At 72.8% G+C, this 111,531-nt stretch carries 119 protein-coding genes, 1 tRNA gene and 2 pseudogenes (1 of these 122 only partly in view); 65 read left to right on the top strand and 57 right to left on the bottom strand.

Translation table 11 applies throughout. The features are described from left to right. From O4U47_RS09070 to O4U47_RS09030, 9 genes are all read left to right on the top strand, one after another. Positions 1-1,346 carry the 3' portion of a PH domain-containing protein gene (locus tag O4U47_RS09070; RefSeq protein WP_333563639.1) on the top strand. Its footprint begins 343 nt before the window's first position, so the window shows 1,346 of its 1,689 coding nt (coding positions 344-1,689); the start codon falls outside the window, past its left edge; the stop codon is at positions 1,344-1,346. A 466-nt stretch (positions 1,347-1,812) separates the two neighbouring features. Beyond that, on the top strand, positions 1,813-2,055 hold the full coding sequence (locus O4U47_RS09065; protein ID WP_270677219.1) for a hypothetical protein: 243 nt from the start codon (positions 1,813-1,815) through the stop codon (positions 2,053-2,055). Positions 2,056-2,268: 213 nt separating this feature from the next. After that, positions 2,269-3,162, top strand: coding sequence for a Rossmann-like and DUF2520 domain-containing protein (locus O4U47_RS09060; protein ID WP_270677218.1), 894 nt, complete (start codon positions 2,269-2,271; stop codon positions 3,160-3,162). Positions 3,163-3,211: 49 nt separating this feature from the next. Then, on the top strand, positions 3,212-4,075 hold the full coding sequence (gene panC / locus O4U47_RS09055; protein WP_270677217.1) for a pantoate--beta-alanine ligase: 864 nt from the start codon (positions 3,212-3,214) through the stop codon (positions 4,073-4,075). Between the two features lie 28 nt (positions 4,076-4,103). Further along, on the top strand, positions 4,104-6,734 hold the full coding sequence (locus tag O4U47_RS09050) for an L-aspartate oxidase (RefSeq protein ID WP_270677216.1): 2,631 nt from the start codon (positions 4,104-4,106) through the stop codon (positions 6,732-6,734). Positions 6,735-6,782: 48 nt separating this feature from the next. Then, entirely contained in the window at positions 6,783-7,574 is a 792-nt protein-coding gene (locus tag O4U47_RS09045) for a type III pantothenate kinase (protein WP_270677215.1), read from the top strand. A gap of 75 nt (positions 7,575-7,649) precedes the next feature. Then, positions 7,650-9,149 carry a bifunctional lysylphosphatidylglycerol synthetase/lysine--tRNA ligase LysX gene (lysX, locus tag O4U47_RS09040; protein ID WP_270677214.1) on the top strand — a complete coding sequence of 500 codons (1,500 nt, stop codon included), beginning with the start codon at positions 7,650-7,652 and terminating at the stop codon, positions 9,147-9,149. A 650-nt stretch (positions 9,150-9,799) separates the two neighbouring features. Continuing rightward, positions 9,800-10,030 carry a LuxR C-terminal-related transcriptional regulator gene (locus tag O4U47_RS09035; protein ID WP_408638952.1) on the top strand — a complete coding sequence of 77 codons (231 nt, stop codon included), beginning with the start codon at positions 9,800-9,802 and terminating at the stop codon, positions 10,028-10,030. Between the two features lie 114 nt (positions 10,031-10,144). Continuing rightward, positions 10,145-10,738, top strand: a complete 594-nt coding sequence (locus O4U47_RS09030) for an amino-acid N-acetyltransferase (RefSeq protein WP_270677213.1) — start codon at positions 10,145-10,147, stop codon at positions 10,736-10,738. Positions 10,739-10,826: 88 nt separating this feature from the next. On the opposite strand, the gene O4U47_RS09025 is transcribed toward O4U47_RS09030, so the two are convergent. Continuing rightward, a complete protein-coding gene (locus O4U47_RS09025; RefSeq protein ID WP_270677212.1) occupies positions 10,827-14,063 on the bottom strand; it encodes a UvrD-helicase domain-containing protein in 3,237 nt (1,078 codons plus the stop codon). Positions 14,064-14,621: 558 nt separating this feature from the next. On the opposite strand from O4U47_RS09025, the gene O4U47_RS09020 reads away from it, so the two are divergent. From O4U47_RS09020 to O4U47_RS08990, 7 genes are all read left to right on the top strand, one after another. After that, a complete protein-coding gene (locus tag O4U47_RS09020; RefSeq protein ID WP_270677211.1) occupies positions 14,622-14,876 on the top strand; it encodes a hypothetical protein in 255 nt (84 codons plus the stop codon). A 220-nt stretch (positions 14,877-15,096) separates the two neighbouring features. Continuing rightward, complete coding sequence (locus tag O4U47_RS09015) at positions 15,097-15,435, top strand: histone-like nucleoid-structuring protein Lsr2 (protein WP_270677210.1); 339 nt, start codon at positions 15,097-15,099, stop codon at positions 15,433-15,435. 498 nt (positions 15,436-15,933) lie between these two features. Further along, complete coding sequence (locus tag O4U47_RS09010) at positions 15,934-18,444, top strand: ATP-dependent Clp protease ATP-binding subunit (protein WP_270677209.1); 2,511 nt, start codon at positions 15,934-15,936, stop codon at positions 18,442-18,444. Between the two features lie 224 nt (positions 18,445-18,668). Then, positions 18,669-18,869 (top strand): hypothetical protein, encoded by a 201-nt coding sequence (locus tag O4U47_RS09005; protein WP_026123298.1) that lies wholly within the window; start codon positions 18,669-18,671, stop codon positions 18,867-18,869. A gap of 1 nt (position 18,870) precedes the next feature. Continuing rightward, positions 18,871-19,401, top strand: a complete 531-nt coding sequence (locus tag O4U47_RS09000) for a DUF6879 family protein (protein ID WP_270677208.1) — start codon at positions 18,871-18,873, stop codon at positions 19,399-19,401. Then, positions 19,398-20,249, top strand: coding sequence for a helix-turn-helix domain-containing protein (locus tag O4U47_RS08995; RefSeq protein WP_270677207.1), 852 nt, complete (start codon positions 19,398-19,400; stop codon positions 20,247-20,249). The genes O4U47_RS09000 and O4U47_RS08995 overlap by 4 nt, the downstream gene beginning before the upstream one ends. Positions 20,250-20,402: 153 nt before the next feature. Beyond that, the gene (locus O4U47_RS08990; protein ID WP_270677206.1) at positions 20,403-20,837 is read left to right on the top strand and encodes a hypothetical protein; all 435 of its coding nucleotides are present in this window, start codon (positions 20,403-20,405) and stop codon (positions 20,835-20,837) included. A gap of 24 nt (positions 20,838-20,861) precedes the next feature. Here O4U47_RS08990 and O4U47_RS08985 read toward each other — a convergent pair whose 3' ends face one another. After that, positions 20,862-21,737: an HhH-GPD family protein gene (locus O4U47_RS08985; RefSeq protein WP_270677241.1), complete on the bottom strand. Its 876-nt coding sequence runs from the start codon at positions 21,735-21,737 to the stop codon at positions 20,862-20,864. Positions 21,738-21,805: 68 nt separating this feature from the next. On the opposite strand from O4U47_RS08985, the gene O4U47_RS08980 reads away from it, so the two are divergent. Further along, positions 21,806-22,600: a hypothetical protein gene (locus O4U47_RS08980; RefSeq protein WP_270677204.1), complete on the top strand. Its 795-nt coding sequence runs from the start codon at positions 21,806-21,808 to the stop codon at positions 22,598-22,600. A gap of 56 nt (positions 22,601-22,656) precedes the next feature. On the opposite strand, the gene radA is transcribed toward O4U47_RS08980, so the two are convergent. Next, on the bottom strand, positions 22,657-24,024 hold the full coding sequence (gene radA / locus O4U47_RS08975) for a DNA repair protein RadA (RefSeq protein WP_270677201.1): 1,368 nt from the start codon (positions 24,022-24,024) through the stop codon (positions 22,657-22,659). A gap of 200 nt (positions 24,025-24,224) precedes the next feature. On the opposite strand from radA, the gene O4U47_RS08970 reads away from it, so the two are divergent. Beyond that, entirely contained in the window at positions 24,225-24,971 is a 747-nt protein-coding gene (locus tag O4U47_RS08970) for a hypothetical protein (protein ID WP_270677200.1), read from the top strand. Between the two features lie 31 nt (positions 24,972-25,002). Here the strand turns inward: O4U47_RS08970 and O4U47_RS08965 are convergent, their stop codons facing one another. After that, positions 25,003-25,620 carry a class I SAM-dependent methyltransferase gene (locus O4U47_RS08965; RefSeq protein WP_270677240.1) on the bottom strand — a complete coding sequence of 206 codons (618 nt, stop codon included), beginning with the start codon at positions 25,618-25,620 and terminating at the stop codon, positions 25,003-25,005. A 149-nt stretch (positions 25,621-25,769) separates the two neighbouring features. Here O4U47_RS08965 and O4U47_RS08960 point away from each other — a divergent pair, with 149 nt between their 5' ends. Beyond that, positions 25,770-26,729 carry a sugar phosphate isomerase/epimerase family protein gene (locus O4U47_RS08960; RefSeq protein WP_270677199.1) on the top strand — a complete coding sequence of 320 codons (960 nt, stop codon included), beginning with the start codon at positions 25,770-25,772 and terminating at the stop codon, positions 26,727-26,729. A 37-nt stretch (positions 26,730-26,766) separates the two neighbouring features. Here O4U47_RS08960 and O4U47_RS08955 read toward each other — a convergent pair whose 3' ends face one another. Further along, positions 26,767-27,840, bottom strand: coding sequence for an alkene reductase (locus O4U47_RS08955; protein ID WP_270677198.1), 1,074 nt, complete (start codon positions 27,838-27,840; stop codon positions 26,767-26,769). Positions 27,841-28,130: 290 nt separating this feature from the next. On the opposite strand from O4U47_RS08955, the gene O4U47_RS08950 reads away from it, so the two are divergent. From O4U47_RS08950 to ccsB, 9 genes are all read left to right on the top strand, one after another. Next, entirely contained in the window at positions 28,131-31,328 is a 3,198-nt protein-coding gene (locus O4U47_RS08950; RefSeq protein WP_270677197.1) for an AfsR/SARP family transcriptional regulator, read from the top strand. A 134-nt stretch (positions 31,329-31,462) separates the two neighbouring features. Continuing rightward, positions 31,463-32,254 (top strand): pyrroline-5-carboxylate reductase, encoded by a 792-nt coding sequence (proC, locus tag O4U47_RS08945; RefSeq protein ID WP_270677196.1) that lies wholly within the window; start codon positions 31,463-31,465, stop codon positions 32,252-32,254. Between the two features lie 118 nt (positions 32,255-32,372). Continuing rightward, the gene (locus tag O4U47_RS08940; RefSeq protein WP_270677195.1) at positions 32,373-33,551 is read left to right on the top strand and encodes an acetoin utilization protein AcuC; all 1,179 of its coding nucleotides are present in this window, start codon (positions 32,373-32,375) and stop codon (positions 33,549-33,551) included. Positions 33,552-33,616: 65 nt separating this feature from the next. Next, positions 33,617-34,420, top strand: coding sequence for a phosphatase (locus tag O4U47_RS08935; RefSeq protein WP_270677194.1), 804 nt, complete (start codon positions 33,617-33,619; stop codon positions 34,418-34,420). Positions 34,421-34,700: 280 nt separating this feature from the next. After that, a complete protein-coding gene (locus O4U47_RS08930; RefSeq protein WP_270677193.1) occupies positions 34,701-34,904 on the top strand; it encodes a helix-turn-helix domain-containing protein in 204 nt (67 codons plus the stop codon). Positions 34,905-35,189: 285 nt separating this feature from the next. Then, on the top strand, positions 35,190-35,801 hold the full coding sequence (locus O4U47_RS08925; RefSeq protein WP_270677192.1) for a TlpA family protein disulfide reductase: 612 nt from the start codon (positions 35,190-35,192) through the stop codon (positions 35,799-35,801). After that, complete coding sequence (locus O4U47_RS08920) at positions 35,798-36,622, top strand: cytochrome c biogenesis CcdA family protein (protein WP_270677191.1); 825 nt, start codon at positions 35,798-35,800, stop codon at positions 36,620-36,622. The genes O4U47_RS08925 and O4U47_RS08920 overlap by 4 nt, the downstream gene beginning before the upstream one ends. Before the next feature lie 3 nt (positions 36,623-36,625). Beyond that, positions 36,626-38,278 carry a cytochrome c biogenesis protein ResB gene (gene resB / locus O4U47_RS08915; RefSeq protein WP_270677190.1) on the top strand — a complete coding sequence of 551 codons (1,653 nt, stop codon included), beginning with the start codon at positions 36,626-36,628 and terminating at the stop codon, positions 38,276-38,278. 3 nt (positions 38,279-38,281) lie between these two features. After that, on the top strand, positions 38,282-39,394 hold the full coding sequence (gene ccsB / locus O4U47_RS08910; RefSeq protein WP_270677189.1) for a c-type cytochrome biogenesis protein CcsB: 1,113 nt from the start codon (positions 38,282-38,284) through the stop codon (positions 39,392-39,394). On the opposite strand, the gene O4U47_RS08905 is transcribed toward ccsB, so the two are convergent. Beyond that, positions 39,385-40,293 carry a LysR substrate-binding domain-containing protein gene (locus O4U47_RS08905; protein ID WP_270677188.1) on the bottom strand — a complete coding sequence of 303 codons (909 nt, stop codon included), beginning with the start codon at positions 40,291-40,293 and terminating at the stop codon, positions 39,385-39,387. The two genes, ccsB and O4U47_RS08905, sit on opposite strands and share 10 nt — an antisense overlap. 105 nt (positions 40,294-40,398) lie before the next feature. Between O4U47_RS08905 and O4U47_RS08900 the strand changes: the two genes are divergently transcribed. Then, positions 40,399-41,052 (top strand): LysE family translocator, encoded by a 654-nt coding sequence (locus O4U47_RS08900; protein ID WP_270677187.1) that lies wholly within the window; start codon positions 40,399-40,401, stop codon positions 41,050-41,052. A gap of 60 nt (positions 41,053-41,112) precedes the next feature. Here the strand turns inward: O4U47_RS08900 and O4U47_RS08895 are convergent, their stop codons facing one another. Both O4U47_RS08895 and O4U47_RS08890 read right to left on the bottom strand, forming a co-directional pair. After that, positions 41,113-41,466: a PLD nuclease N-terminal domain-containing protein gene (locus tag O4U47_RS08895; RefSeq protein WP_270677186.1), complete on the bottom strand. Its 354-nt coding sequence runs from the start codon at positions 41,464-41,466 to the stop codon at positions 41,113-41,115. A gap of 118 nt (positions 41,467-41,584) precedes the next feature. Next, positions 41,585-41,785: a BldC family transcriptional regulator gene (locus O4U47_RS08890; protein WP_026123301.1), complete on the bottom strand. Its 201-nt coding sequence runs from the start codon at positions 41,783-41,785 to the stop codon at positions 41,585-41,587. A 302-nt stretch (positions 41,786-42,087) separates the two neighbouring features. Here O4U47_RS08890 and O4U47_RS08885 point away from each other — a divergent pair, with 302 nt between their 5' ends. After that, the gene (locus O4U47_RS08885; RefSeq protein WP_270677185.1) at positions 42,088-42,489 is read left to right on the top strand and encodes a DUF4229 domain-containing protein; all 402 of its coding nucleotides are present in this window, start codon (positions 42,088-42,090) and stop codon (positions 42,487-42,489) included. 28 nt (positions 42,490-42,517) lie between these two features. Here O4U47_RS08885 and O4U47_RS08880 read toward each other — a convergent pair whose 3' ends face one another. After that, complete coding sequence (locus O4U47_RS08880; RefSeq protein WP_270677184.1) at positions 42,518-43,786, bottom strand: hypothetical protein; 1,269 nt, start codon at positions 43,784-43,786, stop codon at positions 42,518-42,520. Positions 43,787-43,915: 129 nt separating this feature from the next. On the opposite strand from O4U47_RS08880, the gene O4U47_RS08875 reads away from it, so the two are divergent. From O4U47_RS08875 to O4U47_RS08790, 18 genes and pseudogenes are all read left to right on the top strand, one after another. After that, positions 43,916-44,626 (top strand): demethylmenaquinone methyltransferase, encoded by a 711-nt coding sequence (locus tag O4U47_RS08875; protein WP_270677182.1) that lies wholly within the window; start codon positions 43,916-43,918, stop codon positions 44,624-44,626. 416 nt (positions 44,627-45,042) lie between these two features. Continuing rightward, entirely contained in the window at positions 45,043-46,347 is a 1,305-nt protein-coding gene (locus tag O4U47_RS08870; protein WP_270677181.1) for a geranylgeranyl reductase family protein, read from the top strand. 101 nt (positions 46,348-46,448) lie between these two features. After that, the gene (locus tag O4U47_RS08865; RefSeq protein WP_017623173.1) at positions 46,449-46,808 is read left to right on the top strand and encodes an NADH-quinone oxidoreductase subunit A; all 360 of its coding nucleotides are present in this window, start codon (positions 46,449-46,451) and stop codon (positions 46,806-46,808) included. Between the two features lie 57 nt (positions 46,809-46,865). Further along, positions 46,866-47,426, top strand: a complete 561-nt coding sequence (locus O4U47_RS08860; protein ID WP_270677179.1) for a NuoB/complex I 20 kDa subunit family protein — start codon at positions 46,866-46,868, stop codon at positions 47,424-47,426. Then, on the top strand, positions 47,423-48,172 hold the full coding sequence (locus O4U47_RS08855) for an NADH-quinone oxidoreductase subunit C (RefSeq protein ID WP_270677178.1): 750 nt from the start codon (positions 47,423-47,425) through the stop codon (positions 48,170-48,172). Before O4U47_RS08860 ends, O4U47_RS08855 begins: the two co-directional genes overlap by 4 nt. 43 nt (positions 48,173-48,215) lie before the next feature. Next, complete coding sequence (locus O4U47_RS08850; RefSeq protein WP_270677177.1) at positions 48,216-49,517, top strand: NADH-quinone oxidoreductase subunit D; 1,302 nt, start codon at positions 48,216-48,218, stop codon at positions 49,515-49,517. After that, a pseudogene (gene nuoE, locus O4U47_RS08845) lies at positions 49,516-50,235 on the top strand (NADH-quinone oxidoreductase subunit NuoE); the annotation flags it as partial. The gene O4U47_RS08850 and the pseudogene nuoE, both read left to right, overlap by 2 nt. Continuing rightward, positions 50,232-51,533 (top strand): NADH-quinone oxidoreductase subunit NuoF, encoded by a 1,302-nt coding sequence (gene nuoF / locus O4U47_RS08840; RefSeq protein ID WP_270677176.1) that lies wholly within the window; start codon positions 50,232-50,234, stop codon positions 51,531-51,533. The pseudogene nuoE and the gene nuoF, both read left to right, overlap by 4 nt. Beyond that, the gene (locus tag O4U47_RS08835; protein WP_270677175.1) at positions 51,530-54,016 is read left to right on the top strand and encodes an NADH-quinone oxidoreductase subunit G; all 2,487 of its coding nucleotides are present in this window, start codon (positions 51,530-51,532) and stop codon (positions 54,014-54,016) included. The genes nuoF and O4U47_RS08835 overlap by 4 nt, the downstream gene beginning before the upstream one ends. After that, complete coding sequence (gene nuoH / locus O4U47_RS08830; protein WP_408638951.1) at positions 54,013-55,392, top strand: NADH-quinone oxidoreductase subunit NuoH; 1,380 nt, start codon at positions 54,013-54,015, stop codon at positions 55,390-55,392. Before O4U47_RS08835 ends, nuoH begins: the two co-directional genes overlap by 4 nt. Continuing rightward, on the top strand, positions 55,385-55,972 hold the full coding sequence (nuoI, locus tag O4U47_RS08825) for an NADH-quinone oxidoreductase subunit NuoI (protein ID WP_270677174.1): 588 nt from the start codon (positions 55,385-55,387) through the stop codon (positions 55,970-55,972). Before nuoH ends, nuoI begins: the two co-directional genes overlap by 8 nt. Further along, positions 55,969-56,859: an NADH-quinone oxidoreductase subunit J gene (locus O4U47_RS08820; RefSeq protein ID WP_270677173.1), complete on the top strand. Its 891-nt coding sequence runs from the start codon at positions 55,969-55,971 to the stop codon at positions 56,857-56,859. Before nuoI ends, O4U47_RS08820 begins: the two co-directional genes overlap by 4 nt. Next, entirely contained in the window at positions 56,847-57,146 is a 300-nt protein-coding gene (nuoK, locus tag O4U47_RS08815) for an NADH-quinone oxidoreductase subunit NuoK (RefSeq protein WP_017593304.1), read from the top strand. The genes O4U47_RS08820 and nuoK overlap by 13 nt, the downstream gene beginning before the upstream one ends. Positions 57,147-57,196: 50 nt before the next feature. Continuing rightward, on the top strand, positions 57,197-59,068 hold the full coding sequence (nuoL, locus tag O4U47_RS08810; RefSeq protein WP_270677238.1) for an NADH-quinone oxidoreductase subunit L: 1,872 nt from the start codon (positions 57,197-57,199) through the stop codon (positions 59,066-59,068). Between the two features lie 3 nt (positions 59,069-59,071). Continuing rightward, positions 59,072-60,625 (top strand): NADH-quinone oxidoreductase subunit M, encoded by a 1,554-nt coding sequence (locus O4U47_RS08805; protein ID WP_270677172.1) that lies wholly within the window; start codon positions 59,072-59,074, stop codon positions 60,623-60,625. Beyond that, positions 60,622-62,220, top strand: a complete 1,599-nt coding sequence (nuoN, locus tag O4U47_RS08800; RefSeq protein ID WP_270677171.1) for an NADH-quinone oxidoreductase subunit NuoN — start codon at positions 60,622-60,624, stop codon at positions 62,218-62,220. The genes O4U47_RS08805 and nuoN overlap by 4 nt, the downstream gene beginning before the upstream one ends. A 239-nt stretch (positions 62,221-62,459) precedes the next feature. Further along, a complete protein-coding gene (locus O4U47_RS08795) occupies positions 62,460-63,467 on the top strand; it encodes a polyprenyl synthetase family protein (RefSeq protein ID WP_270677170.1) in 1,008 nt (335 codons plus the stop codon). A gap of 223 nt (positions 63,468-63,690) precedes the next feature. Beyond that, complete coding sequence (locus O4U47_RS08790) at positions 63,691-64,140, top strand: PRC-barrel domain-containing protein (RefSeq protein ID WP_270677169.1); 450 nt, start codon at positions 63,691-63,693, stop codon at positions 64,138-64,140. Here O4U47_RS08790 and rarD read toward each other — a convergent pair. Both rarD and O4U47_RS08780 read right to left on the bottom strand, forming a co-directional pair. Continuing rightward, positions 64,128-65,090 (bottom strand): EamA family transporter RarD, encoded by a 963-nt coding sequence (gene rarD / locus O4U47_RS08785; protein WP_270677168.1) that lies wholly within the window; start codon positions 65,088-65,090, stop codon positions 64,128-64,130. The two genes, O4U47_RS08790 and rarD, sit on opposite strands and share 13 nt — an antisense overlap. A gap of 135 nt (positions 65,091-65,225) precedes the next feature. Further along, positions 65,226-67,211 carry a serine hydrolase domain-containing protein gene (locus O4U47_RS08780; protein WP_270677167.1) on the bottom strand — a complete coding sequence of 662 codons (1,986 nt, stop codon included), beginning with the start codon at positions 67,209-67,211 and terminating at the stop codon, positions 65,226-65,228. A 148-nt stretch (positions 67,212-67,359) separates the two neighbouring features. Here O4U47_RS08780 and msrA point away from each other — a divergent pair, with 148 nt between their 5' ends. Beyond that, a complete protein-coding gene (gene msrA, locus O4U47_RS08775; protein ID WP_270677166.1) occupies positions 67,360-68,025 on the top strand; it encodes a peptide-methionine (S)-S-oxide reductase MsrA in 666 nt (221 codons plus the stop codon). Between the two features lie 141 nt (positions 68,026-68,166). Here the strand turns inward: msrA and O4U47_RS08770 are convergent, their stop codons facing one another. From O4U47_RS08770 to O4U47_RS31200, 9 genes are all read right to left on the bottom strand, one after another. Next, positions 68,167-68,538, bottom strand: coding sequence for a hypothetical protein (locus O4U47_RS08770; RefSeq protein WP_270677165.1), 372 nt, complete (start codon positions 68,536-68,538; stop codon positions 68,167-68,169). A gap of 101 nt (positions 68,539-68,639) precedes the next feature. Beyond that, a complete protein-coding gene (locus O4U47_RS08765; protein WP_270677164.1) occupies positions 68,640-69,134 on the bottom strand; it encodes a hypothetical protein in 495 nt (164 codons plus the stop codon). 1,465 nt (positions 69,135-70,599) lie between these two features. After that, on the bottom strand, positions 70,600-71,046 hold the full coding sequence (locus O4U47_RS08760; protein ID WP_270677163.1) for a PPOX class F420-dependent oxidoreductase: 447 nt from the start codon (positions 71,044-71,046) through the stop codon (positions 70,600-70,602). Positions 71,047-71,216: 170 nt separating this feature from the next. Then, positions 71,217-71,813, bottom strand: coding sequence for a hypothetical protein (locus O4U47_RS08755; protein WP_270677162.1), 597 nt, complete (start codon positions 71,811-71,813; stop codon positions 71,217-71,219). A gap of 156 nt (positions 71,814-71,969) precedes the next feature. Then, entirely contained in the window at positions 71,970-72,641 is a 672-nt protein-coding gene (locus tag O4U47_RS08750) for an SDR family oxidoreductase (protein WP_270677161.1), read from the bottom strand. A gap of 68 nt (positions 72,642-72,709) precedes the next feature. Continuing rightward, the gene (locus O4U47_RS08745; protein WP_270677160.1) at positions 72,710-74,290 is read right to left on the bottom strand and encodes a fatty acyl-CoA synthetase; all 1,581 of its coding nucleotides are present in this window, start codon (positions 74,288-74,290) and stop codon (positions 72,710-72,712) included. A gap of 139 nt (positions 74,291-74,429) precedes the next feature. Then, complete coding sequence (locus O4U47_RS08740) at positions 74,430-75,515, bottom strand: 2-oxoacid:ferredoxin oxidoreductase subunit beta (RefSeq protein WP_408638950.1); 1,086 nt, start codon at positions 75,513-75,515, stop codon at positions 74,430-74,432. After that, on the bottom strand, positions 75,505-77,358 hold the full coding sequence (locus tag O4U47_RS08735; protein WP_270677158.1) for a 2-oxoacid:acceptor oxidoreductase subunit alpha: 1,854 nt from the start codon (positions 77,356-77,358) through the stop codon (positions 75,505-75,507). Before O4U47_RS08735 ends, O4U47_RS08740 begins: the two co-directional genes overlap by 11 nt. 218 nt (positions 77,359-77,576) lie before the next feature. After that, on the bottom strand, positions 77,577-77,675 hold the full coding sequence (locus tag O4U47_RS31200; RefSeq protein WP_333563638.1) for a putative leader peptide: 99 nt from the start codon (positions 77,673-77,675) through the stop codon (positions 77,577-77,579). A gap of 184 nt (positions 77,676-77,859) precedes the next feature. On the opposite strand from O4U47_RS31200, the gene O4U47_RS08730 reads away from it, so the two are divergent. Then, a complete protein-coding gene (locus O4U47_RS08730) occupies positions 77,860-78,720 on the top strand; it encodes a M48 family metalloprotease (RefSeq protein ID WP_270677157.1) in 861 nt (286 codons plus the stop codon). A 653-nt stretch (positions 78,721-79,373) separates the two neighbouring features. Here the strand turns inward: O4U47_RS08730 and O4U47_RS08725 are convergent. Further along, positions 79,374-80,102 (bottom strand): helix-turn-helix domain-containing protein, encoded by a 729-nt coding sequence (locus tag O4U47_RS08725; RefSeq protein WP_408638949.1) that lies wholly within the window; start codon positions 80,100-80,102, stop codon positions 79,374-79,376. Positions 80,103-80,410: 308 nt separating this feature from the next. Here O4U47_RS08725 and O4U47_RS08720 point away from each other — a divergent pair, with 308 nt between their 5' ends. The 4 genes from O4U47_RS08720 (at position 80,411) to O4U47_RS08705 (ending at position 82,040) form a co-directional block, all read left to right on the top strand. Further along, the gene (locus tag O4U47_RS08720) at positions 80,411-80,539 is read left to right on the top strand and encodes a hypothetical protein (RefSeq protein ID WP_270677156.1); all 129 of its coding nucleotides are present in this window, start codon (positions 80,411-80,413) and stop codon (positions 80,537-80,539) included. Further along, on the top strand, positions 80,536-80,811 hold the full coding sequence (locus tag O4U47_RS08715; RefSeq protein ID WP_270677155.1) for a hypothetical protein: 276 nt from the start codon (positions 80,536-80,538) through the stop codon (positions 80,809-80,811). The genes O4U47_RS08720 and O4U47_RS08715 overlap by 4 nt, the downstream gene beginning before the upstream one ends. A gap of 163 nt (positions 80,812-80,974) precedes the next feature. Then, positions 80,975-81,460 (top strand): GntR family transcriptional regulator, encoded by a 486-nt coding sequence (locus tag O4U47_RS08710; protein ID WP_270677154.1) that lies wholly within the window; start codon positions 80,975-80,977, stop codon positions 81,458-81,460. Positions 81,461-81,554: 94 nt separating this feature from the next. Further along, positions 81,555-82,040, top strand: a complete 486-nt coding sequence (locus tag O4U47_RS08705; protein WP_270677153.1) for an HD domain-containing protein — start codon at positions 81,555-81,557, stop codon at positions 82,038-82,040. A gap of 2 nt (positions 82,041-82,042) precedes the next feature. Here O4U47_RS08705 and O4U47_RS08700 read toward each other — a convergent pair whose 3' ends face one another. After that, positions 82,043-82,516: an NUDIX hydrolase gene (locus O4U47_RS08700; protein ID WP_270677152.1), complete on the bottom strand. Its 474-nt coding sequence runs from the start codon at positions 82,514-82,516 to the stop codon at positions 82,043-82,045. A 10-nt stretch (positions 82,517-82,526) separates the two neighbouring features. Beyond that, entirely contained in the window at positions 82,527-83,210 is a 684-nt protein-coding gene (locus O4U47_RS08695) for a DUF5919 domain-containing protein (protein ID WP_333563637.1), read from the bottom strand. A gap of 347 nt (positions 83,211-83,557) precedes the next feature. On the opposite strand from O4U47_RS08695, the gene O4U47_RS08690 reads away from it, so the two are divergent. The 7 genes from O4U47_RS08690 (at position 83,558) to O4U47_RS08660 (ending at position 89,134) form a co-directional block, all read left to right on the top strand. After that, a complete protein-coding gene (locus O4U47_RS08690) occupies positions 83,558-83,974 on the top strand; it encodes a plasmid replication, integration and excision activator (protein ID WP_270677150.1) in 417 nt (138 codons plus the stop codon). A gap of 14 nt (positions 83,975-83,988) precedes the next feature. Continuing rightward, positions 83,989-84,192, top strand: a complete 204-nt coding sequence (locus O4U47_RS08685; RefSeq protein WP_270677149.1) for a hypothetical protein — start codon at positions 83,989-83,991, stop codon at positions 84,190-84,192. A gap of 102 nt (positions 84,193-84,294) precedes the next feature. Then, entirely contained in the window at positions 84,295-84,585 is a 291-nt protein-coding gene (locus O4U47_RS08680) for a hypothetical protein (RefSeq protein WP_270677148.1), read from the top strand. Then, entirely contained in the window at positions 84,585-86,009 is a 1,425-nt protein-coding gene (locus tag O4U47_RS08675) for an FtsK/SpoIIIE domain-containing protein (RefSeq protein WP_270677147.1), read from the top strand. The genes O4U47_RS08680 and O4U47_RS08675 overlap by 1 nt, the downstream gene beginning before the upstream one ends. Further along, positions 86,009-87,673: a replication initiator gene (locus O4U47_RS08670; protein WP_270677146.1), complete on the top strand. Its 1,665-nt coding sequence runs from the start codon at positions 86,009-86,011 to the stop codon at positions 87,671-87,673. The genes O4U47_RS08675 and O4U47_RS08670 overlap by 1 nt, the downstream gene beginning before the upstream one ends. Further along, complete coding sequence (locus tag O4U47_RS08665) at positions 87,670-87,873, top strand: helix-turn-helix transcriptional regulator (protein ID WP_270677145.1); 204 nt, start codon at positions 87,670-87,672, stop codon at positions 87,871-87,873. Before O4U47_RS08670 ends, O4U47_RS08665 begins: the two co-directional genes overlap by 4 nt. Before the next feature lie 25 nt (positions 87,874-87,898). After that, positions 87,899-89,134 carry a tyrosine-type recombinase/integrase gene (locus tag O4U47_RS08660; protein ID WP_270677144.1) on the top strand — a complete coding sequence of 412 codons (1,236 nt, stop codon included), beginning with the start codon at positions 87,899-87,901 and terminating at the stop codon, positions 89,132-89,134. A gap of 62 nt (positions 89,135-89,196) precedes the next feature. Here the strand turns inward: O4U47_RS08660 and O4U47_RS08655 are convergent, their stop codons facing one another. Beyond that, complete coding sequence (locus O4U47_RS08655; protein ID WP_270677143.1) at positions 89,197-89,694, bottom strand: YajQ family cyclic di-GMP-binding protein; 498 nt, start codon at positions 89,692-89,694, stop codon at positions 89,197-89,199. 161 nt (positions 89,695-89,855) lie between these two features. Between O4U47_RS08655 and O4U47_RS08650 the strand changes: the two genes are divergently transcribed. Next, positions 89,856-89,937 (top strand) — tRNA-Tyr (locus O4U47_RS08650). Between the two features lie 138 nt (positions 89,938-90,075). On the opposite strand, the gene O4U47_RS08645 is transcribed toward O4U47_RS08650, so the two are convergent. From O4U47_RS08645 to O4U47_RS08495, 32 genes and pseudogenes are all read right to left on the bottom strand, one after another. Further along, on the bottom strand, positions 90,076-91,539 hold the full coding sequence (locus O4U47_RS08645; RefSeq protein WP_270677142.1) for a tyrosine-type recombinase/integrase: 1,464 nt from the start codon (positions 91,537-91,539) through the stop codon (positions 90,076-90,078). Further along, complete coding sequence (locus O4U47_RS08640; protein ID WP_270677141.1) at positions 91,536-91,718, bottom strand: helix-turn-helix transcriptional regulator; 183 nt, start codon at positions 91,716-91,718, stop codon at positions 91,536-91,538. The genes O4U47_RS08645 and O4U47_RS08640 overlap by 4 nt, the downstream gene beginning before the upstream one ends. Before the next feature lie 62 nt (positions 91,719-91,780). Next, positions 91,781-91,963, bottom strand: a complete 183-nt coding sequence (locus tag O4U47_RS08635; protein WP_270677140.1) for a hypothetical protein — start codon at positions 91,961-91,963, stop codon at positions 91,781-91,783. A gap of 99 nt (positions 91,964-92,062) precedes the next feature. Then, positions 92,063-92,797 (bottom strand): ATP-binding protein, encoded by a 735-nt coding sequence (locus O4U47_RS08630; RefSeq protein WP_270677139.1) that lies wholly within the window; start codon positions 92,795-92,797, stop codon positions 92,063-92,065. A 9-nt stretch (positions 92,798-92,806) separates the two neighbouring features. Further along, entirely contained in the window at positions 92,807-93,145 is a 339-nt protein-coding gene (locus O4U47_RS08625; protein WP_270677138.1) for a hypothetical protein, read from the bottom strand. A gap of 300 nt (positions 93,146-93,445) precedes the next feature. Next, positions 93,446-93,634 (bottom strand): annotated as a pseudogene (locus O4U47_RS31260) (helix-turn-helix domain-containing protein); the annotation flags it as partial. 84 nt (positions 93,635-93,718) lie between these two features. Next, on the bottom strand, positions 93,719-94,429 hold the full coding sequence (locus O4U47_RS08620; protein WP_270677137.1) for an exonuclease domain-containing protein: 711 nt from the start codon (positions 94,427-94,429) through the stop codon (positions 93,719-93,721). Between the two features lie 29 nt (positions 94,430-94,458). Beyond that, positions 94,459-94,632 carry a hypothetical protein gene (locus O4U47_RS08615; protein WP_270677136.1) on the bottom strand — a complete coding sequence of 58 codons (174 nt, stop codon included), beginning with the start codon at positions 94,630-94,632 and terminating at the stop codon, positions 94,459-94,461. Between the two features lie 21 nt (positions 94,633-94,653). Then, positions 94,654-95,349: a hypothetical protein gene (locus O4U47_RS08610; RefSeq protein WP_270677135.1), complete on the bottom strand. Its 696-nt coding sequence runs from the start codon at positions 95,347-95,349 to the stop codon at positions 94,654-94,656. Between the two features lie 31 nt (positions 95,350-95,380). Then, entirely contained in the window at positions 95,381-95,554 is a 174-nt protein-coding gene (locus tag O4U47_RS08605; RefSeq protein ID WP_270677134.1) for a hypothetical protein, read from the bottom strand. Then, positions 95,554-96,246: a PP2C family protein-serine/threonine phosphatase gene (locus O4U47_RS08600; protein ID WP_270677132.1), complete on the bottom strand. Its 693-nt coding sequence runs from the start codon at positions 96,244-96,246 to the stop codon at positions 95,554-95,556. The genes O4U47_RS08605 and O4U47_RS08600 overlap by 1 nt, the downstream gene beginning before the upstream one ends. Positions 96,247-96,328: 82 nt before the next feature. After that, the gene (locus tag O4U47_RS08595) at positions 96,329-96,598 is read right to left on the bottom strand and encodes a hypothetical protein (RefSeq protein WP_270677131.1); all 270 of its coding nucleotides are present in this window, start codon (positions 96,596-96,598) and stop codon (positions 96,329-96,331) included. A gap of 15 nt (positions 96,599-96,613) precedes the next feature. Next, on the bottom strand, positions 96,614-97,213 hold the full coding sequence (locus O4U47_RS08590; protein WP_270677130.1) for an NUDIX domain-containing protein: 600 nt from the start codon (positions 97,211-97,213) through the stop codon (positions 96,614-96,616). A gap of 87 nt (positions 97,214-97,300) precedes the next feature. Continuing rightward, entirely contained in the window at positions 97,301-97,708 is a 408-nt protein-coding gene (locus O4U47_RS08585) for a hypothetical protein (protein WP_270677129.1), read from the bottom strand. A gap of 403 nt (positions 97,709-98,111) precedes the next feature. Further along, positions 98,112-100,256, bottom strand: a complete 2,145-nt coding sequence (locus O4U47_RS08580) for a P-loop NTPase family protein (RefSeq protein WP_270677128.1) — start codon at positions 100,254-100,256, stop codon at positions 98,112-98,114. Between the two features lie 89 nt (positions 100,257-100,345). After that, positions 100,346-100,723: a hypothetical protein gene (locus O4U47_RS08575; RefSeq protein WP_270677127.1), complete on the bottom strand. Its 378-nt coding sequence runs from the start codon at positions 100,721-100,723 to the stop codon at positions 100,346-100,348. Next, entirely contained in the window at positions 100,720-101,007 is a 288-nt protein-coding gene (locus O4U47_RS08570) for a hypothetical protein (RefSeq protein WP_270677126.1), read from the bottom strand. Before O4U47_RS08570 ends, O4U47_RS08575 begins: the two co-directional genes overlap by 4 nt. Further along, complete coding sequence (locus O4U47_RS08565; protein WP_270677124.1) at positions 101,004-101,396, bottom strand: hypothetical protein; 393 nt, start codon at positions 101,394-101,396, stop codon at positions 101,004-101,006. The genes O4U47_RS08570 and O4U47_RS08565 overlap by 4 nt, the downstream gene beginning before the upstream one ends. A 58-nt stretch (positions 101,397-101,454) precedes the next feature. After that, a complete protein-coding gene (locus O4U47_RS08560) occupies positions 101,455-101,649 on the bottom strand; it encodes a hypothetical protein (RefSeq protein WP_270677123.1) in 195 nt (64 codons plus the stop codon). A gap of 71 nt (positions 101,650-101,720) precedes the next feature. Then, positions 101,721-101,918, bottom strand: a complete 198-nt coding sequence (locus tag O4U47_RS08555) for a hypothetical protein (RefSeq protein ID WP_270677122.1) — start codon at positions 101,916-101,918, stop codon at positions 101,721-101,723. Further along, positions 101,915-102,277, bottom strand: coding sequence for an RRQRL motif-containing zinc-binding protein (locus tag O4U47_RS08550; protein WP_270677120.1), 363 nt, complete (start codon positions 102,275-102,277; stop codon positions 101,915-101,917). Before O4U47_RS08550 ends, O4U47_RS08555 begins: the two co-directional genes overlap by 4 nt. Further along, positions 102,274-102,609, bottom strand: coding sequence for a hypothetical protein (locus O4U47_RS08545; protein WP_270677119.1), 336 nt, complete (start codon positions 102,607-102,609; stop codon positions 102,274-102,276). The genes O4U47_RS08550 and O4U47_RS08545 overlap by 4 nt, the downstream gene beginning before the upstream one ends. A gap of 319 nt (positions 102,610-102,928) precedes the next feature. Continuing rightward, positions 102,929-104,338 (bottom strand): winged helix-turn-helix domain-containing protein, encoded by a 1,410-nt coding sequence (locus tag O4U47_RS08540; protein WP_270677118.1) that lies wholly within the window; start codon positions 104,336-104,338, stop codon positions 102,929-102,931. 82 nt (positions 104,339-104,420) lie between these two features. Further along, entirely contained in the window at positions 104,421-104,741 is a 321-nt protein-coding gene (locus O4U47_RS08535; protein WP_270677117.1) for a hypothetical protein, read from the bottom strand. A gap of 77 nt (positions 104,742-104,818) precedes the next feature. Further along, positions 104,819-105,370, bottom strand: coding sequence for a hypothetical protein (locus tag O4U47_RS08530; protein WP_270677116.1), 552 nt, complete (start codon positions 105,368-105,370; stop codon positions 104,819-104,821). Further along, a complete protein-coding gene (locus O4U47_RS08525) occupies positions 105,371-105,721 on the bottom strand; it encodes a hypothetical protein (RefSeq protein WP_270677115.1) in 351 nt (116 codons plus the stop codon). It lies immediately after the preceding gene. Between the two features lies 1 nt (position 105,722). Beyond that, positions 105,723-105,869 carry a hypothetical protein gene (locus tag O4U47_RS08520; RefSeq protein WP_270677114.1) on the bottom strand — a complete coding sequence of 49 codons (147 nt, stop codon included), beginning with the start codon at positions 105,867-105,869 and terminating at the stop codon, positions 105,723-105,725. Next, the gene (locus tag O4U47_RS08515) at positions 105,869-106,081 is read right to left on the bottom strand and encodes a hypothetical protein (protein ID WP_270677112.1); all 213 of its coding nucleotides are present in this window, start codon (positions 106,079-106,081) and stop codon (positions 105,869-105,871) included. The genes O4U47_RS08520 and O4U47_RS08515 overlap by 1 nt, the downstream gene beginning before the upstream one ends. 51 nt (positions 106,082-106,132) lie before the next feature. Beyond that, on the bottom strand, positions 106,133-106,357 hold the full coding sequence (locus O4U47_RS08510; protein WP_270677111.1) for a hypothetical protein: 225 nt from the start codon (positions 106,355-106,357) through the stop codon (positions 106,133-106,135). Beyond that, complete coding sequence (locus O4U47_RS08505; RefSeq protein ID WP_270677109.1) at positions 106,354-106,779, bottom strand: hypothetical protein; 426 nt, start codon at positions 106,777-106,779, stop codon at positions 106,354-106,356. The genes O4U47_RS08510 and O4U47_RS08505 overlap by 4 nt, the downstream gene beginning before the upstream one ends. Further along, the gene (locus O4U47_RS08500) at positions 106,779-107,096 is read right to left on the bottom strand and encodes a hypothetical protein (RefSeq protein ID WP_270677107.1); all 318 of its coding nucleotides are present in this window, start codon (positions 107,094-107,096) and stop codon (positions 106,779-106,781) included. The genes O4U47_RS08505 and O4U47_RS08500 overlap by 1 nt, the downstream gene beginning before the upstream one ends. Positions 107,097-107,142: 46 nt before the next feature. Further along, the gene (locus tag O4U47_RS08495) at positions 107,143-107,631 is read right to left on the bottom strand and encodes a hypothetical protein (protein WP_270677106.1); all 489 of its coding nucleotides are present in this window, start codon (positions 107,629-107,631) and stop codon (positions 107,143-107,145) included. Between the two features lie 136 nt (positions 107,632-107,767). On the opposite strand from O4U47_RS08495, the gene O4U47_RS08490 reads away from it, so the two are divergent. Continuing rightward, positions 107,768-108,127 (top strand): GntR family transcriptional regulator, encoded by a 360-nt coding sequence (locus O4U47_RS08490; protein WP_270677105.1) that lies wholly within the window; start codon positions 107,768-107,770, stop codon positions 108,125-108,127. A 118-nt stretch (positions 108,128-108,245) separates the two neighbouring features. Here O4U47_RS08490 and O4U47_RS08485 read toward each other — a convergent pair whose 3' ends face one another. After that, complete coding sequence (locus O4U47_RS08485; protein ID WP_270677235.1) at positions 108,246-109,394, bottom strand: MFS transporter; 1,149 nt, start codon at positions 109,392-109,394, stop codon at positions 108,246-108,248. Positions 109,395-109,716: 322 nt separating this feature from the next. On the opposite strand from O4U47_RS08485, the gene O4U47_RS08480 reads away from it, so the two are divergent. Together O4U47_RS08480 and O4U47_RS08475 are read left to right on the top strand one after the other, a co-directional pair. Next, on the top strand, positions 109,717-110,955 hold the full coding sequence (locus O4U47_RS08480; protein ID WP_270677104.1) for an XRE family transcriptional regulator: 1,239 nt from the start codon (positions 109,717-109,719) through the stop codon (positions 110,953-110,955). 114 nt (positions 110,956-111,069) lie between these two features. Continuing rightward, on the top strand, positions 111,070-111,426 hold the full coding sequence (locus O4U47_RS08475) for a hypothetical protein (protein ID WP_270677103.1): 357 nt from the start codon (positions 111,070-111,072) through the stop codon (positions 111,424-111,426). Positions 111,427-111,531: the final 105 nt, after the last annotated feature.

The following is a 111,531-nucleotide window of genomic DNA, read 5'->3' as shown; positions in this document are numbered from 1 at the left end:
CCCCCGGCGGTCCGGGTGGGCCCGCGGGGCCGCCCCCGCCGCCCGGACCGCCGCCCCGGCCCGGCGACGACGTCGTACGCGGCCCGCAGCGCCCGCACTGGGGGACCGCCGCCTTCCGCACCGCCGTGGCGACCCTGGTCTTCCTCGCCGTGCTGGGCCCGGCGCTGGCCCCGTTCGGGATGGCCTGGACCGCGCTGATGGCCCTGGCCGTGGCCTGCGGGTCGGCCGCCCACGCGATGATGTCCTGGTGGAACAGCGGCTTCGAGCTGCGCGGCGACCACCTCGTCGTGCACGAGGGCCTGCTGCGGCGGATGTCCCGCGAGGTGCCGCTGAGCCGCCTGCAGGCGGTGGACGTGGTCCGGCCGATCCTGGCCCAGGTGTTCGGCCTGGCCGAGCTGCGGGTCGAGCTGGCCGGGGGCGACACCGGCGAGGTGCGGCTGCGCTACCTGACCCGCCCGCGCGCGGAGCGGCTGCGCGCCGCCCTGCTCGCGCACGCCGCGGGCCTGGCCGGGAACGCCCCCGAGGCGCCGGAGCGGCCTCTGTACAAGCTCCCGTTCCCGCTGCTGCTGGGGGCGCTGGCCTTCCGGCTGCCGGTGCTGCTGGCCTTCATGGCGTTCATGCTGCTCATGGTCGCCGGTTTCGCCTTCGCCGAGCCGGGGGTGCTGGGCGGGGCGGTGCCGCTGATGCTCGGGCTGATGCGGGGCTTCCTGGGCCCGCTCATCCGGTACACGGACTTCTACTCCTCGCTGTCCCCGGACGGGCTGCGGCTGCGGTACGGGGCGTTCCAGGCGCGGATGCAGACGGTCCCGCCCGGCCGGGTGCAGGCGGTGCGCGTGGTCGAACCGGTGCTGTGGCGGTCGCTGGGCGTGGCCCGGGTCGAGGCGAACGTGGCCGGGTACGTGGGCGAGCGCCAGATGGACTCCTCGACGCTGCTCCCGGTGGCGCCGCGGAACCTGGCGTTCGCGCTGATCGACGAGGTGTTCCCGGGTGCGCGGTCGGCCGGGGTGCCGCTCGACCCGGTGCGGGAGGGCCGCCCCGACGGCCCCGCGGCCGGTGTGGACGACCGCTTGTTCGTGTCCCGTCGCGGCGTGCTGTGCAAGGTCACCGAGTTCGTCCCGCACGCGCGCATGCAGAGCGTGCGGATGGCGGTCGGCCCCCTGGCCCGGCGCCGGGGGCGGGCCACGGTCGCCGTGGACACCCCTCCGGGGCCGGTGCGGGCGTGGGCGGCGGTGCGCGGCGCCGCCGAGGCCCGCCGCACGGTGGACTCCCTGGCCCGGCTGGGCCACGAGGCGCGGGCCCGCACGGGCGGCCCTGAGCGGTGGGCGACCCGCAGCGACCCGTCCTGACCCGGGGCCCACCCCCGGTCGCGATCCGTGCGCCGTCCTGTGCAGGAATAGCCCGACGGGGCGACCCCGCGGCGGCCGCTCCACGGGATCGGAGCGCCGTCCTTCCGATCCGTTCGTACCGGTGCGTTCGGGCCCGCTGACTGCGGACGGAAAGCACCGGAAACGTCCGGGCCGGAACCGGGTCGGAACTCTTCGCGCCGAAACGCCCCGGTCGGTGGGCGTGAAACCACCCCGAATCGGTGTGCCCTGGATCACATGCGGCCGCGCCGGCGCCGGGGAAAGTCCGGACAAGTCGTCTCACAATGTGTCCGCACCTCGGTGCGTACGGTGATTCCTGCAGGTCGGCAGGTATGAACCCCGGCCGTGGTGTGGGTAGATGGTGCTCGAGCCTGCGCGGGACTCAATGGAAGTACCAACCCTCTCGCCGGCCGGAGAGCCCCCGTCCGGTACGCAAAGGAGACAGCCAGTGCTGAAGAAGACCATCGCCGCCGGTGCCGTCGCCGCCGCCTCCGCCGCCGTCCTGGCCGCCGGCGCGCCCGCCTTCGCCGACGTGAACAGCGGCTCGTCCGGCAACGGCTCGGTCGTCAGCGGCAACGTCGCCCACATCGACGCCAACGTGGGAGCCAACGGCTGCGGCAACGCCACCGCCATCCTCGGCCAGGCCAACGGCAACTGCTGGAACTCCGGGGTCATGGTCATCGACGGGTGACCCCGCGCCCGCCCCTGAGGCGGGCCCCAGACCCCCCTCCCCGCGGCGGCGCCCCGCGGGGCGGAACCGGCGCCGGTCCGCAGCGGACCGGCGCCGGCGCCGTGTGCTGGGCCTGCCCGCCCGGCCCGCCCGCACGGCGAAGTAAGCTTGGCCGACAGCGTCCGGTACCCGCCAGGGACCGGAACCGAGCAGGCCAGCGTTGTGAGGACCGACATGGGCGCAAGCGACGACACGCGGGACCGCCCGGCCCGGCTCGCCGTCGGCGTCATCGGCCCCGGGCGGGTCGGATCGGCGGTGGGCACGGCCCTGGAGCGGGCCGGGCACCGGGTCGTGGCGGCCACCGCCGTCTCCGAGGCCTCCCGGCGGCGGGTGGCCGAGCGGCTCCCCGGCGCCGAGGTGATGGAGCCCGCCGAGGTGGTCGCCGCCAGCGAGCTGGTGCTGCTGACCGTCCCCGACGACGCGCTCGGCCCGCTGGCGGGCGGCCTGGCCGAGACCGGCGCCCCGCTGGAGGGGCGGCTGCTGGCGCACACCAGCGGCAGCCACGGCCACGGCGTGCTGGCCCCCGCCACCGCCGCGGGCGCCCTGCCCCTGGCGCTGCACCCGGTGATGACCTTCACCGGCCGCCCCGAGGACCTGGAGCGGCTGGCCAGCTGCAGCTTCGGCGTCACCGCCCCCGAGCCGCTGCGCCCCATCGCCGAGGCCCTGGTCGTGGAGATGGGCGCGGAACCGGTCTGGATCGAGGAGGACCGCCGCGCCCTCTACCACGCCGCGCTCGCCGGAGGAGCGAACCACCTGGTCACCCTGGTCGCCGAGAGCCGCGAGCAGCTCCGCGCCGCCGGGGTGCCCGACCCGGGCCGGATGCTCGGCCCGCTGCTGGGCGCCGCCCTGGACAACGCCCTGAGGCTGGGCATCGACGGCCTCAGCGGCCCGGTGCTGCGCGGCGACGCCCGCACCGTCCAGGGCCACCTGGCCGAGCTGCGCGCGCACGCCCCCGAGAGCGTCCCCGCCTACGTCGCCCTCGCCCGGCTCACCGCCGACCGCGCCCTGGAGGCGGGCCTGCTCAAGCCGCACGACGCCGAACGCCTGCTGGACGTCCTCCAGGCGTGAGGACCGCCCCCCGCCACCGCACCCCGCTCCGACCGTGAGGACTCCGGACATGACCGCACCCGACCGCGCCGCCCCGGCGGTCGCCCGCACCCCCGAGGAGCTCGCCCGGATCCGCGCCGGGCTGGGCCGCACCGCCCTGGTGCCCACCATGGGCGCCCTGCACACCGGGCACCGCGGTCTGATCGCCGCCGCCCGCGGGCGCGCCGACGCGGTCGTGGTCAGCGTCTTCGTCAACCCGCTGCAGTTCGGACCCGGCGAGGACTTCGAGCGCTACCCCCGGGCGTTCGAAGACGACCTGCGCGCCTGCGCCGAGGAGGGCGTCGACGTCGTCTACGCCCCCGGCGTGGAGGCGATGTACCCGGGGGAGCAGATCGTCACCGTCGACCCCGGGCCGCTCGGCGACGTGCTGGAAGGCGCCTTCCGCCCCGGCCACTTCCGCGGCGTGCTCACCGTCGTCGCCAAGCTCTTCCACATGGTCCGCCCGGACGTGGCGGTCTTCGGCCAGAAGGACGCCCAGCAGCTCGCGGCCATCCGGAGGATGGTGCGCGACCTGGCGTTCGGGGTCACCGTGGTCGGCGTGCCCACCGTGCGCGACTCCGACGGCCTGGCCACCTCCAGCCGGAACGTGTACCTGTCCGGGGCCGAGCGCACCAGCGCCCTGGCGCTCTCCCGCGCGCTGCTGGCCGGGGCGGACGCCTCGGTCACCGGCCCCGTCGGCATCCTGGGCGCCGCCCGCGAGGTGCTGGACGCCGCGGCGGCCGGCCCCGTGCCGGTGGAGCCGGACTACCTGGCGCTGGTCGACGCGCACACCTTCGCCGAGGTGCCGCCGGACCACCGGGGCGAGGCCGTGCTGCTGGTCGCCGCCCGCGTCGGGAGCACCCGGCTGATCGACAACGTGCCGCTCACCCTGTGAGCACCGCCGTCCAGGAGGAGGCCCGCCCGTGACCACCGCACCGCCCCCCGGCAGACTCGCCGCCCCGGACCCGGGGTGGACCGCCGAGGCCGACGCCGTCATCATCGGCTCCGGCGTCGCCGGGCTCAGCACCGCCCTGGGGTACGTCCGCCGCGACCCCGGCGCCCGCGCGGTGCTGGTCACCAAGGACGTGCTCGACTCGGGCTCCACCCGCTGGGCGCAGGGCGGCATCGCCGCCGCCGTGGGCCCCGGCGACGACCCGGTGGCGCACATGGCCGACACCCTGGAGGCCGGGGCGGGCATGTGCGACCCCCTGGCCGTGCACGTCCTCGCCGCGGAGGGCCCGGCCGCGCTGGAGCGGCTGGTGGCCGCGGGCACCGGGTTCGACCGGGACGCCGACGGCGGCCTGCAGCTCACCCGCGAGGGCGGCCACCGCGCCGACCGCATCGCGCACGCCGGGGGCGACGCCACCGGCGCCGAGATCGTCCGCGCCCTGGTCGCCGCGGTCCGCGCCGAGCCCCGCATCGAGGTGGTCGAGCACGCCCTGGCCCTGGACGCGCTGCCCGGCACCGCCCCCGGCGGCGGCCCCGCGGTGCGCGGGGTCACCCTGCACGTGATGGGGGAGGGCGAGCGCGACGGCGTCGGCGCGGTGCTGGCGCCCGCCGTGGTACTCGCCGCCGGGGGGCTGGGCCAGGTCTTCGCCTCCACCACCAACCCGGCCGTGTCCACCGGCGACGGCGCGGCGCTGGCCGCCCGCGCCGGGGCGCCCCTGGCCGACCTGGAGTTCGTCCAGTTCCACCCCACCGTCCTGTGGACCGGCGCGGGCGCGCGCGGGCGCCGCCCGCTGGTTTCGGAGGCCGTGCGCGGCGAGGGCGCCTCCCTGACCGACGTGAACGGCCGCCGCATCATGGAGGGCGTCCACGAGCTGGGCGACCTGGCCCCGCGCGACGTCGTGGCCGACACCGCGGCCCGCGCCATGGCCGCCACCGGCGCCGACCACGTCCTGCTGGACGCGCGCGCCTTCGGCGCCGCCATGTGGGAGCGCCGCTTCCCCACCATCCTGGCCGCCTGCCGGGAGCACGGCATCGACCCGGTCACCGAGCCGATCCCGGTCGCCCCGGCCGCCCACTACGCCTCCGGCGGGGTGGAGACCGGAACCGACGGCCGCACCGCGGTGCACGGGCTCTACGCGGTCGGCGAGAACGCCCGCACCGGCGTGCACGGCGCCAACCGCCTGGCCTCCAACTCGCTGCTGGAGGGCGCCGTCTTCGCCGAGCGCATCGCCGCCGGACTGGCCGAGGACCCGCCCGCGCCCGCCGCACCGGCCGCGCCCCCCATCGGCGCCCCCGCCGCGCTGGCCGACCCGGCGGGCCTGGAGGAGCTGCGCACCCTGATGTCCCGGCACGCCGGGGTGCTCCGCGACGCCGAAGGCCTGGAGCGCATCGCCGCGCACGCCGCCTCCATGTTCGCCTCCGGCGCCGCCGCACCGCCCCCGCCGGGCGTGGAGGCCTGGGAGGCCACCAACCTGGCGACCGTCGCCGCCCTGGTGGTGCGGGCCGCCCGGGAGCGCGAGGAGAGCCGCGGCGCCCACCGCCGTTCCGACCGCCCCGCCCCCGACCCCCGGCTGCGCGGGCGCCCCGTCCGCCTGTCCCTGGCCGCCGACGGGGTGTGGGCCCGCCTGGAGGCGCGCCCCGCCGACGCCGCGCTGCCGCCGGGGCTGCGCGCCGAACTGGAGGCGATCGGCGCGCCCGTCGCCGGGGACGCCGGCCCCGCCGCGCCCGGGCACCGTCCGGAACTGGTGCTGCCGGGGCGCACGAGCGCCGAGGCGCACGTGCGCACGGTGCTCACCGCTCTGGCCGAGGACCTGACCCACGGCGCCCGGATCGACGTGACCACCGCCGCCACCGTCCCCGCCGGCCAGGTGAGCACCGCCGACGTGGTGGCGCGCGCGGACGGCACGGTGGCCGGGCTGCCGCTGGCCGAGCTGGCCTTCTGGCTCGCCGCCGAGGGCGCGGTCCGGGTGGAGCGCCGCGCCGCCGACGGGGGCCGCGCCGCCCGCGGCGACGTGCTGATGACCGTCACCGGCCGCACCCGCGACCTGCTCACCGCCGAGCGCACCGCGCTGAACCTGCTCACCCACCTGTCCGGGATCGCCACCGCCACCCGCGCCTGGACCGACGCCGTGGCCGGGACCGGTGCCCGGGTGCGGGACAGCCGCAAGACCCTGCCGGGCCTGCGGGCGCTGGAGAAGTACGCGGTGCGCTGCGGCGGCGGCGAGAACCACCGGATGGCGCTGTCGGACGCCGCGCTCATCAAGGACAACCACGTGGTGGCCGCGGGCGGCGTCGAGGAGGCGGTGCGCGCCGTGCGGTCGGCCTTCCCCGGGGTGCCGCTGGAGGTCGAGGTGGACCGGATGGACCAGGTCGAACCCGCGCTCAAGGCCGGGGCCGAGGAGATCCTGCTGGACAACTTCGCGCCCGAGCGGCTGCGCGCCGCGGTGGCCCTGGTCGCCGGGCGGGCCCGGCTGGAGGCCAGCGGCGGCCTGACCCTGGACGCGGCCGCCGAGGTGGCCGCCACCGGGGTCGACTACCTGGCGGTGGGGGCGCTGACGCACTCCTCCCCGGCCCTGGACATCGCCCTGGACCTGCGCCCGGTGTGACCCGGCCCCCGCACCCGCATCCCGCGAACGAGTGAAGGAACCCCCCGAATGCTCCTGGCGATCGACGTCGGCAACTCCCACACCGTCTTCGGCCTGTTCCGCGGCGAGGAGCTGGTGGACCACTGGCGGGTGGCCACCGACGCCCACCGCACCGCCGACGAGTGGGCGGTGCTCATGTCCGGGCTGATCGGCGCCTCGGACGCGGCCGGCGCGATCGAGGGCATCGCGATGTGCTGCTCGGTGCCCAGCGTGCTGCACGAGATGCGCGAGATGTTCCAGCGCCGCCACCCCGGCGTCTCGGCCGTGGTGGTGGAGCCGGGCGTGCGCACCGGCATCCCGGTGCGCATGGACAACCCCAAGGAGGTCGGCGGCGACCGGATCATCAACGCGCTGGCGGCGGTCAAGCTCTACGGCGGCCCCGCCGTCGTGGTGGACTTCGGCACCGCCACCACCTTCGACGCGGTCAGCGCCCGCGGCGAGTACATCGGCGGCGCCATCGCCCCGGGCATCGACATCTCGGTGGAGGCCCTGTCCCGGCGCGGCGCCCAGCTGCACATGGTGGAGATCGCCACGCCCCGCTCGGTCATCGCCAAGAACACCGCCGAGGCGCTGCGCTCGGGCGTCGTCTACGGGTTCGCCGGGCAGGTCGACGGGGTGGTGGACCGGATGGCCGCCGAGCTGGCCGACCCGGCGGCGGGGGTGGGCGCCGACGACGTGACGGTGGTCGCCACCGGCGGCCTGGCCCCGCTCGTGGTCTCCGAGTGCGAGACGGTCGACGCGCACGAGCCCTGGCTCACCCTGGTCGGCCTGCGCCTGGTCTTCGAGCGCAACACGGGGTGACCTTCCGGGGCCGTCGGGGAGCGGGGCCGCCGCGGGGCGCCGGGGCAGTGCGCGTGCGCCGTTAGGATCGGGTGCGTGAGTGACGTGCTGGACGATGGCTATGACGACCTGCCCGAGCAGATGCGTGTCCGCCGCGAGAAGCTGGACCGCCTGCGCTCCGAGGGCGTCGACCCCTACCCGGTCGGCTACCCCCGCACCGACGCGATCGGCGCCGTCCGCCGCAAACACGGCGGCCTGGAGCCGGACACGGCCACCGGGGACCGGGTCGCGATCACCGGCCGCGTCATGCTCTATCGGACCGGCGGCAAGCTGTGCTTCGCCACGCTGCGCGACGACTCCGGGGACGTCCAGGTGATGATGTCGCTGGACAAGCTCGGCGCCGAGTCGCTGGACGCCTGGAAGCGCGACGTCGACCTGGGCGACCACGTCGGCATCGAGGGCGAGGTCATCACCTCGCGGCGCGGCGAGCTGTCGGTGATGGCCGACTCCTGGGCGCTGACCTCCAAGTGCCTGCGCCCGCTGCCGGAGAAGCACAAGGGCCTGACCGACCCCGAGGCGCGGGTGCGGCAGCGCTACGTCGACCTGATCGTCAACCCCGAGGCGCGCGAGATGGTGCGGCAGCGCTCGGCGGCGATCCGCTCGGTGCGCGACACCCTCGGCGAGCGCGGCTTCATCGAGGTCGAGACGCCGATGCTGCAGCAGGTGCACGGCGGCGCGACGGCCCGCCCGTTCACCACCCGCATCAACGCCTACAGCATGGACCTGTTCCTGCGCATCGCGCCGGAGCTGTACCTCAAGCGGCTGGTCGTCGGGGGCATCGAGAAGGTCTTCGAGATCAACCGGAACTTCCGCAACGAGGGCGCGGACTCCACGCACAACCCCGAGTTCACGATGCTGGAGTTCTACCAGGCCTACGCCGACTACGACACCATGGCCGAAGTCACCCGGGAGCTCATCCAGGGGGCGGCGCGCGCCGCGTTCGGCTCCACCGTGGTGCCGCGCGGCGAGCAGGGGTTCGACCTGGCCGGGGAGTGGCCGCACGTCACCCTGTACGGCGTGGTCTCCGAGGCGCTCGGGGAGGAGGTCACCCCGCGCACCCCGCTGGAGCACGTCCGCAAGCTGGCCGACGCCAAGGGCGTGGAGCACAGCCCGGACTGGGGCCAGGGCAAGCTGGTCGAGCACCTCTTCGAAGAGCTGGTCGAGCACACCATCGAGCAGCCGACGTTCGTGCGCGACTTCCCGGTGGAGACCAGCCCGCTCACCCGGCAGCACCGCGAGGACCCGCTGCTCACCGAGAAGTGGGACCTGATCGGCTTCGGGATGGAGCTGGGCACCGGCTACTCCGAGCTGGTCGACCCGGTGGAGGAGCGGCGCCGCCTCACCGAGCAGTCGCTGCTGGCCGCCGGCGGCGACCCCGAGGCGATGCAGCTGGACGAGGACTTCCTGCGGGCGCTGGAGTACGGAATGCCGCCCACGGGCGGCGTCGGCGTCGGCATCGACCGGCTGCTGATGGCCTTCACGGGGCGCAACATCCGCGACACCATCCTGTTCCCGCTGGTCAAGCCGGAGGGATAGACGCAGCGGCCCGGGTGGGCCGCCCCGGGCGGGGCGGTCCGCCCGGGCACCTACTGTTACCCCATCGTGATGTAACGACGGGGTGGCACCTTGCTGACCTGCGACGGCGGCGCCGCGTGGGCACCGAGCGGCGCTCTGTCGCCCCTCTCTAGAGGACCCCCAGGTCACGAAGGTTATTTGCGCAGGTCACCGTTGGCGGGGAAATGATCTGCGCGCCCGCGTGCTCACGATGCGCCGCCGTGGTGTCGCTTAGGGTGATTTGATAGACCTTGACGCCCTCTCTCCCGCCGCTTAGCGTTTTCCAGGCGAGCGGAGTTGTCCGCGCGCCCGACGCAGCAGAAGAGTTCGACGGCGAGTGGGGAAGGCCGGGAACGGGCCGTTGGTCCCCGTCCCTCCCTAGGCGTACGCGCCCGGCGCGGTCTGTCCGTCCCAGACCGTGCACCACGGGCCGTATGCCGCTGAGCCTGCGCTCCGTGTGCCAGGAGAGCGCAGGTGCACCTTCCTCGCCCGGGCTTGAGCTGCGGCGGCTTGATGTTCCGCGCTCACCACGGATGAGGGAGGACGGAGTGGAACAGGCAACACTCGAACGGCGTGCCGTGAAGGCCCCCGCGGCCCACTTGCGCGACGGGGGGATGGTGCCCGCCCCCGCGATGCCGCCGCGCGACGCCGGGCAGCACCTGCCCGCGGCGCAGGGCCTCACCGAGGACGAGATCCAGCTCCTCGCCGAGATCGCCACCGGGGTCACCACCGACGTCGCCGCCCGCCGGCTCGAACTCAGCGCCCGGACGCTGCGCCGCCGGCTGCGCGCCATCTGCGACCAGCTCGGTGTCAACACCCCGATCGAGGCGGTCGTGTGGGCCGCCCGCAAGCAGCTGATCTGAGCCGACCGATCTGAGCCGACCCGGCCACGGCCCCGTGCCCGGCCCCCCGCCCCGCCCCCCGGCGCGGGCGGGGCGCCGGGCACCGCCGTGCGGCAGGCGTTAGGGTTGCCGACCATGGACCCCGCCCAGGACCCGGAGCGGGTGCGGGAGGACCTGGTCACCGTCCGCCGTGCCCGGACCCGCGACGTCGCCCGCATCCGCGCGCTCGTCGACACCTACAGCCCCGAGCGCCGGGTGCTCTCCAAGAGCACCGTCACCCTCTACGAGGACGTCCAGGAGTTCTGCGTCGCCGAGCTGGCCGAGACCCCCGCGGTGGGCGAGGCGCCGCTGGGCCCCCGCCGGGTGGTGGGCTGCGGGGCCCTGCACGTGCTCTGGGAGGACCTGGCCGAGGTGCGCACCGTGGCCGTGGACCCGCGGGCGCGGGGGCGCGGCATCGGCCACCGCATCGTCGGCGAGCTCCTGGTCCGCGCCCGCGAGCTGGGCGTGCGCCGGGTGTTCTGCCTCACCTTCGAGACCGCCTTCTTCGCCCGCCACGGCTTCGACCCGATCCAGGGCACGCCGGTCTCCCCGCGCGTCTACGACGAGCTGCTGCGCTCCTACGACGAGGGCGTCGCCGAGTTCCTGGACCTGGAGCGGGTCAAGCCGAACACCCTGGGCAACACCCGGATGCTGCTCCACCTGGACGCCCCGGGCACGCCCCGCCACTGATCCCCCCCCGGAGACGACCGTTCCCCCCACTGGACGGCCGACCCGGCGTGCTCGCACCCGGTACGCCCGACGATCTCGGAGGCGGGGGTCACATCAGCCGCAGCTGGCGGTCCTTCGGGCGGCGCCGGGCGGCCGACTCCTCGTCGACCGGCATCGTCAGTTCCTCCGGAACCGCCGCCAGGAACGGCGAGGGCGCGCTGTCGGCGGCCGACCCGCGCCGGGTGCGGCGGCGGGCCCGGGACAGGTACAGGCGCCGCTGAGCCCGCGTCAGGCCCACGAAGAACAGCCGCCGCTCCTCCGCCTCGGCCTCCGGGTCGCGCCCGGAGCCGGGGAAGCGGAACGGCAGCACCCCGTCCTCGCACCCCGCCAGGAACACCACCGGGAACTCCAGCCCCTTCGCGGCGTGCAGGGTGAGCAGCGAGACCCGGTCGGCCCGCGGGTCCAGGGCGTCCACCTCGGCGCCCAGCGCCAGCTCGGCCAGGAACCGCTCCAGGTCCCCTCCGCAGCGCCGGGCAAGGGGGAGCAGCAGCTCGCCCGCCGTGCGCACGGCGGTGGCCGCCTCCTCGTCGGCGGAGTGCCGCCCGGCCAGCGCACCGGCGGCGGCGCGGACCCGGTCGGCCACCGCGTCGCCGGGCGTCAGCGGCAGTTCGGCGGCCAGGGCCCGCACCCCGGGCCGCGCGGACAACCGGTCGTGCGTGCGCTTCTGGAACGGCACCCCGGCGGCGTCGAAGGCGGCCATCACCGCCTCGGCCTGCGCCGATGTGCGGTAAAGCACGCACAGGTCGGCGAAGGACAGCTCCTCGCCCTCCCCGTCGGAGCGCCCGCTGTCCAGCGAGTGCAGCGACGTGCCGCCCAGCAGCCGGTCGATCGCCCGCGCGATGAACGACGCCTCGGCGCGCTCGTCGGCGGCCGTGTGCAGCCCGATGCGCGGCGGGTCGGAGAAGTCGCCCACGGCGCGCAGCTCCCGCCCCGGCACCAGCGACCCAGGGGCGATGGCCGCCACCGCGGCGTCCACGATGGTGGCGTTGGACCGGTAGTTGCGGGACAGCCGCACCGCCGGGGCGCCCGGGTGGTCCTGCTCGAAGCGGAGGAAGTGGGCCACGTCCGCGCCGCGGAACCGGTAGATGGCCTGGTCGGGGTCGCCGATCGCGGTGATGTCCCCCTGCGGGCCGCTGAGCAGCCGCAGCAGCGCGTACTGGGCGCCGTCCACGTCCTGGTACTCGTCGACGCTCACCGACGTCCAGCGGCGGCGGTAGGCCTCGGCCAGGAGGGGGTCCTCCGACAGCAGCCGTACCGGCAGCGCGACCAGGTCGGCGAAGTCCACCAGGTCCCGCTCCCGCAGGCGCTTGCGGTAGGCCTCCACCTCCTCGTCGGCCTCCCCGGCCCGGGCGGGGGCGTCCCGGCGGGCCAGCAGCTCCCGCCCGGCCTTCTCCGAACCGGCAACACCCGCGGCGACCTCCAGCGCCCGGTCGGCGTCGGCCACGCCGAAGCGCTCGGTGAGTCCGGCGCGCTCGTGCTGTTCGCGCAGCACCGCCAGGCCGAGCCCGTGGAAGGTGGTGACGGTGACCTGCTCGGCGTGCGCGCCGAGCAGGTCCTCCAGGCGCTCGCGCAGCTCGGCGGCGGCGCGGCGGGTGAAGGTGATGGCCAGGCAGCGCTCGGGGGCGAGGCCGCGCTCGGCGACCTTGTGCGCGATGCGGCGGGTCAGGGTGCGCGTCTTGCCGGTGCCCGGACCCGCGACGATCAGCAGGGGGCCGTCGGGGTGCTCGGCCGCGGCGCGCTGCTCGGGGTCGAGCCCGTCGAGAAGGCCCCGGGAGGAGGGGCCCCCGGAGGCGGGGCCGTCGGGGAAGAGCGCGGGGGCGGAGGCCTGCGGGGCCCCGGGGGGAGGCCCTTCGCCGCCTTCCGGTGCCGCCGGCTCCTCGGCGGACGCCTCGGCCCCGGTGTCCTTCCGGCCCTCCGAGGGCTCCGGGGCGCCCTTCGCGCCGCCCTTGGCGCCGCCCCCGCCGCTGCGCCGGGGGCCGCCCTCGGGGGCCGCGGGGGCGGCGGGAAGGTCGAACAGGGCGGCCTCGCCCGGGGAGGCCAGCTCCTCGGGGCGGAACATGCGGATCACACCGTATTCGCCGTCGTATCCGGCGTCGCGCACCACCTCGTCGCGGCGGAGCCGGGCCACCGCCTCGGCCAGCAGTTCGCCGCCGTGCCGCCGTACCTCGTCGAGCGGGCTGCGGGTGAGGATCTCCAGCTCGGGCCCGAGCGCGGCGGCCAGCCGGTCCACCTCGCCGCGGACCCGCTTGCTCTTGGGACCCACCCCGACGATCTCGCTCACCATCTCCGGCAGCGGCACCAGGTTGGTGAAGGCCGCCGCGCCCTCCGGGCGGTACCCGGTGGGCCGCTCGGCCAGGTCGCTCACCCGGTGGGCGGTGCCGACGGTCAGCGGGCGCCCGCACTCGGGGCACCGGCCCCCGTGGCCGCGCGTGTCCTCCGGGTCCAGCCGCACCCCGCACTTGCGGTGCCCGTCCAGGTGGTACTTGCCGTGCTCGGGGAAGAACTCCACCGTCCCCCGGTAGCCGTCCCCGGTCTCCAGCGCGCGCCGCACCGCGTAGTAGTCCAGGTCGGTGTCGAAGCGGGTGGCCTCGCGCGCGAGCATCGGCGGGGAGTGCGCGTCGGAGTGGCTGACCAGGGTGTAGCGGTCCAGCGAGGGCACGGTCCAGTTCATCGCCGGGTCGCTGGACAGCCCCGTCTCGATCGCGAACACGTGGTCGGCCAGGTCGGCGTAGCAGTCCTCGACCCGGTCGAACCCGGACTTGGAGCCGAGCACCGCGAACCAGGGCGTCCACACGTGCGCCGGGACCAGGTAGGAGCCCGGGTCGCTGGACAGGGTGATCTCCAGCAGGTCGCGCGAGTCCAGGCCGAGGATGGGACGGCCGTCCGAGGCGAGATTGCCGATGCGGTCCAAATCCGCGGTGATCGCCTCGGCCGCCGCCATGGACGGGGCGTAGAGCAAATGGTGCACCTTTCGGGTGCGTTCGCCCCTTTTATAGATCGTGGAGATCTCCACCGAGAGCATGAAGCGCGGCGCTTTGCGGCACGCCGGGGGCAGGGTGCGCAGCACCCGGCGCTCGATTTCGGGTGCCAGGCGGAACAGCCCCGGCTCGGCCGGGACCAGGCCGGAGCGCAACTCCTCGCGCCAGGTCGGGTGAGTGAAATCACCGGTTCCGACCACGTCGACGCCCTTGCGCGCCGCCCACCAGGCGAGGTGTTCCAGGTCGCAATCCCTGCTGCACGCCCGCGAGTACTTGGAGTGAATATGCAGATCGGCGTGGAACTCCACGACAGGTCCTTCCCACCAATGCCCGCAGTGGCTGGGCGCGGGCGATCCCGAAGCGGCCGGCGAGGGGCGGGCGCGGCCGCCGGGTGCCACCATCCCACAACCCCGGGCCGCCGGAGCACCATATGCGAACCCGCGTTCGGGGGGCGTAAAGGGACGGGTAATCTTGCCGGTGCCATGGAGAACCCGCGCCCCCGGTTCCCGGTCCGGGCCGAGGGGGAGGAGGGCTCTGATATACCGGCGGTGACGGCTTCGGGGCCAAAGGCTACGAAGAGTCGTCAATTCGGCCTCGAATCGGCCGCGATGCCCGTGGTTAAGGGAGATCGGGAACGCATCGCCCCCGCGGCGCGTTATCCGCCCGCCGCCGTCCCGGTGCCGTAATGGGTCCGCTCGGGGCCGTGTGCGGCGCGCGGCGGTCGGCCGGGGTGTCTATGATGTCGGGGTCCCCACCCGTCAATCCCGGGGGGCGTGCGCGCCGCGCACGGCCGAGGCCGAGGGCCGCCGACCCTCTCCGTGGGGTAATTGCTGCATAAAGTAACAACAAGGAAGGGTGTGCGTCCGATGGGCGACGTTTTGTCGGCGCTGATCCCCCCTGCTGTTGTCGCGACGGTCTTCTGTGCGTTCGTCGTCAAGCTGCTCCGCAAGGAGATGGCGCCCCGGACGTCGGACGGCAGACCGGTCGGCGAGGCCCGGGCCGAGGCGCCGGCGCCGTCCCCGCAGGACGCGGGGGGCACGGCCGGAACCGGTGGGAACGACGGCGCGCCTGTGCGCCCGGGGGAGGACGATTCCCCCTCGGAGCAGGGATCGGAGCACTAGCGCCGGGGCCGGGGGGAGCGATATGGGGCACCGCGTGGGCCGGGATATGGCGGCCCGCGGGAGGCGTGCCGCCCGCCCGAATCGGCCCCGGCGGCGATCTTGTCCGCCCCCGGCGGCCGGGGCGGCGATTTCCGCCGCGTGGAGAATTGTCTTCCGTCCCGGGGGCGGATAGCTTTATATTCAGGTGCCGACGCACCGCACTGCTGAAAGGTCTACATCCATGGCACAAAAGGTTCAGGTGCTTCTCGTCGACGATCTGGACGGCGGAGAGGCCGACGAGACGGTCGCGTTCGGGGTCGACGGAACGAGTTATGAAATCGACCTGAGTACCGACAACGCCACCACGCTCCGCGAGCTCCTGGCCCCCTACGTGTCGGCGGCGCGCAAGGCCCCGGCCAAGGCCGGGCGCGGCGGCCGGCGGCAGCAGCGCAGCGCCCCCAGCCGTGAGCGCAGCGCCGAGATCCGGGCGTGGGCCAAGGCCCAGGGCAAGCAGGTGAACGAGCGGGGCCGCATCCCGGCCGCGATCGTCGCCGAGTACGAGGCGGCGCAGGGCCGCTAGTCCCCGGACGCGGACCCTCCCCGGTCGGGTCCGACCCGGCCCGGGGAGCGCCGGCGTGCGGCCGTGCGCCGACCGGGCCAGGCCCGGCCGGCGTTCCGGGTGCCCGGTGTCCCGCGCACCCGGCGGCCGGGTCCGGCGCCGCCCGGGGCGGCCCTGTTCGCTCAGAGCAAATCCCCGAGGAATGCACAGGCGGTCCGCGTGCCCCGCGAAAGCGGAGGGCACGCGGACCGTTCGCTTGCGGCGTAGTCGGAACACCGAAGGCCCGATTGGTAGTTGGATGAGGGTGAACGCCCTATCGTCGGGGAAAGTCTCTGGCAACGATGGTCGGAGGCAACCGGACGATGCGGGTGCGTCTCCGGTCGGCGGGCGTCCGGCGGCCGGGGACGGGTGCGGCAGCGCCCTCCGAGGGCTTTCACCCCCCGAAGGGCCGAAAAGCGGAAAAGCGTGAGGGTCGGAGCTTCCGCCCCTGCCTGACCGCTCTGTGAGGAGCGACGAGACATGTTCGAGAGGTTTACCGACCGCGCACGGCGCGTGGTGGTCCTGGCCCAGGAAGAGGCCAGGATGCTCAACCACAACTACATCGGTACGGAGCACATCCTGCTCGGCCTCATCCACGAGGGTGAGGGCGTGGCTGCGAAGGCTCTGGAGAGCCTGGGGATCAGCCTCGAAGCGGTCCGGCAGCAGGTCGAGGAGATCATCGGCCAGGGCCAGCAGGCCCCCTCCGGCCACATCCCGTTCACCCCGCGCGCCAAGAAGGTCCTGGAGCTGTCCCTGCGCGAGGCGCTCCAGCTGGGCCACAACTACATCGGCACCGAGCACATCCTGCTCGGGCTGATCCGCGAGGGCGAGGGCGTGGCGGCGCAGGTCCTGGTCAAGCTCGGCGCCGACCTGAACCGGGTGCGCCAGCAGGTGATCCAGCTGCTCCACGGCTACCAGGGCAAGGAGCCGCAGGCCACCGGGGCCTCCTCGGAGTCGGCCCCCTCCACCTCCCTGGTGCTGGACCAGTTCGGCCGGAACCTGACCCAGGCCGCGCGGGAGAGCAAGCTCGACCCGGTGATCGGCCGGGACAACGAGATCGAGCGGGTCATGCAGGTCCTGTCCCGCAGGACCAAGAACAACCCGGTGCTCATCGGCGAGCCCGGCGTCGGCAAGACCGCGGTGGTCGAGGGGCTGGCCCAGAAGATCGTCAAGGGCGAGATCCCCGAGACGCTCAAGGACAAGCAGCTCTACACGCTCGACCTGGGCGCGCTGGTGGCCGGCAGCCGGTACCGCGGCGACTTCGAGGAGCGCCTGAAGAAGGTGCTCAAGGAGATCAAGACCCGCGGCGACATCATCCTGTTCATCGACGAGCTGCACACGCTCGTCGGCGCGGGCGCGGCGGAGGGCGCGATAGACGCCGCCTCCATCCTCAAGCCGATGCTGGCCCGCGGCGAGCTGCAGACCATCGGCGCGACCACGCTGGACGAGTACCGCAAGCACCTGGAGAAGGACGCCGCCCTGGAGCGGCGCTTCCAGCCCATCCAGGTCGACGAGCCCACCATCGCGCACACCATCGAGATCCTGAAGGGGCTGCGCGACCGCTACGAGGCGCACCACCGGGTCTCCATCACCGACAGCGCGCTGGTGGCCTCGGCCCAGCTGGCCGACCGCTACATCAGCGACCGGTTCCTGCCGGACAAGGCGATCGACCTGATCGACGAGGCCGGGTCGCGGATGCGCATCCGCCGCATGACCGCCCCGCCGGACCTGCGCGAGTTCGACGACAAGATCGCCGACGTCCGCAAGGACAAGGAGTCGGCCATCGACGCGCAGGACTTCGAGAAGGCCGCCTCGCTGCGCGACGACGAGAAGAAGCTGCTCAACTCCAAGGCCCAGCGGGAGAAGGAGTGGAAGGCCGGCGACATGGACGTCGTCGCCGAGGTGGGCGAGGAGCTCATCGCCGAGGTCCTGGCCGCCTCCACCGGCATCCCGGTCTTCAAGCTCACCGAGGAGGAGAGCTCCCGGCTGCTGCGCATGGAGGACGAGCTGCACAAGCGCGTCATCGGTCAGGAGGACGCCATCAAGGCGCTCTCCCAGGCGATCCGGCGCACGCGTGCGGGCCTGAAGGACCCCAAGCGCCCCGGCGGCTCGTTCATCTTCGCCGGCCCCTCGGGCGTCGGCAAGACCGAGCTGTCCAAGACGCTGGCGGAGTTCCTGTTCGGCGACGAGGACGCGCTGATCCAGCTCGACATGAGCGAGTTCATGGAGAAGCACACCGTCTCCCGGCTGTTCGGCTCGCCGCCCGGGTACGTCGGCTACGAGGAGGGCGGCCAGCTCACCGAGAAGGTGCGCCGCAAGCCGTTCTCCGTGGTCCTGTTCGACGAGATCGAGAAGGCGCACGGCGACATCTTCAACTCGCTGCTGCAGGTCCTCGAAGAGGGGCGGCTCACCGACGCCCAGGGCCGCAACGTCGACTTCAAGAACACGGTCATCATCATGACCACCAACCTGGGCACCCGGGACATCTCCAAGGGCGCGGCGATGGGCTTCGCCAAGGAGGACGACGAGAAGACCAACTACGACCGGATGAAGGCCAAGGTCCAGGAAGAGCTCAAGCAGAACTTCCGGCCCGAGTTCCTCAACCGCGTCGATGACGTCATCGTCTTCCACCAGCTGTCCGAGCAGGAGATCATCGACATCGTCGACCTGATGGTCGCCAACCTCGACAGCCGCCTGAAGGACCGGGACATGGGCCTGGAGCTGCGGTCGAACGCCAAGAAGGTGCTCGCCTCCCGCGGCTACGACCCGGTGCTGGGCGCCCGGCCGCTGCGCCGGACCATCCAGCGCGAGATCGAGGACCAGCTCTCGGAGAAGATCCTCTACAACGAGCTGCGCCCCGGCCAGATCGTGGTGATCGACGCCGAGGGCGAGGGCGCCGACGCCCGGTTCACCTTCTCCGGCGTGCCCAAGCCGGACTCGGTCCCCGACGCCCCCCGGGTGGAGGAGACCGCCGCGGGCTCGGCCGAGTAGCCGGACCGCAGAGCGGCCGGGCACGCACCGCCGCACCCGCCCGACCGGACCGCGTGGGCCCCGCCTCGACACGAGGCGGGGCCCACGTCGCTGTGCGGCCCCCGGCCGGGTGAAATCCGGCCGTGTGCCCTGAAGCCGGTGCGGTGTCCGATTCGGCGAAGGGGTGGCGTGCCCCGTGGTGCTGGCCGACGATGATCATGACGCACCAGGGCCAGGGAGGGCACATGAAGCTCAGGTTCATCGGCACCACGTCGCAGGGAAGCGGCTGCCCCAGCCTCTACGAGACCGACGGCGGCGATTTCGTCGTGCAGGGCCGCCGGCTCACCGACCCCGAGGCCCTGGCCCAGGTGAGGAATGTCCTGGAAGGGGAAGAATTCGTCGTCGTACCCCGTGAGCTCCTGACCCGATACACCCCGAAGGAGTGACGTGGCGGACCTGATCCCTCCGGGCCCGGGCCTCGACAGGCTCTTCCGGGACTTCCGCTTCACGGCCTGGCGCCTGGAGACGCGCCGCGCCTACGGCGTGGCCGAGGAGGACCGGCCCTACCGGGAGTGGCTCTCCGGGCGCGATCCGGGGATCGGGTGGTTCAGGCCGTGGCTGGAGCTGGTGCGGGCCGAGACGGCGAAGGGCAAGCGCATGGAGCGGGTCAGGCTGGTCGACGATCCCCCTTCGGACTACCTGAGGTGGGAGCTGTGGGGGACCCCCTACAACCTGGCCGCGGGGGAGGACATCCGGTACCTGCCCCGCGGCCACCCGGTCGTGCGCGAGCTGCCGGCCGAGGACTTCTGGCTGTTCGACAGCGCGGCCGTGGCCCGGCTGCGCTTCGACGGCGACCGGTTCGCCGGGGCCGAGCTCCTCCGCGGGCCCGAGGAGGTCGTCCAGGCCGCCCGGGCGCGCGACGCCGCGTGGCACCACGCGCTCCCCTACACGCGGTACCTGTCCACGCTGATCCGATGAACGACTACCAGACGGCGCGGCACGCCCTCGGGGCGCGCCTGCGCGAGCTGCGCTCGGACGCCGGGATGTCCGGCCGCTCCCTGGCGGACCGGCTGGGCTGGCCGCCGTCCAAGGTGAGCAAGCTGGAGAACGGGCGGCAGACCGCCTCCGGCGACGACCTGCGCGCCTGGGCCGCGGCGTGCGCCGCCCCCGGCGCGGCCGGGGAGCTGATCGCCCAGCGGCGGGCGATGGAGACGCACTACGCGAGCTGGCGGCGCCAGCTCGCCGCGGGCACGCGCGCCCGGCAGCGGGCGTTCGGCCAGGACGAGACCGCCTCCGCGCGCATCCGGGTGTTCGAGTCGGCGTGCGTGCCGGGCCTGCTGCAGACCCCCGAGTACGCCCGGCACATGCTGCGGCGCACGGTCGAGCTGCACCGCGCCCCCGGCGGCGACGTGGAGGAGGGCGTGCGCGCCCGGATCCGCCGCCAGGAGGTGCTCTCCGAGCCGCACCGCCGCGTGGAGGTGCTGATGTGGGAGCCCGCGCTGCGGATGCTGATCTGCCCGGAGGAGGTGATGGCCGGGCAGCTCGACCGGATCGCCGGGATGGTGGGCATGCGGTCGGTGGACATCGCGGTGGTGCCCGCCCGGGCGCGGCTGCGGGTCGTGCCCTCGCACGGGTTCTGGATCTTCGACGACCGGATGGTGGTCGTCGAGACGATCGGCGCCGAGCTGCGGCTGGACGACCCGGAAGCGGTGGTGCCCTACCGGGCGGTGTTCGAGGCGCTGTCCGCGGCGGCCGTGCGCGAGGCCGCCGCGCACCGGCTGCTCGCCCGCATCCGGGGGGACCTGCTCCGCCCGGACCGTCCCTGACCTGCTCGCGGACCCGGCAGGAGAAATTTCAAGAAACCTCGGGGACGCCGGGAATGGCCGCGCCCTAGCGTCGTGCCCCGGATGGACCGGACCGCGGCGGCCCCGCCGCGCGGCCGGGCACCGTCCGGTCGGCGGGTTCGGGGAGGGGGCGCGGTGGACGCGGGGTGGTCCGGGTGGCGGTTCGGCACGCGGCGCGGGTTCTACAGCGGGGCGGAGGTGCACACCGCGACCCGGCCGCACCCCGAGGTGCCGGGGCGCACCGAGGAGGTGGAGGCGGCCGACCGGGACGAGCTGGCGGCGGCGCTGCAGGTGCACGCCCTGCTGGACGCGCTGCGCGCACGGTACGGCCGGGACTGGGCCATCGGCGCGGAGTCGGCCACCGCGGGGCGCCCGCGGTGGGTCTGGGCGGCCCCGCGCGAGCCGGGCCGCGCGGCGCCCCGGCCGATGCAGCCGGCGGAGCTGGCGGCGTGGCTGGACGCGCACGGCGGCCCCGGGCGCGGCGCGGGCGGCGGATCGACGGAGGCCCTGGACGGCGACGGCCGACTTCCCCATCCAGGGCCTCCGCCGAGCCCCCGTCCGCACACGTAGCCGGGCGGGCGCCCCGGGGGCCGCTCAGCCGGGCAGGGCGTACCGGCCGTCGTCCAAGGGGTCGACCAGGCCGTCGGCGATCAGCGCGTCCAGGGCGCGCTCACGCTGGACCGGCTCGTCCCAGACCGCGTCGAGGGCGGGCTTGTCCACCGGGTCCGGGGAGGCGCGCAGGACCGCCAGCAGGCGGCCGCGCACCTGCCGGTCGGTCCCGGCGTAGCGCTGTCCGCGGCGGGGCGGGCCGTCGTAGGCGGGGTACCCGGCGGCGCGCCAAGCGCACCGGTCGGCGACGGGGCAGTCGGCGCACGCGGGGGAGCGGGCGGTGCACACCAGCGCCCCCAGCTCCATCACGGCCACACTCCATCGGACCGCGGTGGGGGCGTTTTCGGGCAGCAGTTCCTCGGCGAGCGCGGTCTCGCCCCGGGTGGCGGCCTTCGGCGGGTACTGCACACCGGTGACCGCTCTGGCCAGAACCCGGCGCACATTGGTGTCCAGAACCGCGTGCCGCTGCCCGTAGGCGAAACTCGCCACCGCCGCCGCCGTGTAGGCCCCGATGCCGGGCAGCGCGAGCAGCTCGGCGTGGTCCGAGGGCACCTCGCCCCCGTGGCGCCCGGTGATCTCCCGAGCGCACGCGTGCAGGTTGAGGGCGCGGCGCGGGTAGCCCAGGCGGTTCCACATCCGCACCGCCTCCCCGGAGGGCTCGGCGGCCAGGTCGGCCGGGGACGGCCAGCGGCGCATCCACGCCTCCCAGGCGGGCAGCACCCGCACGACCGGCGTCTGCTGCAGCATGACCTCGCTCACCAGCACCGACCAGGGCGAGGCCCGGTCGGCGCGCCAGGGCAGGTCGCGCGCGTTCCGCTCGTACCAGGCGAGGACCGCGGTGGAATAAGGGTTGTCGATCATGCCCATTCGTGGTCGGAATACGGCGGGTTGAGTAGGTGACACGCCGGGGGAACCGGAATACTACGCGCATGGCGTCAAGTGCTGGACACCCGGGACCGGTCAGCCCCGGGACGTATTGGAAGCGGCGTGTCTTCGTACTGGTGGGCCTGCTGGCGGTGGTGACGCTGATCGCCTACGCCTGCCGCCCGTCCGCCTCGGACACCGAGAACGCCGCCGGGGCGTCCCCGGAGGCCTCCTCCTCGCCGTCGGCGGAGCCGGAGTCCAGTGTCCCACCGTCGCCCACCCCCAGCACATCGCCGAGCGAGGACGACGAGGGCGGGGACGGCGACGACGAGGGCGACTCCTCCGGCGGCTCCGGCGGAGAGGACTCCGGGTCCTCCGGCGGGTCGGGCTCCAAGGACGAGGGCGGCGACGAGGGCGGCGAGGACTCCGAGGAGGAGTTCCCCGCGCCGGAGAAGGCGGGCGACCCGTGCCGCCCCTCCGACGTCGTGGTGACGGTGGAGACCGACAAGAGCGACTACGCCTGGGACGCCGAGCCGAAGATCGAGGTCACCGCCGTCAACACCGCCGACCAGACCTGCACGGTGGACCTGGGCCCGGAGAACATGGAGGTGCGCGTCACCTCCGGCGACGACCGGGTGTTCTCCACCGCCGACTGCGCGGCGCGCGAGGACGGGAACGAGGTCGAGCTGGAGCGCGGCGTCCCGGAGAAGACCTCCTTCACCTGGGACCGCAAGCGGTCCTGGAAGGACTGCCGGGACACGCGGGCCACCGCCAAGCGGCCCGGGACCTACGTGGCCACCCTCGAGGGCGACTACGCCTCCGGCAAGGACCGGGAGCGGCAGGTCTTCCGGCTGAACTGACCCCTCCGGGGCGGGCGCGGCCCGCCCCGGACCCCGCTCGGGGAAGCGCCGGGGCGTCAGTGTGAACGGCGGCGCCGGGCGGGCAGGGCCGAGGCCAGGGCCTCGGAGACGTCGTCGACGCCCACCACCTCGATGCCCTCCACCGGGACCTCGCTGTGCCGGGGCACGATCGCCCGGGTGAAACCCAGCCGCTGCGCCTCGATCAGGCGGCGCTCCACGCCGTCCACCGCGCGCACCTCGCCCGCCAGGCCCACCTCGCCCAAGGCGGCCAGCCCGCGCGGCAGCGCCTCGTCCCGGGCCGACCCGGCCACCGCCAGCGCCAGCGCCAGGTCGACCGAGGGCTCGCCCAGCCGCACCCCGCCCACGGTGGACAGGTACACGTCCGCGTTGGCCAGCCGCACCCCGGCCCGCCGCTCCAGCACCGCCAGCGCCATGTTCACCCGCGCCTGGTCCAGCCCGGAGGTGGCCCGGCGCGGCTGCGGCAGGTTGGTCGGCGCGACCAGGGCCTGGACCTCCGCGATCAGCGGGCGGCGCCCCTCCAGGGTGACCGTGACGCAGGTGCCCGGCACCGGCTCGTTGCGGCGGGTCAGGAACAGCCCGCTCGGGTCGGGCAGGCCGATGATCCCGGCCTCGCCCAGGTCGAAGCAGCCGATCTCGTCGGTGGGCCCGTACCGGTTCTTCACCGCGCGCAGCATGCGCAGCCGGGAGTGGCGGTCGCCCTCGAACTGCAGCACCACGTCCACCAGGTGCTCCAGCATGCGGGGGCCGGCGATCGAGCCGTCCTTGGTGACGTGCCCGACCAGCACGGTGGCGATGCCGCGCTCCTTGGCGATGCGGATGAGCGCCCCGGCGACCTCCCGCACCTGGGTGACGCCGCCGGGCACCCCGGACACCTCCGGGGCGCTCATGGTCTGCACCGAGTCGACGATGAGCAGCGCAGGGGCGACCGCGTCCACGTGCGAGGCGACCGCGCCGACCGTGGTCTCGGCGGCGAGGAAGAGCTTGGGGGAGAGCGCGCCCAACCGCTCGGCGCGCAGCCGCACCTGGCCGGTGGACTCCTCGCCGGTGACGTAGAGCACCGGACCCGCGTCCGCCGACAGCGCGGCGACCTCCAGCAGCAGCGTCGACTTGCCCACACCGGGCTCGCCCGCCAGCAGCATCACGCCGCCGGGGACCACCCCGCCGCCGAGCACCCGGTCCAGCTCGTCCAGCCCGGTGGGGGCGGCGTGCGCGGTCTCCACGTCGATCTCGGTGATGGGGCGGGCGGAGGTGGCCACCCGGGTGGGGGCCACGGCGGTCGGCGCGGGCGCGCCCGCCTCCTCGACCGTGCCCCAGGCCTGGCACTCCCCGCACCGGCCCACCCACTTCAGCGTGGTCCAGCCGCACTCGGCGCACCGGAAGGAACTCTTCGCGCTCTTCGCCATGGTTGCACGCTAGCCCCTCGGGGGGACAGGACACGCCCGGACGCACGGCCTGTGGACGGCGGGCCGGAGCGGGGGCGGACGGATCCGGAACCAGGCGGCGCACCGGTGAGTCACACCGGGCGAAGGGCCGGGCGCGGGCAGGGCGCCCGGCGCGCGCCATGGCCCGCGGGCGCGCACGAGGCACCTGGGAGAGGACGGCCGTGGAACCCCCGATCAGCACCCTGGTCCGAAGGGCGGCGCTGGCGCTGGCCTGTGCGGGCGCCCTGGCCGCCTCGTCCGCGTGCGGCGCGGTCGCCTACCTCCGGGACGGTGAGCTGCCGCCCGACCGGGACGGCGCGGCGCCCACCGCGCCGAGCCCGTCGCCGTCCGGCTCCCCGGGCGCGCCGGACGGGGCGGGCCCCTCCGCCTCCCCGCCCGGGGACGGGTACTCCGACGGCGCCTCCCCCGGGGGGTCCCCGCCCGGGGGCGGCTTCCGCACCGGCCCGGTGCCGGCCGATGAGCCCGTCTTCGACGAGCGCAGCCTGGGGCCCACACCGCCGCCCGGCGACTTCACGGCGTCGGTGGAGTACGAGATCAAGCGGTTCGTCAACGCCTTCGGGATGGAGTACGACCCGGAGTCGGCGGTCGTCTGCGGGGAGCTGGCCCCCGAGGACGGCGCGACCGGGTCCTGCGAGGCGACCTACATGGGGTACGCGGCCGTCTTCGACGTCACCGTCACCGGCGCCGAGACCTTCGAGTACGAGACCGGGCGGCTGCCGGTGTCGCGGGCGGCCGTCGAGGAGCGGTACCGGTACCACACCGGCCAGGAGGAGGTGCGGTGCGAGATGGACGAGTACTCGATGGTGACCTCGGCCTCCAGCGGCATCGAGTGCGTGTCGGCGGCCGGGGACCGGGCCCTGGTCGAGGTCTCCTCGGACGGGTCGGGAGTGGGCTTCGATGAGCGGTGAGGCGCCGGGCGCGGCCCGGGCGGCGGCCCGGTCAGTACTCGCGCCACCACAGGTTGACCGCGTAGTCCACTTCGAGGCCGGGGTGGGCCGCGATGATCTCGTCGGCCAGGCGCTGCGGGAACTCGATGCGCACCACGGCCTCGAAGTCGGCGCGGCGCCCGAAGCGCCACCGGATGTCCAGCGGCTCCCGGGAGAACCCCTGGGCGGCCCAGAACCGCTCCACGTCGTCCGGGTCGTAGCGGGGCAGGAACCGGCGGAACCAGCCGCCGAAGGTGCTGCGGGAGGCGTCGTTGTCGACGATGAACGCCGCGCCGCCGCGGCGCATCACCCGGGACAGCTCGCGCAGCCCCGGCTCGCAGCCGCGACCGAAGAAGTAGGCCCACCGGGCGTGCGCCACCTCCACCGAGGCGTCGGGCACCGGGAGGCGCTGCGCCACCCCTGTGCGCACCTCGGCGTTGCCCAGCCCGGCGGTCCGGGCGCGGGCGGCCGCCGCCAGCTCCCCGTGCGGCTCCACCCCGGTCACGTGCGCGGCGACCGAGGCGAAGGCGGGCAGGTGGTAGCCGGTGCCGCAGCCGATGTCGAGCACCCGCGCCCCGGTCATGGGGCGGATGCGCTCCATGGCGGCGGCGATGCGCCCGTCCGGGTCCACGGCGGCGTTCTCCAGCTCGTAGACGCCGGGGCTGTGCCAGATGTTGGGGCTGGGGATCGCCCCCTGAAGTGCGGCTCTCACCCCGGGCAGGCTAGCCGCGCCGACGGCCCCCGGGCCAATCCGGCCCCCCACCGCATAGGGTTGATCGGGTGAGCGCTATCGAGGTCCCCGACGCGCCGGTGGTCCTGTCGACCGCCTCGGTCTTCCCGGAGAAGACGCCCGCCGCCTTCGAGATCGCCGCCGAGCTCGGCTACGACGGCATCGAGGTGCTGGTCTCCTCCGACCCGGTCAGCCAGGACACCGACATGCTGCGCCGGCTCTCCGACTACCACGGCGTGCCCGTCACCGCGGTGCACTCCCCCTGCCTGATCTTCACCCAGCGGGTGTGGGGGCGCGACCCGTGGGAGAAACTGGTCCGCTCCAAGGCGATGGCCGAGGCGCTGGGCGCCACCGCGATCGTGGTGCACCCGGCGTTCCGGTGGCAGCGCGAGTACGCCAAGGCCTTCGAGGAGGGCATCGCCCGCATGCAGGAGGAGACCGACGTGGTCTTCGCCGTGGAGAACATGTACCCCGTGCACATGGGCGACCGGGAAGTGGTCCCCTACGCGCCGAGCTGGAACCCGCTCGACCGGGACTACCCGGACGTCACCCTGGACCTGTCGCACACCGCGATGTCCCGGTCGGACGCCATGGACATGGCCAAGCGGCTGGGCGGGCGGCTGTCCCACGTGCACCTGGCCGACGGGTTCGGCGGGCAGAACCTGGACGAGCACCTCATCCCGGGGCGCGGCGCGCAACCGTGCGCGGAGCTGCTGGAGCACCTGGCGACCACGGGGTACGAGGGGCAGATCGTCCTGGAGGTGAACACCCGTAAGGCGGTCGACCGGGAGGCGCGCAAGCTGGAGCTGGCCGAGGCGCTGGCGTTCAGCAGGCTGCACTTCGCGGGCGTCGCGGACGGCTCCCCGGATGGCGCCCCGGAGCAGGGCCGTCCCGATCGGCGCGAGCGTGTCGCCATGCGGCGGCGGTCGCCCGCCGCGCCGGAGCGCACGTTCATCGTGGGGCCCGGCGGCACCGCCGAGGAGGAGCACCGGGGCGGCGGGGACGGCTGAGTACGCTCCGCCGTCCCCGCCGCCCGCTGGGCCCCGGTCAGTCCCCCAGACGCGGATAGTCGGTGTACCCGCGGTGGTCGCCCCCGTAGAAGGTGGCGGCGTCGGGCTCGTTGAACGGGCCGCCCGCGCGCACCCGCGCGTCCAGGTCGGGGTTGGCCAGCCAGTCGCTGCCCACGGCGATCGCGTCGGCCGCGCCCTCCCGCAGGGCGTCGGCGCCCGCATGCACCGTGCGGCCCCCCTCGGATGGGGCCGCCGTGGGGTTGAGCACCAGCGCGCCGGGCCAGGCGTCGCGGACCGCCTTGGTGACCGCCCGGTCGCCGACCTCCATGACGTGCAGGTAGGCCAGGCCGAGCGGGGCGAGCTCGCGGGCGAGCGCCGGATAGAACTCCGCGGTGTCGCTCTCGGTGATGCCGTTGAAGGTGTTGCCGGGGGAGACGCGGAACCCGACCCGCTCGGGGCCGACGGCCTCGGTGACGGCGGCCGCGGTCTCCAGGGCGAACCGCATCCGCCGCGCGGGGGAGCCGCCGTAGCCGTCGGTGCGCCGGTTGCTGCCGTCGGCCAGGAACTGGTGGATGAGGTAGCCGTTGGCGCCGTGCAGCTCCACGCCGTCGAACCCGGCGTCCACGGCGTTGCGGGCGGCGTCGGCGAAGTCCTGGACGGTGTCGGCGATCTCCTCGGCGGAGAGTTCGCGCGGGACCGGGTGCTCCAGCATGCCCTCGGGGGTGAAGAGGGACTCGCCGGAGGCGATGGGCGAGGGCGCCACGGGCCGGGCCCCGTCGGGGTAGAGGTGGGGGTGGCCGATCCGGCCGCCGTGCATGATCTGGAGGAAGATGCGCCCGCCGCGGGCGTGGACGGCCCCGGTCGTCGCGCGCCAGGCCGCGACCTGGTCGGCGGTGTGCACGCCGGGGGTGTCGATGTAGCCCTGGCCGATGGTGCTGGGCTGGGCGGCCTCGGTGATGATGAGCCCGGCCGAGGCGCGCTGGGCGTAGTACTCGGCGGTGAGCTCGGTGGCCAGCCCGCCCTTGGCCCGCGACCGGGTCATGGGGGCCATGAACAGGCGGTTGGGGAGTTCGAGCGGGCCGATGGAGACGGGGTCGAAGTAGCCGGGCACGGGGCGTCCTCTCGTGGTGGGCCGGACCGGGGCGGAGTACGGGACCGCCCCGGCGCACCACCAAGGTGCGGGCAGGCGCTCGCCGGGTCCTTGCCGACCGCTTGCCGAACGACGACCGCCCACCGCCGGGCCGGGTGGTGCTCGCGTCCGCTGGAGTCTGGAGCGGTGTCGCTTCCTTCGGACCGGATCAGCGCAGCCGGGACGCCGCTTGAGGTCGGCCTGGCCCGCCGTGAGCGTCGGGCGATGCGCAGCAGGCCGTGATCCGCACGACACGCCCTAGCCTTGGAGCCATGCGATTCGGAGTGCTGGGTCCGGTCGAAGTGCGCACGGAGGACGGGGACCAGGTCGCCGTCCCCGGGGCGAAGGTCCGCTCCCTGCTCGCGGCCCTGCTGGTGGCCGAGGGGGAGCCGGTGTCGGCCGACCGGCTCCTGGAGGACCTCTGGGGGGTGGGCCCCCGCGGCGGCGCCGCGCCGGTGCAGACCGCCGTCTCCCGCCTCCGCCGCGCCCTGGAGGCGGCCGAGCCCGGGGCCCGGGACCGGGTGGAGTCCGGCCCGTCGGGCTACCGCCTCCGCGTGGGCCGCGGCGAGCTCGACGTCCACCGGTTCGCCGAGCTGCTGGAGCGCGCCCGCGCCGCCCCGGCCCCCGCCGACACGGCCGCCGCGCTCGACCGGGCGCTGGCCCTCTGGCGCGGCCCGGCCCTGGCCGACCACGCCGACGCCCCGTTCGCCGCGGCCGCCGTCGCCCGCTGGGAGGAGCGGCGCGCGGCCGCCCGTGAGGAGCTGGCCGAGGCCCGGCTGGCCCTGGGCGAGCACGCCGCCCTCGTCGGCGACCTGGACCCGCTGCTGCGCGCCCACCCGCTGCGCGAGCGCCTGCGCGCCGCCCACATGCGCGCCCTGTACCTCTCCGGCCGCCAGGCCGAGGCCCTGGAGAGCTACCGCGGCTTCCGGACCCTGCTCGCCGAGGAGGTCGGCGTCGACCCCGGCCCCGAGCTGGAGCGGCTGCACGCCGAGATCCTCGACCGCGCGGTGGAGGGCGCCGGGCAGGGCGGCCCACCGCCCCGCAAGGGCAACCTGCCCGCGCCGATCATCGACCCGGTCGGGCGCGGGGAGGACACCGAACGGGTCCTCGCCCTTGTGGACGGCGTCCGGCTGACCACGCTCACCGGCCCCGGCGGGGTCGGCAAGACCACGCTCGCCCTGCAGGCCGCCGACCGCGCCCGGGACCGCTTCCCCGACGGGGTGTGGCTGGTGGAGCTGCTGGAGCGGGACCACGCCGGGACCGACGGCGAACGGCTGGCCGAGCACGTGGCGGCCGCCCTGGAGCTGCGCGACGAGCGCGCCGAGTCGGGTGTGCGGTCGGCCGCCGACCGGCTCACCACGGCGCTGCGCGACCGCCGTGCCCTGCTGGTGCTGGACAACTGCGAGCAGGTGAGCGCCGCCGCCGGGCGGCTCGTCGAGCGCCTGTTGGGCGCCGCCCCGGCCCTGCGCGTCCTGGCCACCAGCCGGGAGCCGCTGGGCGTCCCGGGGGAGTCGCTGTACACGGTGCCCGTGCTCGCCCCCGACGACGCGGTGCGGCTGTTCGAGGAGCGGGCGTCGGCCGCCGCCCCCGGGTTCGCGCTGGACTGGCGCAACGCCGATGCGGTCGCGGCGATCTGCCGCCGCCTCGACGGCCTGCCCAAGGCCGTGGAGCTGGCCGCGACCCGGATCCGCGCCATGGGCGTGTCCGAGCTGGCCGAGCGCCTCGACGACCGGTTCCGCGTGCTGGCCGACCCGGCGCCGGGCCGCCGCCGGCGCACGCTGCGCGAGGTGGTCGACTGGAGCTGGGACCTGCTCGGGGAGGGGGAGCGCACGGTGCTCCGGCGGGTCAGCGTGCATGTGGGCCCCTTCCCGCCCGAGGCGGCCGATGCGGTGGCCGCCCCGTCGGCCTACGGGGCGCGGGAGGACGCGGGGGAGGACGGCGAGCGCGTGTGGGAGGTGCTGGCGCGCCTGGTGGACCGCTCCCTGGTCGAGGTGGAGCACCGGCCCGACGGCACCGCCCGCTACCGGCTCCTGCAGACCATCGGCGCCTACGGGCGCGAGCGCCTCGCCGAGGCGGGCGAGGACGGGCGGGCCCGGGGCCTGCACGTCGCCCACTGGACGGCGGTGGCCGAGGACGCGGCCGCGTGCCTGCGCGGCCCCGGACAGCGGCGCGCCCTGGAGGCCCTGGACACGGGCGGGCCGAACCTCGGGGCGGCGATCGAGCGCGCCGCGGGGGACGGTGACGCCGAGTCGGCGCTGCGCCTGGCCGTGGCCCTGGGGTGGCACCGCTACCTGAGGGGGCGCAACGGCGAGGCGGTGCACGAGCTGACCCTGGCCCTGGACGCGGACGGGGCGGCCCCGGACGGGCTGCGGGGCCGCGCCCTGGCGTGGCGCTCGGTGCTCGGCCGGATGTGCGGGTGCGGGGACGAGGCGGACTCCGACGCCCGCGAGGCCCTGAGGGCACTGGAGGGCTCGGGCCTGCGCGCCGAACTGGCCGAGGCGCGCGCCCTGATGGCCCTGGTGCCGGCGTTCGCGGACGGCGGGGAGGGCGTGCCCGCCGCGGGGGAGCTGGCCCAGGCGGCGCTGGACGCGTTCACCGCCCTCGGCGACACGTGGGGGACGGCGTTAGCGCTGTACGGCCGGGGCTGGAATCTGCTCCGGCGCGGGGACCTCGACGGGGCGCGCCGCGACGCCGAGGAGTGCCACCGGCTGTTCCTGCACACCGGCGACCCGTGGGGCGAGTCGCGCGGGGCGGGGCTGCTCGGGGCGCTCGCGACGATCGCGGGCGACTACGCGCAGGCCCGGCGCCGCCATGAGCGGGCGCAGCGGTCGGCCGAGGAGGCGGGGCTGTGGGCGGCGGCCGCCGAAGGGCTGGTGCGGCTGGGGCGGCTGGCGCTGGCCACCCGCGACCTGGACGCCGCCGACCGCTACAACCGGCAGGCGCTCGGCCGCCTGGGCGCCGACCGCTGCACCGGACCGGCGACGCTCGCCATGGGCGGCCTGGGGATGGCCGCCCGGCGCCGGGGCGACCCCGACGAGGCGGAGGCGCACCTGCGCCCGGTGCTGGAGGTGCACGAGGAGGAGGGCTACCAGGCGGGGCGGGCGTCGACCCTGGCGGAGCTGGGGTTCGCGGCGGAGATGCGCGGCGACGCGGTCCGGGCCCGGCGGCTGCACCTGGAAGGGCTGGAGGCGTCCCGGACGACCGGCGACCCCCGCGCGGTGGCCCAGGCGCTGGAGGGCCTGGCCGGGACCGACGTCCTGGAGGGGATGGCGGAGAACGCGGCCCGCCTGCTGGGCACGGCCCAGGCGGCCCGAGAGGCCACGGGGGCGCCCCAGCCGGCCACGGAGAGGTTCGACGTCGACCGCATCGCGGAAGCGGCCCGGGCGGCCTTGGGCGAGGAGAGGTTCACCGCCCTGTACGGGGAGGGCATGGCCCGCTCGTTGGAGGAGGCGTCCCCGGTCCCGCGATAGCGGCGAACGGATCAGCGGGTCCCCCGCCCACCACCCCGCTCTGGGACGGGGGCCCACATCCCGGATTCCGATGGACGCGTCACACTGCGCTCCGTGACCGCCATAGAGTGGAATGCGTCCGAAAGGGTGAGTGGATGATCGCGATCATTGGCGCGGGCAAGATGGGCGAGGCGCTGCTCGCCGGCCTGCTGGGCACCGGGCACGGCCCGGGCGACGTACTGGTCACCGAACCCCGTGAGGAGCACGCCGCCGAGCTCCGCGGGCGCTACGGGGTGCGCACCGTCCCGGCCGCCGAGGCCGCGGGCGCCGACGCGCTGATCCTGGCGGTCAAGCCGCAGGACATGGTCGACCTGCTGGACGAGCTCAACCCGAACCTGGGCACCGGGACCCTGGTCATCTCCGTCGCGGCGGGAATCACCACCGCCGTCCTGGAGAAGCACCTGGGCGACGGCGTCCCCGTGGTGCGGGCCATGCCCAACACCCCCGCCCTGGTCGGCAAGGGCATGACCGCCGTCACCGGCGGCCGCGCCGCCGACCCGGCCCACCTGGAGCGCGCCGAGGAGCTGCTGCGGGCCGTCGGCGAGGTGGAGGTCGTCGCCGAGCGGCACATGGACACCGTCACCGCCATCTCCGGCAGCGGGCCCGCCTACTTCTACTTCATCGCCGAGACCATGGTCGAGGCCGGCGTGGCCATGGGCATGCCGCGCGCCACCGCCCAGCGGCTGGTGCGCCAGACCATCTCCGGGGCCTCGGCGATGCTCGGCGAGTCCGGCGAGCACCCGGTCGAACTGCGCGAGGCCGTCACCTCCCCGGGCGGCACCACCGCCGCCGCCGTGCGCGAGCTGGAGCGGCACGGGGTGCGCACCGCGTTCACCGACGCCATCGAGGCCGCCCGGGACCGCAGCCGCGCCCTCTCCGAGGGGTGAATCCGCGGGGTGACACCGCCCGGGACGTGCCCGGATCGCACCGCCGCGTCCGGATGTGCTTGAGTATGTGTGTCACCGGACACACGCGTGGACCGCACCAACGCCAGGGGGAGGGCGCATGGCCTGCTCGCTGCACATCGCCTGGGACGACGGGCTGACGTCCTACAACTTCGGCCCCGAGCACCCGCTCAACCCCGTGCGGGTGGAGCTCACCATGGCCCTGTCCCGCGAGCTCGGCGTGTTCGACGCCCCCGGCCTGTCCTTCGTCCCCGCCGAACCGGCCTCGGACGAGATGCTCAAGCTCATCCACGACCCCTCCTACATCGAGGCGGTGAAACGGGCCGGGCGCACCCTGGAGCCCGACGAGGCGTTCTCCCTGGGCACCCCCGACAACCCCGTCTTCCCCGACATGCACGACGCGGCGTCCCTGGTGGCGGGCGCCTCGGTGGCCGCCGCCCGCGCCGTGTGGCAGGGCGAGACCGAGCACGCCGCCAACATCGCCGGCGGCCTGCACCACGCCATGCCCGGCAACGCCTGGGGCTTCTGCGTCTACAACGACGCCTCCCTGGCCATCGCCTGGCTGCTGGAGCAGGGCGCCAAGCGGGTCGCCTACGTCGACGTGGACGTGCACCACGGCGACGGCGTGCAGGCCATGTTCTACGACGACCCCCGGGTCATGACGATCAGCCTGCACGAGTCCCCGCTCACCCTCTTCCCCGGCACCGGCCGCCCCTCCGAGAGCGGCGGCCCCGGCGCCGAGGGCTACTCCGTCAACGTCGCCCTGCCCGCCGGCACCGACGACGCCCGCTGGCTGCGCGCCTTCGACGCCGTCGTGCCGCCGCTGCTGCGCGAGTTCCAGCCCGAGGTGCTGGTCACCCAGCACGGCGCGGACGCGCACGCCCTCGACCCGCTCGCCAACCTGATGCTCAGCCTGGACGGCCAGCGCCGCATCTACCGCGAGCTGCACGAGCTGGCCAAGACCACCGCCGGGGGCCGCTGGGTCGTGCTCGGCGGCGGCGGGTACGAGCTGGTGCAGGTGGTCCCCCGGGCCTGGACCCACCTGCTGGCCGAGGCCGCGGGCACCCGCGCCGACCCGGACGCGGCCACCCCCGAGGAGTGGCGCCGCTTCGTGCGCGAGCGCACCGGCGACGTGCCGCCGCTGTACATGACCGACGGCCGCACCCCCGAGTTCACCCCCTTCGAGGCGGGCTTCGACCCGGCGGACCCGGTCGACCAGGCGATCCAGGCCACCCGCAGGGCGGTCTTCCCCAGCCAGGGCATCGACCCGACCCTGTAGCCGGGGCCGACAGGACAGCCACACAGCCGAACGGCCGGGAGGCCCACAGGAGAAGGGGGAGACGGGTGACGCCGCCTTCGCGCAGCGAGCTCATCGCGCACATGGTCAGGACGGGCATCGCCGGGCACGTGGACACCCCGCGCCAGGGCAACCTGCGGCACTACCGCAGGCTCGCCGAGCGCGACCCGTACCACATGTTCGGCCTCACCTTCGCCCGCGCCTGGTCCTACCCGGACATCCTGGCGCTGATGGCCAAGCGCTGCGGCGTGGTGGCCGACCCCGCCCACGAGTCCGGGGTGGACACCATCGACCCCGACCGGACCGCCGACGCCCTCGAGGCGCTCGCCGACCGGATGGCGCGCGCCGCCCGCGACCGCGAGCGGGTCATGGTCGCCACCGGCCACCCCGTCAACCTGCACGCCACCTACCGGGGCTTCGCCCGCGCGCTGGAGCGCAGCGGATGCCCGGTGGTCACCGCGGGGGAGGGCTTCTCCTACGCCACCGACACCGGCCACCTGCCCGGCGAGCGGGTCCTGGTGTGGCGGGACGGGGTGGGCATGGTCACCGACGCCGAGGGCGAGCCCCGGCACAGCCACCACCCCTTCGCCATGGAGGCGGCCCTGGAGGACCTGCGCCGCCGCGGCGGAGCGTGGCCGCAGTTGGTCATCGCCGACCACGGGTTCGCCGGCGCCGCGGGCGAGGCGGGCATCTCCGCCGTGGGGTTCGCCGACTGTAACGATCCCGCACTGTTCCTCGCCGAGGACGAGGGAAAACTGCACGCCACCGTCCCGCTGGACGACGGATACTCGACCGAGGACTACCGGCCGCTGTCGGCGTACGTGCTGCACAGGGCGGGCCTGGCGGGGTGAGCGCGGCCCCCTGTGCGGGCCCGGCGGCTTTTATACCCACCCCCTAAACCTCACGGGACCCGCCGCCCCCGTATAGCTGCAGGGACAGCAAACCCGGCCTTTCAATGCCGTGAACGCGGATCTACCCTGAAAACGGACGTGTCAGCAGTTACTTCAACGACACCCCGGCGCGGTGGCGGGGTCGGCGGCGCACCCAGGGCGCGCCGCTCCTGACGGGCCTCCGCGGCGGGGAGAGGCAGGGACTCCGACGCGCACGTCCGGAAGTGAGGGCGTTCCGAACATGAACAGGGGTAAGGCTCCGCTGGAAGAGGTCAGGTTCCTGACCGTGGCCGAGGTGGCCACGATCATGCGAGTGTCCAAGATGACCGTCTACCGGATGGTCCACTCCGGCGCGCTGCCCGCGATCCGGGTGGGCCGGTCCTACCGGGTCCCCGAGCGTGCCGTGCACGACTACCTCCGAGAGGCCTTCGTCGAGGCCGGCTGACCGGTCGCGGTGCCGGACCCGCCCCCGATGAAGGCGCACCCGAAGGGGGCGGTGCAGCCCCGCCCATCGCCCTCCGGGTGAGCCCCTCCGCGCGGGCGCGGCCGCCGCAGGGCCGGAGCAGGGTGGGCCCAGGCGCCGCGCGGCGGGCGCGCCCCCGACCGCGGGCACACCTGGTGTCCGCGCACGTCACAGCCATCATGTGCCCCGGGGGTGCGGGGCCGGGAGCCTCTACTACACTTCGTCGTTGTCGACGATTGTGCCCGCCGTGTGTTCCGAGGTTCCCTGATGCCCTCACGCAGATCCGGCGCCCTGCGCCGTGCCGCGCGCCTGCCGGCCGCCGCCCTGGCCGCCGCGCTCCTGGCCGCCGGGTGCGCCAACGACCCGGCCGAGACCGCGGCCTCCGGCGGCGAGGACAGCCGCTACATCTCCGGTGACGGCACCGCCACCGAGTTCGCCCCCGGCGAGCGGCAGGACGTCCCGGAGCACACCGGCGAGACCCTCGACGGCGAGGAGGTCTCCTTCTCCGACTACGAGGGCGGCGTGCTCGTCCTCAACGTGTGGGCGAGCTGGTGCGGCCCCTGCCGGTCGGAGACCCCCGTCCTCAACGAGGTCCACGGCGACTTCGAGGACCAGGGCGTGGAGTTCCTCGGCGTCAACATCAAGGACGACCGCGACGCCGCCGAGGCCTTCGAGCGCAAGCAGGAGGTCGCCTACCCGAGCCTGTACGACCAGCCGGGCGAGGTCCCCCAGGCGTTCCGCGACACCGTGCCGCCGCAGGCCATCCCCAGCACCCTGGTGATCGACCCCGAGGGCCGGATCGCCGCCCGCGTCATCGGCGAGACCAACTACGACCAGCTCACCGGGCTCGTGCAGACGGTCGTCGAGGAGCAGGGATGATCGCCGAGACGGTGATCGGCGGGTCGCTGCTGCTGGCGGTCCCGCTGGCGGCCGCCGCCGGGCTGGTCTCCTTCCTGTCGCCGTGCGTGCTGCCGCTGGTGCCGGGCTACCTGTCCTACGTCACCGGCATGTCCGGCGCCGACATGGCCGCCCGGAACCGCTCCGCCCGCGAGGCCGGCCGGGGCGCCGGGGGCGCGGGCACCGCCACCGCGGTCCGCACCGCCGACGAGGAGCTGCAGGCCCGCAAGTGGAGCATGCTGGCCGGGAGCCTGCTCTTCATCGCCGGGTTCACCTTCGTGGTCGTCGCGGTCGGCGTGTTCATCGGCGGCATCGGCGGGCTGCTCATCGACTACGCCGACACCATCACCCGGGTGCTGGGCGTGCTCACCATCGCCCTGGGCCTGGCCTTCATGGGCGTGCTCCCCGGCCTGAACCGCGAGTTCCGCTTCCACCGCCTGCCCGGTGCGGGCATGGCCGGGGCCCCGCTGCTGGGGGTCCTGTTCGGCCTCGGGTGGACGCCGTGCATCGGCCCCACCCTCGCCGCCGTGCAGACCCTGGCCTTCACCGAGGGCAGCGCCGGTCGCGGCGCCCTGCTGTCGCTGGCCTACTGCATCGGCCTGGGCCTGCCGTTCGTAGCGGCCTCGCTGGCCTACCGGCGCGCGCTGGGCGCGTTCGCGTGGGCGCGCCGCCACACCCGCGCGATCACCGCCGTCGGCGGCGGCATGCTCGTCCTCGTGGGACTGCTGCTGGTCACCGGCGTGTGGGCGGACATCACGGCGGTCATGCAGGGCTGGACCAAGGGCTTCGAGACGGTGATCTGATCCATGGCGACCACGAGCACACGGAACGGCGGGAAGACGGGCGCCGCGGACGCCGCGGGCGGTGACGGCGATGAGCCGGGCAAGGGCGCCGCGGGCGGCGCAGGGACCCCGGGGGGCCTGACCCCGCTGGGCTGGGCCCGCTGGGCCTGGCGCATCCTCACCTCCATGCGCACCGCGCTCATCCTGCTGTTCCTGCTGGCCCTGGGCGCCATCCCCGGCTCCATGCTCCCCCAGCGCGTGGTCAGCCCGGACCAGGTCGCCCAGTACTACACCGAGAACCCCGCCCTCGCGCCCTGGCTGGAGCGCTTCTCTCTCTTCGACGTCTACTCCTCGCCCTGGTACGCGGCGATCTACCTGCTCCTGTTCGTCTCCCTGACGGGCTGCGTCATCCCGCGCGCCCTCGCGCACCTGCGCCTGATGCGGGCGCGCCCGCCGAAGACGCCGCGCCACTTGGGCCGCATGCCCTACTCGGCCCGGTTCACCACCGCCGCCGAACCCGAACGGGTGCTGGAGAAGGGCCGCTCCGTCTTCAAGCGGTACCGGTTGGAGCGCTACGGCGGCTCCCTCTCCGGTGAGACCGGCTACCTGCGCGAGGCCGGGAACGTCGTCTTCCACATCGCCCTGCTGGGCCTGCTCGTCTCCCTGGCCGCCGGATACGCCTTCGGCTACCGCGGCAACATGCTCGTCGTCGAGGGAGACGGCTTCGCCAACACGCTGACCTCCTACGACTCCTTCTACCCCGGGGTGGCGGCCGACCAGGACGAGCTGGCGCCGTTCTCCTTCACCCTCGACTCCTTCGAGGCGAAGTTCGTCCAGGACGGCGGCTTCAGCGGCCAGGCCGAGTCCTTCAAGGGCGAGATGACCTACAAGGACCGCCCCGGGGCCGAGGAGCGCCACCATACGCTGGAGGTCAACGAGCCGCTGTCGGTCGGCGGGGTGCAGGTGTACCTGCTCGGCCACGGCTACGCCCCCGAGTTCGAGGTGCGCGACGGCGAGGGCGAGGTCGTCTTCGACCAGCCGGTGCCGTTCCTGCCGCGCAACGAGGACCCCGGGCAGACCTCCGACGGCGTGGTCAAGGTGCCCGACGCCCTGCCCGAGGGCCTCGGCTTCGAGGGCGTCTTCCTGCCCACCGCCCAGGAGCGCACCGGGGAGGACGGGGAGTCCGAGCTGGCCTCGGTCTTCCCCTCGCCCCGGGACCCGGCGGTGACCCTCACCGCCTACACCGGCGACCTGGGCATGCGCCAGGCGCAGTCGGTGTACCAGCTCGACACCTCCCGGATGGAGGAGCTGGGCGCGTCCGAGACGCTGCGCCCCGGCGACTCCTGGGAGCTGCCCGACGGCGCCGGGGAGATCACCTTCAAGGGGTACGAGGACTTCGCCACCCTGCAGATGACGCACAACCCGGGCCGCCTGCCCGCCCTGCTGTTCGCCTCGCTGGCGGTGCTGGGGCTGCTCGGCACCCTGTTCGTGCGCCCCCGCCGGGCGTGGGTGCGCGCGTCCGCCGGACCGGACGGGCGTACGGTTGTCGAGGTGGCGGGGCTCGGCAAGACCGAGTCGACCGCCGACGGCCAGGAGTTCCACCGCCTGGCGACCGAGCTCAGAGACCGGCTGCGGGAGGACCCCGCGGCCGACGGACCCGCCTCGTCGAAGGAGTAGCCGGTGGTGTACCAGCTCGCCGCTGAGACGGCGGCGGACCAGGACCTGGCGTCGTTGAGCGACCACCTGATCATCGCGATGATCGTGGCCTACGCCGCGGCCCTGTTCCTGTTCGCCCTGGAGGCGGCCTACGGCCGCCGCACGGCCCTGAAGGGCAACCGCCTGGTGCCGGTGGGCGCTTCCGCCCCGGCCAAGGACGCGGCGGCCTCCCCGGCCGCGGCGGGCGGGCACGGCGGCGAGGCCTCCGCGGCGGTCGGCGGCTATTCCACCGTCGACCTGGACGCCGAACCGGCGTCCGGCGGCGGCGGGAACGCCGACGACCTGAGCGTGTCCGTGCGCGGCTCGGAGCCGCAGGCGTCGGCCTCCCGCAGCGTGCTGGGGGCGATCGCGCTGGCCGTCGCCGGGGTGGGCTTCCTGCTCAACCTGGCCCAGATCATCACCCGGGGGCTGGCCGCCGACCGCTGGCCCTGGGGCAACATGTTCGAGTTCGTCGTGGCGATCAGCCTGTGCGCCGTGGCGGCCTTCCTCTACGCGGCCCTCCGCTACCAGGCCCGCTACCTGGGCACCTTCGTCCTGCTGCCGGTGGTGCTGCTGCTGGGCATCGCCGCCCGCTGGCTCTACACCGAGACCGGCCCGCTGGTCCCGGCGCTGCACTCGTACTGGATCGCCATCCACGTCTCCGCGGCCATCGTGGCCACCGGCGCGTTCATGGTCTCCGGTGCCGCCGCCATCACCTATCTGCTCTCCCACCGGACCGAGGCCAAGCGCGCCATGGGCGAGCGGGTGGCCGGCATCGCGGCCAAGCTGCCCAGCCCCGAGCTGCTGGACCGGGTCTCGCACCGGTTCGTGGTGATCGCGTTCCCGCTGTGGACCTTCGCCATCATCGCCGGGGCGATCTGGGCCGACGAGGCCTGGGGCCGCTTCTGGGGCTGGGACCCCAAGGAGGTCTGGTCCTTCATCACGTGGGTCATCTACGCCGCCTACCTGCACGCCCGCGCGACCGCCGGGTGGAAGGGCACCCGCTCGGCGTGGATCGGCGTGCTCGGCTTCGCCGCCCTGATGTTCAACTTCTTCGGGGTCAACTACATGTTCAGCGGCCTGCACAGCTACGCCTGAGGCCCGCCTCCGCCCTCCCTGCGCAGCGCCTCCAGTACCGCGGCCAGGGCGGGGTGCTCGTCGGCGCCGTCGCGCACCACCGCGACCACGCGCCGGTCGCGCCACTCCTCGGGCAGCCCGTACAGGCCCCCGGGGCGCGCCCCCTCCGGCCCCCACAGCAGGTCGGGCAGGAACGCGGCGGCCAGCCCCAGCTCGGCGAAGCGGCGGTGCGTGCGCACGTCGGTGGTCTCGTAGAGCACGTCCGGCTCGAAGCCGAAGGCCCGGCACACCGCCTGCGCCCAGGTGCGGGCCGGGGTGCCCTCGGGTTCGAGGATCCACGGCGACCCGGCGGCCCGGCGCATCGCCGCGGCGGTGCCGCCGGGTGGTCCCACCCCGCCGGGCAGGGCCAGCCGCATCCGGTCGACCAGCAGCTCCCGCACGCGCAGGCCGGGAGGGCGCTGGGCCGGGAGGTGCCGGTACTCCTCGTCCACGACCAGGTCCACCTCGCGGGAGGCGAGCCGGGACAGGTCCGGCTCGACCTGCACCAGCTCCACCCGCAGCCCGGGGTGGTCGGCGCGCAGCCCGGCCAGCGCGCCCGGGGCCAGCGCCAGCACCGCCGTCTGGAAGGCCGCCACCCGCACCGTCCCGGAGACCTTGGCCAGCGAGGCGCCCACCTCGGCCTCGGCCCGCTCCAGCCGGGCCAGCACCGCCTCGGTGTGCGCCACCAGGATCTCGGCCTGCGGGGTCAGCCGCACCCGGCGCCCGGCCGGCTCGCGCAGCGCCACCCCGACCTCGGCTTCGAGCTGGGTGAGCTGCTGGGAGATGGCCGAGGGGGTGTAGTCGAGGGCGTGGGCGACCGCGGCGAGCGTGCCCCGGTGCTTGAGTTCGCGCAGCAGCCGCAGGCGGTGCAGGTCGAGCATGGTGGCTCCCAGCGGGCGAACGGTCGATTCTTCAGATTGTTTCACCGATCAAGGTGAAAAACATTCGCTTTACTGACCCTTTCCGGTGCGGGCATCCTGAACCGCGTGTTCTCCGCATTTCCCGACGCCTTCTCCGCCGCCGCCGCATTCGCGGTCCCCGCCGCCCTCGTCACCGTCGCCCCCGGCGCCGACACCGCCCTGGTGCTGCGCGCCGCCCTGCTCGGCGGGGGCCGCTCGGCCGCCGCCACCGCCGCCGGGGTGGCGGCCGGGCTGGTGGCGTGGGGCACGGCCTCGGCGCTGGGGGCGGCCGCACTGCTGGCGTCCCTGCCCGCGGCGTACCTGGCGCTGCGCGTCGGGGGCGCGGCCTACCTGCTGCTCCTCGGAGCGCGGATGGTGTGGACGGCGCTGCGGGCGCCGCGCGGCCCGGCGGCATCCGGCGGGGACGGGCCCGGAGCGGCCGACGGGCGCGGCGGGTTCGTCCGCGGCCTGGCCACCAACCTGCTCAACCCCAAGATCGGGGTGTTCTACCTGGCGCTGCTGCCGCAGTTCGCGGTGGACGGGGTGGCGCCGGCGGTGCTGGGCGGGGCGCTCGCGCTCGTGCACGCGGCCATGGCCCTGGGCTGGCTGGGGATCCTCGGCGCGGCCGCGGGCCGGGCGCGCCGGGTGCTGGCGCGGCCCGGTGCCGTCCGCGGTGTGGAGGCGGTGACGGGGTCGGCGCTGGTGGTCATGGGTGCGGCACTGGCGGCCACGGCCCCGTGAGGGGCGGCGAGGGCCGCGGCGCCCTGAGGGACGGCGCCGCGGCCATCATGCCCGCCTGCTTCACTCGTCCGGGTTGATGCGCTTGTTCAGACGGCGCAGGAACTCGGGGTCGTCGTCGGGGCCGATCGGACCGGGGTGCTGCGGGTCGGCCTGGGCGTCGGCCGGGTCGGCGTCCGCGAAGGCGGACGCGGGCCGGTCCGGCGCGGCCGGGCCGGGGGCCGGCGCCAGGGTCCGCGGGCGGCCCAGGAAGAGCCAGAGCAGCGGACCGACAGGGGTGAACACGACGATCGCGATCAACCACAGGAACTTGGGCAGGTTGCGGACCTCCGATGCCGGGGTGGTGAGCGCGTCGAAGAACGCGTACACCCAGAGCACGATCGTGAGCAGCGTGAACAGGCCTGCGAGCCACACCATGCGTCCAGCCTATCCGCGATCCGCCGCGTGCGCGCGGGGACCGACGTGTCGCACGGCCCGCGGGCCGGAGGCGCACGCCCGTAGGGGAGCGGCCGCCGTCGTGCGGGTCGCCGCGGGGTCAGGGGGCGGACTCGGTGGCCTCGCCGTGGAGCAGCGCCCGGACCTCGGACTCACGGAACCTCCGGTGGCCTCCGGGGGTGCGGATGCTGCTGATGCGCCCCGATGCGGCCCACCGGGTCACGGTCTTGGGGTCGACCCGGAAGAGCGAGGCGACCTCTCCGGGGGTCAATAGACGTTCGCTTCCTCTTTCCACCTTCACAATCCCCCTTCGGGGCCCGCCGTGTGGTCTGGGGGAGGCGGGCGTTTGATCCCCTAGTGTGCATGAGATAGTCCGTTTCCTCCCTAGTTTTCGTAAAAACCGGGGGGAACAGGGGGAGTGTGCGCGATATGTGATCGGACCGTGACCTTCGAATAGAGGTGTCGGATTCGAGACGTCCCATCATCCGCGGCTGGGCTCCCCGCGAGGGCAGCGCCGGAAGGCCCCTTACCCTGGAAGGGGCGGTCGGCGATGCCGCCGACCCCCACGATAGTGAACCAGACCACCCCATGTGAGGCAGTTCCATGCGCAGCGTCCTCGCCTATACCGCCGCACGGCTCCTGCTGTTCGGCGTCACGTACGGCGTCCTGTACCTCCTGGGGGCCCGCGGCTGGCTCGCGCTGATCCTCGCCGCCCTGATCAGCGGCCTGGTGAGCTACATCGTGCTCTCCCGCCAGCGCGACGCGGTCTCGGAGAGCATCACCGCCCGGACCGACCGGATGGGCCGCCGCCTGGTGGACGGGGCCGCCCACGAGGACGCATCCGAGGTCCCGGACGCCCCGTCGGGGGAGAAATCGGCCGGATCCGGCCGCGGGGAGGGCGGTTCCGGCGGTCCGGACGCGGCGGAGACCGCCGGCGGAGGGGCCGGGCACGGGGCCGGGGAAGAGGCTCAGGAAGAGAAGGAGGGAGCGGCCGGCACCGCCTGACCGCTCCCCGTGCGCCGCTCCCGCCCGGCTAGTCCAGCGGGAACATCCCCACCCGGGCCCGGTCCTCGCCGCCCAGGCGCGTGGTGTCGCTGCCCACGTACAGCCCGTCCTCGGTCGGGGTGAGCGCCTCGACCCCGTGCCCCCGGCTGCGCCCCGGGTTCCACGGCAGCGCCCGGCCGGTGCGGGGGTCGACCGCGGCGATCCCCTCGCGCTCGACCGCGCCGGGGCCCGCCTCGTGGTCCCCCTCCGGGTTGTCCATCCAGCGCTGGTGCCCGCCGGCGTAGACGGCCGCCCCGGTGGCCGCGACCGCGTAGAGCGAGTCGCCGCCGGTGTGGTTGGTCCAGGTCGGCCGCGCCCCGGAGCGCTCGGCGGCCTCCCAGCGGGCGACCGTCTTGCACAGCCCCGGCTTGAGGTGCGGCCCGCCCGCCGTGACCACCGCGAAGTAGGAGCCGTCCGGCGCGAAGTCGATCTGGCGCATGTAGGTGTGCATCCGCGAGTAGTCGCACTCGGCGGCGTAGGCGTCGGTCGACCACCGGCTCAGCCGCGCGGGCGAGGAGGCGGTGTCCACCATCGCGATCTGCGGGCGCTCCCGCCCCTCCACCTCCATGAAGGTCCCGGCGATGACCAGGCGGCCCCCGTCCGGGCTGAGCGCCAGGTCCTGGACGCGCAGCGAGCCGCGCCGCTCCTCGCCGATGGCGATGGAGAAGTCCCCGTCCGCCGCGCCGGTGCGCGCGTCGAGGCGGGCGATGCCGCGCTCGCCCCCGCCGCCGGCCGAGGAGAACGAGCCGCCCGCGTACAGGTCGTCGCCGTGCCGGGCCAGGCGGTAGACGCTGCCGCCGCTGATCCGCGCGTCGAACCCGCGGTCGAGGCGGCCGTCGCCGCGCACCAGCGCCGCGCCGCGCACGGGGGTGGCCCCCACGCGGGTGAACGAGCCGCCGATGTACACCCCGTCGTCGGCGGGGACGACCGAGGCCACGGTGTTGTCCGGGTCGGGGGAGAAGCCGAGCACCCGCCCGGTGCCGTGCTCGAAGGCGAACAGGTTGCTGCGCCTGTAGGTGGTGGACCGGTCGGGGGAGGCCACGCGCTGGAAGGAGCCGCCGACGTAGACGGTGTCGCCGACCCGGGTGATGGCCTTGACCCTGCCGTCCAGCACGTGCGGTGTCCAGTCGACCGGCCGCTCGCCGACCACCCCCGCGTGCGCCGCCGGGGCGGCGGCCGCCGGGGGAGCGGCGATCGGCAGGCCGAGCGCGAGCGCGCTCAGCACGGCGGCAAGGAACGGTCGGCATGTGGTGGCCACGGGCACCCTCTTCCCATCCGGACGCGGTGTCATGATCCGAATTCGTACAGTAACCAAAATCGGGTCGGCGGTGGAGCCGGAACCGCCGGTCGGGGCCGGTCGGGACCGGAGCGGCCTTAGGCTGGGCCCATGACCCGCGCCGAACTCGACAAGTCGCCCGCCGACGTCGCCGCGATGTTCGACAGCATCGCCGGCCGCTACGACCTGCTCAACGACGTGCTCTCGCTCGGCCAGGACCGCCAGTGGCGGCGGGCGGCCGTGCGCGCGGTGGAGGCCTACAGCGGCGAGCTGGTGCTCGACCTGGCGGCCGGGACGGGCACCTCCTCCCAGGCGCTGACCGGGAACGGGGCGCGGGTGATCGCCTGCGACTTCTCCCAGGGCATGCTGCGCGAGGGGGCGCGCCAGCGCGGCGGCGCGGTCGCGGACGGGGTGGCCTGCGTGGCCGGGGACGCCCTGGAGCTCCCGTTCGAGGACGCCACCTTCGACGCGGTCACCATCTCCTTCGGCCTGCGCAACGTGCAGGACACCGACCGGGCGCTGCGCGAGATGCACCGGGTGGCCAAGCCCGGCGGCCGGGTCGTGATCTGCGAGTTCAGCCACATCCCGGTGCGCGCGGTGGACCGGGTCTACTCGGGGTACCTGATGGCGGCGCTGCCCCGGATCGCCGGGATGTTCTCCGACAACACCGCGGCCTACGAGTACCTGTCGGAGTCGATCATGGACTGGCCGGACCAGGCGGGGCTGGCCGCGCGGATGCAGCGCGCGGGGTGGACCCGGGTGGCCTGGCGCAACCTGTCGCTGGGCGTGGTGGCGCTGCACCGCGGCCGCCGCCCGGAGTAGCCGCCGCCGGGGCCGGTCCCCCGCCGGCACCGGTTGCGGGCGGCCGGATTCCGTCCCGCACGCCCCTCCTTTCTCATCGGTCACACGGTCAACAAAGGCACCAGAACATGCGTTCTGGTGCCTTTCGTGCTTTCTGGGGACGAACGTGATTCACAAGGATGAATCGGACGTAGGTATACCTCATTAACCCTGGTAAAGCCCGGTGCGTCCGGTTTGCGACTGAAAGTGCCCTGACGAGATGAATGGCGGGTGGGGGTCGCCCCTGGAACGCGAAAGGTCTAGACTTCGGGACGAGGCCTTGTGAAGCCCTTCACAAGGGTACGTGTCCTTGGTAACTCCGGACGCCTGCGTACGACCCGCACCAGAAGTACACAAAGCGCCCATACCGCGCACCCCCAGCCACACAGGGACCACTCGTGAGCGCCACAGCACCCACCGCCCCCTCCGGACGGGGCACCGCCGACCTCGAAGCCGACGTGATCATCGTGGGGGCCGGGCCCGCCGGCTCCGCCGCCGCCGTCCACATGGCCCGCTCCGGACTGGACGTGCTCCTCCTGGAGAAGACCTCCTTCCCCCGGGAGAAGGTCTGTGGCGACGGCCTCACCCCGCGCGCCGTCAAGCAGCTGGCCGACCTGGGCGTCCCCTTCGACGGCGACGGGTGGATCCGCAACCGGGGCCTCCGCATCGTCGGCGGCGGCGTGCGCCTCGAACTGCCCTGGCCCGAGCTGGCCTCCTACCCCGGCTTCGGCCTGGTGCGCACGCGCTACGACTTCGACCGGATCCTGGCCGACCGGGCCCGCGCCTGCGGCGCCAAGCTGATGGAGCGCACCAACGTCCGCGAGCCCCTGATCGACCCGCGCACCGGCCGGGTGCAGGGCGTGCGGGCCACCGGCGCCGACGGCGAGGAGGTCCGCTACCGGGCCCCGCTGGTGATCGCCGCCGACGGCAACTCCTCCCGGCTGTCGGTCGCCCTGGGCATCCGCAAGCGCGACGACCGCCCCATGGGGGTGGCGGTGCGCACCTACTTCGAGAGCCCCCGCCACGAGGACGACTACCTGGAGTCCTGGCTGGAGCTGTGGGACGGCACCGGCGGGCGCCAGGTGCTGCTGCCCGGCTACGGCTGGGTGTTCGGCGTCGGCGACGGCACCTGCAACGTGGGCCTGGGCATCCTCAACTCCACCTCCGCCTTCCAGGACGTGGACTACCGCCGACTGCTCAAGCGCTGGACGCAGAGCATGCCGGAGGAGTGGGGCTTCACCGAGGAGAACCGGCGCGGCTCGGTGCGCGGCGCGGCCCTGCCCATGGGCTTCAACCGGACGCCGCACTACTCGCGGGGGCTGATGCTCGTCGGCGACGCCGGCGGCATGGTCAACCCCTTCAACGGCGAGGGCATCGCCTACGCGCTGGAGGCCGGGGCGATCGCCGCCGACGTCGCCGTGCAGGCGCTCTCCCGCCCGACCGTGCAGACCCGCGAGCGCGCCCTGATGCGCTACCCCGAGGTGCTGCGCGACGCCTACGGCGGCTACTACACGCTCGGCCGCACCTTCGTGAAGATGATCGGCAACCCCGAGTTCATGAAGTACGCGACCCGCTACGGCCTGCCGCAGCGCACGCTCATGCGGTTCGCGCTGAAGATGCTGGCCAACCTCACCGAGCCGTCCCACGGGGACGCGATGGACCGCGTCATCAACGGCATGTCGCGGATGGCGCCCGCGGCCTAGGAGGGGCGATGGCGAGCGTTGGGCCCGACGCGGCCGCCCACGTGAAAGCGATCACAAGCGGGCGTGCATCCGCACGCCCGTCATGAAGGGGACGTCCACCGATGGAGCTGTACACACCCGTATTCGTGCTCGGCGGCATCGGCGCCGCGTTCGTGGCCGTATCGATGGTCGTCGGCAGCATCGCCGGACCCAAGCGGTACAACCGCGCCAAGCTCCAGGCCTACGAGTGCGGGATCGAGCCGACCCCCCAGCCGGCGGGCGGCGGCCGGTTCACGATCAAGTACTACCTCACGGCGATGCTCTTCATCGTCTTCGACATCGAGATCATCTTCCTTTATCCGTGGGCGGTCCATTTCGACGCGCTCGGCCTGTTCGGCCTCATCGCGATGGTCCTTTTCCTGGTGAACGTCTCGATCGCCTACGCCTACGAATGGCGCCGCGGAGGCCTGGAATGGGACTGAGCCGTACGGCGCCGCCCCGCGCGGCGCACCCGGGAATCGGACAAGGGGGTTCGCCTCATGGGACTTGAGGAGAAACTGCCGAGCGGCGTCATGCTCGGCACCGTCGAGCAGGTGGTGGGGCTGGCCCGCAAGAGCTCGATGTGGCCGGCCACCTTCGGCCTGGCCTGCTGCGCCATCGAGATGATGTCGGTGGGCGGGCCGCACTACGACCTGGCCCGGTTCGGCATGGAGAAGTTCGGCGCCACGCCCCGCCAGGCCGACCTGATGATCGTCGCCGGGCGGGTGAGCCAGAAGATGGCCCCGGTCCTGCGCCAGATCTACGACCAGATGCCCGAGCCCAAGTGGGTCATCGCGATGGGCGTGTGCGCCTCCAGCGGCGGCATGTTCAACAACTACGCGGTGGTGCAGGGCGTGGACCACGTGGTCCCGGTCGACATCTACCTGCCGGGGTGCCCGCCGCGCCCGGAGATGCTCCTGGACGCGGTGCTCAAGCTGCACGACAAGGTGCAGAACACCAAGCTCGGCGCGCACCGGCAGCGCGAGATCGAGGAGGAGGAGCAGCGGGCGCTGCGCCGCTCGCTCCCGCTGGTCGAGCAGGGCGAGGGGGCCGAGCGATGAGCATGTCCAACGGGGCCGGGCAGGAGCCCGCCGAGGACCTGCCCGAGCGCGCCGGGCGCGAGCGGTTGGACGCCCCGGTCGAGCGCACCGGCATGTTCGGCGCGGGCGGCACCGGCGACACCTCCGGCTACGGCCGGCTGCGGGTGCGGCGCACGGTCGTCCCCGACGCCGAGCGGCCCTACACCGACCCGGACGACCCGCGCACCGAGGGCTTCGACGCCGTCGCCGACGCGCTGGAGGGCGCCATGGCCGGCGCCCCGGTCGCGTTCGGCGACGCGGTCGAGCGGGTGGTGGTGGACCGCGGCGAGCTCACCCTGCACGTGCGCCGCGAGCACCTGACCGAGGTGCTGCGCCACTGCCGCGACGACGCCGGCCTGCGGTTCGAGCTGTGCCTGGGGGCGACCGGGGTGCACTACCCCGACGACACCGGGCGCGAGCTGCACGTGTCCTACATCCTGCGGTCGATCACCCACAACCGGGAGATCCGGGTGGAGACCTGCTGCCCCGACGCCGACCCGCACATCCCCTCGGCCGCCGGGGTGTACCCGACCAACGACTGGCACGAGCGGGAGGCCTGGGACTTCTTCGGGATCGTCTTCGACGGCCACCCCTCGCTGACCCGCATCGAGATGCCCGACGACTGGCACGGCCACCCGCAGCGCAAGGACTACCCGCTGGGCGGCATCCCGGTGGAGTACCGCGGGGCGACCGTTCCCCCGCCAGACGAGCGGAGGTCCTACGCATGAGCACCCGCAACGCAGGCGACCGGGCGAGGAGGGAGGCGCGGCCATGAGCGCACAGGCCACCGAGGAGCACGTGGACGTCGGCGGCGGCGACTGGGACGAGGTCGTCGCGGCGGCCCAGGCCGCCTCGGCCGAGCGGCTGGTCGTCAACATGGGCCCGCAGCACCCGTCCACGCACGGGGTGCTGCGGCTGATCCTGACCCTCGACGGCGAGACCGTCACCGAGGCCCGGGTCGGCATCGGCTACCTGCACACCGGCATCGAGAAGAACATGGAGTTCCGGACGTGGACCCAGGGGACCACGTTCGTGACCCGCATGGACTACCTCACGCCGATCTTCAACGAGACGGCGTACTGCCTGGCGGTGGAGAAGCTGCTGGGCATCACCGGGGAGATCCCCGACCGGGCCAACGTCATCCGGGTGCTCATGATGGAGCTCAACCGGATGAGCTCGCACTTCGTCGCGCTGGCCACCTTCGGCATGGAGCTGGGCGCCACCACGGTGATGACCAGCGGCTTCCGGGAGCGCGAGATGGTGCTCGACATCTTCGAGCTGATCACCGGGCTGCGGATGAACCACGCCTACATCCGCCCCGGCGGCGTCTCCCAGGACCTGCCCTCCGGCGCGGTGGGCAAGGTCCGCGAGCTGCTCACCGAGATGCCCAAGCGGCTGCGCGAGATCCGCAAGCTCCTCGACGCCAACCCCCTCTACCTGGCCCGCACCAGGGACGTGGCCCACCTGGACCTGGCGGGGTGCATGGCGCTGGGCGTGACCGGGCCGCTGGTGCGCGCCTCGGGCCTGCCCTGGGACCTGCGCAAGGCCCAGCCCTACTGCGGCTACGAGGACTACGAGTTCGACATCCCGGTCTCCGAGGGCGGCGACGTCTACGCCCGGTACCGCGTGCGCATGGCCGAGGTCGAGCAGAGCCTGCGAATCGTCGAGCAGTGCCTGGACAAGCTGGAGCCCGGCCCGGTGATGGTGGACGACCCCAAGATCGGCTGGCCCGCCAAGCTCGCGCTGGGCGCCGACGGCCTGGGCAACGCGCCCGACCACATCGCGCACATCATGGGCGGCTCCATGGAGGCGCTGATCCACCACTTCAAGCTGGTCACCGAGGGCTTCCGCGTGCCCTCGGGCCAGGCCTACGCCGCCGTGGAGAGCGCCAAGGGCGAGCTGGGCTGCCACGCGGTCAGCGACGGCGGCACCCGGCCCCACCGGGTGCACTTCCGCGACCCCTCGTTCACCCACCTGCAGGCCGTGGCGGCGATGTGCGAGGGCGGCACGGTCGCCGACGTGATCGCGGCGGTGGCCAGCATCGACCCCGTGATGGGAGGCGTGGACCGGTGACGGAGCGAGCGAGGAGGGGAGGGCCCCGATGACGAGGACCTTCGACGAGGAGACCAGGGCGCGGCTGGAGGTCGACGCCAAGGAGGTCATCGCCCGCTACCCCAAGGCGCGGTCGGCCCTGCTGCCCCTGCTCCACCTGGTGCAGGCCGAGGAGGGCCACGTCAGCACCGCCGGGATCGGCTTCTGCGCCGACCAGCTGGGGCTGACCGCGGCCGAGGTCACCGCGGTGGCGACCTTCTACACCATGTACAAGCGCCGCCCGGTGGGCGACTACCACGTGGGCGTGTGCACCAACACCCTGTGCGCGGTGATGGGCGGCGACGAGATCTTCTCCGCCCTCAAGGAGCACCTGGGGGTGGGCAACGACGAGACCACCGAGGACGGCACGGTCACGCTGGAGCACGTGGAGTGCAACGCGGCCTGCGACTTCGCCCCGGTCGTGATGGTCAACTGGGAGTTCTTCGACAACCAGACCCCCGAGAGCGCCAAGGAGCTGGTCGACGGCCTGCGCCTGGGCCGGGACGTGCGCCCCACCCGCGGCGCGGGATCGGTCTGCACCTGGAAGGAGGCCTCCCGGGTGCTCGCCGGGTTCTCCGACGGGCGCGCCGAGGAGGGGCCGCAGGCCGTGGGCCCGTCCCTGGAGGGGCTGCGGCTGGCCCGCGAGCGCGGCTGGACCGCGCCCGGTCCGGACGCCGCCGGAGAGGGGGCGGAGCAGTGACGACCGCGCTCACCCCCGTCCTGTCGGCCAACTGGGACCGCGCCGACGCCCCCACCCTGGAGGGCTACCGCGCGACCGGCGGCTACCGGGCCCTGCGCACCGCGCTGGCCATGGAGCCCGACGCCCTGGTCGAGACGGTCAAGTCCTCGGGCCTGCGCGGCCGCGGCGGCGCCGGGTTCCCCACCGGCATGAAGTGGGGCTTCCTCCCGGCGGACAACCCCAACCCGCGCTACCTGGTGGTCAACGCCGACGAGTCCGAGCCGGGCACCTGCAAGGACATCCCGCTGATGATGGCCAGCCCGCACACGCTGCTGGAGGGGGTGATCATCTCCTCCTACGCCATCCGCAGCAACCAGGCCTTCATCTACGTGCGCGGCGAGGTGCTGCACGTGATCCGGCGGCTGCGGCGCGCCGTCGAGGAGGCCTACGCGGAGGGACTGCTGGGCACCGACATCCTCGGCAGCGGCTTCGACCTGGACGTGGTGGTGCACGCCGGGGCCGGGGCCTACATCTGCGGCGAGGAGACCGCGCTGCTCGACTCGCTGGAGGGCTACCGGGGCCAGCCCCGGCTCAAGCCGCCCTTCCCCGCGGTGGCCGGGCTGTACGCCTCGCCGACCGTGGTGAACAACGTCGAGTCCATCGCCACGGTGCCCTCCATCGTCGCCAACGGCGCCGAGTGGTTCACCTCCATGGGCACCGAGAAGTCCGCCGGGTTCGGCTTCTTCTCGCTGTCCGGGCACGTCGCCCGGCCCGGGCAGTACGAGGCCCCGCTGGGGGTGACCCTGCGGGAGCTGCTGGAGATGGCCGGGGGCGTCCGCGCCGGGCACGAGCTGAAGTTCTGGACCCCGGGCGGCTCGTCCACCCCGATCTTCACCGATGAGCACCTGGACACCCCGCTGGACTTCGAGTCGGTGGGGGCGGCCGGGTCCATGCTCGGCACCCGGGCGCTGCAGATCTTCGACGAGACCACCTGCGTGGTCCGCGCGGTGGGCCGGTGGATCGCCTTCTACGCCCACGAGTCCTGCGGCAAGTGCACCCCCTGCCGCGAGGGCAACTTCTGGATGGTCCAGGTCCTGGACCGCCTGGAGGCCGGCGAGGGCTCCGAGGCCGACCTGGAGAAGCTCCTGGACATCTGCGACAACCTGCTGGGCCGCTCCTTCTGCGCCCTGGGCGACGGCGCCACCAGCCCGGTGATGTCGTCGATCAAGTATTTCCGGCAGGAGTACATCGACCACTTCGAGCAGGGCGGATGCCCGTTCGACCATGCGAAGTCGACCGTGTGGGGAGGGACCCAGTGACCGTCACGACGAACGCCTCCTCGGGGGGCACCCCCGCGGTCCCGCCGGAGGACCTGGTCACCGTCACCATCGACGGGTTCCGCATCCAGGTGCCCAAGGGGACGCTGGTGATCCGCGCCGCCGAGCTGCTGGGCATCCAGATCCCGCGGTTCTGCGACCACCCGCTGCTCGACCCGGTCGGGGCGTGCCGCCAGTGCCTGGTGGAGATCCCCGACGCGGGGAACGGCCGGGCGATGCCCAAGCCGCAGGCCTCCTGCACGATCACGGTGATGGAGGGCATGGTCGTCAAGACCCAGCTCACCTCGCCGACCGCGGAGAAGGCCCAGCGCGGCATCATGGAGTTCCTGCTGGTCAACCACCCGCTGGATTGTCCGGTCTGCGACAAGGGCGGCGAGTGCCCGCTGCAGAACCAGGCCATGTCCAACGGCCAGGGGGAGACCCGCTTCACCGAGACCAAGCGCACCTTCCCCAAGCCGGTGCCGCTCTCCACCCAGGTGCTGCTGGACCGGGAGCGGTGCATCCAGTGCGCCCGCTGCACCCGGTTCTCCGCGCAGATCGCCGGGGACCCGTTCATCGAACTGCTGGAGCGCGGCGCGAACGAGCAGGTCGGCATCGCCGAGGGCGAGCCCTTCCAGTCCTACTTCTCCGGCAACACGGTGCAGATCTGCCCGGTGGGCGCGCTGACCGGCGCCGCCTACCGGTTCCGCTCGCGCCCCTTCGACCTGGTGAGCACCCCCAGCGTGTGCGAGCACTGCGCCGCCGGGTGCGCCCAGCGCACGGACCACCGGCGCGGAGCGGTCACCCGCCGCCTGGCCGGGGACGACCCGGAGGTCAACGAGGAGTGGAACTGCGACAAGGGCCGCTGGGCGTTCACCTACGCCACCCGGCCCGACCGCCTCACCCGCCCGCTGGTGCGCGATGAGGAGAGCCGGGCGCTGGAGTTCGCCTCCTGGCCCGAGGCGCTGACCATGGCCGCGGAGGGGCTGCGCACGGCGCGCCGCACGGCGGTGCTCACCGGCGGGCGGCTCACCCAGGAGGACGCCTACGCCTACGCCAAGTTCGCCCGGGTGGCCCTGAGGACCAACGACGTGGACATGCGGGCCCGCCCGCACTCGGAGGAGGAGGCCGAGTTCCTGGCCGCCCGCGTGGCCGGGACCGGGCTCGGCGTCACCTATTCCGACCTGGAGGGCGCCCCCGCGGTGCTGCTCGCCGGGTTCGAGCCCGAGGACGAGTCGCCGGTGGTGTTCCTGCGGCTGCGCAAGGCGCACCGGGCCGGGCGGCAGCGGCTCTTCTCGCTGGCGCCCTTCGCCAGCCGGGGCCTGGACAAGGCCGGGGGCGCGCTGGTCCCGTCCGCCCCCGGCGAGGAGGCGCACATCCTCGACGCCCTCGCCGACCGGGCGCCCGACGCCGACGCGGCGCTGCGCGAGGAGGGCGCCGTCCTCATGGCGGGGGAGCGGCTGGCGCAGAGCCCGGGGGCGCTGTCCGCGCTGGTCCGGCTGGCCGACCGCACCGGCGCCCGGATCGCCTGGGTGCCGCGCCGGGCCGGGGAGCGCGGCGCCGCCGACGCCGGGGCGCTGCCCAACCTGCTTCCGGGCGGCCGCCCGGTCGGCGACGCCCGCGCCCGCGCCGAGACGGCCCGGGTCTGGGACACGGCCTCCCTCCCCGAGCGGGAGGGGCGCGACACCGCCGCCGTCCTCGCGGCGGCCGCCGCCGGGGACCTGGACGCCCTGGTCGTCGCCGGGGTCGAGCTGGACGACCTGCCCGATCCGCACGCCGCCCGCGAGGCGCTGGCCGAGGTGCCGTTCATCGTCTCCCTGGAGCTGCGGGCGAGCGAGGTCACCGACCGCGCCGACGTGGTGCTGCCGGTGGCCGCGGTCGCCGAGAAGTCCGGCACCTTCGTCGACTGGGAGGGGCGGCCGCGCCCCTTCGACGACGCGCTGAAGGTGCCCGGCGCCCTGTCCGACCTGCGGGTGCTGGCCGCCGTCGCCGACGAGATGGACGTCCACCTGGGCCTGCCCGACGCCGCGGCGGCCCGCCGCGAGCTCCAGGAGCTGGGCGCCTGGGGCGGGGAGCGGGTCCCCGACCCGCTCACCCGCCCCGAGGCGGCCCCCGCCCCCGGCCGGGGCGAGGCGGTGCTGGCCACCTGGCGCCAGCTGCTGGGCAACGGCCGGATGGAGGACGGCGAGCCCTACCTGGCCGGGACCGCGCGCCCGGCCGCCGCCCGGCTCTCGGCCGCCACGGCCGCCGAGATCGGGCTGGCCGACGGCGGCGCGCTGCGGGTCGCCGGGCCCGGCGGCGCGGTCACCGTGCCCGCCGTCGTCGCCGCGGACATGCCCGACCGCCTGGTGTGGCTGCCCGCCAACGCCCACGACTGCGACGTCCGCCGCGACCTGGGCGCCGCGGCCGGGGACACCGTCCGCCTGGAACCGGTCCGCACGGCCGACGCGGCCGGGACCGCCACGAGTGCTGGGAGCGCGCAGTGAAGCCCGACGCCGTCACGACGCCCGCCGCCCTGCAGGCGGCGGCCGCCGAACCGGGCCTGGGGGCCTTCGGCGGCGATCCCTGGTGGATCATCCTCATCAAGGCCGTGGGCATCTTCGTGTTCCTGATGGTCTGCGTGCTCATGATGATCATGGCCGACCGCAAGGTCATGGGCCGCATGCAGCAGCGCCACGGCCCCAACCGTATGGGCCCCTGGGGGCTGCTGCAGTCCCTGTTCGACGGCGTGAAGCTGTCGCTCAAGGAGGACGTGATCCCGCGCAACGTGGACCGGCTGGTCTACATCGCGGCGCCGATGATCGCGGCCGTCCCGGCCTTCATCGGCTTCTCGGTGATCCCGCTGGGGCCCGAGGTGTCGATGTTCGGCGTGGAGACGCGGCTGCAGCTCACCGACCTGCCGGTGGCGGCCCTGGTGGTGCTGGGCACCGCCGCGATCGGGGTGTACGGCATCGTGCTGGGCGGCTGGGCCTCCCAGTCGCCCTACGCCCTGCTCGGCGGGCTGCGCGCCTCGGCGCAGGTGATCAGCTACGAGATCGCCATGGGGCTGAGCTTCGTGGCGGTGTTCATGCTCGCGGGCACGCTGACCACCTCCGGGATCGTCGCGGCCCAGCAGGAGCTGTGGTTCGCCGTGCTGCTGCTCCCCTCGTTCCTCATCTACCTGGTCACCATGGTCGGCGAGACCAACCGGCTGCCGTTCGACCTGGCCGAGGGCGAGGGCGAGCTCGTCGGCGGCTTCATGACCGAGTACGGGTCCATGAAGTTCACCATGTTCTTCCTGGCCGAGTACGTGAACATGGTGACCGTCGCCGCGGTCTCGGTCACCTTCTTCCTCGGCGGCTGGTACGCCCCGCCGCCGATCACGATGTTCTGGGAGGGCGCCAACGCCGGGTGGTGGCCCCTGCTGTGGTGGCTGCTGAAGTTCCTGGTGGTCATGTTCCTGTTCATCTGGCTGCGCGGCTCGCTCCCGCGGATCCGCTACGACCAGCTCATGCAGCTCGGGTGGAAGATCCTCATCCCGGTGCAGCTGGTGTGGATCACCGCCGTGGCCGCCGTCCGGCTGATGGTGAACGAAGGGGCGCCCGTCGGCGCGACGGTCGCCGTCGGCGCCGCGTTCGCCCTGGTCACCGTGGTGGCCATCGCCGCCTGGGCGCGTTCGGTCAAGCGCCGCCGCGCCGCCGAGGCCGCCGAGCGCGCCGCGGAGCTGCGCGCCACGGCCGCCGACCCCGCCCGCGGCGGGTTCCCGGTGCCGCCGCTGCGCGCCGCGCACTACGGCAGCAGCGTCCCGGCGGAGCCGCCCCTGCACACCGCACCGGCCCCGGCCGGCAGTCCCGCCAAGCGTGAGGAGGTTACCGGTGCTTGACTGGCTCAACCCCGTCAAAGGGTTCGGCGTCACCTTCCACACCATGTTCAAGAAGGTGCCGACCGTCGAGTACCCGGAGGTGAAGCGCCCCACGGCGCCGCGCTTCCACGGACGCCACCGGCTCAACCGGTGGCCCGACGGCCTGGAGAAGTGCATCGGCTGCGAGCTGTGCGCCTGGGCCTGCCCGGCCGACGCGATCTACGTCGAGGCCGGGGACAACACCGAGGACGACCGGTACTCGCCCGGCGAGCGCTACGGCCGCGTCTACCAGATCAACTACCTGCGCTGCATCCTGTGCGGGCTGTGCGTGGAGGCCTGCCCCACCCGGGCGCTGACCATGACCAACGAGTACGAGCTCGCCGACGACGACCGCGAGAGCCTCATCTACACCAAGGAGCAGCTCCTGGCCGGGCTGACCGAGGACATGGAGGCCCCGCCGCACCCGATGCGCCTCGGCGACACCGAGGAGGACTACTACCGCCACCACGGCGAGGCCGCGCGGCGCCAGACGCCGGCCCCCGAGGCCGCCCGGGACGCGGCGGCCGCGGGCGAGCCGGCCGGGAACGGGGCGGGCCGATGAGCGAGGCCGTCGCGTTCTGGACCATCGGCGCGGTCGTGCTGGCCGCCGCCGCGGGGGTGGTGCTCTCCCGCAAGGCCGTCTACTCGGCGCTGATGATGGCCGTGGTCATGCTGGGGCTGGCCGTCTTCTACGGGATGAACCAGGCGCCCTTCCTGATGGTCGTGCAGATCGTCGTCTACACCGGCGCGGTCCTGATGCTGTTCCTGTTCGTGCTGATGCTCGTCGGCGTCAGCTCGGCGGACTCGCTGGTGGAGACCATCCGCGGGCAGCGGGTGCTGGCCGGGACGGTCGCGCTGTGCTTCCTGCTCGCCCTGGGCCTGGGGCTGACCCGGATCTCCGGCGCCGAGCCGGCGGGCCTGGGCGCCGCCGCGGCCGCCGGGGGCACCGTGCCCGCGATCGCCTCCGAGGTGGTCTTCCGGTACGTCATCGCCTTCGAGGCCACCGGCGCCCTGCTGATCACCGCGGTGCTCGGCGCCCTGGTGCTGGCGCACGCCGCCCGCACCTCCAAGCGCCGCACCCAGCGCGAGCAGGCCCGCGAGCGGGTGCTCAGCGGCCACCCCACCCCGCTGCCGGGGCCCGGCACCTACGCCCGGCACAACGCCATCGACATGCCCGCGCTGCTGCCCGACGGGTCGGTCGCGCGGCTCTCGCTCAACCCGGTGCTGGCCGCCCGCGACCCCGAGCTGCAGTCCGGCGTGCCCGACGACGTCCGGCTGGGCACCGTGCCCGAGGCCGGGGGCGCCTCGGACTCGGCCGCCTCCAAGGAGGCGGGCGGGACCGGCCGGGAGCCGGGGCCGGCCGACGCCGGGGAGGGCGCCGCGGACGGCGCCGAGGACGGTGCCCAGAGCGCCGAAGGACAGGAGGCTGAGCGCTCGTGGACCCCATGAACTACATCGCGCTGGCCGCGCTGCTGTTCACCATCGGCGCCCTGGGCGTGCTGGTCCGGCGCAACGCGATCATCGTCTTCATGTGCGTCGAGCTCATGCTCAACGCCTGCAACCTGGCGTTCGTCGCCTTCGCGCGCATGCACGGCGACATCGAGGGGCAGGTCATCGCGTTCTTCGTGATGGTCGTCGCCGCCGCCGAGGTCGTCGTGGGGCTCGCGATCATCATGCAGATCTTCCGGACCCGCAGGTCGGCGTCGGTCGACGACGCGAACCTGCTCAAGTACTAGAAGGCGGCGCGACCGTGTCTGACAACTCCCTCGTGCTCGGCGGCGCCTGGATGCTCATCGCGCTGCCCCTGCTGGGCGCGGCCGTCCTGCTGCTGGGCGGCCGGCGCACCGACGGGTGGGGCCACTGGCTCGCGGTGGCGCTGCCCGCGGGAAGCTTCGTGTGGGCGGTGCTCGCCCTGGCCGAACTGCTCGGCCGGGGCGCGCACGAGCGCAGCGTCGACGTGCCGGTCTACACCTGGTTCGCCTCCGGCGGCCTGGAGGTGGGCGCGAACCTGCTGCTCGACCCGCTGTCGATCAGCTTCGCCCTGCTCATCACCGGTGTGGGCACGCTGATCCACGTCTACTCGGTGGGCTACATGGCCCACGATGAGCGGCGGCGCCGGTTCTTCGCCTACCTGAACCTCTTCGTCGCGGCGATGCTGGTGCTGGTGCTGGCCGACAACTTCGTGCTGCTCTTCCTCGGCTGGGAGGGCGTGGGCCTGGCCTCCTACCTGCTGATCGGGTTCTGGCAGCACAAGCCCTCGGCGGCGGTGGCGGCCAAGAAGGCCTTCCTGGTCAACCGGGTCGGCGACCTGGGCCTGCTGATCGCCGTGATGATCATCTTCACCACCTTCGGCACCGTGGCCTACTCCGGGGTCTTCGCGGAGCTGGACGGGGCCGGGCAGGGCGTGCTCACCGCGATCGGGCTGCTCCTGCTGCTCGGCGCCTGCGGCAAGTCCGCCCAGCTCCCGCTGCAGTCCTGGCTGCTGGACGCGATGGAGGGCCCCACCCCGGTGTCCGCGCTGATCCACGCGGCCACCATGGTCACCGCCGGGGTGTACCTCATCGTGCGCGCCGGGCCGGTCTTCGAGGCGGCCCCGGCCGCCCAGACCGCCGTCGCGGTCGTCGGCGCGGCCACCCTGCTGGCCGGGGCGGTCATCGGGTGCGCCAAGGACGACATCAAGAAGGCCCTGGCCGGGTCCACCATGAGCCAGATCGGCTACATGACGCTGGCCGCCGGGCTCGGCCCGGCCGGGTACGCGGTCGCCATCGCGCACCTGGTCACCCACGGGTTCTTCAAGGCCGGGCTGTTCCTGGGCGCCGGGTCGGTCATGCACGGCATGAACGACGAGGTGGACATGCGCCGCTACGGCGCCCTGCGCCGGTACATGCCGGTGACCTTCGCCACCTTCGGCCTGGGCTACCTCGCCATCATCGGGTTCCCGCTGCTGTCGGGGTGGTGGACCAAGGAGGGCATCATCGAGGCGGCGTTCGCCTCGGGCGGCGCCTCCGGGCAGGTCTACGGCTGGGCGGCCCTCGTCGGCGCCGGGCTCACCGCGTTCTACATGACGCGCGTGATGATCATGACCTTCTTCGGCGAGAAGCGCTGGGACGAGGGCGCGCACCCGCACGAGTCCCCGCTCTCCATGACCGCGCCCATGGTGGTGCTGGCCGCGGGGTCGGTGGCGCTGGGAGCGGTGCTCGTCTACGGCTACCGCTTCGCCGCCTTCCTGGAGCCGGCCGTGGGCGCCCCGGAGGAGCACCACGAGTTCCACCTGTCCGCCATGCTCACCAGCTGGCCGTCGCTGACGGCCCTGGGCCTGATGGTCGCGGGCGCCGCCGTCGCCTGGTTCATGTACGGCCGGGCGCCGGTGCCGCGCACCGCTCCGAAGGGGAACTTCGTGACGGTGGCGGCCCGCAACGAGCTCTACGGCAACCAGATCAACGAGGGCCTGCTCATGCGGCCGGGCCAGGCCGTCACCAAGGCGCTGGTCGCCATCGACACCCACGTCGTCGACGGCGCGGTGCAGGGGGTGGCCTCCGGGGTCCGCAACACCTCCGGCGAACTCCGCCGCGCCCAGACCGGGTTCGCCCGCACCTACGCGCTGACCATGCTGTTCGGCGCCGCCGTCGTCGTCGCCACGCTGGCAGTGAGGATTTAGCCGATGTCCGATATCCCCTGGCTGACTCTGGGAGTGGCCCTGCCGGCGCTGGGCGCGCTGGCGGTGGCGCTGATCCCGCGCGCGGCCGCCGGGCTGGCCAAGCGGGTCGCGCTGGGCGTGTCCCTGGGCACGCTGGCCCTGATGGCCGCGATGGCCGCCAACTTCTCCACGGCCGCCGCCGGAGAGCTGCAGTTCACCGAGGTCCACCCGTGGATCCCGCGGTTCGGGATCAGCTACGCGGTGGGCGTGGACGGCATCGCGCTGATGCTGATCCTGATGTCGGTGGTGCTGGTGCCGCTGGTGATCCTGGCGGCCTGGAACGAGTGCGACGACGCCGAGGACGGGGGCAAGGGCTACTTCGGCCTGATCCTGCTCCTGGAGGCGATGATGGTCGGCGTCTTCGCCGCCACCGACGTCTTCCTGTTCTACGTCTTCTTCGAGGCCATGCTCATCCCGGTCTACTTCATGATCGGGCGCTACGGCCGCGGCGCCGAGCGGCGCAGGGCCGCGGTCACCTTCCTGCTCTACAGCCTGGCGGGCGGCCTGCTGATGCTGGTCGCGGTCATCGGGGTGTACGTCTACGGCGGCACCTTCCTGTGGAGCGAACTGGCCGACGGCGCCCTGGCGCAGGTCGACCCGTCCGCCGCGCGGTGGCTCTTCCTCGGCTTCTTCATCGCCTTCGCGATCAAGGCGCCGATGTGGCCGCTGCACAGCTGGCTGCCCAGCGCCGCCTCGTCCTCCCGGCCCGGCACCGCGGTGCTGCTGGTCGGCGTGCTGGACAAGGTCGGCACCTACGGCATGCTCCGCTACTGCCTGGAGCTGTTCCCCGGGGCCGCCACCTGGTTCGTGTGGCCCGCGGTGGCGCTGAGCCTGGTCAGCATCGTCTACGGCGCGGTGCTCGCCATCGGCCAGAGCGACATGATGCGGCTCATCGCCTTCACCTCGGTGTCCCACTTCGGGTTCATCACGCTGGGGATCTTCGCGATGACCACCCAGGGCCAGTCCGGTGCGGCGCTGTACATGGTCAACCACGGCTTCGCCACCGGGGCCCTGTTCCTCATCGTCGGGTTCCTGATCGCCCGGCAGGGGTCGGCGGCCATCGCCGACTACCAGGGCGTGCAGAAGGTCGCCCCGGTGCTGGCCGGGACCTTCCTGCTGGCCGGGCTGGCGGGCCTGGCGCTGCCCGGGCTGGCGCCGTTCGTCAGCGAGTTCCTCGTCTTCGTCGGCACCTACGCCTTCAACCCGGTCCCGGCGGTCATCGCCGCGGTCGGCGTGGTGCTGGCCGCCCTCTACATCCTGTGGATGTACCAGCGCACCATGACCGGCCCGGTGCCCGAGCGGCTGTCGGGCCTGCGCGACCTGAACGCGCGCGAGGTCGGGGCGATCGCCCCGCTCGCCGCGCTCATCGTGGTGCTGGGGGTCTACCCGCAGCCGATGCTGGACGCCGCCGAGCCCGCGGTGGAGCGCACCATGCTCCAGTTGGACGCCGTCGACCCCGCGCCCGCGGTCGACGGTTCGGGGCCCGTCGCGGGCGGCGGAAAGGAGCCTGGAGAGTGATCACCGACACGCCCCCGAGCATCGACTACTGGCTGCTCGCCCCGATGCTGACCGTCTTCGGGGCGGGGGTGCTGGCCGTGCTGGTCGAGGCCTTCGCCCCCAAGGCGCGGCGCCGCCCGCTGCAGCTGGCGCTCACCGCGGCCGCGCTGATCGCCGCGTTCGTGCTGACCGTGCTGCAGGTCGGGTCGGTCCCCGCCGCGGGCACCACCCTGGCCATGGGCGCGGTGGCGGTGGACCGCCCGGCGCTGTTCTTCCAGGGCACCGTCCTGGTGCTGGCCGCCATCGCGCTGCTGCACATCGCCGAGCGGCGGAGCGGGGAGGACGCGTTCGCCGCGCAGGCCGCCGCCGTCCCCGGCAGCGAGGAGGAGCGGGCGCACACGCTCGCCGGGTCCGAGCACACCGAGGTGTACCCGCTGGTGCTGTTCGCGGTGCTGGGCATGCTGCTGTTCACCTCCGCCAACGACTTCCTCACCCTGTTCATCGCCCTGGAGGTGATGAGCCTGCCGCTGTACCTGCTGTGCGGGCTCGCCCGGCGGCGCCGCCTGTTCTCCCAGGAGGCGGCGGTCAAGTACTTCCTGCTGGGGGCGTTCTCCTCGGCGTTCTTCCTGTTCGGGATCGCGCTGGTGTACGGCTTCTCCGGGTCGGTGAACTACGCCGGGGTCGCCGCGGCGGTGCGGGCCGGCGGAGGCGGCGCCTTCGCGGGCGGCGGCGGGGAGCCGCTGCTGCTGCTCGGCATCGCCCTGGTCGGGGTCGGGCTGCTGTTCAAGGTCGGCGCGGTTCCCTTCCACAACTGGAAGCCCGACGTCTACCAGGGGGCGCCCACCCCCGTCACCGCGCTGATGGCCTCGGGCACCCTGGTGGCGGCGTTCGGCGCGCTGCTGCGGGTGTTCTTCACCGCCTTCGGCGACACCGCCGAGACCTGGCGGCCGATGATCTGGGTGGTGGCGATCCTCACCATGGTGCTGGCCGCGGTGGTGGCCGTCACCCAGCGCGACATCAAGCGGCTGCTGGCCTACTCCTCGGTGGTGCACGCCGGGTTCGTGCTGACCGCGGTGGTCGCCGCCGACTCCGCCGGGCTCGCCGGGGCCATGTTCTACTTGGCCGCCTACGGGTTCACCACCATCGGCGCCTTCGCCGTGGTCACCCTGGTGCGCACGCACGAGGGCGGGCCCGAGGCGGGCGAGCTGACCCGGTGGGCCGGGCTGGGGCGCACCGCCCCGCTGCTGGCCGGTGCGCTCTCGCTGTTCCTGCTCGCCTTCGCCGGTATCCCGCTGACCAGCGGGTTCATCGGCAAGTTCGCGGTTTTCGAGGCGGCGGTGGCGGCCGGGGCGGTGCCCCTGGTGGTGGTCGGCGTGCTGAGCAGCGCGGTGACCGCGTTCTTCTACGTGCGGATCATCGTGCTGATGTACTTCGCCGAGCCCGCCGCCGACGGGACCGTGCACACCGCCCGCGCGGGGGTGCTCACCGGCACCGCCATCGGCGTCGGGGTGGCCGCCACCCTGGTGCTGGGGGTCTACCCCACGCCGGTGCTGGACCACCTGGTGCCGCAGCCCGGGCAGGAGGCGGTGGCCACGGCCGGGGCCTTCACCCGCTGACCCGCTGCGCTGACGCGCTGCGCCGCGGCCCCGCCGGACGGCCCCGACCGGGGTGCTCCGGCGGGGCCGCGGCGCCGGTGGTCACCGCCGGTTCACGGGCGGTGAGTGGCTTTGGCTGATCAATCCGGGTCCGATAACTTGGCTAGTCGGTCGATGTTCATCCCGAGAGCGCGCGAAATGCCGGACCGGCGCCAGGCCGGGACCCGGGGCGCGCGCCCGTTGACGTGTGGAGCTTTCTGGTGAGCGGTGCTGTCCCGAGCGGTTTCCTCGCTCTGCCGAGTGTCGACCCGGTGCTCGCCCGCGCGGTCCAGGACGACCTGGAGCGGGTCGAGGAGGTGCTGCGGGACACGGTCGAGGCCGGGGACCCGCTGCTCCGTCAGGCCGCCGCCCACCTGCTGGAGGCGGGCGGCAAGCGGTTCCGGGCGACGCTGGTGCTGCTGGCGGCCCGGTTCGGCGGGGCCGCGGACAACCCGGAGCTGATCCCCGCCGCCGCCGTGGTGGAGCTCACCCACGTGGCCACGCTCTACCACGACGACGTGATGGACGAGGCGGACATGCGCCGCGGGCACACCAGCGCCAACCAGCGCTGGGGCAACTCCATCGCCATCCTCACCGGTGACTTCGTCTTCGCCCGCGCTTCGGAGATGCTCGCCGACCTGGGCACCGACGCGGTGCGGCTGCAGGCGCGCACCTTCGGACGGCTGGTGCAGGGGCAGATCCTGGAGACCTCCGGGCCGGCCGAGGGCACCGACCCGCGCGACCACTACATGCAGGTGATCGCGGACAAGACCGCCTCCCTCATCGCCTCCTCGGCGCGGTTCGGGGCCCTCTTCGGCCGGGCCGACCAGGAGGTGGTCGAGGCCCTGACCCGGGCCGGCGAGGCGCTCGGGATGGCCTTCCAGCTCTCCGACGACATCCTCGACGTGGCCGGGGACTCCCGGGAGTCGGGCAAGACCCCCGGCACCGACCTGCGCGAGGGCGTGCTCACGCTGCCCATGTTCCATGCGCTGCGCGGCACCGCCCCCGCCGACGCGCGGCTTCGCTCCCTGCTCGGGCGGCCCCTGGACGAGGACGAGGCGCAGGAGGCCCTGGCGCTGCTGCGCGCGCACGAGGCCATGGAGCTGGCGCGTGCGGAGATGCGCGGGTGGGCCGACCGGGCGCGGGCCGAACTGGCCCCCCTGCCGAAGGGGTCGGCGCGCGAGGCGTTCGAGGCCCTGTGCGACTACGTGGTCGAGCGCACGGGCTGACCGCGCCCTCCCCGCGTTGATCTCGGGAAGACCGCCCCTGAAACCGCGCCGGTAGCGTCGTTTTTCCCGAGATCGACGACGCATTCGGCGGCGGCGCGCGGGACCAACGCGGGGGGAAGGGCGCGTAAGGCCTTGGCAATACCCGGCCGGGCCGGGCATGAATCCGTGGCGAGCCGGGAAGCACCGCATCTGACCAGGCATGATGCCGGGATATGGTGCGGGAGTGGGCGCCGTGGAGGACTACACGGGAGCGCGGCGGCTGATCGGGAACCGGCTGTTGGACCGGGACGGCACCGTCGTGGGCCGGATCGGCCAGGTGTTCTTCGACGACCGCACCCGCGAGCCGACGTGGGTGACGGTGCGCACCGGGGTGTTCGGCACCGGGGAGAACTTCGTCCCGCTGCGCGGGGCGCACCCCGTCGAGGAGGGGCTGCGGGTGCCCTTCGACGCCGAGACCGTCCGGGCCGCGCCGAGCTTCTCCGTCGACCGGCACATCTCGGTCGAGCAGGAGGACGCGGTGTTCGAGCACTACGGGCTGGCGCCGGAGCTGCCCGGCCCGCGCGAGCCGCACCGGCCCCGCGGGCGGCACCGCAGGCCGGAGCCGGGGGAGGCGGCCCACGCGGGCGGGGGCGCCGGTGACACGGGCGAAGAGCAGGTGGATCAGTTGGGCTGAGCCGCCGGGCGTTCGCCGGCGCCGCCCGGGTCCGCCCCCTGCTCCTCTTCCCCCTTCTCGCGCCCGGGGCGCGGGTTGCGCCGGGCGTTGCGGAGCATGTCCGTGGCGAAGACGACGAGGGCGGCCCAGACGATCCCGAAGCCGATCCAGCGGCTGAGCGGCAGCGGCTCGTCGAAGATCAGCCAGGCGAAGAGGAACTGCATCACCGGGACGACGAACTGCAGCAGCCCGATCATGCTGAGCGGGATGCGGCGGTTGGCGGCGCCGAAGCACATCAGCGGGACGGCGGTGGCCAGCCCGCTGCCGATGAGCAGGGCGGTGTGCGCGGGGGACAGGGAGACGAAGGTCCCGGCCCCGGACGATTCCAGGTGCGCCACGTAGGCCAGCGCCGGGAGCAGCATGAGCAGCGTCTCGACGGTCAGGCTCTGCAGCCCGTCGAGCGTGGTGAAGCGCTTGACCAGGCCGTAGGTGGCGAAGGAGAGCGCCATGCCCAGCGAGTACCAGGGAACGCCGCCGTAGGCGTAGGTGAGCACCGCGACCGCGGCGGCGCCCAGCGCGATCGCGGTCCACTGGGCCGGGCGCAGCCGCTCGGAGAAGACGAGCACCCCGAGCACCACGCTCACCAGCGGGTTGATGAAGTAGCCGAGGGCGGCCTGGGAGGTCTGCCCGGAGTTCACGGCGACGATGAACAGGCCCCAGTTGGCGGAGATGACCGCCGCCGCGGCACCGAGCACGAGGAGCTGCCGCGGCGTGCGCAGGGCGGCGAGGATCGGCCGCCAGCCGCGCCTGAGTGACAGCAGCAGGCCCACGACCAGCAGGGACCACACCATCCGGTGGGCGAGGATCTCCAGCGGGGCGGAGGGCTCGAGCAGGGGCCAGTAGAGGGTGGTCAGGCCCCACATGAGGTAGGCGCTGGCCCCGAAGAGCACGCCGCGATCGGTCTCGGACACCCCAGCAGCGTAGAGGGAAACATCCCATGAGGGGTAGTGAGATCTGCTAACGACCGGCGTTAGTAACGGTGACGGATGTCCGCGCAGGTAGGGGCGGCGCCCGGGCCGGGCGCCGCCCCCCGGACGCGTCGGGCCTCACAGCCCTGGCAGGACCACCAGCCCGTAGGCCAGGGCGAGGGCCGAGAGCAGCGCCAGGGCCGCCACCACCAGCGTGAAGTGGATGCGGGCGGTCGGCCCCCACCACCCCCGCACCCAGGCCGGGACCGTGAGCACGGCGGCCGCGGCGGTCAGCGGGAGCGCCGCGGTCATCGGGACCATCAGCAGCGGCGGATAGGGCGGGAAGAGCGGGGTGCCCGGACCGAAGCCGTGCACCGCCAGGGCGATTCCGGAACCGGCGACCAGGGCCGCGCTCAGCGCCCCGGCCAGCCCGGCCGCGAGGCGGGCGCCGACGGCCATGGGCGAGGCCTCGGCGGTCCGGCGCCCCCGGAGGAGGCGCGCACCGGCGGCGGCCGGCCAGGCCAGCGCCGACAGGGCGAGGACGAGGGCGATCGCGGCCGCCGTGCCCTGGAGCAGGGCGTCGCGGTACCAGGGGACCCGTTCGAAGGCGTTCACCGGCGCGTCGGCGAATCCCGCCGCGGTGATGGCGCCGCCCTCCTCGATGAAGACCAGCTCCCGCCCCTCCTCGGAGCGGAAGACGCCGTCCCCGGCGGGGGTCCACTCCGCGGTGCCGCTCATGGGGTCGGCGGTGACGAGCCGGCCGCCGTCGGCGCGGACCCGGAGCTGGAGCGCGGAGTAGAACACCAGGGCGGGTTCACGGTGCGGGATGCGGGTCATGGAGTACGTGCCGGTGTAGCGCTCCAGACCGCCGTCGGCCGCGCGGTCCGCGGCGTTGGCGGCGCCCGTTTCCCCGGGAACCGGCGGCGCGGCTCCGTGGAACTCCTCCAGGTACTCGCGGACCAGGTCGTCCCGGAGGGTGAACATCCCCTCGGCGGTGCCGTCGCCGTTCGCGGCGACATGGATCCCGCCGCCGTCCTCGGGCACGATCGCGTACTCGGTGTGCAGCCCGCCCGAGTCGCCGCCGTGGCCGACCACCCGCGGGTCCCCGGTGCGGACCTCCCAGACGCCGTAGCCGCTGCCGGTGAGGCGCGGATCGTTGGCGGCCTGCCGGTCCAGCATGGTGCGGACGGCGCCGTCGGCGAGCACGTCCTGCCCGGCGGGGCGATCGCGCAGCAGCTCCAGCATGAACACGCCCATGTCGGCAGGGGTGGAGAAGGCGCCACCGGCCGGGGAGGGGTTGATGTGCTCGTGTTCGAGGGGTTCCCGGCCTCCCTCCCCGGCCCCGTACACGGAGGGGATCTCCAGGCGCTCGCCGAGCGTGTCCGGGTCGCCGAACGCGGTGCGGTCCATCCCGAGCGGCTCGAAGAGCGTCCGGCCGATGTAGGCGCCGTACGGCTCGCCGGTCACCTCCTCGATGATCCGCCCGGCCATGGCGTACCCGTAGTTGGAGTAGCCGGTGTAGCGGCCCGGCGGGTGGATGCGCTCGGGGCGGTACTCGGCGACGTAGCGGTCGAGCGGGAGCAGTTCGGCCTCCGACGGCGCGTCCATCGCGTCGAGCTGCTCGGCGAAGCCCGCGGTGTGGGTGAGCAGGTGGTGGACGGTGACGGGGCCGCGCGGGTCGTCCGGCACCCGTTCCGCCTCGGGGAGGTAGGTGTTGACGTCCGCGTCGAGGTCGACCCCGCCCTGCTCGGCCAGGGACACGAGGGCGGCGCCGACGAAGGACTTGGCGATGGAGGCGGTGGGGAAGGCGGTGCGGTCGGGGTCGACCGGTTCGCCGGACTCCAGGTCGGCGCTGCCGTAGCCGTCGGCGACGAGGACCTCCCCGCCGCCGACGACGGAGACGCCGACGCCGGGCACCCCGTACTCGTCCATGAGCGCGGGGACGCGCTCATCGAGGAAGGCGCGAACGGCCTCGGCATCGGGAGTGCCGTCGGCGCTCGCGGCGGGGGCGGAGGGGGCCGTGTACACGGCCGCCGACGCCGCGTCCATAGGGCTCAGGGTGATCGCCGCCGGTATCGCCAGGGCGAGCGCGGCGGCCGCCGGTGCGGTGGTCGGGAAGGGCATGGGAGCCTCCGGAGGGGGCGGCATGGACTCCCGATGAACGTAGGCTCGCGCCCCTGGGCCGGGCACTGCCCCTGGGGCCCGTTCCACGGTGGGGGAAGCCCCACCCCGACCCCTGGGGCCGGGGCGACCGGGCGGATACCGTGGAGGCATGTTCGGGCAGAAGACCACCATGACCGACCCGGAGCGGGCGCTGCCCGGCCGGGACACCCCGATGCCGGTCCCGGAGCGCCACGAGGTGCTGGGGACCCCGCTGGCACCGCCGTACCCCGAGGGCAGCGCGATCGCCGACTTCGGCATGGGCTGCTTCTGGGGCGTTGAGCGCACGTTCTGGAGGCTGGGCGCCGAGCGCGGCATCATCACGACGGCGGTGGGCTACCAGGGCGGGTACACGCCCAACCCCACCTACGAGGAGGTCTGCACGGGTCGCACGGGCCACACCGAGGCGGTGCGCGTGGTCTTCGACCCCCGGAAGATCGCGTACGAGGACCTGCTGAAGGTGTTCTGGGAGGGCCACGACCCGACGCAGGGCATGCGTCAGGGCAACGATGTGGGCACCCAGTACCGGTCGATGATCCTGTACCACGACGAGTCCCAGCGCGCGGCGGCCGAGTCGTCCCGCGAGGCGTTCCAGCCGGTGCTCACCCGCGCCGGGTACGGCCCCATCACCACGGAGATCGTGGAGGCCGGTCCCTTCTACTTCGCGGAGGGGTTCCACCAGCAGTATTTGAGCGACGCGAAGAACCCCAACGGCTATTGCGGCGTGGGCGGCACCGGCGCGAGCTGCCCCATCGGCGTGGCCCGTACCGACGGCTGACGGGCGGCCGTGGGCGGTGTCCACACGAATCTCCCGCGTATCTCTACCCGCGTACACCGGCCCGTCCCGGTCGAACGATCGGCCGGGACGGGCCGTACGGATCGCCGAGCGCGTGGTGGACGATCGCGGCTTCAGGCGGGGTCAGACGTCCAGGTTCTCCTCGACGCCCTTGAGCCGGTGGCGGGCCAGTGCGAGGTTGGAGCGATCGCGGTCCAGGGCCAGGTACAGGAAGAGCCCCTGCCCCTTGCGCCCGGTCAGCGGCCGGATGATGTGGTACTGGGTGGACAGCGTGATCAGGATGTCGTCGATCGCATCCTGGAGCCCCAGGTCGCTCATGGTCCGCATCTTCGCCCGGACGACCTCGGTGTTGCCGGCCGAGGCGACCGTCAGGTCGAGCTGGGAGGTCGCGCTGAGCGACCCCAGCGGCATCCCGCTCCCGTAGTCGACCACCGCGGCGCCGATCGCGCCGTCGATCGCCATCATGTCCTTCAGGCCGGTCTCGATGTTCGGCATGTGCCTCACTCCAATGCGTGTTCTCCGGAAAAAGCCCGATAGCCCCGCCTTCCCGCGCAGAGCGGCCAGGCGCGAGGGCAGGGTGTGCCAGGGGGAGCGGGTCAAGGGGCCACCGCCTCCTGGACCGGCGGAACGTCCGCGTTCAGTTCCCGCAGACCGTTGAGCACGCGTTCGAGGACGGACCGATCGTCCATGACCCGGACCCGTGACTCGGGGGTGCGGTCGCAAGCCGTGCGGCGCCGGCGAGGGGACGGGGGCGCCGGTGCGGAGGCGAGTTCCCGCAGCAGGCGCATGGCGAGGCCCAGGTGGCCCTCGGAGCGCGCCATACGCACCTGCACGCACAGGTCGCCGTCGTCCAGCGGCGCCACCAGCAGGTGGTGCTCCCGGCCGGTGACCACGAGCTGTTCGATTCCGGTCCCCGTGTAGCCGGGAATCCCCCGGGCCGCCCGCAGCAGGGCGGCGGCCTCCGGGGCCGGGGCCGCGGCTCCGCCCCCGGCCACCGCGATCTCGTGCCCTTCGGAGACCCGGACCAGGCCGACCCGGCGCACCCCGGGGATGGACAGAACCTTCCGCATCCGGTCCTCGATCGCGACCACGGCGCCTCTCCGCGTTCGTGGACATCTCCGCTACCGCCCGAGCGCGGGCGGGTCGTCGGTCTCGTTCATGCCCTGACATTAATGATGTTTCGCTGAATGGGGAGGGTTTTTCCGAGATTTCCGGAACCGGTATTCGGAAAGCGGGTGCCTGTCGGGCGGTATGAATATTTCCGGCCATCGATGCGGCGATTATCGCCGGAATTCCTCGCGACCGGCGGGATGGTGCGTTATTCCCGTCGTGCGGTATTCGGGCCGGAGGGCCCGGAGCCGCTGATCGGACGCATACCCCCTCTCGGCCGGACGGGCTCCCACCGTGCACAGGCCCCGACAGGGGAGCCGCCGCGCTGACGGGGGCCCTTCCGCCCGCAGCGCGCCGCCTCAGCAGCGTGAGGGCTCGTCCAGAGGTGTCCTTGGCGGGGGGCATCCTTCCTGCCCGACGATGAACGCCGGGCCGGCGGCGACGCGAAGCCTCCGGTGAACCGTCGCCGCCGGATCGGCCGCCGCCGTGCGGTAGTAGCCGCCGGCCTGATCCTCGACGTTCCCGCCCGGGGGAACCCGAGGGAAGGCGGCGGGGAACCGGCATGTCGATGCGGAACCGTTCGTCTGGGCCCGGCATGGCGGGGGGACCGGCGCCTTGCCCGGAGGAACGGCGGCCTCCGGGGCCGAGGGGTCCGGTCATCAGAGCGCGGGTGGCCGCCGCCTTTCACGGACCGTCCGGGGCGGGCGGCGATGAGCGCGTGGACTGTCGGCGCATAGGGCCCAGTCCTCCAAAAGAGTGCGCAACCCTCCTTCATGCGCAGGTGAAGATCGCCCCGCTTCCTGTCGGCCGAACCGGGCGCCTACGGGAACTCGGATGCCTCCTGAGGAACATCGGAAACGGAGAACCGGCGCGATTCGATAGGAGCGGGTGATGAACGGATCCGCGGGTAAGCGGAACGTCCGTACGGTCGCGGCACTGGCGTTGTTCGGCCTGTGGCCTCTGGGGGCGCCGGCATTCGCCGGTGCGGAGGAACGGGCCGTGGCGCACGCTCCCGGGGGAACGGTGCTGGATGTGGAGTCGTCTCGCGAGACGGCGCCGGTTGAGGAAGGGCCCATCGCTGAGGGACCGGTCCGGCCGCTCGAACAGGAGCGGTCAGGCCCTTCGAAGAGCGGGGTGCCGCATTCTGACACTGCGGGGTCCGAGGCATCGGAGGCGCAGGTCGCCCCGGATCCCCCCGCAGTACGTGCCGCCGTCTCCGGAGCCCGCGCCGAGTCCGACGGGCGACAGCGGACCGACTCCTAGCCCGGGTCCCGGGCCCGAGGCGGCCGCGATCGGCGCGGCGAGCCTGGTCGCCGTCGGGCCGGCACTCGCCCGGCTCGCACGGCGGATGGACGCCACCGGCGGACACCCCCGGACGCCGGAAGGCGGGGCGGCACGGAATCCCCGCCGCCCCGCGCCCGTCCGCGTGCCCTCGGAGGGCGCCGGTCAGGCGATTTCTTCGCCGTACACGCGCTCGACGTGCATCGTCATCAGGACCCGGCGCTCGGACACCATCACCGACCGGTACTCCGCCCAGTCCGGGTGCTCACCCGCCGCCCTGCGGTAGTAGTCGACCAGCGCCTCCACCTCCGGCCCCTGCGGGTCGCCTCCCGGCCCGACCAGGGTCACCGCTCCTTCGGCCGTGGCCCACGCCCGCCCGTCGGGCCGTGTCACCTCCAGCGCCGCGCGCGGGTCCCGGCGCAGGTTCACCGTCTTCGCGCGCCCCTCGGTCATCGACACGTAGAGGGTCTCGGCCTCCCGGTCGTAGTACGGCATCACGGGCGAGAGCTGCGGAAGCCCGTCGGCCTTGAGCGTCGCGAGGACGCCGAGCCTGCTCTCCGCGAGCAGCGCCCGCGGGTCGAATCCGGTCTTCTCCTGGTCCTGGGTCGTCATCGTCGTCGCTCCCTGAGAACGGTCCGTCCGGTCCGGCCCTTGGAGGCCGTATACATCTGAAGCCGATCGGCCGAGCCGCCATTCCCGGCCGCCGGGCAGGGCGGGGAAGCAGAAGAGGCCCGCACCCCGAGGGGTGCGGGCCTCCCGCCGTTCGTCGGTGCGGCCCGGCTCTACTGCCCGTAGCCCGGGTACTGCTGGCCGTACCCCTGCTGGGGCTGCTGGCCGTAGCCCGGGTACTGCTGGGGCTGCTGCCCGTAGCCGTACCCCTGCTGGGGCTGCTGGCCGTAGCCCGGATACTGCTGGGGCTGCTGCCCGTACCCCGGGTACTGCTGGGGCTGCTGCCCGTACCCCTGCTGCTGCCCGGTCTGATACTGGTAGGCGGCGTACGGGTCCTGCTGCTGGCCGCCGGTCGGGTGCTGCTGGTAGGCCTGCTGCTGGCCGGTGGTGTGCTGCTGGGCGGCGTCCGTCGCGGGCGCCTGCTCCTCGGCGGCGGGCGCGGCCTCCCGGGCGCCCCCGGCCGACGGGCGGAACACGCACAGGTGCAGCGCCTCACCCTCCGGCCCGGTGACCGGGGTCATCTGGTCGAGGCGCCAGCCGGCCTCCTCGATCCCTTCAAGGATGCGGGTCAGCCCCGGACGGACCTTGCTGGAGCCCTCGTCGAACCCGGCGACGTCCAGCTGGACGATGAACATCCGGCGGTTCTGCTGCGCCGCAACCTTGGCGTGCTCGACGACGGTGCTGTCTCTGACGACCTGCGTGACGCTCATGGAATGAACCGTACCTATCTGCTCTGCCTGCTCTGCCCTCGCGGCACTGCGGAGCGGTAGGTCCGCGGGGCCGTCCGCGTCCGCCCCATGATGCCGCTTATGGGCCCGCTCTGGCCAGAAGGGCCGGGCAGGGCCCACACGCGGCCGGAGACCGCCCTAAGCGACCGCCGCCTCCACCGCCTCGTCAACGGGCTCGTCGCCGCCGACCAGCTCCAGAACGCGGCCGATGGCGGCCGTCGACGCGGGCTCGGCCAGCAGCGCCGCCAGCACCTCGGCGACGTCGTCCCGCGGCACCTCGGCCTTCTCCACCGAGGACGCCAGGCGCACCCGGCCGCTCCCCGGCCCATCCGTCAGCCGCCCCGGCCGCAGGATCGTCCAGTCCAGCACCTCCGACCGCTCCCGCAGGTCGGCGTCGGCCGCGCGCTTGGCCTCCACGTAGGCGGCCCACACCGGGTCCGACCCCGGGGCGGGGCCCTCGTCCACGCCGATCGCCGACACCATCACATAGCGCCGCACCCCCGCCAGCGACGCCGCGTCGGCCAGCAGCACCGCGCCCGCCCGGTCGACGGTGTCCTTGCGCTCCGCGCCGCTGCCCGGCCCGGCGCCGGCGGCGAACACCACCGCGTCGGCGTCCATGACCTTCTCCGACAGCTCGGTCACGGTCGCCTTCTCCAGGTCGGCCAGCACGGGCTCGGCCCCCGCCGCCCGCACGTCGTCGGCGTGCGCGGGGTCGCGGATCAGGGCCACCGGGGTGTCGCCGCGCGCGGACAGCAGCCGCTCCAGGCGCAGGGCGATCTTGCCGTGGCCACCGGCAATCACAATTCGCATAGGGGCAGGCTACGCCGCCCGGCGGGGGCGGGCGCGGCGGAACGGCCGCCCCGCCCGAGTGCCCTGTGTCACGCGCCGGGGCCGGGCGGGGGCGCCTCCGCGCCCTTGCGGCCGTCCTCCTCGGACAGCTCGTCCCTGAGCACCCGCTTGAGCAGCTTGCCGCTCGCGTTGCGCGGCAGGTCCTCCACCAGGCGCACCTGCTTGGGCACCTTGAACCCGGCCAGGTGCCGCCGGGTGAAGGCGATCAGCTCGTCCCCGGCGACCCGCGCCCGCGGCACCACCACCGCGGTCCCCGCCTCGCCCCACGTGTCGTCCGGCAGCGCGATCACCGCCGCCTCGGCCACCGACGGGTGCCGGTACAGCACCTCCTCCACCTCGCGGGAGGCCACGAGCACGCCGCCGGTGTTGATCACGTCCTTGAGGCGGTCCACCACGGTGAAGTACCCGTCGGCGTCGCGCCGGGCCAGGTCCCCGGAGTGGAACCAGCCGCCGCGGAACGCCTCGGCCGTCTCCTCCGGCTTCTCCCAGTACCCCGAGCACAGCTGCGGCGAGCGGTACACCACCTCGCCGGTCTCCCCGGGCGCGGCCGCCGTGCCGTCCTCGCGCACCACCCGCGCCTCCACGTGCAGCACCGGCCGCCCGCACGAGTCCATCCGCCCGGGGGTGTGCTCCTCCGGCCGCAGCACCGTGGCCAGCGGCCCGATCTCGCTCTGCCCGAAGCAGTTGTAGAACCCGATGCCGGGCCGCCGCGCGCGGATGTCCTCCAGCGCCGGCACCGGCATCGCCGCCGCCCCGTAGTACCCCTTGGCCAGCGACTCCAGGTCGCGGGTGTCGAAGTCGGGGTGGTCGCGCAGCGCCAGCCACACCGTCGGCGGCGCGAAGAACGACGTCGCCCGGTCCTCCTCGACCCTGCGCAGCACGTCGCCGGGGTCGGGCGCCTCCGACACCGTGTTGCACGCCCCCGCCGCCAGCCCCGGCATCAGGAAGACGTGCATCTGCGCCGAGTGGTACAGCGGCAGGGCGTGCAGGATCCGGTCGTCCTCGGCGATGTCCAGGGCGTACAGGCAGCTCGCGTACTCGTGCACCAGCGCCCGGTGCGTCAGCATCGCCCCCTTGGGCGCCGACGTGGTGCCCGAGGTGTACAGCAGCTGCGCCAGGTCGGTGTCGGAGACGTCGGTCACCGGACCGGTGGGGGCGTGCGGGTCGCGTGCCACCTCCAGGACCGACTCCAGGGCCCCGCGCAGCGCCAGGACGTCCCGCGCCGGCACCGACGGGCGCACCTCCTCCACCCGCCCGGCCAGCCGCGGGTCGGCCAGCACCACGATCGCCCCGGACTGCGCCAGCAGGTAGGCCAGCTCCTCCCGGCGCAGCGCCGGGTTGACCGGGACGTGCACCAGCCCGGCCCGCGCGCACCCCAGGAACGCCAGCACGTAGGCGTCGGAGTTGCCGCCGAACGCCGCCACCCGGTCGCCGCGGGTCAGCCCCAGGCCCAGCAGCCAGGCGGCCACCCGGCTCGCCCCCCGGTCCAGTTCGGCGTAGCTCCATTCGCGGCCGCCGAACCTGAGCGCGGTGCGGTCGGGCCCGCGCGCCGCCGCGCGCCTGAGGACCCCGTCCACCGTGCTCGCCGTGACCGCGGCTTCCCGCTCCATCGCGCCTCCCGCTGCCCTCGCCCGCGTGACGTATCTCACCACGGTAGGGGTGGGCGGGCGGCGGCGCCAGCAGAGCGCGGCCCCGCCGGACACCGCGTGCCCGGCGGGGGCGTTCAGAGCGGGTGGGCCCTCCCGGCCCTCACTCCACCGTCCAGGTGTCGCCGCTGGCCAGCAGCGCCCCCAGGTCCCCTTCGCCCTGCGCCGAGCGGGCCTCGGCCACCTGCTCGTTCATCAGGGCGTCGTAGGCGGGCCTGCGGACGTCCCGGAACACCCCGATCGGGACGTGCTCGAACGCCGGCTGGTCCAGCCGGGACAGCGCGAACGCGTACCCCGGGTCCTCCCGGTGGGCGTCGTGCCGCAGCACCGCGTCCTCGCCGGCCTCGTCGGGGCCGGCCAGCCGCAGCCCGCCGAACCCGTCGGCGACGACGCCGCGCCCGCCCGCCGTGAGCGGCTCGCCGTGCTCCATCCGCAGCAGCCGCAGGTCCCGCTCGGCGGGGTCCTTCAGCGGCTCGAACGCGTCGTCGTTGAAGATCGGGCAGTTCTGGTAGATCTCCACGAAGGACGCCCCCTCGTGGGCGGCGGCCTCCCGCAGCACCGACGTCAGGTGCTTGCGGTCGGAGTCGACCGTGCGCGCCACGAACGTCGCCTCGGCCCCCAGCGCCAGCGACACCGGGTTGAACGGCGAGTCCAGCGACCCCATCGGCGAGGACTTGGTCACCTTGCCCGCCTCGGAGGTGGGCGAGTACTGGCCCTTGGTCAGCCCGTAGATGCGGTTGTTGAACAGCAGCACGTTGACGTTGACGTTGCGCCGCAGCGCGTGGATGAGGTGGTTGCCCCCGATCGACAGCCCGTCCCCGTCCCCGGTGATCACCCACACCGACAGGTCCGGGCGCGAGGCGGCCAGCCCGGTCGCGATCGCCGGGGCGCGCCCGTGGATCGAGTGCATCCCGTAGGTGCTCAGGTAGTAGGGGAACCGGGAGGAGCACCCGATGCCCGAGACGATGACCACGTTCTCCCGCGGCACCCCCAGCTCGGGCAGGAACCCCTGGAAGGCGGCGAGGATCGCGTAGTCCCCGCACCCGGGGCACCAGCGCACCTCCTGGTCGGACTTGAAGTCCTTGGCCTTGTAGGACTCCTGCGCCGCCGGGACCAGCTTGAGCCCGGGGAAGGCGGGCGCGGCGGCCCCGTCGGCGCCGTTGGCGGCGGATCCGTTCTCACTCGGCACGATCGATGACCTCCTGGATGACGCCCGCCAGCTCCTCGGCCTTGAACGGCAGGCCCCGCACCTTGTTGTAGCCCGTGACGTCGGCGCCGAAGCGGCCCCGCAGCAGCAGCGACAGCTGCCCCAGGTTGATCTCGGGGACCAGCACCCGGTCGTACCGGGCCAGCGCCTCCTCCAAGCCGGGCGGGAAGGGGTTGAGGTGGCGCAGGTGCGCCTGGGCGACGCTGCCGCCCGCGCGCCGCACCCGGCGCACCGCGGCGGCGATCGACCCGTAGGTGCCGCCCCAGCCGAGCACCAGCACCCGGGCGTCGCCCGAGGAGTCGTCCACCTCCAGCGGGTCCAGGCTCCGCGCGATCCCGTCCACCTTGGCCTGGCGCGAGCGCACCATCAGGTCGTGGTTGGACGGGCTGTAGGAGATGTCGCCGCGGCCGTCGCTCTTCTCGATGCCGCCGATGCGGTGCTCCAGGCCCGGCGTGCCCGGCACCGCCCAGGGGCGCGCCAGGGTCTCCGGGTCGCGCTCGTAGGCGAGGAACTCCCCGCCGTCCCCGTCGGGCTCCTGGGCGAAGTCCACCGACAGGTCCGGCAGCGCGGACACGTCCGGGATGCGCCACGGCTCCGAGCCGTTGGCCAGGTAGCCGTCGGACAGCACGATCACCGGGGTGCGGTAGGCGGTGGCGATGCGCCCCGCCTCCACCGCGATGTCGAAGCAGTCCGCGGGCGAGCGCGGCGCCAGCACCGGCACCGGCGACTCCCCGTTGCGCCCGAACAGCGCCAGCAGCAGGTCGGCCTGCTCGGTCTTGGTGGGCATGCCGGTGCTGGGCCCGGCCCGCTGCACGTCGACCACGATCAGCGGCAGCTCGGTCATCACCGCCAGGCCCAGGGTCTCGCCCTTGAGCACCATGCCCGGCCCGGAGGTGGTGGTCACCCCCAGCGACCCGCCGAAGGCCGCCCCCAGGGCGGCGCCCACCCCGGCGATCTCGTCCTCGGCCTGGAACGTGCGCACGCCGAACCGCTTGTGCCGGGACAGCTCGTGCAGGATGTCGGAGGCGGGGGTGATCGGGTAGGAGCCCAGGAACAGCGGCAGCCCGGTCAGCCGGGAGGCCGCCACCAGGCCGTAGGAGATCGCCAGGTTCCCGGTGATGTTGCGGTAGGTGCCGGGGGGCAGCGAGGCCGGCTTGACCTCGTAGGAGACCGCGAAGTCCTCGGTGGTCTCACCGAAGTTCCACCCGGCCTGGAACGCCGCCAGGTTCGCGGCGAGGATCTCGGGCTTGGAGGCGAACTTGGACTTGAGGAACCCCTGCGTGCCCTCCGTGGGCCGGTTGTACATCCACGACAGCAGGCCCAGGGCGAACATGTTCTTGGCCCGCTGCGCGTCCTTCTTGGTGACGTCGAACTCCTCGACGGCCTTCATGGTCATCGAGGTCAGGGGGACCCGGCTCACCTTGAACTCCGACAGCGACCCGTCGTCGAGGGGGTCGGAGCCGTAGCCGACCTTGGCCAGGCTGCGCTTGGTGAACTCGTCGGTGTTGGCGATGACGGTGGCGCCCCGGGGCAGGTCGTCCACGTTGGCCTTGAGCGCCGCCGGATTCATCGCCACCAGCACGTCGGGGGCGTCCCCGGGGGTCATGATGTCGTGGTCGGCGAAGTGGAGCTGGAAGCTCGACACCCCGGGAAGGGTGCCGGCCGGGGCCCGGATCTCCGCCGGGAAATTCGGAAGGGTGGAGAGGTCGTTTCCGAACGACGCCGTCTCCTGGGTGAACCGATCGCCGGTGAGCTGCATCCCGTCGCCGGAGTCTCCCGCGAACCGGATGATGACGCGATCGAGACGTTGGACCTTCTTGGTCACTGAGATCGCCGACCTCCTCGACGAGCCCCCGCGGGCGGCGCGGAGGCTCAGGTTGCCTCGGCCCTCGCCGCCAGACTACGCACCGAGCCGCCCGGCGGGCGGTCGCGTGGGTCCGGCGCAGGGCCCCAACGGTTGCCAATGGGATCAGTGGGGACCTGATGGGCGGTGCCTGGCGGGCACCGCAGGGTGAGGGCCGGGCCCGCACCCGCCTTCCGGGGTCAGGGGCGACACAGGGCGCTCTCCACCCGTGCCAGGTCGACGTGGCGCCGACCGGTGAGCAGGGCGCCCGGGAGGCGGTGCGGAGTGATAACGGCCACGTTCGCCACTATAGGTGCCCGCCCTCGAGCGCGCGGCGGTCGGGGGCGGGGCGGATCGGGTCGGGCCCGCCGCGGTCGGGAACGGACCGGCGGGGCCCACACGTTCCTATCGGTGGACGGGCCGGGATAGGCCGCCCGGACCGGCAGGAGACCGACCATCGGACGAAGGAGGGCGTGACCCGCCGTGCACCCCAACCCCATCCGTGCGGCCGCCCTGCTCGCGGCCCTGGCGGCGGTGATCGTGCTCACCGGGTGGGCCTGCGCCGGCGCCCAGGGCGTGCGCGCCGCCGCGGTGGTGGTGCTCGGGGTGACCGGGCTGGTCTGCTTCTTCGGGGACTCGCTGGCGCTGCGGGCGATGCGGGCGCGGCCGGTGGGCGAGTTCGAGCGGCCCGAATTGCACCGGGTCGTGCGCGACCTGGCCACCCAGGCGCGCCAGCCGATGCCCCGGCTCTACCTGTCCCCGACGGCGGCGCCGAACGCCTTCGCCGTGGGGCGGGGGCCGCGCTCGGCCGGGATCTGCTGCACCACCGGGCTGCTGAAGCTGCTGGACGAGCGGGAGCTGCGCGCCGTCATCGCGCACGAGCTGGCCCACGTGCGCAACCGGGACACCCTGGTCTCGGCGGTCGCGGTGGGGCTGGCCACCATCATCACCTCGCTGACGGCGCTGGCGGTGCTGCTGCCGCTGGACGACGGCGACGACGAGGGGCCCGGCCTGCTGGAGGGGCTGCTGTTCCTGGTGCTGGGGCCGCTGGCGGCGCTGGTGATCCACGCCGGTGTGGGGCGCAGGCGCGAGTTCCGCGCCGACGATGCGGCGGCCCGGCTCACCGGGGACCCGCTGGCGCTGGCGTCGGCGCTGCGCAGGATCGAGGCGGGGGCGCGCACGCACCCGCTGCCGACCGAGCGGCGGCTGCTGGCGGCGGGCCACCAGATGATCGCCAACCCCTTCCCCAAGCGGGGGATGTGCCGCCTGTTCGACGCCCACCCGCCCGCGGCCGAGCGCATCCGGCGCCTGCGCGCGCTCGACGCGAAGTGGCGCCTGGAGTAGCGCCGGAGCGGGCGGCCCACCGACCGCCGGACGTACGGTCGCGGCGGTCGGCAGTGGCGCTCGATGGCCGGAGGCGGCGCGCTCCTAGCGGTAGTTGACGTACCGAGACGGGCGAGGCGATCACCTGCGATCTTCGGACCGAAACCCCTGTGACCTGCATCGGGAGTTCTTGGCATTTCCCGGTGATGTTCGCCTTTTCCGGGGCTCATGTGCCCTCGCTGTGCCCTCATGTGCCCGCTCGGCGTCCGTCTCTCCTGAGCCACGGCGGCGGGTGACCACAGGGGTGGTCCGGAGTGCCCGATTGCGCGATCGGTCCGGACCACAGACAGAGCAGCATCGCGCAAGCGGGTGCTCCGGGATCCGGGGGTCCACGGGGGCGGAAGCCCCCTGGTTCCACACGTCCTCAAGTCGGGACTCGGCGTAGACGGTTGGCCGCGCCCTATCCCGCCTGTCATGGGGGCGACGGCGCGCCGTGCGCGGGGCGGTGACGGAACCGGCCACGGCGCCCCAGTGGCTCCGGCCGACCGCCCGGGGGCTGGGGACCGGGCGGCAGCCCGCAGCCCCAGCCCCCGGGCGGGAAGGCCGCGACGGCGCGGGAGCGCCGTCGCCCTTGATCTCATACAGCCCAATTCGGCAATGACCACGCTTCGGCCTTAGTGCCGTGCGGGCTTGGCCTCGTTCCAGACGAGTTCGAAGCTGCGCACGTAGGTGTCCGCCATGTCGGGAGATGCGGCTCGGTCGATCACCACCACGGGTGACTTAGCAGCGGGAAGCCCGGGAAGATGCTGATTCGCGAGGATGCGCTTCTCTGTGAGGAACAGGGAGCTGTAGAGCACGGTGGAGTGAAGTCGGATCTTCACCCCTTCGAGGTCGCTGAGTGGCCTGAAGAGGAAAAGCGCGTTCCGCGCCCTGGAGGCCAAGGCGTCTCCGATGCCCTCGTCGTCGCCGCGACGCTTCACGTGTGGGGAGTCCGGGTCACCGAGAAGGATGCGGATGCTCGTGCCGTGTTGGGCTCGCTCGGCCAAGACCTTGAGCATGCCCGCGTCGTCGGCAAGGAATAGGCCGCTGTAGACGAGAATGCCGATCTCCTCCTCCGCGTCGCTGAAGAGGTCGCGCCAGACCTCGCGCGGAACCTCCCAGCGGTGCGGGTACACGCGCTGCGCGTGCGGTGAGACCGGAGGAGTGGGGGACGGCTCCTCGTCGGGCCACAGGTCCGCCTCCGCCACACCCAAGAGGTCGACGACGGCCCATCGGTGGCGGGGGTAGGGGCGCTGACCGGAAATCCACCTGCGCACGGTCTTGGGGTCGACTCCGAGGTGTGCGGCCACGTCGGTATCCGTGAGTTGAGCCGCGGCCATCGCCTCGCGCAGTGCAGTGTTCACGTCGGAGCCCTCCGGGATGCGGGATCCCGACGATAACAGAAGACGTCCCTAGACGTCCCTCTAGATGTCCGATACGTGGTACACACGTCCACCTGCTCCGAGCATCGTCGTCCCAGGTAGCGAAGACCCCCGCGAGTGCTGCTGACACTCCGGGGGCGTGGTTCACACCTGATCGGAGCAGGCGGAACATGCGGAACCTTATCGCGCGGGCTTGGACCCGCAATCCCCCTGGCGACCGGCCTCCCCGGCTGAGGCCGTATGCGGTCACCCTGTTCACCTCACCACCGCCGGAGTATCCGGTGTCCCCCATGGCGCGGATGGTCCGCCCCTACGTCCTGGAGGTCGAGCGGCGTCGGGCGAGGGAACGCGTCGATCGGAGCCGCCTTGGCCTGGCCGTCCTCCTCGACATGTCCCGTGCGGAGGCGGTGGCGGTATGAGGACCGACGTCGACCCGGATCCGCTCCTGCGGATCCTGCGTGAGCACTACAAGGACCGATGGTCCATACGGCGAACCGCCCGGCTGTGGATCGCCACAGCCCAGGACTACACGGCCCAGCACGCCCCCACCCTGATCCAAGAGGACGTGGAGGTATTCGTCCGCGAGCTTGAGCACCCTCCTGCGGGGGCGGGGAGAGCTGAGCTGCTGCGGGGGCGCGAGGTCGACAAGCCGCGATGCCGTCGACACGGAGACGGCCCTCAAGAGGGGTGAGGGTCGGCCGCTGACCGGCGCCCGACCTTCCCCACCCGGCGGGCGCCGGTCATGCGGTCAAAGGACACTTCGCTACATGCAGGTCAAGGACCTGCATGAAGTTCCACGTATTACTTTGATCCATGGACGAATCTGAAACAGAAACCGATCTCGGAGGGACCGATTGAGCCCGCGCGCGACCCCTTGGGGGACCTACAGCCAGATCGCGGACGCCCTTCGTGGTCGCATCACCGGTGAGGACCTGGCCCCAGGGGACGCCGTGCCCTCCGAAGCTGCTCTGGGCAGGGAGTTCGGGGTAGCGCGCACGACGGTTCGTCGCGCGCTGGCCGTGCTGGAAGCTGATGGGCTCATCAAGTCCGTCCCCGGGACCGGTCGCGTCGTCTGCTCACCGGAGGAACAGGCAGGCGGGGTCACCGACGCTGCACCTGCGCAGTACCGGAGGATCGCCGCCGACCTTCGGGAGCAGATCACCAGTGGCGCCCTGGCCCCGGGGGACGCGCTGCCCAGTGAGGCCGCGATCGTGCGGGAGTACGGCGTCTCCCGGGGAACCGCGCGGCAGGCCCTCTCCGACCTGGAGGGGACTGGGCTCGTCGTCGCTATCCATGGCAAGGGAAGGTTCGTCAGAGAGTCGGGGACTGCCGCGGGCTAGCCTGCTACATGTGGGACATGTTCACTGGGCGCGGGAACTCGCGCGCGAACTGCTCGAACAGCCGTTGCCCCGTCGCTGGGCGCATACCCGAGGTGTGGCCGAACAGGCCCGGACGCTGAACGACGTGCTTGGAGACGAGGCGGGCCTTCTGGAGGCGGGCGCCTGGCTCCACGACATCGGGTACTCCCCGACCCTCCGCGAATACTCCGCCGACCTGCCCGTCACCGGCTTCCATCCGCTCGACGGCGCCCGGTACCTGCGCCTCATCGACGTTGACGAGGCTCTGTGCTCACTCGTCGCCTACCACTCCGGAGCGACCGTGGAGGCGCAGGAACGCGGCCTCCTCGAAGAACTCGTCGGAGCCTTCGAGGCGCCTCCGGCCCATCTGCTGGAAGCGATCACCTACGCGGACATGACGACGGGTCCGGACGGCACGCACCTTCCGGTGGAGCGTCGGCTATCGGAGATCCTGGAACGCTACAGCCCGGATGACCTCGTCCACCGCTCCATCACCCGCTCCTCGCCGGAGCTGACGGCGGCTGTGCGGGCCGTCGAGAAACGGTTGGCGAAGGTCGGCTGACCTCATCCGATGTGGGTGGGCCCGCCCTGGAGGAAGTGATCCACACGCAGGCGCATGGACCGGTCCATGGTCAGCTCGGCCAGCTTTTCCTTTGGAAGCCAGACGACTTCCTTGGACTCGCTGCTGGGACGCGGCTCGCCTGAGACGGGGCGGGCCGTGAGCGCGATCGAGAACTCTTGGCGGGCCTCTCCGTCGCTGGTGTAGTACACGATGTGCTTCGGGTCGCTGTAGGTGCCCACGATGCCAGTGATCTCGCAGGTGATCCCGGACTCCTCCTCGGTCTCCCTGATGGCGGCCTGGGGCACGGACTCCCCCAGGTCGATCGCGCCCCCGGGCACGGCCCAGTTGCCGTTGTCGGTACGGCGGATCATGAGGACTTCGTCGCGCGCGTTGACCACGAACACGTTCACCGACGGGACGCGGCTGTTGGCCTGCGGCGCCTCGGGGTCGTCGTAGTAGTCGATCCGCCTGCCCATGGGCCCTCCTTCAGCCGAGGGGACGTGCCCCGTCCCAGACCTTCTCGAAGCTCTCCAGGTAAGTCGCCATCATCTCCCCGCCCGGGATCTTGCGCAGGTGGAAGACGGGCGCCTCGGCCGCCATGGTTCCATACAGGTGCGTGTTGACCAGTAGCTGGTCATCGGCCCGGTACAGGGAGTTGTACAGGATCGTGTCGTGAAGGCGGAACTCGGCGCCCTCGATGGCACGGACCTGCTTGTACATGAGGATGACGTTCTTGATCTTGGACGCCATCAGCTCCCCGCCGATGCCCTCGTCTTCGCCCCGCTGGGAGACGGCCTCAGATTCGGGGTCGCCGAGAAGCACGCGCAGACGGACCCCGGCCTTGGCCTTGGCCGCGAGCAGTTTGAGCATGCTGGGGTCGTCGGCGAGGAAGAACCCGCTGTAGACGAGGACGGAGATCTCCTCGTGCGCGGACTCGAAGAGGCGCTTCCAGGTGTCTCCGGGAACGCTCCACCGGTGCGGGTGGATCTCAACGATCTCGCTATCGGAAGCGGCCTTGCTCTGCTCCGGGGTGAGCGCCTTCGGCCAGAGGTAGGTCTCATCCGCCTCTAGGAAGGCCGCGGTCGCATAGCGGTGCTTGCGATAGGGCGTGCGTCCCAAGGTGACCCACCGCTCAACGCTCTTGGCGTCGACACCGACTGCTTCGGCCACCTCGGTCGGTGTGACTCCGCGCTTCAAGAGCGCGGCGCGCAACCTCTCGTTCGGCATGGACCCCGGGGGTTCGCAGGACGTCTAAGGACGCGCTCACATTATCGGGACGTCCTGAACACGTCCAGCCATGTAGTGATCCCGTCCGGCCTCTGCGCGGGATCGTCGTAACCGTCAGCACGACCCCGGCGGCACCGGGGGATCCGAACTTCCCGACGAGGGCCCGTCCGGATCCCTTGGCAACCGACTTCGATACATGTTAGACATGTATCGATCTTCGGTTGAACGGCCAGATGTCGGCCGCAACGAAGGTCGTCTGACATGGGACGAAACAGAACTGGAGTGTTCTCATGGCGATTCAGGGTGCGATCCCGGTGGAGTTCGGGACGGTGTTCCCGCACGGTGCCTACGCCCTCGGCGTGGAGGCCATCACCGACTTCGAGACCAAGCGCCCCCAGCTCGACAAGACCACGGGGCTCCCGCTGTGGGCGGTGGACGTGATCGACGCCGACCCTGAGGCGCGGGGCAAGGCCAAGTCGGTGAAGGTCAAGATCCCCGCGCAGGTGTGCCCGACCATGCCCGACGAGGCGGCCGGTGTGCCGTTCCGCCCGGTGGAGTTCGAGGACATGGCGGTCATGCCCTACGTCGACGACAACGGGCGCCGCCCCCGGGTGGCCTACTCGCTGCGGGCACGCGGGATGAGGGCCCCGGGCGGCGGGCGCAAGGCTCCGGCCTCGTCTGCCTCTGGTGCGAAGGGCGGCGAGTGATGGCCTTCACGGTCGTGAGCGCCCGACTGGATGAGGACCTGGCCCCGGCCCTGTCGCAGCGGATGTGCCTGGTGATGGGCGGTCGGGGGCTGGTGTTCCAGCTCGGACCTGAGGATGCGGCCTCGGTGACCGCTGATGAGGTGGCCGTGGCCCGTGAGCTGGCCGATGCCGCAGCCGCGTTCGCCGATGCGCTCGAACGCCTGCACACGGGCCGCTGACCGGGCCCGGACATGTAGCGGGGCGGCCTGGTGCGCCAACACCTACGGCCGCCCCTTCAACCCCTCCGACAGCTACCAACTTTCAGAAGAGGTGTGTTCATCATGGCAGAACAGCCCGCACGCGTGAGTGCCCGGGAGATCTGCGACTTCCTTGCCGCGCTCCGCGAACACCGCTGGATCCCGGCCGAGCACGAGGCGGCCTCCCGCGTGGACATCCTGGCCTGGAAGGCCTCCCTGCTCGGCCGCATGGCCGCCAACACCCGCGACCCCGAGACCCGGGCGACCGCCGCTGCGGCGCGTGCCGACCTCGCCGCCGCCCGCGCGGAACTCGCCGCCGCTCGTGCTGAGGCCCTGGCCGACTCCTACGTGCTGCGCACCGGGGGTGAGCACTGATGCTCGGCAACAGCAACGGGGCCTCCCAGGTCGAGCACACCACTCCCGTCCCCGCGCACGCGATCCGCTTCACCACCCCGGTCGTGAAAACCCCAGCCGTGTTCATCCTCGGCCGCTGGCTCTGGCGCTTCCTGGCGTTCCTGGCCTCCCTGCCGGTGCGCTTCCCGCTCTCGGTGGCCTCGGCGGGCGCCCTGGTGGGCTCGTGGGTGCTGTGGGACTGGGTGGGCCCGGCGGTGGTGTGCACGGTCGCCGTCGTCGGCGGGCTCGCCTGGCGGCACTGGCACCCCTCAACGTTCCGGCGGTGGGTCACGCTGCGGGCCCTCGCGCTGGTGCGGGGTGTGTGGGTGTACCGGCGGCACTGGCAACCCGTCCTGGTCGTGTCCGGCCTGGCCGAGTCCTACCTTGAGCGCCAGTACCTTCCCCGCATCCGGTCCGTGAAGTGCTCGGAGTGGGCCGACCGGGTCCGGGTCAAACTCGTGCCGGGGACGGCCCCCGCCGACTTCGAGGACCGGACACCCCAGCTCGCGCACGGTTTCCAGGCTCCGGCCTGCCGCGTGGAGGTGCTGGGGCCCTTGGACCTGGTGTTGGAGTTCCCGCGCCGTGACATGCTCGCCGACCCCATCCCCGCATTGCCCGTCCCGGACTCGGCGGATGCGGTGGACCTGGTCGCGCTGCCGATGGGGCGCTGTGAGGACGGCCGGACGTGGACCATGCGCCTTCACGGCACGCACGTCCTGGTGGCCGGTGTCACCGGGGCCGGGAAGGGCTCGGTGATCTGGTCGGCGGTGCGCGCCATGCTCCCCGCCATCCGCTCCGGCCTGGTGCGGGTGCGGGCGGTGGACCCCAAGCGCATGGAGCTCTCCTACGGCCGCACGCTCTTCCACCGGTACGCCGACTCGGGGGAGGCGTGCGTGGAGCTGCTGGAAGAGGCCGTGGCGGACATGCAAGCCCGCGCGGATGCCTACGCCGGTGCCGTCCGCTCCCACACCCCGACCACCGACGACCCCTTCGAGGTGGTGGTTCTGGACGAGGTGGCGTTCCTGACCGCCTACCACCCCGACCGGGAGGTGCGGCGCCGCGCCGAGAACGCGATGGCCACCCTCACCAGCCAAGGCAGGTCGGTCGGCTTCACCGTGGTGGCCGCGCTTCAAGACCCCCGCAAGGAGGTCATGAACCTGCGCAACCTGTTCCCCGACAAGGTCGCCCTCCGCTTGGACGAGGCATCCCAAGTCGACATGGTCCTGGGCCCCGACGCCCGCGACCGGGGCGCCGATGCACACCTGATCGACCCTGCGGCCCCGGGAACGGCGTTCGTCCGCCTGGAGGGCTCCAAGACCCCCACCCGGGTGCGGGCCGCCTACGTGTCCGATGCCGACATCGACGCCATGACCGCCGACGAGGCCGGTGGGGAGGGTGAGGGCTGATGCCGACCGTCACCGGAAAGACCACCCGCGCCGAGCGCATGGCCCAACCCCTCGCCCGGGAAGTCGCCGAACAGATCGCCGCCGACAAGGGCGTGTGCATCCGCCCTGTCTCGCTGCGGCGCACCGACATCGCCACCGGCACCACCGAGGTGATCGACGTCCCGTGCGGGTCCACCCTGGCCTCCCGGTGCCCGGCCTGCGCGGCCCGCAAGAGGTCCATGCGGCGCTCGCAGTGCGAGGAGGGCTGGCACCTCACCTGTGAACCTGAACCCGCCCCCGACGACCCCTCCGAGGTTCAGCGGGAGTGGGTGGCCAAGCGGGCCGTGGTGACGGCCGAACGTGACCGCCTGGCCGACGAGGGAACCGCCACCGCACAGGAGTTGGCGGCCCTGGACGCGGCGATCGCCGACCTGGACGAGGAGATCTCCGCCTCCGGGCTTCGCGGGTCCGTCGCCCCGGCCTCGTCCTCGGGCAAGCCTCGGCGGGCCCGGTCGACCCGGCGGCGCCAGGATGCCCCGGACCTGCCCAAGAGGCAGCGCAAGAACACCACCCTGGGGCGGGCCTTCACCGACCCGGCCTCGGGCAAGGTCTTCCGCCCCTCGATGTTCGTCACGCTGACGCTGGACTCCTACGGGCGGGTGCGCTCGGACGGCACCCCGGTGGACCCCTCGACCTACGACTACCGGCGGGCGGCGCGGGACGCGCTGCACTTCTCCAAGCTGGTGGACCGGTTCGTGCAGAACCTCCGGCGGGTGGCGGGGTTCGACGTGCAGTACTTCGCCTCCGTCGAACCCCAAAGGCGCCTCGCCCCGCACGTCCACATGGCCGTACGCGGGACCCTGCCCCGCTCCGAGCTGCGCCAGGTGGCCGCGGCGACCTACCACCAGGTGTGGTGGCCGTGCGCGGATGAGCCGGTCTACGAGGGGCCGGACATGCCCGTGTGGGATGAGGCCACGGGGAACTACTGCGACCCCGTCACGGGGGAGGTGCTGCCGACGTGGGATGAGGCCCTGGACGTCCTGGACGCCGATCCCGGGGCGGAGCCGCATCACGTGGTGCGCTTCGGGGCCCAGGTCGACGCGAAAGGGGTGGTTGCGGGCTCGGCGGATGCGGACCGGTGTGTGCGCTACCTGGCGAAGTACCTGACCAAGGACATCGCCGAATGCCACACCGTGGAGACCCCCGCCCAGGAGGCCCACGTTGACCGCCTGGTGGAGGCGCTGCGGTTCGAACCCTGCTCTCCCCGCTGTGCGAACTGGCTGCGCTACGGCGTCCAACCGGACGGCGCCAAGGCCGGGATGGTGCCCGGGTTCTGCCGGTCCAAGGCGCACCGGCGCGAACACTTGGGCTACGCCGGACGCCGCGTCCTGGTCTCGCGCAAGTGGTCGAACAAGACCCTGGCCGACCACAAGGCCGACCGCCTGGCCTGGGTCCTCGAACAGCTCGGCGTCGACCCCACCGACCCCGACGAGGAAAACGCCGGCGGGGCCCTGCCGCTGGTCAACGGCTCCTATGCCTGGGAACTCGCCCGCCCGACCGACCCGGACGTACCTCCCCGCGAACACCGCCTCCTCCGGGCCATCGGCGAGACCCTCAAACGCCGCGCCCGGCTCGACGCCGCACGCTCACCAGAACTGTCGGCAACCGGAGAAAGGGCCGCATGACCGCGACGCTCGACGTGCCCCGACAGCGCCGCTCGGAGCGGCTGTGGACGGTGGCCGATGCCGCCGCCTTCCTCGGGGTCCCGGCAAAGACGCTCTACCAGTGGCGCTACCAGGAGACCGGCCCGCCCTCCCACCGCGTGGGCCGGTACGTGCGCTACGTCCCCGACGAAGTTCGCTCGTGGGTCTGCCGACAGCGGTGACCTGTGGAAGGGAGGTTGAACACCGATGGCGGTCTACGACAGGTGGCACAAGTCCCGTCCCCGGCCCGATGATGAACTCTGCCGTGAGCACAAGAAGGCGCCTACAGCGGAACACGGCGTGGGGAAGCGCTGGCAGGTGCGGTGGCGGGACGAGGACGGGGAACAGCAGAAACGCAACTTCGACAAGAAGTCCGGCAAGAACCCTGACGTTCACGCTGAGGCGTTCGATGCGAAGGTCAAGGCCGACCTCGACAGCGGCCGTGGACTCGACCTGGACAAGGGGCGGATGAAGGTCGCCGCCTTCGGCGCGCTCTGGAGGGCTGACCTCATTCACCGGAAGTCAACGGCGGAACGTATGGAACGGGTCTTCAAAGTGCACGTAGACCCGATCCTGGGCAACCTGGAGGTTGCGAAGGTCCGTGCGTCCCACATCCGCCGTTGGATCAAGGACCGTAACGCTGTCCTCGCCCCATCGACCATGTCCGTCGTCTACAGCAATCTGAAGTCGCTGTTCGCGTGGGCGGTGATCGATCGTGTGATCTCCATCTCTCCCTGTGACGGGGTGAAGCTTCCGAAGGAGACGGAGAAGCATGAGCACTTCATCCCGACGCCCGATCAGGTCCATGGGGTGGCGGAACACCTTCCAGCCCGGTACTCGGCAATCCCCTACCTCGGTGCTGGCTGTGGTCTCCGTGGCGGGGAGATCATGGGGCTTGAGGTCGATGCGATCGACCTTGAGGCGGGGGAGATCGATGTCGGTCAGCAACTGGTGTGCGTGACCGGGCGCAAGCCCTACCTCGGCCCGGTGAAGACGATGACATCGGCCCGGACCGTAGAGGTCCCGGACGTCACGCTCCGGGCTCTTGAGCGTCACCTTGAGCGCTTCCCGCCTGTGGAAGTCGAGATCGAGGACGAGACCAACCCGAAGAAACCGACTACGCGTGCCGCGCGGTTGGCGTTCATGTGGGCAGGGATGCAGGGGAACGCACGGGACTTGTCGCCGATCCCTAGAGGGAACTGGTCGCACGCCTGGAGTGCTGCGGCTCGTCCAGTCGGCATCCCGAAGGGGAAGGGGTTGCACAGCCTTCGGCACTTCTTCGCGACGCGACTGATCCACGGTGGGGCCTCGGTGAAGACGGTTCAGCTCGCTCTCGGGCACGCGACGCCCACCATCACCCTGAACACCTACGTGGGGGAGTGGCCTGAAGCTCACGAGCGGACCCGCTCCCTGATGGACAGGGCTCTGGGGAATGTGCCCTGACAGTGCCCTATCGGCGCCGCCGACCGCTGGCCGTGCAGGTCACAGCGGTCGGCGGCCTCTTTCTAGCGGTAGTTGACGAACTGGATGGCCAGGTCGAAGTCCTTCTCCTTGACCAGGGTCATCACGGCCTGCAGGTCGTCCTTCTTCTTGCCGGTGACGCGCAGCTCGTCGCCCTGGATCTGCGCCTTGACGCCCTTGGGGCCCTCGTCGCGGATGAGCTTGGAGATCTTCTTGGCGTCCTCGGAGGCGATGCCCTCCTTGAGCCCGACGAGCATGCGGTACTCCTTGCCGGAGGCCTTGGGCTTGTCCGGGACGTCCAGGACCTTCAGCGACACCTTGCGCTTGATGAGCTTCTCCTTGAAGACGTCCAGGGCGGCGTTGACGCGCTCCTCGGAGTTGGCCCTGACCTCCACGCCCTGCTCGCCGGACCAGGCCAGGGAGGCGTTGGTGCCCCGGAAGTCGAAGCGCTGCGACAGCTCCTTGACGGCCTGCGTCAGCGCGTTGTCGACCTCCTGCCGGTCGAGCTTGGAGACGATGTCGAAACTGGATTCAGAGGCCACGTGCGCTCACACTCTCGGGGTTCGGGTCGGTTCCGGCGGGCGGACCCGGCCCCGGGCGGGGCCCGGCCGCCGCGGCACCGAGCCTATCGATTCGCGAGCACGGCGCTCGTCCGCTATCCTCGATCACGTCGCCGCGCCCCACGGAGGGCGCAGCACTCCCAGGCAGGTTGCCCGAGTGGCCAAAGGGAGCGGTCTGTAAAACCGCCGGCTCAGCCTACGTAGGTTCGAACCCTACACCTGCCACCCACTGAGAACGCCCCCTGACCAGCGTGTCCGCGGTCAGGGGGCGTTTTCGTTCAGTCCGGCTGTGTCCGGCTGGGAACGGCCGTAGACGGCTTTCTGCGGCGAATACGCGGCGAAGTTTTTCGTCGCCGCCGCGGGTCAGTCGCCGGACGGCGCTGGGGGATCAGCCCTGGTGGCCTGCTCCGCCTTGCTCCGGTTGATGGCCTCGCGGCCCGAGACGCACTTGGCGTAGGTGCCGAGCAGGACCCGCACGCTGTTCCCCGCCCAGTGTGCGACTTGGGCGGGATCGATCCCCGCGTTGAGCCACGCGGACAGGCAGGCGTGGCGGAGGTCGTAGGGGCGCCGTGCCATGGGCGACGCGACCTGTTCGGGCGTGAAGGCCTTCATGCGGGCGCGTTTGAGCAGCCGCTCGTAGACGCTCTCCGAGAGCTCACCGCCTCGGTGCCCGCGGAACAGGTACCCCTCGACATTGGTCCCGAACACCGCCAGGTGCTCGCGCAGCAGCTCTGTGAGCTCCGGAGGGCAGGGGACGTATCGAACCTCCTTGTCTCCCCTCCACTTCAGCCCGCGCTTGTCGCGGCGCTTCCCCGAATCGGTCCACGTCCGGCCGGCCACCGGGCCTGAGTCCTCCAGAACCAGCGTTCCGCTTCCCCTCATCGGGATGTCCAGGTTGCTTCTGCGCAGTCGGACGGCTTCGCTGGGCCGGAGCCCGCCGTAGTAGAGACACCCGAAGAAGGCGACCAGCTTCGGGCCTGAGTGCGGAAGCTGCCGCAGGGCATCGAGGAGAGCCACCGCCTGCTCGGGGTTGATCACTACTCGCGGATCGACCTCCTCGACGGCCTTCGGAGGGTTCCACTTCTTGGAGGCGGCAGGGAGCGGGTTGCCGTCGAGGAACTCGCCCACGCCGAACTCCAACACGTTGCTGAGCACAGCTCGCTTCCGGGCAATGGTGTTGCCGGAGGCCCGCTTGCCCTTTTGGGTGCTGCCGATCGCCTCCAAGGCGGTCAAGACCTTGTCCGGGTCCGCCAGAGCAGAAGCGGGCGGTGAGTGATCGGCGACCCATTGGAGAGCGTTCTCGACGTGGGGAGGCATGTCCTCGCGTTCGCGCCGGTTCTTGTCGAAAGCCCACTGGTACAGGGCCAAGCGGAGCTGGCGCTTCTCGGGCCGCCCCGGTGCATCGGGCAAGAGCACAGGCAGGATCGTCGCGAGCGTGTCGGCGACCGAGCGGCGGCTGTTCGCAGCCAGCCACTTGTGGCGGCGCTCGACGTAGTTGACGCAGTGCTCGTACCAGGTGAGCTCTGGTTCTTCCTCTTCCTCCTCGGCTTGCCTGGCGAGGATCGCCGGAACTTCGGTGACGGGGACGCCGAGTTCGACGTCGAAGGCGATCCCCTTCGCCTGAGCGGTCAGTAGCTCGTTGCGGCGAGACAGCGCGAGGGACTCGGTGTCGAAGGTCTCTGGGAAAAGCTTGCCGTTGACCTTCCAGCGCACCGTGTAGGTGGTCTTTCGCTTTCCCTTGTAGGTGCGGATGTTCCAGAGCTTGACGTTGAACGTCGAGGGCCGGTCGCCCACAGAGGGGCGACCGGCCGGGTCGAGCTGGGTCACGCCGAGACCTCCTGGGTGGCCAGCCAGGCCTCCAGGTCGCTGCGGCGCACCATGATCTTGCCGTTGGGGTACTTGATGGTCTTCGGGGCGACACCGCGCTGGAGCCAGCCGTAGAACGTGCTGCGCGGCACCTGGAGCAGCTTGAGGGCCTGGGGGAGGGTCAGCAGTTCATCAGTCATGGTCGTGGGCGTCGCGGGCCGACGTCCGGTGCCGCGTCGGCGGGTGGGAAGAGCGGTTGCCATTAGGCGATCACCTCGAATCGGACCAGGACGTGGTGCGGGTTCTTGCGGCTCGGCAGTGGGCGGGAGGGCGGCGAGGCCGTGCAGGCCTGCTCGATCTGCTCGGCGGCCCTCTGAACGGCTTCGGGCGTGCCGATCAGGCGGACGTGGACGATGCCCGTGTCTCGGGCGGGAGTGTCGGTCATGATGGGAGTACCTCGTCCTTGTTGTGTGGGCGAAGGTGCGGCCCCGGAGTGGCTTGCAGGCGAGTCCGGGGCCGCTTTGCTGAGATTCCGGCTGGTGCGTCAGGCCCTTCGGGGGAGCCGACGGTCGTGGCCGTCCATGCGCACCGCGGTGGTCATCTCCGCGAGCCGGGAGTGGATCCGGTCGCCGACGACCTCGCGCAACTGCTTGGGCGAGTAGTTGCTGGTGAAGATGGTCGGCCGCCGCTGGTTGTAGCGGTGGTTGACGATCCGGTAGAGGATCTCGGCGGTCCAAGGGCTCTCCTTCGCGGTGCCGATGTCGTCCAACAGCAGCAGCGGCGTGCGCATGAGCTGGCGCTCGAGGCGCTCCTGCTGGTCTTCGCGTCCCGGCTTGGGACGCATCGCGGCGTACATCTCGGGCTGGCTGGTGAACACCATCGAGAAGCGCGGAACCCCGGCGGCGGCGATACGGCGGATGCCGCCGAAGGCGGCGTGCGTCTTGCCCACGCCGGTGCCGCCCCAGAGCAGGAGCGACGGGCCCTGCAGGCGCTGCTCGCCGTCCTTGGGCCAGGCCTGGGAGACGGTGTCGGACCAGGCGATGACGTCGGAATGGTCGGTGTGCGCCTCCTGGTAGACGGGCGGGGTCATGCGTTGCCAGCGGGACATGGCGAGCTCCACTCGTTGGGCGTGGTGCCACTCGGGGTCACCAGGTTCGCCGGGCTGGCCGGCGTGCGTGCTCGGACCGGGGTCCGGGTCGGTCGACGGGATCGGGATCCCGCGACGCGCCAGTTGGCGGGTGATGTGCTGAAGCGCGGTCTCAGCGGACAGCGTCGTCATCGTGGCCTCCTACGCCCAGGCGTTGGGGTCGCCGTCGTCCTCAGCCGGGTTGCGGAAGGGCTGGAACCCGCTGCTGGTGGGCGCCTGGCGCTTCTCGGCCTGCCAGCGTGAGCGGGTCCGCATCCAGGAGCGCCAGGCCGCATTCCAGTCGGCGCGGAGCTCGCCCTTCGACAGGTAGTGGTCGACGAAGGCCTCGGTCGCCTCGTCGGCATCGAGGGCCGGGGTGTGCTTGGCGGCCCAAGCCCGCATCTGCTCGCTGAGCGTGAAGTCGCTCGGGATCACGGTCTGCGGTGGCGGCTCGGTCGGGGCAGCGGACCCATCTATATGTTCATAGGACTGAGGGTTCACTGAGGGATACTGTCCGGCCAGATTGGCCGGTGAAGTCGGACAGGATGACCGGTGGTCATTTTGGCCGGTAGTCGTTTCCGCAGGTGGCGGGATGCGGCCATTCTGACCGGTGGTCACGTTGGCCGGTGTACTACCTGTCGAATCTGACCACTGGTCAATCTGGCCGGTAGTCGTCTCTGCAGGTGGCACAGGGCGGCCAATCTGACCGGTGGTCATGGTGGCCGCTAGGTTGAGCCGGTAGCGGTCGGTCGTCCGGCGCCCGTTCTCGCCGTAGCGGCTACTCCGCGTGACAAGACCGGACTTCTCCAACAGCTCGAGGCAGCGCCGAACGGAGCGCTCCCCGAGGTCGGTCATACGGGCGATCTTCTTCTGGCTCGGGAAGCAGGACGCGTTCTCGTCAGCGTGGTCGGCGAGGACGACAAGGACGAACTTCGCCGAGCTGTTGGAGAGCTGCTGCTTGAAGGCCCAGGTCAAGGCCTCATTCGACATAGGTCAATCTCTTCTCGTTTCGTCGGTGTGCTGTCCTCTCTGCTGAGAGGAAGTGGGCTGGCGGAGGGGCTGTGACAGGCGCCTTCATACGGATGTGGCCGGGATGATCGGCCAGGCGCGCTCGACGACCTCACGCGGGTTCGTGCGCCGGAGGTAGGCCTCCAGCGAGGCGGCCTGCTCGGCCCTCCAGGTCCGCTGGGCATCGTGGAGCTCGTCGACGCTCATCGCGGCCAGGCGGGGCTGGGTGGCGCCGAGCCGCCAGGCGAGCCGCGCGGCGGCCAGAGCGTCGGCCTCGCACCCGTGCGCCGACTCCTGCGAGAGCGCGATGTTGTAGTGGGCGCACACGTCCACCAGGCGCCGCGATCCCCGGCGGTAGCGGTCGACCTCCTTGTCCAGGACATGGGGGTCGATCACGCGGAGCTTGCCGCCGAAGTCCACCCCGATCCGGTGCCGGGCCAGCTCCCTGTCGAGCAGGGTGCAGTCGTAGGCCGCGTTGAACGCGACCAGAGGCACCCCGTCGGCGACCGCCGCGCCGATCTGCTGGGCGACCTCGTCCACGACATCGTGGGCCGGACGGCCGTGCTGGCGGGCGTACTCGGTGGTGATGCCGTGGACGTCGGTGGCGCCCTGGGGGATCTCGATCCCAGGGTCCGCCAACCAGGTGGTGGTCTCGGCCGTGCCGGCCGCGGGGTCGATGCGGACCAGGGCGGCGGTGACGATGCGGTCGGTGTCGAAGTCCACGCCGGTGCTCTCGGTGTCGAAGGCGAGCATGGGATTCAGGTGCCAGTCGGACACGCGGGTTCCTCTTCGTTTCGGGGGTCGGTTCAGGCCGTCTGCGCGGCGTCGGCGCAGAGCTGGCATTCGTCGGTGCCGTCGTCCCCATTGAGATTGGGGAAGACGCCGTCGATGCGATGCCCGATTTCGGCTTCGTATTCGGCGATGATCTCGCCTTGGTTCTCGCAGACGACGGTCACGTAGAAGGTCAGTCGGCCGTTCAATCTGGCTCCTCTTCGAGCGGGTCAGGCCGCTGCGGCGGGCTGGTGCTGGGGCATGCGGGCGAAGTCGGCGGCGACCTCCGAGGCGTTGGGCAGGTCCAGATCCGCGCGGCCGGGCCTGATGACGGCGCAGAACCAGTCGCCGATGGTCGCGACAACGGCCCCTTCCGGGTTCTGCGAGGTGCGCCAGGCGGCCCACACCGGCACCGTGGGCGAGAAGTCTTCGGCTGCGGTCAGGCGGTTCAGGAAGAACGGCTGCAGTGCGATCTGGGGAGCGGCGCTTTCGACGTCGGTGGTCTTGGCGGCCCAGGCCAGGGCCGAGCGCCAGTCCGGCAGGACCTGGGGGATGGGCAGCGTGAGGGTGGAGACCTCGTCCACGGGCGCGTGGTGGCTGGTGTAGCCCAGGCGCACGTCCTGGTCGGTGGGGGTGACGGTGAGGTCGCCGAAGGGGTGGCGCTCGTGTTGCTGGTCCAGCCACGCGATGTCCTCGTCCTCGAGGAAGGCCTGGAAGGAGTACTCGGGGCCGATGGGCTCGCGGGCCACCGCGAGGGCGTAGCGGTCGGTGGCCGTGGTGCTCAGCCAGCCTCCGGCGGCTTCGACTTGGACGACGCGGAACCGGGGGTCCTCGTCGCCGGTGCCGATGAAGGGCTCGACCGATCGAAGGAGCCGCAGGAGCGTGTCGGCGGGGACGGTGGCGGTCTGTGCGGCGGGAGTGGTCATACGGTGTTCCTCCTTGGGGTGTGCTGCTGGTTCAGGCCGCGGCCGCGTTGGCGGCGGCCGGGTCGATCTCTTCGCCGGTGATGGCCTCGGTGACCGCTGCGAGCAGGTCGCGGGCGGTGCAGGGGGTGACGGCGTTGCCGGGGACGGCCGTCGCGCCGGTCGCGGACCCTCCGCCGCCGCAGAACAGGTCGGTCATGGTGGGCATCAGCGCTCCACCCCGCTTCCCGCGGCCGGGGCCAGGACAACGGCGGTGGCGTCGTCGCGGTAGCCGTCCTCGTCGGGCAGCGCCGCGTCGATGAGCGCCTGGGCCAGGTCCTGCGGGGACCCCTGGAGGGCGGCCGTCATCTCCTCGAGCTCCTCGTGGGCGACGTAGTCGTGGACGCCGTCGCTGGTGAGTACCACCAGCTCGTCGGCGGGGACCTCCACGTCGTAGACGGTGGCCACGGCCGCCTCCGACAGGGGCGTCTGGATCCAGTTGTCGTGGTCGGCGGCGATGTCGAGCGGTGTGCCGTTGCGGCGCAGCTGCTCGCCCACGGTGTGGTCGGAGGTGTAGCGGCGCAGCCGGTGGCCGTTCAAGCCGTAGGCGCGGCAGTCCCCGGACCACCACACCCAGGTCGGCGAGCCGGGATGGGCCAGGGCCGCCACGCCGACCGCGTCGCCCGCGTGGTCCACCTGGAGCAGCTGGGTCCCGGACAGCAGCCCGGCCAGGCCGCCGCGGTGGGCGGTCACGCGGGCCACGGTCTCTGCCAGCAGGCGGGCGGTGGTGGCGGTGTTCTCGTCGTTGCCGATGCCGTCGATCAGCGCAGCAGCGGTCGCGTTATCGCAGGTGTGAACGGACGCAGCGTCGCAGTTGAAGGCGCGCGAGCCGCGGCGCGTCGCGAGTGCGGTGGTGATCACAGAACCTCCTGGTTGTAGTTGTGGTCCGGGGCGGTCCCTGCGCGGGCCCGCCCCGGACCACGAGGTCACGGTGTGGGTGTCGCTAGCGGGGCAGGGGGTCGGCGGTGATGTGCGCGGCGTGCTGGGGCGCCCGCGGGTCCGGGGGGAGGGGAAGGCAGTCGGGGCAGTGGGGCTGCCGGCCGTCGGGGCCGTCGAGACCCCACTCGAACTCGCCCTTGGCCACCGCGTCGAAGGCCTCTTGGACGCTGGTGAAGTGGATGAAGCTGCCGTCGAGGGTGGTGTAGTCGTCGGTCATCGGGACCCCGCAGCCGAAGCAGGTCACCCGGTAGCAGGTCGTCGGCTTGATCGGCATCGTTCCTCCCGGGGGTCAGCGGCCGGCGCCGGGGCGGCCGCCGCGGTAGTACTCCGGCGGCGGCGAGCTGTAGAGGCCGCGCACGGAGGACCGGTCGGCGTCGGAGACCGTGATGTCGCCGAGCCGGTGGCACAGCTCCACCCAGACCGCCTCCAGGGAGTCGGCCGGCTGCTCGGCGGCGGGGCGGCCGGAGCGGGCGAAGGCGATGGTCGCCGCGGCCATCTCCCTGAGCCGGTCGCCGGTCACCCACTCGGCGCCGCGGGTCTCCTCGGGATCGGGCAGCAGACGGGCGTCGGGGGCGACCTCCAGGTCGAAGACGGTCCACAGGTGGCCCGGCGAGGCGAAGGCGTCCGCCGGGGGCGCCGAGCACAGGTTGGGCAGGTGGACGGTCAGGACCTCGGTGGCCTCCAGGACCTTGAGCCCCAGCTCCTCGTCGGCCTCCTCGCGCATCGCGGTCTCGAAGCTGGCCTGGCGCTTGTCCTTGCCGTGTCCGGCGATGCAGGCCCCGCCGATGGGCCACCAGGCCCGGTAGAGGATCGCGTACTCCTCGTCTCCGTTGGCGGCGGTGCGGCGCACGCGCCCGCCGACGCTGGTCCCGCAGCACAGTGACGGCATGATCAGTGCTCCCTCCTGCTGGTGGCGGACCGGTCCGGTCCCCCCACCGCCCCGGCGCAGGGCCGGGGCGGCAGAGGCACTGGACGGTCAATCCCTTGGGGCGGGCCGCCAGGTCCTCAAGAGCGTGCGGCGGGCCTCCTCCAGGAGCTCTTCGGCTTCGTCCGGGGTGCACCGGTATTCGCGCACGAGCAGGTCGCGGGCGTCCTCGCGTTCCATGAGGCGGCCCTCATGGATGAGCCCGTAGCCGCGAGGGCCCATGTGATAGACGGCTAGGTGCTCGCGGGCGGCGGCGCTGTCGCGTACCGTCGCCAGGTCCAGGGCGCTGTAGGCGGCAGCGGAACCGGCGCCGCGAACCGCGGTCAGGTGCGTGTGGGCCTCGGATTCGTTCATGCGCAGCCCGTCGATGCGGTAGCGCGCGCTGCCGCCGTCGACGACGTAGGTGATCTCGGCGGCCAGGGCTACGGCTTCGGGCACGGCGGTGTCGATGGTGTCCACAGGGGGCCTCCTTAGAGGTGATTGCAGGGCGAGGACGGCCCCGACGAGACAGCGTTCGTCGGGGCCGCCACGGGGTTTCTGATCACGCAGCGTCGCCGACGGAGGGCAGAGCGCGGAGCGGGGGTTGGCCCGTGTGCGCGCTCGTGCGTTTCGCCACCCGGCGCGGGGTGTTACAGGTCAACGGGGTGGCCAACCGGTTGGCCCGGAGATGGCCGGGCGGGTTGGCCCACGGTTGGCCACCCTGTTCACCTGCACAAAAGTTTCTGAACTGGTGTTGGACGTTGGTCCGGTGTCGTGACCTGGGGTTGGACACAGGGGCGGGGCCGAACACTCCAGCGGTGGGGCGGGTTGGCCGCTCAGGGCGGCCAACCCGCCTGATCTGCGGTTGGACGGTCCGAGTGGGTTAGGCGGTGGCGCCCTCAAGGACGCGCACCCGGTACTGTCCGTCATCGTCGACGGCGATTGCGCCCTCGGTCTCGAGGCGCTCGAGCTGGCGCTTGTACCACGTGCGCTCGCGGTCGACGCCGGCGGCAGTGACGGCCGCGCGGAACTCGGGGGCGGTGAAGGTCTCGCCGCCCTTGGCCCAGTCGGCGATCACCTGGTCGGCGACGGCGCGGGCCTGCTCGGCCCCCTGCTTGGAGTGCTTGGTGGCCTCGGAGGAAGAGGCGGTGGTCAGGCGGGGAAGGACGAAGTCGTTCTCCAGTTCCTCGAGCTCGTCTTCCTCGGTGATCGCCTCGACGTCCGGGGTGTCGGCGGTGAGCAGGTCGGCGTCCTCGCCGAAGATGTCCTCGTCGGTCATGGTCAGCTCCTCTTCTTCCTTCTCGGTTTCCTGGTCGTCGCGGTTCTCGTGGTCGCTCGGGGCGGGTTCGGCCGGTTCGGGGACGGCGCGCAGCACCGGGCGGGCAGCCGCCGGGGCCGCCTCGGTCGGCTCGGCAGCCGGGGCAGGGGCGGCGGCGCGGCGCTTGGCCAGGTAGTCGGCGTAGGCCGGTCCGAAGGCCTCGCGCGTGATGTCGTCGAGCTTGGCGTCCTGGTCGGGAAGCGCGCTGGCTTCGGCGGCCAGGACCTTGTTCTCGTCGGCCTTGTCGGCGCTGGGCGGGCCGTACATCTTGATCGGGATGGTGTGCCGGTCGGGGTCTTGGGAGTCCACGGCGGCGTAGCAGGCGCCGGGCTTGGACTTGCGCCAGCGGGCCGGGTCGGCGCCCGAGTCGGTCACGTAGTCGGGCAGGACATAGGTCGCATCGTCGGGGTCGCGAACGCCGAAGCAGACGCCGTCGCCGAGGTTGGCGCGCGCGTCGGTGTCGAGATTTCCGTAGGTGGCCCTCTGCAGCGAGATCTCGAAGTGCATGCCGACCGAGCGGGCGACCCGCAGCAGTTCCACCAGCTCGTCGAAGTCGGCGAGTTCGGCGGCCTCCTCCAGCAGAACGTGGAGGAAGACGAGGCCGCAGCCCCTCTCCCACTGGGCCAGACCACGCTCGCCCAGGTAGTCCGCGCGTGCCTTCACCGCGCGCTTGAGGCCGTCCAGGGTCATGCGGGCGGCCTTCTTGTCGTTCAGGGCGGCCCACCCGATCGCGCCTTCGACCGGGCCGAGGGTCTGCTTGCCCTTGGCCAGGTCGATGGCGACGGTGAAGGTGTCCGAGCGCGCGGCGATGGAGACGAGCTTGACCTTGCCGTAGACGCTCTTCCCGGCACCGGACATGCCCACGGTCAGGGTGTGGTTGTTGACGGGGTTGACGGTGAACTTCTCGCCGTCCTCGTACAGCCCCAGGGTGAGCGGGGCGTCCTCGATGGAGGCTCCCTTCTCCTTGTCGTCCAGGCCGGGCCAGGGCACGATCTGGCCCATCACGTCGCGGGTGACCACGGTCATGTGGCCGCGGCGGGCGTGCCCGGGGTCCTCGCTGATGCGCACGGCCCCGGGGGCGACCCCGTAGGCCGACGCGATCTGGTCGGCATGGGACTGAAGCTCGGCCACCGTGCGCCCCGGCTCCAGCTCGAACTCGGCCTTGACCTGGGTGTCGGTGGTCTTCTTCGGCGTCAGCGCCACCCAGGTCAGGTCCAGCCACTGCTGGATCTGGGCCCAGGAGGGCAGCTTGACCTTCTTGGCCTGGCCTCCCTCCTCCTCGGCTCCGGCCAGCGCCCGGTGGGCGGCAGCGATGACGCCGAAGAAGAAGGCGACCACGATGTAAAAGCCGGCCGCGGGCATGAACGGGGTCCAGGCGGTGGCCACGATGGCCCACACCGTTCCCAGGGCGCACCCTGCGGTGTAGACCACGTCGGCGTACCAGGAGCGGGCTTCGGCTAGCAGGTGCAGCACCAGGCAGCTCAGGGCGCCGCAGATACCGATGAGTGCGCAGTACAGGGCGGTGGTGGCGCCCTGGCCCCCGAGCAGGGTGTGGGCGATCCAGCCCAGCGGCCACATCGCCGCGGCCAGGACGAACGGGATGAGGTAGGGGACGACGGGAGCGATCGGGTGGGGCCCGGTGCGCGGCGCGGGGCTCCACCCTTCGTCCCGCCGCTCCCGCATCGATGTGCGTCGGTGCTTTCGCGCCACGGCGCTCTCCTGTGGATGTGAACGGGGACGGGGTCGGACAAGGGGCGGCCCCCGCCGTGACGGGGGCCGCAGACGGTTCCCGGGGCTGCTCAGATCTTGAGGTTGAGGATCTTCTTGGGCTTGACCTTCTTGACCGGGCCGAGGATGTACTCGAACTGGCGGGTGATGCTCGCCCAGGTGCGGGTTGCCTCAGCGGCGCCGGTGCGGGCGGCCTTGGCCGACTTGCGCAGGTGCCGGGCGCAGGTGCGGGCCTTGGTGCGCACCTTCATGCGGCCCTCGTTGCCCTCGGGCGGCAGCTCCATCAGGCGCGACTGCAGCTCGGTGGCGGTGAACTCCAGCTCCACGGCCATGGACTTGAGCGCGTCGCGGGCCTTGTCGCAGTAGGCGCGGATCTCCGAGCCGGTGTTCAGCTCGGTGGACTCCATCTCGGAGATGATGCGCTTGAGCTTGGTGGTGTGGGCGGTCATGCGCGGTCCTTCCTGTCGGGTGAGGCGGGGGTGGTGCGGACGATGACGGCCAGCAGCCCGCGGCCAGGTCCGTAGGCGCGGATGCGGGCGGTTTGCAGGTGGTAGTTCCAGCTGGAGGACAGCCGCCGGGCGAGAGCGGGCAGCGCCACGGACGCCGGGCGGCGGTCCAGGGCTGCGGCGATCAGGTCGAGCAGTTCCAGCAGGGCCGCATCGGCCATGGCCAGCGCGGCGCGCAGGCGGATCCGCCAGGGCGCGCCGCGCGGCGACCGTTTGGCCCTGGTCACTGGGCCATCTCGGCGGTGAAGGTGTCGGCGGTGTTCACCAGGCCGACCATGCCGCTGTACATCTCGACGAATACCCCGCCGGCCGCGATCCACAGGACCGGGATGATCAGAGCGATGAAGGGGGTGAGGCGGGAGGTTCCCGCGTCCTTGAGCTCGCTGAAGATCCACGCGGTCGCGGCGGCCGCGAGCACTGTGGGGACGGCGATGGCCAGGGCGTTGTCGGCAGCGTCGACTCCGGCCAGGATCGGGCGCTGGGACAGCGGCACCAGGGCCAGGCCGCCCAGCAGTGCGGCTACGGTGAGCAGCCGCCCTTCCTTGTGCAGGATGATCAGCGTGATCGCGACGCCCAGCCCGATGGCGGCGAGCGCGGCGTTGGCGGCGGTCTCCATCCTTCTCCTTCGTCAATGCGGCGCCCCGCCGAGGACGGGGCGTGGGTCGGTCGGCGGGTCAGCGGCGGGTGGACTCGAAAACGCGGGCGGCAGGCGAGGGGCTGCCCGCCGGGCGCGGCAGGACCAGGACGATGCCCACGGCCAGGGCGGACAGCCACACGAACGGGGGCACGTCGGGGTAGGTGAACACGCCGATGCCCAGCAGCACGACGGCGGCGACGATCAGGGCCAGGTCCAGGGCGAAGCGCAGCATGAGTACTCCTTGTGCAGCAGTGGAAACGCAATGGCGAGGCAGGCCGCGATCAGGCGGCCTTCAGCACGGGTTCAGAACAAGGGCTCGGGCTCGGCCCGCTCGGGCAAGGGCTGCTTGTGGCGCCGGAGGTCTCCGTCGGCGCCGAAGTAGCCCACGCGCCACTCGCCGGTGGCGCCGCAGGTGCAGACCAGGCGGGCGAAGTAGGACTCCTCGCCGCGCTCGGTGAAGCCGCCGGTGCGCTCAACGTGCGGGGTGCAGCGCGTGGTCATGCCGCCCACCCCTGGTCGGTGAGCACGCGGGCGGTCTCGTCGGCGTCGCACGGCAGGCAGAGCCCGCCGGTGCTGGTGGGCAGGCAGTACTCGAACACCTGCCCGCACGCCTTGCAGGTGTGGCGGGCCAGCAGCGCGCGGGCCAGCGCCCGCTCGCGTGCCGGGGTCATCGGCCGCACCGCGGCGGCGCGGGTCCGGTCGTAGAGCCAGGCGCGGCGGTAGCCGCCGCGGGCGCGGCGCGAGCGCCACAGGAGTTCGGCGACGGGGTCCTGACCGCCGGGGCGCAGACCCTCGGCGCGCAGTTGGGCGCGGGTGGCCAGCTCCGGCGGGGCGAAGCCCCACCGGTAGGCCGGGATCACCGCCGCCGGCGGGGCTGGGGTGCGACCAGCGCCCGCACTGGCTCCGGCACGTCCGCCGGGAGGCCGGGCTCGTCGTGGCCCTGGCCGCAGTTGGCGAGCACGAGCGCCATCGACGCGCGGGTCGCCCAGTTGGAGTCGTGCCAGGTCGCGCCACACCCGCAGGAGAACAGCGACTGGTCCTCTTCGCCCTGGACCCAGTGCAGCCGGAGGTTGCGGAAGCTCGTGCACTCGGGGCAGGTGGCGATCTCGTCGAGCTCGGGCCAGGAGGTGATCCAGGTCTCGGCCTGGCGGGTGTACAGGCGGCGGACGGGGGCCTCGGTGATGGTCGTCATGCGGTTCCTTCCAGCTCTGGGGGTGGTGGACGGGGCCGCCCCGGCCCGTGGCGGGTCGGGGCGGCGGTGTTGGTGGCCGGTCGGTGGTGGTCAGGGCGGATCCATAGGCCTCCTGCGAGGTGCGCGGGCGGGTGGGGAACAGCGGGTCGGGCGGGTTCGCGGGCAGCCCCATCAGGGGTTGCCGCGCGTCGCCTGCTCGACGCCGCTCCGGGCGGCGGGGACACCGCCCCGGCCCACTGCTGGGGCCGGGGCGGTGTGCTCGCCCTCGGAGCAGGCAGGGCGCCCGCCTTGAGGCGGGCGCCCCGGGTAGGCGGCGTTGTCAGTTGTCGTAGACCCGGTGGCCGTCCTGGTGGAGGCGGTCGCGGTGCTCGCGCACCGTTGAGCGCGACCTGCCCAGGTCGGCGGCGATCTGGTTGGTCGACACACCGGGGCCGTGGGCCGTGATGTAGTCCAGGACCGCCTGGCGGGTGGAGGCGCCCTGCGCGGCGCGGGCTTGCAGGTGCGGCGGGCGAGTCCGCTGGTCAGGGCCAGTTCCGCCAGTCCCGCCACCCTCGGCAGGCTCATCGGCCGTGTTGTCGGGGTGTTCGTGCAGGTCAGCGGGCATCGGGCCGGTGCCGCCACCCGGGGCGGGGACCGGCACCGCGGCGGGGCGTCCGTCCTGGTCGGGGCCAGTTCCGCCAGTGGCGCCACCCCAGGCGGCCGGGGACTCGGGCACGCGGGCGATGGCGGACATCACCTTGTCCAGCAGCGCCTCGTCGTCGGCGATGAGGCCCGCCAGCTGCTCGCGGTCGCCCTCGGCGAGCGTCCCGAGCAGGGCGGTGCCCACCAGCTCGGCATCCGAAGACGCGGGGTTGCTGTCCGCGGGCGCCGCCGGAGCGGGCAGGGCGGGGGCTTCGACGAGCCGGTCCAGGGCCGCGGTGTCGGTGGCCACCCGCAGCAGGTCGGCGGCGTCCTGCTCGCCGATCTGGTCGGCGCGCTCGGTGCGGGCTTCGGAGGTCATGACCGTGATGGCGTGGGCGGCCAGCGCGGTGCCGGCCGCGCCGACCGCGCACAGCGCGGTGATGACGCTGGCCAGGGAGAATCCGAAGAACCAGCCGAGCAGGTTCAGCCCCACGCTCATCAGCAGCGGACCGGCGATCAGGGTGCCCACCAGCAGCTTGCGGCCCCGGGTGCGGGTAGCGATCGCGTATCCCGAGGCGCTGTAGCGGGCCACCAGGCCGATGGTGGTGATGGTGGCCGTGGAGATGACCGACCCGCCGAGCTCGACGATGAAGCCGGTGGCCGCGGCGCCTCCGGCGGCGGTGGCCAGCATCGCGATGCCGTACCCCGAGCCGCCGGACAGCAGCAGGCTCATGGCCAGCATCGCCACCGGCCCCCACAGCCCCACGCGGGAAAGGACGGTGACCGCGCGGGGGGCGGCTTCGGCCGAGCGGGCGCGAAGGGCGTAGGCCAGGTCGGTGCCGGCCGAGGCGGCCCGGTCGGCCAGTGCGGTGTAGGCGGTGTTGTTCAGGCGGGCGCGGGTGTGCACGCGGGTGCGGGCGGCGCGGGTGGCGCTGCGGCGGGCCGCGGCCACCACGGCCGGGTCGCGCTCGGCCCGGGTGAGCAGGGCGCGCTGTTCGCCGGTGAGGGCCTGGGCGTCGGCGGCGGCCGCGGCCAGGCGCCGCACCCGGCGCGACGGCTTGGGAGAAGGCGTTGGCGCCTCCTGGCGGGCAGTGGGACCATCGTTCATGGTTGGCGCCTTTCAGGTGTCACAGGGCGGCCCGCCGGTCACAGCGGCGGGGCCGCCCTTCTGCATGAGGGGCCAGGAGAGTTCAGGCCAGAGTGATCTCGTCCAGGGAGCGGCGCTCGGCCTCCAGCCGGTTGATCTCGGCATCCAGGAGGCAGGTGCGGTCGGCCACGCCGCTGACGAGGATGTGGCCCGTGCGGATCAGCGTCGCGGTGTAGCCGCACCCGTTCAGGACGTCCGCGGCCACGTGGGTGTAGTCGCAGTGGATGCGCAGATAGACACCGGTGGGCACCAGAACCGCCGAGATGATCCGCTGGGGGTGGTCCACAGCGGCGGCGGCCGTGCGCTCGATGTTGTGCAGGTCGTCCTGGGTGGTGGGCAGGGCACGCGGCGGGACAGGGGTCATCACTGTTCTCCTTGGGAGTGCGAACGCCCTGCTCGCGGGCAGGGCGTCAGGTCAGGGCCGAGGGTGCGGGCGGTGTCTCAGAACGGCGCGGCGTCCAGGTCGGCGTCTCGGCGGCGGGCGGCCTCTTCGTGCCAGCGGAGGAGCTTGTCGGCGTCGGCCGAGGTCATGCCGTGGCGCCCGGTGAGGAACGCCTTGGCGTCGCTCCGGAAGCTGAAGGATTTGATGGAGCAGTCGGCCGTGAGGACGCCGTAGGCGAAGCCGCTGGGCTTGGCGGTGTCCGGGTCGCAGAACACCTGGGGGTCGCTGAAGCACCTGGGGTCCAGGGCCATCAGGGCCTGGGCGCGCTGGGCCGCGGCCGTGGCGGCCTGCGGGGAGTCGGCGGTGAAGGCCTCTTCGAGGGCCGCGGTTGCGGCGCGGGTCTGGCGCTCGCGCTGCAGCGAGAAGTCCGGCTCGGTGCTGTTGAGCCGTTCGATCTCCTTGCGGGCGGTGTGCAGCTGGTGGTCGGCGTGCCGCAGCTCGCAGCGCAGGCGGGCCGCCTTGTTCTCGGCGGCCTCGCGGTTCCGGCGCTCGCGGGCCAGCTCTTCCTCCAGGCCCTGGATCCGCTGCTTCAGCGACGTGGTGCGCAGCATTCAGCTCGCCTCCTGCAGGGTCTTCTCGGGGTCGCGGGTGCGGGCGGTGGCGCAGATGTGGATGCCGGTGCCGTGCCAGTCGTCCAGGTGCACGGAAGAGGCGGTGTGGGGGCCGGACGGGTGCTGCACGGTGGTGCCCAGGACTTCAGCGAGGTGCTCGAGCCAGGCGGCCCTTTCCTCGTTGGTGGTGCCGTCGCGGTGCAGGGTCAGATCGATCTGGGGGCGGCCGAGCATGTCCACCCAGACCCGGATGGCGAAGGACGGGTGAGAGGTCCAGTGTTCGTCGAGCTGGCCGGTGACGACCGAGGCGATCACCAACAGCTCGGGCGTGGACAGGTCGCGTGTGGGCATGTCAGTGCTCCCTGGTGTCGTCGTTTCGGAATCGCTGGTCGGCGGCCTCGTGGAGGGCGTTGAGCAGGTCGCTGCCGAGGAAGGCCAGGCTCAGCCCGCCCACGGCGACGACGAGGATGGTCAGTTGCGCTGCGACGGAAGCGACCATCAGGCGGCCCGCTCGTGTCCGTGGCCGCCCCGTTCATCAGGGCCGCCCCTGCGCCGCGGCGCCAGGACCGGGCGCAGGAGCTTCCAGACGTCAATGAGGGCGACGAACATGTCGCCGAGCATCGCCAGCAGCGTCACGAGCGCGTAGAGCGCGAGGAGGGCAGCCAGCCACGCGGGCACGGTGACGGTGATCAGGTCAGCCGGGTCGTGCACGTCTTCGTCCTTTCGCTGTGAGGGCTTCGGAGGAGAGAAGGAGAAACGAGGTCAGACTGTGTCGCCGTCGAGCGCGATGGGGTCGGCGGCATTGACGGTGAGGTAGTCGACCCAGTAGGCGTGACCGCTCCAACGGACCAGGCACAGTTGGAGGCGTCCGCGGGCGGCCTGGTCCCGGTCGGGGTGGGGCCGGGTGCCGATGACTTGGGCCGGGTGGCCGTCGATGAGAACGCGCTGCCCGAGTTCCAGAGCGAATGCGGGCAGGCGGCGGGTCATGTGAGGTGCTGCCAGACGGTGCCGGCGGCGATGGTCAGCACGGCGAAGATGATCAGGTCCACCGCGCAGCGCACGGCCTTGTACTTGGCGGCGGCCACCGTGCACAGCGCCTGGTAGCGCTCCTGCGGGCTCTCCAGGTCGAGGGCCAGCCGCGGGGCTGCGACGCTCCGGTTGCGCATGAACGGGGCGCGCGCCAAGCGCGGGCGCACGGCCTTCAACGCGGCCAGAGTCGCGCCCGCCAGGGCAGCGGCCCCGGCCCGCACCAGCCACACCCCGGGCTCGTCCCCGGTGAGCAGGTCGCCCGAGGCAGCGATTCCGGCCCCGGCACCGGCTAGCCCCATGAGAAGGGAGGCCTTGGTGTCGATGCGGCCAACCTCGGTGCGGACCTCCTCGATGGCCTCGCTCAGCTCGATCTCGCTCATCAGGCGGCCTCCATCCCGATGCTGGGGAAGTCGGCCGGGTCCGTCTCCCAGAACTCGTCGCCTCCGGCGGCGATGGCCTCGGAGCGGTCGTCCTGGCGCCACTCGGCGGGGTCCAGGCGGTGCAGGGCGGCCTCTACTACGGCGTCCTCGGGGGTGGGGCGGATCGCGTCCCAACCGCAGGGGCACGAGGCCCTGCAGGCGATCTGGGTGTGGACCGCGGCCGTGGCCACGTGGGTGGGGTGGGCGGGGTTGGAGATCAGGGCGGCGGCCGCCAGGGCGCGTGTCCGGTCGGTGGCGGTGGCGATCGGGCTGTTCACGGCACACTTCTCCTGTCGTATCGGCGGTGCTGGGTGTTCGTGCTGGTCAGGAAGCCAGTTCGGTGACCAGATGCAGGCGGGTCCACTCGGACCCGTGGGCCAGGAGGAAGGCGAGGATGCCGGGGCGGGGGCGGGCGCCCCAGCCGCGGACGATGGCCTCGGCCTCGTCCATGTCGGTGTCGAGCAGGTCGGCCACGTCGGAGGCGTAGGCGGCGACCCTGCTCTGGGCCTCCAGCTCCTCGATGCCCTCGGCCAGCTCGTCGAGTTCTTCCTGGGCGGGCTCGCGCGGCGCGGTGCGTTCCGGGTCGGCGGGCTCGGAGGCCTTGGCGGCCGGCCGGTGGGTGCGCGGGTCGTGGCCGGGCTCTCCGCTGGCCGGGAGTACGTCCTCCAGGCGGACCCCGGCGGCGTCGGCCAGCTCGGCGAGCTTGGCGAAGTCCTTCTCGTTGGTGATCGGGCCGTAGACGAGGCGGACGAGCTCCTCACGAGCGATCTCGGCGAGAACGGCCTTGCGCTTGTCGTTCGCGGTGGCGGTCATCGCGTCCTCCTCGGTCCAACGGTGTTCGGTGCTGTCCAACTAAATCCCAAGCTACTCAAGCCACTAGAGCCAGTCAAGCCAATCGGGTGGAATTTGTTTGGGTGACTTGAGCCGAACGAGCCTCTAGTGTGGTGTCATGGCTGCTCACGACACCGTCATCCCGTACCTGAAAGTCGCTGCTGAGCTGCGCAACCGGATCGATCAGGGGGTCTACGAGGTCGGGACCCAACTTCCCTCGGGGCGAGTGCTGGCAGACGAGCTCGGCGTTGCCAGGAACACCGTCGGTGCAGCGATCCGGGTTCTGCGTGAGGAGGGGCTGGTGACCCCGGTAGCTGGACGAGGAACCGTCGTGGAGGCGCGCCCAGAGGCCGCGGTCGAATCGAGCCCGGAGATGACTGCCCTCATGGAGAAGATGGAGGCCCTGATTGAGAAGCTGAACAGCCTTCAGGACGAGGTGAAGGGGCTTGACCAGCGACTTCGCAAGCTCGAACCCTAGTCTTCATCTCCTCGACGGAGTCCGTCAGCTCGTCGAGACGCAGGGCAAGATCGTTCAGACGCTCTGTGGCGAGCAACAGCTCGGGGATAGTCATGGGGGCACTCCAGGCGGTAGAGGATCAGCGGCCGTCGCGGGTCTGAAGGCGCTTGCTGGCGACGGCGGCGGTCAACAGCCCTCCGGCCAGGACGACGATGCCGACGCGGGGGCCGAGGAGATCGGCGAGTCCGCCCGCGATCACCGCTGAGATCGCCTTCGTGCTGCTGGCCGCGAACCAGGCGCCGGCCACTTGTCCCTTCATGTGATCCGGGACTCTTTGGTTGATGACCTGCGCCGACGTCTGGTGGGAGTAGGTGAGCCACCCGGCGACGCATCCTCCGGCCAGCACGAGGAGGAAGTGCGGCAGGAACGCACTCGCAATGAGGCTTGCCCCGAGTGCAGTGGCATAGCCGGTCAGCCTCCGCCCTGTCGGGATGGCCGAGCCGAGCACATAAAGCTGGGCAGCGATCCCGCCAAGTGCGACAGCCGCGGACGCCAGACCCAGAGCAGTTCCCTCAGAGAGGTCCTGCGCAGTGTCCACGACGAGTACCTGCATCCCTGTCTGCAGGGCGCCCATGCCGAACAGGGACACCGCGGATGCGAGAAGGAGGGACGTCGCAAGATCAGGTTCCGCGAAAAGGGCGCGGAGCGACACCTTCTCGAGTCTGGTCCGCGGCCTCGGCTGAGCGAGGTCGCTCGCCCTGATCGCCAGGAGGCTGGCAAGGGAGATCAAGTACGTTGTCGGGCTAATGAGCATCACCGCGCCGGGGCCGATCAGCGGAATCGCAAGTCCGGCAAGGCTCGCGCCGGCCAGTGTTCCGACCTGCCAGGACGCGCTGTTCAGAGCGACCGCCGCCTGGCGAGCAGAGCCGTGCGTGACAAGTTCACCGACCATGGCCGCCTGGAGCGGATTGGAGAAGGAGGTCGAGAACCCGATCCCGAGCACGATGAAGAGGATCGACCACAGCTCAGCTGCTCCTGAGAGCACAAGGACGGCCATGGAGGCCGCCAGCCCGAGAGCGACCGTCTGCTGAAGCAGCATCGCGCGTCGCCGGCTCCAGCGATCGATCAAGGCGCCCGCATGAGCACCGATGAGCAGCTGCGGCAAGAACTGCGCGAAGGGGACGAGCCCCAGCGCGAGACCCGATCCGCCTGACACTTGCCAGACCGTGGCGGCGATGGCCACTCCGTGCGCTCCGTTCCCGGAATGGCTGCAGAGCCGTCCGAGCATGTACAGGCGCAGGGAACGTTCCGTCGCGAGGTTGGTGCAGGTCGCCCGGAGGCGAGACAGGTAGCCGGCTTCTGGTTCCGGCGGGTGGGGGGTAGCCAGAGTCACTGTTCCTCCGTCTACAGCGCCTGTAGCGCGCTGAGAACGACTGTCACTTGCTGAACAGTGCTGACTCTTGTGGAAGTGAGAGGTCACATGAAGTGACGATCACGGTGGCAGATACAGGACAAGTAGGGTGACACCGTCGATGTCCCCCCTCTCGTCACCGGTGCCGCCGGGAGCGAGCTGGGAGGCTCGGGGCGTACACCTCACGAGGAGGCGCGCGATGGACGACAGGCCAGGATGGTCCCGACGGCTGGCGGCCGAGCGAGACGCTCGCCAGTGGTCACAGGCTGATGCGATCGCCGCGATGCGCATGCACGCGGACAAGGAGCTGCCGTCGGACGACAGCCTCCTGCGGCAGTGGAAGCGCTGGGAGGCGGGCGACACGCAGCCGAGCGCCTACTACAAGGGGATCCTCGCGGCCACCTTTGGCACGGTCACGGCGGCCCTCTTCCCACAGCAGGGACGCAAGGGGGACGGCCAGGCGGAGATCGTGGCAGCTACCGGCCTGGAGACCCTCGACATCGTCAGCCGCATGCAGGCCTCCGACGTCGACACCGCCACCCTTGACGCGCTGCGGATCACCGCGGACCGACTCGCATCCGAGTATCCGTACATGCCGAGCGAGCAGCTCGTGATCGAGGGACGTCAGTGGCTTCGCCGCGTGGCGGGGATGCAGTCCAGCAGGCTCACGCTGAGCCAGCACCGGGAAATCCTCGTCATCGCGGGCTGGTTGGCCCTCCTGGTGGCGTGCGTCGAGTTCGACCTCGGCGACGCACGGTCGGCAGAAGCCACCCGCAAGGCGGCATTGTCGCTCGGAGCCGAGTCAGGGCATACGGCCATAAGCGGGTGGGCCCACGAGGTCAGAGCATGGATGGCTCTGACGCGAGGTGACTACCGGGGAGTCGTTGCCGCGGCCCAAGAGGGAGTGCAGATCGCCGGTGCGCAGGATGTCGCAGTCCAGCTGACCGCGCAGCGGGCGAAGGCCTGGGCACGCCTGGGCGACAGACGGCAGGTCGAGCTGGCCCTTGAGGATGGCAGGAACATGCTCGAAGGGCTTCCGCACCCGGAGAACCTCGATAATCACTTCGCTATCGATCCATCGAAGTTCGACTTCTACGCCATGGACTGCTACCGCCTGGTAGGAGAAGACCGCCTCGCCACTTCGCTCGCGAGGCAGGTGATCGCGGCCGGCACGGACTTCGACGGCACTCCGCGATCTCCGATGCGGATCGCTGAAGCCAACGTGACGCTCGGTGTGGCAGCGGCGCGAGAAGGCGACCTTGAAGGGGCGGGCGAGTTCGGTGACCGTGCCTTCAACATCGAACGCCGGTCCATCCCGTCCCTCCTCATGGTAGGGCGCGACCTCGAGCAGGTGTTGCAGGAGATGTACCCGAAAGAGGCCACGACGCTCGAGTTCAATGAGAAGCTCAGGGCCGTTTCCGGTCAGATCGGTTCCTGAAGAACAAGTCGTCCGATATAGACGAAGCCCGTCGCCTGGTGGCGACGGGCTTCGTCTATGCCCTGCGGCCAGGCCACGGCCGACGAGGGTTCTGTGTGCTGGAGGAGGTCCCCCATGATCAGAGAAGGTGACGTCGTAATTGCGAAACGCCCGCTCGGCTCCTTAGCGCGCGTACCTGCGGGGGCACCGGGCAGAGTCGAGAGGATCGACTTTCTAGGTCAGGCGGAGGTCAGCTTCTTCGAAGGGCCACGGCTCCGGGTGGGCACCGCCGACCTGGACAAGGCCGATCCCATGGGGCCGTGGGGACCCACCACGGGTTGGTGGCTGATGGCGCCAAGCAGGCCCGCTCCTGAGGAGGGCGCCATGAAGACCACTTCGCCTGACAAGTCACGCACTTCAGTCGGCTTGCGGGCGCTTCTCGCGGTCCCGGTGATAGCGCTCCTGCTGTACGCCCTCATCCAGCTCTCGTGAGCCGTGTGCTTTTACCGCCGGTGGGAGCCGGGCGAAGAACTGCCCGAGCACTAGGGCGTGTTTCTTGGATCTTGAGTCTCGGGTCTGTGGCTCACAACCCCGGTC

Source organism: Nocardiopsis suaedae, from assembly GCF_027706745.1.
GTDB lineage: Bacteria > Actinomycetota > Actinomycetes > Streptosporangiales > Streptosporangiaceae > Nocardiopsis_A > Nocardiopsis_A suaedae.
Note: the sequence above shows the minus strand (reverse complement) of the source record. Positions and strands in the feature narration are given on the sequence as shown.

Coding starts and splice junctions, on each gene's coding strand:
- O4U47_RS08575 (WP_270677127.1), bottom strand. CDS start 100,723: ATGACCGCCCACACCACCAAGCTCAAGCGCATCATCTCCGAGATGGAG.
- O4U47_RS08750 (WP_270677161.1), bottom strand. CDS start 72,641: ATGCGAATTGTGATTGCCGGTGGCCACGGCAAGATCGCCCTGCGCCTG.
- O4U47_RS08885 (WP_270677185.1), top strand. CDS start 42,088: ATGCGCAGCGTCCTCGCCTATACCGCCGCACGGCTCCTGCTGTTCGGC.
- O4U47_RS08640 (WP_270677141.1), bottom strand. CDS start 91,718: ATGACTGATGAACTGCTGACCCTCCCCCAGGCCCTCAAGCTGCTCCAG.
- O4U47_RS09030 (WP_270677213.1), top strand. CDS start 10,145: ATGGACCCCGCCCAGGACCCGGAGCGGGTGCGGGAGGACCTGGTCACC.
- O4U47_RS08555 (WP_270677122.1), bottom strand. CDS start 101,918: ATGACCACGCGCTGCACCCCGCACGTTGAGCGCACCGGCGGCTTCACC.
- O4U47_RS08505 (WP_270677109.1), bottom strand. CDS start 106,779: ATGAGCGAGATCGAGCTGAGCGAGGCCATCGAGGAGGTCCGCACCGAG.
- resB (WP_270677190.1), top strand. CDS start 36,626: ATGGCGACCACGAGCACACGGAACGGCGGGAAGACGGGCGCCGCGGAC.
- O4U47_RS08930 (WP_270677193.1), top strand. CDS start 34,701: ATGAACAGGGGTAAGGCTCCGCTGGAAGAGGTCAGGTTCCTGACCGTG.
- O4U47_RS08490 (WP_270677105.1), top strand. CDS start 107,768: ATGGCTGCTCACGACACCGTCATCCCGTACCTGAAAGTCGCTGCTGAG.
- O4U47_RS08925 (WP_270677192.1), top strand. CDS start 35,190: ATGCCCTCACGCAGATCCGGCGCCCTGCGCCGTGCCGCGCGCCTGCCG.
- O4U47_RS08485 (WP_270677235.1), bottom strand. CDS start 109,394: ATGCTCGGACGGCTCTGCAGCCATTCCGGGAACGGAGCGCACGGAGTG.
- O4U47_RS08680 (WP_270677148.1), top strand. CDS start 84,295: ATGGCAGAACAGCCCGCACGCGTGAGTGCCCGGGAGATCTGCGACTTC.
- O4U47_RS08770 (WP_270677165.1), bottom strand. CDS start 68,538: ATGCCGAACATCGAGACCGGCCTGAAGGACATGATGGCGATCGACGGC.
- O4U47_RS09015 (WP_270677210.1), top strand. CDS start 15,097: ATGGCACAAAAGGTTCAGGTGCTTCTCGTCGACGATCTGGACGGCGGA.
- proC (WP_270677196.1), top strand. CDS start 31,463: ATGATCGCGATCATTGGCGCGGGCAAGATGGGCGAGGCGCTGCTCGCC.
- O4U47_RS09010 (WP_270677209.1), top strand. CDS start 15,934: ATGTTCGAGAGGTTTACCGACCGCGCACGGCGCGTGGTGGTCCTGGCC.
- O4U47_RS08475 (WP_270677103.1), top strand. CDS start 111,070: ATGATCAGAGAAGGTGACGTCGTAATTGCGAAACGCCCGCTCGGCTCC.
- nuoL (WP_270677238.1), top strand. CDS start 57,197: ATGCTCATCGCGCTGCCCCTGCTGGGCGCGGCCGTCCTGCTGCTGGGC.
- O4U47_RS08545 (WP_270677119.1), bottom strand. CDS start 102,609: ATGACGACCATCACCGAGGCCCCCGTCCGCCGCCTGTACACCCGCCAG.
- O4U47_RS08530 (WP_270677116.1), bottom strand. CDS start 105,370: ATGCTGCGCACCACGTCGCTGAAGCAGCGGATCCAGGGCCTGGAGGAA.
- O4U47_RS08630 (WP_270677139.1), bottom strand. CDS start 92,797: ATGACGACGCTGTCCGCTGAGACCGCGCTTCAGCACATCACCCGCCAA.
- O4U47_RS08940 (WP_270677195.1), top strand. CDS start 32,373: ATGGCCTGCTCGCTGCACATCGCCTGGGACGACGGGCTGACGTCCTAC.
- O4U47_RS08635 (WP_270677140.1), bottom strand. CDS start 91,963: ATGACCGACACTCCCGCCCGAGACACGGGCATCGTCCACGTCCGCCTG.
- O4U47_RS08660 (WP_270677144.1), top strand. CDS start 87,899: ATGGCGGTCTACGACAGGTGGCACAAGTCCCGTCCCCGGCCCGATGAT.
- O4U47_RS08745 (WP_270677160.1), bottom strand. CDS start 74,290: ATGGAGCGGGAAGCCGCGGTCACGGCGAGCACGGTGGACGGGGTCCTC.
- panC (WP_270677217.1), top strand. CDS start 3,212: ATGACCGCACCCGACCGCGCCGCCCCGGCGGTCGCCCGCACCCCCGAG.
- O4U47_RS08590 (WP_270677130.1), bottom strand. CDS start 97,213: ATGCCGTCACTGTGCTGCGGGACCAGCGTCGGCGGGCGCGTGCGCCGC.
- O4U47_RS09020 (WP_270677211.1), top strand. CDS start 14,622: ATGGGCGACGTTTTGTCGGCGCTGATCCCCCCTGCTGTTGTCGCGACG.
- O4U47_RS08995 (WP_270677207.1), top strand. CDS start 19,398: ATGAACGACTACCAGACGGCGCGGCACGCCCTCGGGGCGCGCCTGCGC.
- O4U47_RS08920 (WP_270677191.1), top strand. CDS start 35,798: ATGATCGCCGAGACGGTGATCGGCGGGTCGCTGCTGCTGGCGGTCCCG.
- O4U47_RS08980 (WP_270677204.1), top strand. CDS start 21,806: ATGGCGTCAAGTGCTGGACACCCGGGACCGGTCAGCCCCGGGACGTAT.
- O4U47_RS08565 (WP_270677124.1), bottom strand. CDS start 101,396: ATGGAGACCGCCGCCAACGCCGCGCTCGCCGCCATCGGGCTGGGCGTC.
- O4U47_RS08805 (WP_270677172.1), top strand. CDS start 59,072: ATGTCCGATATCCCCTGGCTGACTCTGGGAGTGGCCCTGCCGGCGCTG.
- O4U47_RS08595 (WP_270677131.1), bottom strand. CDS start 96,598: ATGCCGATCAAGCCGACGACCTGCTACCGGGTGACCTGCTTCGGCTGC.
- O4U47_RS08720 (WP_270677156.1), top strand. CDS start 80,411: ATGGCGCGGATGGTCCGCCCCTACGTCCTGGAGGTCGAGCGGCGTCGG.
- O4U47_RS08480 (WP_270677104.1), top strand. CDS start 109,717: ATGGACGACAGGCCAGGATGGTCCCGACGGCTGGCGGCCGAGCGAGAC.
- O4U47_RS09060 (WP_270677218.1), top strand. CDS start 2,269: ATGGGCGCAAGCGACGACACGCGGGACCGCCCGGCCCGGCTCGCCGTC.
- O4U47_RS09005 (WP_026123298.1), top strand. CDS start 18,669: ATGAAGCTCAGGTTCATCGGCACCACGTCGCAGGGAAGCGGCTGCCCC.
- O4U47_RS08605 (WP_270677134.1), bottom strand. CDS start 95,554: ATGCCCACCATGACCGACCTGTTCTGCGGCGGCGGAGGGTCCGCGACC.
- O4U47_RS08520 (WP_270677114.1), bottom strand. CDS start 105,869: ATGGTCGCTTCCGTCGCAGCGCAACTGACCATCCTCGTCGTCGCCGTG.
- O4U47_RS08690 (WP_270677150.1), top strand. CDS start 83,558: ATGGCGATTCAGGGTGCGATCCCGGTGGAGTTCGGGACGGTGTTCCCG.
- O4U47_RS08860 (WP_270677179.1), top strand. CDS start 46,866: ATGGGACTTGAGGAGAAACTGCCGAGCGGCGTCATGCTCGGCACCGTC.
- O4U47_RS08610 (WP_270677135.1), bottom strand. CDS start 95,349: ATGACCACTCCCGCCGCACAGACCGCCACCGTCCCCGCCGACACGCTC.
- O4U47_RS08540 (WP_270677118.1), bottom strand. CDS start 104,338: ATGAACGATGGTCCCACTGCCCGCCAGGAGGCGCCAACGCCTTCTCCC.
- O4U47_RS08850 (WP_270677177.1), top strand. CDS start 48,216: ATGAGCGCACAGGCCACCGAGGAGCACGTGGACGTCGGCGGCGGCGAC.
- O4U47_RS08855 (WP_270677178.1), top strand. CDS start 47,423: ATGAGCATGTCCAACGGGGCCGGGCAGGAGCCCGCCGAGGACCTGCCC.
- O4U47_RS08780 (WP_270677167.1), bottom strand. CDS start 67,211: ATGCCCTTCCCGACCACCGCACCGGCGGCCGCCGCGCTCGCCCTGGCG.
- O4U47_RS08675 (WP_270677147.1), top strand. CDS start 84,585: ATGCTCGGCAACAGCAACGGGGCCTCCCAGGTCGAGCACACCACTCCC.
- O4U47_RS08895 (WP_270677186.1), bottom strand. CDS start 41,466: ATGGTGTGGCTCGCAGGCCTGTTCACGCTGCTCACGATCGTGCTCTGG.
- O4U47_RS08950 (WP_270677197.1), top strand. CDS start 28,131: ATGCGATTCGGAGTGCTGGGTCCGGTCGAAGTGCGCACGGAGGACGGG.
- O4U47_RS08535 (WP_270677117.1), bottom strand. CDS start 104,741: ATGACCCCTGTCCCGCCGCGTGCCCTGCCCACCACCCAGGACGACCTG.
- O4U47_RS08665 (WP_270677145.1), top strand. CDS start 87,670: ATGACCGCGACGCTCGACGTGCCCCGACAGCGCCGCTCGGAGCGGCTG.
- O4U47_RS08985 (WP_270677241.1), bottom strand. CDS start 21,737: ATGATCGACAACCCTTATTCCACCGCGGTCCTCGCCTGGTACGAGCGG.
- msrA (WP_270677166.1), top strand. CDS start 67,360: ATGTTCGGGCAGAAGACCACCATGACCGACCCGGAGCGGGCGCTGCCC.
- O4U47_RS08865 (WP_017623173.1), top strand. CDS start 46,449: ATGGAGCTGTACACACCCGTATTCGTGCTCGGCGGCATCGGCGCCGCG.
- O4U47_RS08700 (WP_270677152.1), bottom strand. CDS start 82,516: ATGGGCAGGCGGATCGACTACTACGACGACCCCGAGGCGCCGCAGGCC.
- O4U47_RS08905 (WP_270677188.1), bottom strand. CDS start 40,293: ATGCTCGACCTGCACCGCCTGCGGCTGCTGCGCGAACTCAAGCACCGG.
- O4U47_RS08525 (WP_270677115.1), bottom strand. CDS start 105,721: ATGCCCACACGCGACCTGTCCACGCCCGAGCTGTTGGTGATCGCCTCG.
- O4U47_RS08560 (WP_270677123.1), bottom strand. CDS start 101,649: ATGCTGCGCTTCGCCCTGGACCTGGCCCTGATCGTCGCCGCCGTCGTG.
- O4U47_RS08715 (WP_270677155.1), top strand. CDS start 80,536: ATGAGGACCGACGTCGACCCGGATCCGCTCCTGCGGATCCTGCGTGAG.
- O4U47_RS08820 (WP_270677173.1), top strand. CDS start 55,969: ATGAGCGAGGCCGTCGCGTTCTGGACCATCGGCGCGGTCGTGCTGGCC.
- O4U47_RS08875 (WP_270677182.1), top strand. CDS start 43,916: ATGACCCGCGCCGAACTCGACAAGTCGCCCGCCGACGTCGCCGCGATG.
- radA (WP_270677201.1), bottom strand. CDS start 24,024: ATGGCGAAGAGCGCGAAGAGTTCCTTCCGGTGCGCCGAGTGCGGCTGG.
- O4U47_RS08670 (WP_270677146.1), top strand. CDS start 86,009: ATGCCGACCGTCACCGGAAAGACCACCCGCGCCGAGCGCATGGCCCAA.
- O4U47_RS09045 (WP_270677215.1), top strand. CDS start 6,783: ATGCTCCTGGCGATCGACGTCGGCAACTCCCACACCGTCTTCGGCCTG.
- O4U47_RS09035 (WP_408638952.1), top strand. CDS start 9,800: ATGCCGCCGCGCGACGCCGGGCAGCACCTGCCCGCGGCGCAGGGCCTC.
- O4U47_RS08510 (WP_270677111.1), bottom strand. CDS start 106,357: ATGACCCGCCGCCTGCCCGCATTCGCTCTGGAACTCGGGCAGCGCGTT.
- O4U47_RS08755 (WP_270677162.1), bottom strand. CDS start 71,813: ATGAGCGTCACGCAGGTCGTCAGAGACAGCACCGTCGTCGAGCACGCC.
- O4U47_RS08495 (WP_270677106.1), bottom strand. CDS start 107,631: ATGACCGCCACCGCGAACGACAAGCGCAAGGCCGTTCTCGCCGAGATC.
- O4U47_RS08760 (WP_270677163.1), bottom strand. CDS start 71,046: ATGACGACCCAGGACCAGGAGAAGACCGGATTCGACCCGCGGGCGCTG.